The sequence below is a fragment of the Pseudomonas sp. BGI-2 genome (genome assembly GCF_004310295.1).
Taxonomy (GTDB): Bacteria; Pseudomonadota; Gammaproteobacteria; order Pseudomonadales; family Pseudomonadaceae; genus Aquipseudomonas.
This window is the reverse complement of the sequence record NZ_SISB01000024.1, coordinates 1-101,362: the sequence shown is the minus strand read 5'-3', so window position 1 is coordinate 101,362 and position 101,362 is coordinate 1. Positions and strand designations below refer to the sequence as shown.

Here is a 101,362-nt window from a genome sequence, read left to right as displayed (position 1 = left end):
CCCGCCAAGTCCAAAAAAAAGCTCTTTTCCCACGGTCTAAAGCGAGTGCAGTGACGGGCGGCCCTGTGTGTGGGGAGGGAGAATACAGCGAGCCGCCCCGCCCCCTCGTGGGCCGGCGAAGCAGTCGTAAATCCACACAACTCGGTCTGTCTGAACGGGCGCAGGGGGCCGCTTCGCAGCCGAACGGGGCGGTGCGACGTTTCGCTGAATCCCCTCGCCACAGGTTCTCGCTCGACTGATGATTGTCTTAAGTGAACAGCATTACTGTAGGAGCGAGGCTTGCCCGCGAAAGCATCACCTCGGTTTCAAACCTTGAACCGCCCAACCAGCATCTGAAGATGCGTCCCCAACCGTGCCAGTTCAACGCTGGAGGCCGCGGTCTCTTCACTGGCTGCCGAGGTCTGCTCAGACACGTCGCGCACGTTCAGCACGCTACGGTTGATCTCCTCGGCCACCGCGGTTTGCTGCTCGGCCGCCGCAGCGATCTGCTGGTTCATCGACTGAATCGCCGACACGGTGCGGGTGATGCTTTCCAGCGAGCTGCCGGCGCGGCGGGTCAGTTCGACGCTGCTGTCGGTCAGGCTGCGGCTGTTGTCCATGATGGTTGCCACTTGCTGGGTGCCGGTTTGCAGGCCGACGATCAGCTCTTCGATTTCCTCGGTGGACTTCTGGGTGCGCTGGGCCAGGCTGCGGACTTCGTCGGCGACCACCGCGAAACCGCGTCCGGCTTCACCGGCACGGGCGGCCTCAATCGCAGCGTTGAGTGCCAACAGGTTGGTTTGTTGGGCCACGGATTTGATCACGTCGAGCACGCTGCCGATTTTGTCGCTCTCGCGTTTGAGATCGCCCATGGCCGCGGTGGAATTACCGACTTCGAGGGCCAGGCGCTCGATCTGGGCGATGGCTTCGCCGACCACTTTGTCGCCTTCGCGAGCCTGTTGATCGGCGGCAACGGCGGCTTCAGAGGCTTCTTCGGCGTTACGCGCGACTTCCTGCACGGTGGCGGTCATTTCGTTCATTGCGGTCGCCACCTGGTCGGTCTCGACCTTCTGGCTGTTGACCCCGGCGCTGGTCTGCTCGGTCACGGCCGACAACTCTTCGGCGGCGCTGGCGATTTGCGTGACGCCATCGCTGATGCCACCGATCAGTTCGCGCAGGCCCAGGGTCATGCTCTGCATGGCGCGCTGGAGCTGGCCCAATTCGTCGCGACGCTCGGAAACAAGGTTTTGCGTAAGATCGCCAGCGGCCACGCGCTCGGCCACTTTGAGGGTCTGGTTCAACGGAACCACGATCTGGCGAGTGATTGCCCATGCCGCCAGCAAGCCAAACGCCACGGCCAGAACGGTGGCCATCAGCAGCAGGTTCTTGGCGTGCGCAGCGTCGGTGTCCCGGACGATGGTTTGCGAAACGGTGAGTTTTTTGCTGACGTCGAGCAGGATCTCGCCTTGCTCGGCCATGCGTTTGAGGGCGGCGGCGCTGGCAACCTGGGAGTCGCGGAACTGGCTGACGGCGGCGCGGTAGGCTTTGAGCGAATCGGTGGCCTGTTGCAGGTTGGCGATGTGCTGCTCCGGCAGTTTGGACGGCAGGCTTTCGAGGTTCTTCAGGGCGTTGTCGATGGCGTCCAGCGCCGGTTGCTCGGCCTCGGTCTTGCCGCTGTAGGTGTAGCCGCGAACCTGGAAGCGGGCCTGCTGAATCAGCTTGCTCAGGTCGATCACACTGTTGAAATCGGCGACGCTGTCGCCTTGCAGCATGGATTTTTCGACCTCGGCGACGCGGGCCACTGCGTTGTCGGCGGTCGCGCCCAGTTTGCTGCGGGCGTCTTCGCGGGTGGCGCCGGCCTGGGTCATCGCGATGAAGGCTTGCTTGTACTGGCCGACGGCGGCGAGTTGCTGGTCGATCATCGCCACGTCAGAAGGCTGTTCGATCAATTTGCGCGCGGTTTGCAGGCCGGCGTCGAGTCGGCTCAGCAGGTCGTTGACGGCGGCCGGGCCTTGTTCTCCGCGGCGCATGTCGTAGTCCATGCGGGCCAGGCGCAGGTCTTTGGTCAGGTCATTGAGACTGGCGATGAACCCGAGCTTGTCACCACGGCTCATCACGCCCGTCAGGCCGGTCCAGCCTGTAAAGGTGATCAGCAAGGTTAGCAGCAGCACCAGACCGAAGCCGATCCCCAGTTTGCGATTGACGCTTACGTTTCCCAGATTCTCGGCTAGCCAACGGTACATGCTGCTACTCCCTCGGACACTCATTGGTTTTATGGGAACTGTATCGGCAGGCGACGACTAATCTGTAGGCGCAACGCAATGTTCAGGCGAGTAAATACCTGTGGCGAGGGGACTTGTCGGACCGCCGCACCGCCCCGTTCGGCTGCGAAGCAGTCGCAAATAGGCAGATACGGTTTTGCAGGAAAAAAGCGGTGGCCGCTTAGCGCCCAAACGGGGCGATGCGGCGTTCCGACAAGCCCCCTCGCCACAGTGGACCGTGTTTGACCTTAAAAGAGGCGGGCGAGCAACGCAGTGACGGCGGTTTCGACGCGTAAGATGCGTTCGCCGAGTTGTACCGGTTGCAGACCGGACTTGGCCAGCAGGTCGATTTCGTAAGGGATCCAGCCGCCTTCGGGGCCGATGGCCAGGGTTACCGGTTCGTCCAGACCCCGGGGGCAGGGCGGGTAGTTACCAGGGTGGCCGACGAGGCCGAGAGTGCCTTCGGTAACGGCCGGCAGACGGTCTTCGACGAACGGCTTGAAGCGTTTCTCGATGACGATTTCCGGCAGTACGCTGTCCCGGGCCTGTTCCAGGCCGAGGATCAGTTGCTCGCGAATCGCCTCTGGCTCCAGAAACGGCGTTTGCCAGAAGCTCTTCTCGACGCGATAGCTGTTCACCAGAATGATTCGTGGCACACCCATGGCCGCCACGGTCTGAAACACCCTGCGCAGCATTTTCGGCCGTGGCAGGGCCAGCACCAGCGTCAGTGGCAGCTTGGCCGGTGGCGGCTGGTCGAGCGTGACGCGCAATTCGGCTTCATCGGCGTCCAGACGCAGCAACTCGGCCGAGCCCATCAGCCCACCGATACGCCCGACCCGCAAACTGTCGCCGACCACGGATCGATGAACTTCCTGCATGTGAGTCAGCCGGCGATCCCGCAGGATCACCCGGTCGGCCGCAATGAAGTCGGCCTCTTCGAGGAGCAGCAGGTTCACGGCTGGGTCGCTGGCGGCTGGTCGTTGTGGTCGTCAGCCGGCTGGTCGTCGGGATGTTCGCCGCGCTTGCTGATCAGGCCGCCGAACAGGATGCCGATCTCGAACAACAGCCACATCGGTACCGCCAACAGCGTCTGCGAGAAGATGTCCGGCGGCGTCAGGATCATGCCGACCACGAAGCAGCCGATGATCACGTACGGGCGGATTTTCTTCAGGTATTTGACGTCGACCACGCCGATCCACACCAGCAGCACCACGGCCACCGGGATCTCGAACGCCACGCCGAAGGCGAAGAACAGCGTCATGACGAAGTCGAGGTAGCTGCTGATGTCGGTCATCATTTCCACGCCGGCCGGGGTGGCGGCGGCGAAGAATTTGAAGATCAGCGGGAACACCAGGTAATAGGCGAAGGCCATGCCGGCGTAGAACAGCATGATGCTCGATACCAGCAAAGGCACGGCGATGCGTTTTTCATGCTTGTACAGACCCGGCGCGATGAAGCCCCAGATCTGATGCAGGATCACCGGGATCGCCAGGAACAGCGACACCATCATGGTCAGCTTTAACGGTGTCAGGAACGGCGACGACACGTCAGTGGCGATCATCGTCGCGCCCACGGGCAGATACTGGCGAAGCGGCGTCGAGACGAAGGTGTAGATCTGCTGGGTGAAGGCGAACAACCCGGCGAAGATAATGAAGATCGCCGCTACACAGCGCAGCAGGCGGGTACGCAACTCGGTGAGGTGCGAAACCAGCGGCATGTGCTGGTCATTTTCAGGAAGATCGCTCATGGGGCTCGCGGCGCCAGTGTTGGGTCATGAGGGGCCGGCGCAACAGGCGCAGCCGCAGGCGTGGCAGGTTCAACCGGTGGCGCTGCAACGACGGGCGTAGGCTCTGTGGCCGCCGGTGCAGGCACGGCGGCAGGAGCATGAATCGTCTGCTCCGCGACCGGCTCAACCGGCTGAACCGGTGTGGCTTCCTGCTGGGTCGGCGTGAAAATCTTCCGCGCCTCCTGTTCCAGCGACAGAATGTGCTCGTTGTGCAGTTGCCGACGAATCTCGTCGGCACCGATTTCACGTTCAACTTCCTGTTTGATCGCGTTGAAGCTGCGCTTCAGACGACCGACCCACAGGCCGGCGGTGCGCGCAGCACCCGGCAGACGCTCGGGACCCAGCACCAGCAGGGCGATGAGGCCGACGAGCAGCAGTTCAGAGAAGCTGATACCAAACATTAGTCAGTGCTCACACGTCTTTGCGGATCGGCTCTTCGACCTTTTGCGCCTGCACGTCGATGGTGTGCGGCTGGTTCACGGACTGCGTGGTCTGTGGCTGAACCGGTGGCACCGGTTGTGCCGGGGTAACAGTCGGATCAGCCGGTTTTTCGTCGTCGTTCATGGCTTTCTTGAAGCCCTTGATCGATTCGCCCACGTCAGTGCCGAGGTTTTTCAGTTTCTTGGTGCCGAACACCAAAACGACAACAACCAGGATGACGATCCAGTGTTTCCAGTCAAAAATGCCCATGTTGCTGCTCCTCTCTAATAGTTGTTCAGGCGGACGGGCGCGAGGCTTTCTCGGCGTGTCCGGACAGACCGAAACGACGGTCCAGTTCATCGAGCACAGCCTGCGGATGCTGTCCCAGTTGGGCGAGCATGACCATGCTGTGGAACCACAAATCGGCGGTCTCGTAGATCACATCGCTGCAGTCACCGCTGATGGCGGCATCCTTGGCGGCAATAATGGTTTCGACCGACTCTTCGCCGACTTTTTCCAGAATCTTGTTCAAGCCCTTGTGGTACAGGCTGGCGACATACGAGCTGTCGGCGGCGGCGCCTTTGCGCTCTTCCAGCACCTCGGCCAGACGGGTCAGAGTGTCACTCATGGGTGTGTCCTGCGGAATAGATAGCGTGCGGGTCTTTCAGAACCGGGTCGACGGTTTTCCAGTCGCCGTTCTCGAAGACGCGGTAGAAGCAGCTCTGACGGCCGGTATGGCAGGCGATATCGCCGATCTGCTCGACCATCAGGATGATCACGTCGGCGTCACAGTCCAGGCGCATCTCATGCAGTGTTTGCACGTGGCCGGACTCTTCGCCCTTGCGCCACAGCTTGCCACGGGAACGTGACCAGTAAATGGCACGGTTTTCGGCAGCGCTCAGTTCCAGTGCTTCGCGGTTCATCCAGGCCATCATCAGGACGCGCCCGGTCTTGTGATCCTGGGCAATCGCCGGCACCAGGCCATCAGCGTCCCACTTGATCTCGTCCAGCCAGTTTTTCATCTTCGACTCCGACAGCGGGTTCCACACTACATGAGTAGAACCCAAGCGTTGAAACAGTGTGCCAGCGTGCGGGGGCGCTGGCTATCGGCGAACGACCAGATACAAACCGACGGCCACCATGATGCCGGCCGGCCAATGGCCCAGTTCGTTCAACGGCCCACCGGCCGCGAGTATCGTGCCGCCTGCCAGGTGCGCAGAGCCGAGCAAGCGCATGAACCAGTCGTCCTTGCGCCGGTGCCACGGCGGCGGTGGGTCGTAAGCGTGCGGTTGGGACATGCGCTCAAGCAGGTCGCGGGCCATGTTGGCCAGGTGCGGCAGTTGTTCGAATTGGCTCTGCACGTTGCCGATCAAGGCTTTGGGGCTGACGCGTTCGCGCATCCAGCGTTCGAGGAACGGCTGGGCGGTGTTCCACAAATCGAGGTCCGGATACAGCTGACGGCCCAGGCCTTCGATGTTCAACAGGGTTTTTTGCAGCAGAACCAGCTGGGGTTGCACTTCCATGTTGAAGCGTCGAGCGGTCTGGAACAGGCGCATCAGCACCTGGCCGAAGGAAATATCTTTTAACGGTTTTTCGAAGATTGGCTCGCACACGGTGCGGATCGCCGCTTCGAATTCGTTGAGTTTGGTTTCCGCCGGCACCCAGCCCGAATCGATGTGCAGCTGCGCGACACGACGGTAATCACGCTTGAAGAACGCGAACAGGTTGCGCGCCAGGTAATCCTGATCTTCCGGGGTCAGGCTGCCGACGATGCCGCAGTCGATCGCAATGTACTGCGGGCTCCACGGGTTCACGGTGCTGACGAAAATGTTGCCGGGGTGCATGTCGGCGTGGAAGAAGCTATCGCGGAACACTTGGGTGAAGAAGATTTCCACCCCGCGTTCGGCGAGCATTTTCATGTCGGTGCGCTGGTCGGCCAGGGTCGCGAGGTCGGTGACCTGAATCCCGTAGATGCGCTCCATCACCAGCACTTTCGGTCGGCACCAGTCCCAATAGACTTGCGGCACGTAGAGCAGCTCCGAGCCGTCGAAGTTGCGCTTCAACTGGCTGGCGTTGGCCGCTTCGCGCAGCAGGTCGAGTTCGTCGTAGATGGTTTTTTCGTAGTCCAGTACCACGTCCACCGGGTGCAGCAGGCGCGCGTCGGCCGAGAGCTTTTCGGCGGCGCGGGCGAGGATGAACAGCCACGCGAGATCCTGCGCGATGATCGGTTTGAGGCCCGGGCGGATGACCTTGACCACCACTTCTTCACCGGTTTTCAGCTGCGCGGCATGCACCTGCGCCACGGAGGCCGAGGCCAGTGGCTCGACGTCGAAGCGGCTGAACACTTCACTGATCTTTTTGCCGAGCTGCTCTTCAATCAGCTTGATCGACACTTGCGAGTCGAACGGCGGCACGCGGTCCTGCAGCTTCATCAGCTCATCAGCGATGTCTTCAGGCAACAAGTCGCGGCGGGTGGACAGGATTTGGCCGAACTTGATGAAAATCGGTCCCAGGTCCTGCAACGCCAAACGCAATCGTGCGCCACGGCTCAGGTCCAGCGTCTTGCGTGGGAACCAGCGCCACGGTAAGGCGTAGCGCAGCGCCAGCAGAAACCAGGGCAATGGCAGGGCGAACAGCAGGTCATCGAGGCGGTAGCGAATCACAACGCGCTGTATGCGCAACAAACGGCGGGCGGCAAGCAGCTTCATGCGTTATCGCTTGGGTCGAGGGATCGGGAAAGGCGCTCGAAGCGCGCCTCGAGACGGTCCAGATCGAGTTTGATCTGGTCCAGTTCATTGAAACGGGCTTCAGCTTCGCGCTGACCGACGAGGGTGCGCGATTCTTCGGCCAGGTATTCGCCAAGATTCTGATTGAGGCTGGCGAACCCTTGCTGATACCAGCGTGCGCGGCTGCGCAGGTGACCGCCGACCAGTTGCGTGGCGACCGGTCCCAGCCAGCGCGAGAGTTCGTACTCCCAGTCCAGCTCAAGGTCCTGAAGGATCGCCGCCAGTTCCAGCAGCACGCCGCTGTCGCCGTCGAGTTCGACTTCGGGAGCATGCAGGACCGAAGTCTTGTCCTTGCTCATGGCCAGTTTCAGCAGGCTGGAGGCCGGTGCCCGCAAGGTGCAGTCGGCGCCGGTTTCCCAGTGAGACGCCAGCATCAGGCCTTCGTCGCTGGGCAGGATGAATAGCTGCAACGCCGGGCTGCGGCAGTCGACGGCAATCACCTTGCCGCTCAAATGCGCCAGCCTCGGCAGCGCCGTGCTGTCGAGACGCAGCACCCGGTTCAGACCGAGTTCAACGCTGGCGAGCAGGCCGGCCAGCAACATCAGGGTTTGATACCGCGGTGCAGGGCGACGATGCCTGCGGTCATGTTGTGGTAGGTCACGCGGTCGAAACCGGCCTCGACCATCATCGACTTCAGGGTTTCCTGATTCGGGTGCATGCGGATCGATTCGGCCAGGTATCGATAGCTTTCCGAGTCGTTGGTGATCAGCTTGCCCATCAACGGCATGAAGGCGAACGAGTAGGCGTCATAGGCTTTGGACATCAGCGCGTTGGTCGGCTTGGAGAATTCCAGCACCAGCAAACGACCGCCCGGTTTCAGCACGCGCAGCATCGAACGCAGGGCGTCTTCTTTATGCGTCACGTTGCGCAGGCCGAAGGCGATGGTCACGCAGTCGAAATGGTTGTCCGGGAACGGCAGTTTTTCAGCGTCGGCCTGAACGAACTCGACGTTGCCGGCCACACCCAGATCCAGCAGGCGGTCACGACCGACCTTGAGCATGGATTCGTTGATGTCGGCCAACACCACCTGGCCGGTCGGGCCAACGAGGTGCGAGAACTTCTTGGTCAGGTCACCGGTACCGCCGGCGATGTCCAGCACGCGGTTACCGGTGCGAACGCCCGACAGCTCGATCGCGAAACGCTTCCACAAACGGTGCATGCCGCCCGACAGGAGGTCGTTCATCAAGTCGTACTTGGCGGCTACCGAGTGGAAAACCTCAGCGACTTTTTCCGCTTTCTGGCTTTCCGGAACGTTTTTGAAGCCGAAGTGAGTGGTGGGTTCGGCATCGCTGCCTTTGCGCTGATCAGTCATATCGCTGTCACCAAAAGAGAATGCGGGACATTCTAATCCCGGTGGCCTGCTTTGTCTTGGCAAGGCTGCAGGTAAGATAGGTAACCACCGGGACGTTTTGCCGCAGCAGCGGTCAAGATGCTTCAGGAAAGTATTCATAAAGCAGGAGTCATTCGATGGCCCGTATTAGTGTTGAGCGTGCCCACGGCCTGGGCAAGGAAGCGGCCCGCGAGAAGGCCGACAAGTTGGCGCAAAAGCTGTCCGATCAATATGGTCTGGAACCGCAGTGGTCCGGTGACACCCTGAATCTCAAACGTTCCGGCGTTAAAGGCGCAGTGCATGTGAGCGAGGACTCGATCAAGGTCGATGTCGAACTGGGCCTGTTGATGTCGGCCATGAGCGGCACCATCAAATCGGAAATCGAGAAGGCCCTCGATAAAGCGTTGGCTTGACCGGCAGTGGATTTGTGAATGCAATTCCTGTGGGAGCGTTGTACCCAAACGTTTATGTCAGTTGTTAGGGTGCCGTTTCTAATTTTTCTCCCTACTTTGTGCCTGAGCCCGACACTTTCGCGGGCAGTTCCTCAAACCTTCTGCGCGTGAGGTGCACCATGGCCAAAGTTATTTTGAAGAAAAAAATCGACGCTTCGACGACTGCTCTGAGCGACGTTAAATCTTACGCCCGCAAGATCTGGCTGGCAGGCCTGGGGGCCTACACCAGGGTCGGCCAAGAGGGCAACGAGTACTTTCAAGAGTTGATCGTCGCGGGTCAAGCTGTTGAAAAAAAAGGCAAAGAAGTAGTTGCCGAGAAACTTGAAGCCGCTAACACAGAGATTGATGAAGCCAAGAGTGAGGTGAGCACATTCAAAGCCAAGGTCGAACTTCAACTCGACAAGGTCGAGAAGGCTTTTGACTCGCGTGTCGCAAGTGCCTTGAATCGTATCGGCATTCCGTCTAAACATGACGTTGAGACACTCTCTGCTAAGCTCGATGAGCTGACGGCATTGCTCGAACGCGTCGCGCGTAAATCTTAAGGAGAACGGGATGGCTGGTAAAAAGAACACCGAAAAAGAAGGCAGCTCTTGGATCGGGAAAGTCGAAGACTACTCCCGCAAAATCTGGCTGGCTGGTTTAGGCGTGTACTCGAAGATCGACACTGACGGCAGCAAGCTCTTCGATACATTGGTTAAAGACGGCGAGAAAGCCGAGAAGCTCACCAAGAGCGCTGTCGGCAAGAAAGTCGATGACGTCAAGGATTCCGCTTCGTCGGCCAAGTCGCGCATCAGCGGCGTGAAAGATCGTGCGCTGGGCAAGTGGGATGAGCTGGAAGGGGCTTTCGACAAGCGCCTGAACAGCGCCATTTCGCGCCTGGGTGTACCGAGCCGCAATGAAGTGAAAGCGCTGCACAGCAAGGTCGATACCCTGACCAAGCAAATCGAAAAACTCACCGGTGCCAAGGTGGCGCCTGTCGTAGCGAAAACCGCAGCGGCAAAAACTGCTGCCAAGCCGCTGGCAAAAGCTGCCGCTAAACCGGTAGCTAAAGCCGCGTCGAAAGTCGCGTCCGCAGCCAAGTCCGCTACTAAAACTGCCGCCGCTAAACCTGCAGCAGCCAAGGCAGCGGTCAAATCGGTCGCCGCCAAAGCCGCAGCCAAACCGGCCGCAGCGAAGAAGCCGGCAGTGAAAAAGCCGGCCGCGCCTAAAGCTGCCGCACCAAAACCAGCAGTGGCTGCCGCCAAACCGGCAACCTCGTCGACTCCGGTCAGCACATCGAACTCTGCTACCGCGCCGACTCCTGCTGTAACCCCGATTGCCGCGCCAGCTCCATCGACGCCAACCAGTCAGTCCTGATTTTCAGGGCTCAAGAAAACGCCCGGCCTGCAAAGGTCGGGCGTTTTTTGTTTGTGCACGGTTCTGCACACACGGCGGCCCCCTGTGGGAGCTAGCCTGCTAGCGATAGCGGTTCATCAGTAAACAACAATGTCGACGGATAAATCGCTATCGCTAGCAGGCTAGCTCCCACAGGGGGCGACGGTGTTCAGGGGTTATTCGTGTTCTTCCAGGTATTGGAGGGCCAACTGCTCCGTCGCCACCTTGATCGGCGGCAGCAAATGCGGCGCCACCAGCATCATGATCTGATACACCACCAACCTGACTTCCCCCTCGCGATCAAGAATCCGCTGATAGTCCAGCGAGAACAGCAGCGTCATGGTGATCTGCTCCACCAACTGCCCCAGCGCTTGCGTATCGCTGACCAACTGCCCCTGAGCCTTCAATCGTGCCAACAATGAAGCCAGCGTGCGCTTCAGTGCATTGAGCAGATTGCGGATGCCCTTGGCCAGTTTCGGCAAGCGCCCGGCCAGGTTCGACAGGTCCTGAAACAGAAACCGGTAATGGGCCAGCCGTTCGACGATTAAGTGCAGGAACAGCCAGTAGTCCTCTGGTGCCAACTCCACATCGGCCGGAGGATCAAGCAGTGGCGCAAGCTCGGACTGGAAACGCTCGAACAATCCGAGAATCAACGGTTCCTTGCCGTGGAAGTGGTAGTAGAGGTTGCCTGGGCTGATGCCCATTTCGTTGGCAACTTCCATGGTCGAAACGTTCGGTTCACCCTTCTGATTGAACAATTGCAGGGCACATTCGAGGATCCGGTCGCGGGTTTTCATCCAGTCTTCTTAATGGTCGAGTCATGCCACGGCAGTCGTGTGCCGTGGTTCGTTGTCAGTCAGCGCACGCGTACGTAAGTGCCGGGTGCCGCCTCCAGCGGTGGATAGTTCTGGTTGCCGAGGGTCATGTGGGTTTCTTTTTGCGCCCCCGAGCGCTCCTGAATCCAGCCCAGCCACTGTGTCCACCAGCTACCGTCGACTTGCTTGGCGTCGTAATACCAGGCCCGAGGGTCGCTGCTCAGTTTCGTGCCCTCGACGAAGTTGGCTTTCGGGTTCGATGGCGGGTTGAGGATGCTCTGCACATGACCGCTGTTGGACAGCACGAAGCGTCGTTCGCCACCCAGCAGCAGCGTCGAGCGATACACCGCATCCCACGGCGTGATGTGGTCGTTGATGCCGGCTACGCTGAAGCTGTCGACGTTGACTTTCTGCAAGTCGATCGGCGTGCCGCACACTTCCAGACCGCCCGGATGACCCAGCGGGTTGTGCTTGAAGAAGTCCAGGAGGTCGCCATGCAAGGCTGCCGGCAGGCGCGTGTTGTCGTTGTTCCAGTAGAGAATGTCGAACGCTGGCGGCTCTTTGCCCAGCAGGTAATTGTTGACGAAATAGCTCCAGATCAAATCGTTGGGGCGCATCCAGGCAAATACCTTGGCCATGTCGCGGCCGTCCAGCACACCTTTCTGATACGAACGACGCTTGGCCGCTTCCAGGGTCTGTTCATCGGCGAAAAGCGTGGCCGGGCTGTCCATCTGGCTGTCGAGCAGGCTCACCAGGTACGTCGCGCTGGACACCCGCCGCAGTTGCCGCTTCGCCTGCAAGTGGCCTTGCAGCGCGGCGATGGTCATCCCGCCGGCGCAAGCGCCCATCAGGTTGACCTCGCGAGCGCCGGTGATCGCCCGGCAGACGTTCATCGCTTCCTCCACCGCTTCGACGTAGGACGACAGGCCCCATTCGCGGTGCCGCACGTCCGGATTGCGCCAGCTGATCATGAACGTCTGCAGGCCGTTTTTCAGGGCGAACTGGACGAAGCTGTTGTGCGGGCTCAGGTCGAAAATGTAGTACTTGTTGATCTGCGGCGGCACCACCAGCAGCGGCTTTGAATACTGCTTTTCGCTCATCGGCTTGTACTGGATCAGCTCCAGCAGCTCATTGCGAAACACCACGGAACCGGTGGTGGTGGCGACCGTTTTGCCGACCTCGAAAGAGTGCTTGGTGACTTGTCTGGGTAAGCCATCGTTGTGCAGGAAGTCGTCGAGCAGATGGCTGATGCCGCGCACCAGGCTGTTGCCGCCGGAGTTGAAGATCTCCTTGATCGCCAGCGGATTGAGCAGGGTGTTGGACGGCGCCACGGCGTCATTGAGCAAGGCGAACGCAAAGTGGGCACGAGCGCGATCGTCGGGGCTCATGTTGCTCTCGTCGATCCAGCTTTTGACCTGCTTCTGCCAGCTCAGGTAGGCCTGCAAGCTGCGGCGATAAAACGGGTTGAGACTCCACGCAGGGTCGGCAAAACGATTGTCCTGCGGGTTGGTCGGGTGCAGGGTTTCGCCCAGCAGTACACGGCCCAGTTGGCCGCCCAGTTTCAAGGCATGTCGTGCGCTGTTCACCGGGTTGCGCAGGCCATGGGCGGCAACGCTGCGCAGGGTCGACAGCAGATCCCGGCCACGCAGGCCGGTGATCGCACTCTGTGCATTGATGAACGCGGCGGGTGTGGGCAAAAAGTCCCTCGCTGGTTTGTCGCGCATGTGTCAACACTCCTTCGTCTTTCAGGCCAAATACAAACACATCGAACCAGAACACCATAGACGCTGTTACGGGTTGTTGCGCGGTGCGGCGTCCTGCCGACCGACAATGGGCCGGTTAACCGCCCAATGGCGACGGATGCGGATGCATCACGGCACGCTGACGTTCCTCCTCGAGGAATTTCATGATGATCGGTGCCACGGCTTCGGCGCGCGTAATCAGGAACAGGTGCCCGTCATCGATGATGTGTAACTGAGCATTGGGGATTCGCCAGGCGAGCAAACGCATGTTGATCAGCGGAATCAGGGGATCGTCGTCGCCGGCCAGGACCAGGGTCGGCTGATGGATCTTGTGCAGCCAGTGAATGCTGGTCCAGCCAAGTCCGGCGAACAGCTGCCAGTAGTAACCGAGTTTGCCTGCCGAGCGAACCTTGGCGGCATGGCTGGCGGCCAGGGTCGGATCGCGACGGAACGAACCGCCATAAATCATTGGCGCAATACGGATCACGTGAGACGGCTGGATGTAGCGCCGTGGGCTGGCCATCATCCACAACACTTTCGGTTTGCCCGGCACCATTACCGCACCGGCCGCCGTGGCCGCCAGCACGAGTTTCTTGCAGCGCTCGGGATAGTCGTACGCGAATTGCTGGGCGAGGGCGCCGCCCCAGGAAACACCGATGACGTTGACTTGCCCGTAGTCGAGATAGTCGAGCATCCGCGTCGTGAGTTTCGCCAGGCCCGGAAAGCGATACGGCCGATTGGGCGTCGACGAACCGCCGACACCGGGTACATCGAAAGCGATGACTTCCAGGTCCGGGTCCAGCGCCGCGACGAACGGAAACACCAGCTCCAGGTTGGCGCCGATGCCGTTGAAAATCAGCAAGGGCGTCAAGTGAGGCTTGCCGGGGCGTACTGCCGTGCGGAGGGTCTGGCCATCCAGGTCGACAGTACGGAATATGAACGGTTGCGGCATGCTTCAGGCCCTGTGGGTTAATTATCCCGGTCCCCTGTAGGAGCGAAGCTTGCTCGCGAAGGCGTCAAGTCATTCGACATCCATGTTGGATGAATGACCGCTTTCGCGAGCAAGCTTCGCTCCTACAGAGGGCGGGGTGTTGGTTACCGCTCGTGTACGTAAGTGCCTGGCGCCGCCTCGCCTGCCGGGTAAACCTTGTTGCCCAGGCTCGCCGGGGATTTCTTCAGCTTGCCCGAACGCTCGGCCTGCCAGGCCTGCCAGTGCAGCCACCAGGAGTCAGTGTGCTTGGTGGAATTTTCTTGCCATTCTTCGGCTTTGACCGGCATGTCCGTGCTGGTCATGTAGCGCGATTTCGGGTTGCCCGGCGGGTTAAGAATGCTCTGGATATGCCCGCTGCTGGACAGCACGAATTCCACCTTGCCGCCGAACAACTGCGCCGACTTGTAGCAGGACTTCCACGGAGTGATGTGGTCGTTGGTGCCGGCCAGGGAAAAGATGTCGGCCGTGACCTGCTTCAGATCGATCGGCGTACCGCACACTTCCAGTGCATCGGGACGGATCAGTGGATTGCTTTTGAACATTTCGATCAGGTCGCCGTGGAATGCGGCGGTTAACCGTGTGGTGTCGTTGTTCCAGAACAGGATGTCGAACACCGGCGGCTCGTTGCCCAGCAGGTAGTTGTTGACCCAGTAGTTCCAGATCAAATCGTTGGGGCGCATCCAGGCGAAGACTTTCGCCATGTCGCGGCCCTCCAGCACACCGGCCTGATAGGAATGGCGCTTGGCGGCTTCGAGGGTCTGTTCGTCGACGAACAAGGCCACGTCGCTGTCCAGGGTGGTGTCCAGCACGCTGACCAGCAACGTCAGGGCGTTGACCTTCTTCTCGCCGATCGCGGCGTAGTGGCCCAGCAGCGCGGTGCAGGTGATGCCGCCGGAGCAGGCGCCGAGCATGTTCACGTCTTTGCTGCCGGTGATCGCGGTGACCACGTCGACCGCTTCCTTGAGCGCCTCGATGTAGGTCGACAGACCCCACTCGCGCTGCTCCTTGGTCGGGTTGCGCCAGCTGACGATAAACGTCTGCACGTTGTTGCGCAGACAGAAACGCGCCAGGCTTTTGTCCGGGCTCAAGTCGAATACATAGAACTTGTTGATCTGCGGCGGCACCACCAGCAGCGGACGCTCGTGCACCTGCTCGGTGATCGGGCGGTACTGGATCAGCTCCAGCACGTCGTTGCGGAACACCACCGCGCCTTCGGTCACGCCCAGGCTCTTGCCGACTTCGAACGCACCCATGTTGACCTGGCTCGGCATGCCGCCGTTGTGCACCAGATCCTTGGCCAGGTGCGAGAGGCCGTCGAGCAGGCTTTTACCACCCGTTTCGAAGAAGCGTTTGACCGCCGCCGGGTTGGCCGCACTGTTGGTCGGCGCCATGGCTTCGGTCATGAGGTTGATCACGAAATGCCCGCGGCTGACGTCTTTGGGCGGCAGATTGCTGTCGTCGATCCAGTCGTGGAGTTCCTTGCGCCACGCCAGGTAAGTTTGCAAATAACGTTTGTAGAGCGGGTTCTGGCTCCAGGCCGGATCGGCAAAGCGACGGTCATCGCTTGTGGGTAGAAGCTCCGATTTACCGAACAACACGTTCTTCAGTTCAAGGCCGAAATGGGCAACATGCCTGGCACTGTGAATCGGTTGTTTGATGGCCTGCCTGAGCACCATTCGAGCTGACGCCAATAAATCCTTTCCACGCAGCCCAACGACAGGATTCAGCCCCAAGGTGTTTTCCGAGGCTTGATACTTCAAGTCATCGTTATTCTTGTTACTCATCTACGACGCTCCATTGTCCTGAGACGAGTACCTGGGTCCAGCTGTGTAGTGACACAGCCAAGGCCAGGTACTTCTGCTCGGGTGACCGTTAATTCTGCATCGCTGCTTTTTACGGCAGAGAGCACTGCAGGGAACTTGCCAGCTCCATTGGTTACCCGAGTTTAATTTTTTTCGCAAGCGGGCCAATCATTGACCCAGAAGCGGAGCATTCAAACAGATGGAATTAGAAAATGCCCTCTAAAGAGCAAGAGGCTTGACCTAGAGCATCAGCTTGACGATGGATTCATTCGGATCGCGGGTTTTTCCGGCGGCTTTCAGTTCGCCAAGATAATCGTTCCAAAGGTCCTCCTGACGCACGCCCAACTGGTACAGATATTCCCAGGTGAACAGGCCGCTGTCGTGGCCGTCGTCGAAGGTCAATTTCAGTGCGTACTGACCGGCCGGTTCTACCTTGATCAGGCCTACGCCGATCTTGCCAAATTGCAGGATAGGTTTGCCGTGGCCCTGGACTTCCGCGGAAGGAGAATGCACGCGCAAGAACTCGGCGGGCAGGTGATGTTCCTCGCCGGACGCGTATTTCAGCGACAGGGTTTTCGAGGCTTTGTGCAGTTTGATGTCGGTGGGGAGTTGGGTCATGGCCTGAGTTCCGTTATGGATGGAACCCTGTAGGAGCGAAGCTTGCTCGCGAAAGCGTCAGTTCAGTCGACATGTATGTTGAATGAATGACCGATTTCGCGAGCAAGCTTCGCTCCTACAAGTTTGGCTTACAGAATATAACGGGACAGGTCTTCGTTCTGTGCCAATTCACCGAGGTGGCTGTTGACGTACTCGGCGTCGATCAGGATCACCTTGTCGTCGTGGGCGCTGGCCAGGTCGCCGGCGCTGAACGACACTTCTTCAAGCAGGCGCTCGAGCAAAGTGTGCAGGCGACGGGCACCGATGTTCTCGGTCTTCTCGTTGACCTGCCAGGCGATCTCGGCGATGCGCTTGATGCCGTCCGGCTGGAACTCGATGACCAGGCCTTCGGTTTTCAGCAAGGCGCAGTACTGCTCGGTGAGCGACGCGTGCGGCTCGCTGAGGATGCGTTCGAAGTCTTCCGGCGTCAGCGCCTTCAGCTCGACACGAATTGGCAGACGACCTTGCAGCTCCGGCACCAGGTCGCTTGGCTTGCTCAAGTGGAACGCACCGGAGGCGATGAACAGGATGTGGTCGGTCTTGACCATGCCCAGCTTGGTGTTGACGGTGCAGCCTTCGATCAGCGGCAGCAGGTCGCGCTGTACGCCTTCACGGGACACGTCGACGCCACCGGTGTTGCCGCGCTTGGCGACCTTGTCGATTTCGTCGATGAACACGATACCGTGCTGCTCGACGGCTTCCAGCGCCTTGGCCTTCAACTCTTCTTCGTTGACCAGGCGACCGGCTTCTTCGTCACGCACCAGTTTCAGCGCTTCCTTGACCTTGATCTTGCGGTTCTTCTTTTTGCCCTTGCCCATGTTGGCGAACAGGCTCTGCAACTGGTTGGTCATTTCTTCCATGCCCGGTGGCGCGGAGATATCGACGCCGGCCATTTCGGCGACTTCGATTTCGATCTCCTTGTCATCCAGCTGACCTTCACGCAGGCGCTTGCGGAACAGCTGACGGGTGTTGGAGTCGGCCGATGGCGCGTCGTCATTGTTGAAGCCCATGCGTGCCGGTGGCAGCAGCGCGTCAAGGATGCGTTCTTCGGCGGCGTCTTCGGCGCGGTGACGAACCTTGGTCATTTCCTGTTCGCGCAGCAGCTTGATCGCCGCGTCAGCCAGGTCACGAATGATCGATTCAACGTCGCGGCCGACATAACCGACTTCGGTGAACTTGGTCGCTTCGACTTTGATGAACGGCGCGTTGGCGAGTTTGGCCAGGCGACGGGCGATCTCGGTTTTACCGACACCGGTCGGGCCGATCATCAGGATGTTCTTGGGAGTTACTTCAACGCGCAGCTCTTCGGGCAGTTGCATCCGGCGCCAGCGGTTACGCAGCGCGATGGCGACGGCGCGCTTGGCATCGTCCTGGCCGATGATGTGGCGATTGAGTTCGTGGACGATTTCACGGGGAGTCATGGACATAATAATTGGCGGTCCTCAAGCAAAAGTAAGCCGTGGCGTGGTGGCCAAAACAGGCTTACTCAGCGAGGTCCTGCTCCTCAATGGTGAAGGTGTGGTTGGTGAATACGCAGATGTCGCCGGCGATACCGAGCGCGGTTTCGACGATTTCGCGAGCCGACAGATCGGTTTTCTTCAGCAGCGCGCTGGCGGCGGCCTGGGCGTAACCGCCACCGGAACCCATGGCGATCAAGCCTTCTTCAGGTTCGACCACGTCGCCGTTGCCGGTGATGATCAGGGAGGCGTCTTTGTTGGCGACCGCGAGCATGGCTTCGAGACGGCTGAGGGAGCGGTCGGTGCGCCATTCTTTGGCGAGCTCGACGGCAGCGCGAACCAGGTGGCCTTGATGTTTCTCAAGCTGGCCTTCGAAACGCTCGAAGAGGGTGAAGGCGTCAGCGGTGGCCCCGGCAAAACCGGCGATCACCTGGCCGTGGTACAGGCGACGAACTTTCTTCGCGTTGCCTTTCATCACGGTATTGCCGAGAGAAACCTGGCCGTCGCCGCCCATGACGACTTTGCCGTGGCGGCGAACTGAAACGATGGTGGTCAAGGGAGAGTCTCCACGCAGCGGGGCGAAAATGCCTTATGCAAACTCATATGGGGGTGGTGATGCGTTTTTCAACTGTAGGACTTGGCGGGGGACGAGCGGTGTAATAGCGGGGGAAGGTGTGTTGTCTGTTCTGGCGCCTTCGCGGGCAAGCCTCGCTCCTACAGGTAATGCACCGTTCACACATACGGCGAACGGTGCATTTTACGGCGTTCACAATAATGCGAGCGATGCGTTATCTGTAGGAGCGAGGCTTGCCCGCGAAGAACGATAACGCGGTGCCGCTGAGGAAATCAGCGGTTCTGGCGTTGTTGTAACAGCAGGTTGCTGAAGCCGGCGCCGGACAGTTGTTTCTGCGCCGTGGTCAGCTGTTCGCGGTTGCTGAACGGTCCGACCAAAACCCGATACCAGGTCTCGTCCTTAACGGTTCCGGATTCAACCGCCACCGCCTGGCCCAGCAGGATGATCTGGGCCCGAACCTTGTCCGCGTCAGTCTCCTTGCGGAAAGAACCGGCCTGCAGGAAGAACTTGGTCACCGGGGCCGCTTTGGACACCGGTGGCGCTGGCGGCGGAGTGATCCCGGCCAGTGCGGCCTGAGCCCGCGCGGTATCGATCTTCGCCGCTTGCTCTGGCGTGACCGGCGTCGTCGGAATGGCTGGCACTTGCGGCGTCGGCAGGGTTTTCTCCGGCACGGCATCCGGCGGTACGATGACTTCCGATTCCGGCAGCAGGGTGTAGAAGTCGTACTTCGGCTTCACCGGTTGCGTCGGGCTCGGCGGGGTCTTGTTAGCCTCGGCGATTTTGGCCTTCTGTTGCTCGATCCTCTCGCGCTTGACACTCTCGCTGCCCTTGCCTGGCTCCAGCTTCATCAGGAACACAATGAATGCGCCGACCGTCAGGCCGATGGCCATCCACAGCCAACCCGGGATCGGTTGCTTTGCAGGAGCTTGGTAACGGCTGGCGCCACGCTTGGGTGCAGGTTTTTTCTTGGCAGCCAACTTACATACGCTCCAGAGTTTCCAGACCCAAGAGTTCCAGGCCTTGCTTGAGAGTGCGGCCGGTCAGCGCGGCGAGGCGCAGACGGCTCTGCATTTGCGCCGGAGTGTCGGCACTGAGGATCGGGCAGTTCTCGTAGAAACTGGAGAACAGGCCGGCGACATCGTACAGGTACGTGCAGAGGATGTGCGGCGTGCCCTTGTCGCAAACGCTGTTCAGCACTTCGCCGAACTGCGCGAGCTTCGCCGCCAGCTCGTGTTCGTGCGCCGCTTCGAGGACGATCTGGCCTTCGACTTCGCTGAAGTCCTTGCCGAGTTTGCGGAACACGCCGGCCACGCGGGTGTAGGCGTACAGCAGGTACGGTGCGGTGTTGCCTTCGAAGTTCAGCATCAGGTCGAAGTTGAAGCTGTAGTCGCTGGTGCGATGCTTGGACAGGTCGGCGTATTTCACCGCGCCAATGCCCACGACCCTGGCGATGTTGCGCAATTCGTCTTCGGCCAACTCCGGGTTCTTGTCCTTCACCAGGGTGTAGGCGCGTTCCTGGGCTTCGGTCAGCAAGTCGATCAGCTTCACGGTGCCGCCATCACGGGTTTTGAATGGGCGGCCATCTTTACCGTTCATGGTGCCGAAGCCCATGTGTTCCATTTCCATCGGGTGCGTCACGAAACCGGCCAGGCGCGCGACCTGGAACACTTGTTGGAAGTGCAGGGCCTGACGCTGGTCGACGAAGTACAGCGCGCGATCCGCCTTCAACTGGCCGCTGCGGTAACGCACGGCCGCCAGGTCGGTGGTGGCGTAGAGGTAGCCGCCGTCAGCCTTGACGATGATCACTGGCAGCGGGTCGCCGTCGGCATTCTTGAATTCGTCGAGGAACACGCACTGGGCGCCGTTGCTCTCGACCAGCAGGCCGGCGGTCTTGAGGTCGTTGACCACGTTGATCAGGTCGTCGTTGTAGGCGCTTTCGCCCATCACGTCGGCCATGGTCAGTTTGACGTTCAGCAGTTCGTAGATTTTCTGGCAGTGCGACAGTGAGATGTCTTTGAACTTGGTCCACAGCGCCAGGCAGTCCGGGTCGCCGGCTTGCAGCTTGACCACCAGGCCACGGGCGCGGTCAGCGAACTCTTCGGATTCGTCGAAGCGTTGCTTGGCGGCGCGGTAGAAGTTTTCCAGGTCCGACAGCTCGTCGCTGGTGATCGGGTTTTCCTGCAGATAGGCCATCAGCATGCCGAACTGGGTGCCCCAGTCGCCGACGTGGTTCTGACGGACGACTTCGTCGCCGAGGAACTCCAGAACGCGCGCCACGCCGTCGCCGATGATGGTCGAACGCAAGTGGCCGACGTGCATCTCTTTGGCCAGGTTCGGTGCCGACAGGTCGACGACAGTGCGTTGTACTGGACCGGCCTTGCGCACGCCGATGTGCTCATCGGCCAGGGCGGCGTCCAGGCGAGAGGCCAGGGCATCAGTATTCTGGAAGAAGTTCAGGAAGCCCGGGCCGGCGATTTCGGTCTTGGTGACGTTTTCGTCAGTCGGCAGCGCAGCGATGATTTTCTCCGCCAGATCGCGCGGCTTCATGCCGGCCGGTTTGGCCAGCATCATGGCGATGTTGCTGGCGAAATCGCCGTTCTTCTTGTCACGGGAGTTTTCCACCTGGATCGCCGGCGACAGGCCTTCAGGCAACACACCTTCGTTGACGAGTTGGGTGATGGCTTGTTGGATCAGCTGGCGAATGGTGTCTTTCATGGTGTTCTCTTTCGACCGCAAGCGCGGCGGCGCTTCGATGCGCTGGTGGAAAAACTGGGCATTATCCGTTGCGAAGACGGGCTTGCCAACTATAGCGGGCAGGTTATGGGTATGTGGTGACAAATAGACCGCCTTCGCGGGCAAGCCTCGCTCCTACGGATTTACGTCGTTCGCTGATGTTGCGTACAACCCAAACCCTGTAGGAGCGAGGCTTGCCCGCGAAGGCAATCTTCCAATCAATACAAATCGACAGGATCGACATCCAACGACCAACGCACCGCCCGCCCGCTCGGCATCTGCTCCAGCACCAGCAACCAGTTGCTTAACAGCCGATGCAGCGGCGCCCGAGCTGTCGCTTGCAACAACAACTGCGCACGATATCGCCCGGCCCGGCGTTCCATCGGTGCCGGCACCGGCCCGAGCAGTTCAATCCCGGTCAAATTCTGCTCGGCCAGCAAGCGCTCGGCCTCGCTGCACGCCTCATCGAGAAAGCCTTCGGCCTGCCCCGGTTTGTGCGCTTCAGCCCGCAGCAATGCCAAGTGCGCAAACGGCGGTAGACCCGCCGAGCGACGTTCGCTCAAGGCCTGTTCGGCAAAGGCGAAGTAACCCTGTTCAGTCAATTGCACCAGCAGCGGATGGTCGGCCAGATGCGTCTGGATGATCACTTTACCCGGCTCTTCAGCGCGTCCCGCACGCCCGGCAACCTGGACGATCAGCTGCGCCATGCGCTCGCTGGCGCGGAAGTCGCCGGAAAACAGCCCGCCATCGGCATCGAGAATCGACACCAGCGTCACCCGTGGGAAGTGATGCCCTTTGGCAAGCATCTGCGTGCCGACCAGAATGCACGGTTGGCCTTTCTGGATGGTCGCGAACAGCTGATTCATCGCGTCCTTGCGCGAGGTGCTGTCGCGGTCGACCCGCAGCACCGGGACATCCGGAAACAAAATCCCCAATCGCTCTTCGGCGCGCTCGGTGCCGGCGCCCACTGGCCGCAAATCGACTTTGCCACATTTCGGGCAGTGCCGTGGCACGCGCTCGACGTAGCCGCAATGGTGGCAGCGCAGTTCGCCGGAGCGCTGGTGCACGGTCATCCGCGCATCGCAGCGCTGGCACTCGGACATCCAGCCGCAGTCGTGACACAGCAAGGTTGGCGCAAAACCGCGACGGTTAAGGAACACCAATACTTGTTGGCCCGCGGCCAGTGTCTGACCGATGGCTTGCTGCATCGGCCCGGAAATGCCGCTGTCCAGCGGACGGCTTTTTACGTCCAGGCGCAGAAATCGCGGCTGTTTGGCGCCACCAGCACGCTCGTTTAATCGCAGGAGGCCATAACGGCCGGTGTAGGCGTTGTGCAGGCTTTCCAGCGAAGGCGTGGCGGAACCGAGGACAATCGGGATGTTTTCCTGCCGGGCGCGGACCAATGCCAGGTCGCGGGCGTGATAGCGCAAGCCTTCCTGCTGTTTATAGGAACCGTCGTGCTCTTCATCGATGATGATCAGGCCGGGGTTCTTCATCGGCGTGAACAGCGCCGAACGGGTGCCGATAATAATGTCGGCGTCACCATCCCGGGCGGCGAGCCAGGCTTCGAGGCGTTCTCGATCATTGACCGCCGAGTGGATCAGCGCGATGCGCGCATTGAAACGCTGCTCGAAGCGCGCCAGGGTTTGCGGGCCGAGGTTGATCTCCGGAATCAACACCAGCGCTTGCTTGCCGGCTTCGAGGGTTTCGCGAATCAGCTGCAAATAGACTTCGGTCTTGCCGCTGCCGGTGACACCGGCCAGCAGGAACGCGTGATAACTGTCGAACCCGGCGCGAATCGCCTCATAGGCGGCGCGCTGCTCGGGGTTGAGCGGCAACTCCGGTTGCGCCAGCCAGTGCTCGTGGCGAGCGCCGGGGGCGTGCTTGCGGATTTCCACCTGCACCAGACCCTTGGCCAGCAACAAATCCAGGCTGTCCTTGCTCAGCATCAGTTTGCTCAGCAATTGATGGGCGACGCCGTGGGGGTGTTGAGCCAGCGTGGCCAGGGCTTCGCGCTGGCGCGGCGCCCGGGCGATGCGCGGGTCATCAAGGCTGGCGCCGGGCGCGGCGGACCAGAAGCGTTCCTGGCGCGCCTCGGCCAGTTCGCCTTGGCGCAACAACACAGGCAGCGCCCAACTCAAGGTGTCGCCGAGGCTGTGCTGGTAATACTGCGAGGTCCACAGGCACAGCTTGAACAGTGCCGGCGGCAACGGCGGCGTGGCGTCGAGCAACGCCAGGGCCGGTTTGAGCTTTTCTACCGGCACTTCGCTGGTGTCGGTGACCTCCACAAGAATCCCGATCATCTCCCGGCGGCCGAACGGCACCCGCAGGCGCATGCCCGGTTGCAACTGGGCGCGCAGGACCCCGGCCGGGGCACGGTAATCGAACAGACGGCGCAGTGGCGAAGGCAGGGCGAGGCGCAAAATGGCTTCGGGCACGCGGGGGATTCTCTTTGGGCGGGGCAGTAAATGAAGGCTGAACGAACAACCTGTGGGAGCAGGCGCGCTCCCACAGGGATGGCGCTTTGGGTCGGGAGCCTAGCAGACGACTGGTGTGAGCGACAGCTTGCGTGATTGGCAATGTCTGTTAGAATCCGCGGCCTAATTACGTGCGGTATTCAACAATAGTGTTGGGTGGCGGCACGCAGCCCGAGGAAGACACCATGAAAGCTGAAATCCATCCAGATTATCCAGTCATTGCTGTTACTTGCAGCTGTGGCAACAAGTTCGAAACTCGTTCGACCTTCGGCAAAGCTCTGCCGATCGACGTTTGCAACGAGTGCCACCCGTTCTACACCGGTAAGCAGAAGACTCTGGACACTGGCGGCCGCGTTCAGCGCTTCGCAGACCGTTTCGGTGCTTTCGGCAAGAAACCTGCTGCTGCAGAGTAAGGTTCGAAGGCCTCATGGGCTTTACCTTGCTATTGAAAAAGGCGTCCCTTGCGGGCGCCTTTTTTGTGTCCGCGATTTGGTTGTCCGGCGCCCAGGCCTTTTGCCCGGTGCCGAGCGGTCTGACACCCGTCGTCGTGCAACGCGTGGTGGATGGCGACACCTTGCGCCTGCGCGATGGCCGCAGCGTGCGCATGATCGGCTTGAATACGCCTGAGCTGGGCAAACAGGGCCGTTCCGACGAGCCGTTTGCCGTGGTCGCGCGCAAACGGCTGGAAGCGCTGGTGACGTCCAGCGACGGGCGCGTGGGTTTGCTGCCCGGCAAAGAAAGCAAAGACCATTACGGTCGCACGTTGGCGCATGTCTACGGTGCCGATGGCGCCAACCTCGAAGCGCAGATGCTCGCCGAGGGCCTCGGTTTTCAAGTGGCGGTCGCGCCGAATGTCGATTTGGTCGGCTGCCAGCAAGCCGCCGAACGTAGCGCCCGTCAGGCCGGACTTGGCGTGTGGCGGCAATCACCTGTACTGAAAGCGGAGCAAATCACCGCTTCCGGTTTTGCCGTGCTCAGCGGTCGTGTGAGCAAGGTTCAGCGCAATCGCGGCGGGGTTTGGATTGAGTTACAGGACTCGGTTGTATTGCGCGTTGCACCCAATTTGCTCGGGCAATTCGATGTGGCATCGCTTGAGCGACTGAAGGGCAAGCAGATTGAGGCGCGTGGCTGGGTACTGGATCGTTCGCGCCGCGGTGGTTTGAAACCCGGGCAGGCGCGCTGGCTTCTGCCACTGACCGCCCCGGCGATGCTGCAAGCGGCGCCTTGGGAAAAATTGTAGACATTTTTTCAGTCGATTGTGAACAGTCTATCCCTTGTGTTCCGTGGCTCTTGGCCCAAAGTCGTAGGGCAGGGCGCTTGACAGGGGTGACTGGTCAGTCTTGTGGGGACTTTGCGACACGCGTATCCTCGGCGGTCCGTCTGTCCAACAGTAAAAGCGGAATGCCCACATGTCTGATTTGAAAACTGCCGCTCTCGAATATCACGCCCATCCTCGTCCAGGGAAGCTGAGTGTCGAGCTCACCAAGGCCACCGCTACCGCCCGCGATCTGTCGCTGGCCTACAGCCCCGGCGTAGCCGAACCAGTACGCGAAATCGCCCGCGATCCTGAACTGGCCTACAAATACACCGGCAAAGGCAACCTGGTTGCAGTCATTTCCGATGGCACCGCGATTCTCGGCCTGGGTAACCTCGGCCCATTGGCTTCCAAGCCAGTCATGGAAGGTAAAGGCGTGCTGTTCAAGCGCTTCGCCGGCATCGACGTTTTCGACATCGAAGTCGACTCCGAAAGCCCGCAAGCCTTCATCGACACCGTCAAGCGTATCTCCATCACCTTCGGTGGCATCAACCTGGAAGACATCAAGGCACCTGAGTGCTTTGAGATCGAACGCGCTCTGATCGAACAGTGCGACATTCCAGTGTTCCACGATGACCAGCACGGCACCGCGATCGTTACTGCGGCCGGCATGATCAACGCCCTGGAAATCGCTGGCAAAACCCTGGCTGACGCCAAGATCGTCTGCCTTGGCGCCGGTGCGGCCGCCATTTCCTGCATGAAATTGCTGGTGAGCATGGGCGCCAACATCGAAAACATCTTCATGGTTGACCGCACCGGCGTGATCCACTCCGGCCGTGACGACCTGAACCAGTACAAGGCTGTCTTCGCTCACGCGACCGACAAGCGCACCCTGGCTGACGCCCTGACCGGTGCTGACGTGTTCGTGGGCCTGTCCGGCCCGAACCTGCTGAGCGCTGAAGGCCTGAAGTCCATGGCGGCCAACCCGATCGTCTTCGCATGCTCCAACCCGGATCCGGAAATCTCCCCGGAACTGGCGCACGCCACCCGTGACGATGTGATCATGGCCACCGGCCGTTCGGACTACCCGAACCAGGTCAACAACGTGCTGGGCTTCCCGTTCATCTTCCGCGGTGCCCTGGACGTTCGCGCCAAACGCATCAACGAAGAAATGAAAGTGGCTGCCGCCAACGCCCTGCGTGAACTGGCCAAGTTGCCGGTTCCTCAGGAAGTGTGCGACGCCTACGGTGGCATCAAGCTGGAGTTCGGTCGTGAATACATCATTCCGAAACCAATGGATGCCCGCCTGATCACCCTGATCTCCGATGCCGTGGCCAAGGCTGCCATCGAGACCGGCGTAGCGACCCTGCCGTATCCGAAGAACTACCCGCTGAAAAGCGTGGATGACGTGTTCAACGGCTAAGTCGTTGTAGCGCTTCAAACAAAAAGCCCTGGCTCATTTGAGTTGGGGCTTTTTTATGTCTGAGGGTTTTGCAGTAGTTGTAATGGCCTCTTCGCGGGCAAGCCTCGCTCCTACAAGGGGCGGGTTGTCCGCAAACGCTGGGAACGATTCATATCCGTAGGAGCGAGGCTTGCCCGCGAAGAGGCCCTCAAAGACAACGCAAAACCTGCAGGCAACAAAAAGCCCCGCTCTTCTTTCGAAGGCGGGGCTTTTTGCAGCTTTAGATGATCAGAAGAGATCGATCGGCGCCGCCTCATCCGCTGGCAATGGGCTGCCCGGCGCATTGCCGTTACCCAGCTCATTCGCCGACGGTGGCGTATCTTCAGCCTTGAACAGCTCGAAGTACGCGCCTGGCGTACCCGGGCTGGCCGCGCGACCGCTGACCGGGTCAACCCGCAGGCTGAGGAGGCCTTCCGGCTCTGCCTGGGTGTGAGGCGGCTTGTCTTTAAGGGCAGCAGCCATGTAGTTCATCCAGATCGGCAGCGCGACGGTGCCACCAAACTCGCGTTTGCCCAGGCTTTCAGGCTGATCGAAACCCGTCCAGACGGTGGTCACGTAATCGGCGTTGTAGCCGGAGAACCAGGCGTCCTTGGATTCGTTGGTGGTGCCGGTCTTGCCCGCAATGTCACTGCGGCCCAAGGCGAGTGCGCGGCGGCCGGTGCCGAGTTTGATCACGTCTTCAAGCATGCTGTTGAGGATGAAGGTGGTGCGACCGTCGACAATGCGCTCGGCCACGGCTGGCGTTTGCGGTGCGGTGCCGGGTGCGGCCGGAGCCTCGCCCGGGGTCGCATTAACCGTGAACGCCTGGGCGTCGGTCGGTGCGGCGATGCCATTGGTCGTTACGTCGCCCTGAGGAACGCTAGGTGGGTTGGCGACGAACAGCGTGTCGCCATTGCGGCTTTCGATCTTGTCGATGATGTACGGGCTGATTTTGTAGCCGCCGTTGGCGAAGGTGCTCCAGCCGGTGGCGATTTCCATTGGCGTCAGGGTCGCGGTGCCCAGCGCCAGGGACAGATTGCGCGGCAGGTCCTGCTTGTTGAAGCCGAACTTGCTGATGTAGTCGATGGTGCGATCGACGCCCAGCGCCTGCACCAGTCGGATCGACACCAGGTTGCGCGACTTGTACAGCCCTTCACGCAGACGAATCGGGCCGAGGAAGGTGTTGGTGTCGTTCTTCGGACGCCAGACCTTGTCGAGGTATTCATCGACGAACACGATCGGCGCATCGTTCACCAGGCTGGCGGCGGTGTAGCCGTTATCCAGCGCGGCGCTGTACACGAAGGGCTTGAAGCTCGAACCCGGCTGACGCTTGGCCTGCATGGCGCGGTTGTAGTTGCTCTGCTCGAAGGCAAAACCACCGACCAGCGAGCGAATGGCGCCGTTCTGCGGATCAAGGGACACCAGCGCGCCTTGCGCTTGCGGGATCTGGCTGAATTTCAGCGAATTGTCCGGTTGGCGCTGCACGCGAATCAGGTCACCGACCTGAGCCACGTCCGACGGCTGCTTCGGGTTGGCGCCCATGCTGTTGGTGTTCAGGAATGGACGTGCCCATTTCATTGTCTCCCAGGCGATGTGTTCTTCACCGGTGCGGGTGATCACTTGCAGGCCGTTCTTGTCAACTTGAGTGACGATGGCAGGCTCAAGGCCGCTGATGGCTCGCTGTTTGGTCAGCTCGGTGGCCCAGGCCTCGCGAGTCTTGCCCGGCAGGCGCGACTCGGGACCGCGATAGCCGTGCCGCTGATCGTAGGTCATCAAGCCTTCGTGGACCGCGGTGTTGGCCATTTCCTGCAAATTGCTCGGTACCGTCGTGGTCACGCGGAAACCTTCGGTGTACGCATCGCTGCCATAGCGGCCGACCATTTCGGCGCGGGCCATTTCAGCAATGTACGGCGCGTTCACTTCCGGCGTCGGCACGTGGTAGCTGGCATTCAGCGGCTCGTTGATCGCGGTGGTGTAGTCGGCCTCGGTGATCTTGCCGAGCTTGTACATGCGCCCAAGGATCCAGTCGCGACGTTCCTTGCTGCGGGCCGGGTTGGCCAGCGGGTTAAAGCGCGAAGGGGCTTTTGGCAGGCCGGCGATCATCGCCATCTGCGCCAGGCTGACGTCACGAATCGATTTGCCGTAGTAGACCTGCGCGGCGGCTTCGATGCCGTAGGCGCGGTTACCCAGATAGATCTTGTTGACGTACAGCTCGAGGATCTCGTCCTTGGTCAGCTGCCGTTCGATCTGCAGGGCCAGGAGGATTTCGGTGGTTTTGCGCGAGAAGCTGCGTTCGCTGGTCAGGAAGAAGTTCTTCGCCACCTGCATGGTGATGGTGCTGCCGCCGGACTGAATGTGCCCGCTTTTTACCAGCTGGGTCGCTGCGCGCATCAGGCTGCTGGGATCGACGCCGTAGTGATTGGCGAAATTGTCGTCTTCAGCACTTAGTAACGCATTGATGAAATTGGGGGGAATGTCGGCGAAACGGATCGGTGTGCGGCGCATTTCGCCAAATTCTGCGATCAACTTGTTGTCGCTGCTGTACACCCGCAATGGAATCTGCAACTGGATGCTTCGCAGGGCCTCCACAGATGGCAATCCGGGACTAAGGTAAAGAAACGCGCCGCTCAGACCAAGGAGCAGTCCGCAGAAAACGGCGACGATGGACCAACCGAAAAATTTCAGCAGACGAATCAAGGCTTTGGGATATCCAGGGCAAAGAATGAATTGGGCAACAGGGTCCAGATAACAGGGAACGACCCGCGCTTGCAGTAAAAACCGGAAAAAAACGCTGGGCATTATAAGCATTTTTCCGTCGAGGGCGTCATTTGCGCTGCTGTCAAGACGGGTGGTTTGAACGCAACGGGTATTACAGAGTCCGTAAGACACGGATAGTCATAGGGAATTGGTAGTGCTAGGACTCTTCAATAAAAAAGCCAACACGCTTCTGGGGATCGACATCAGCTCCACGTCGGTAAAGCTGCTTGAGCTAAGTCGCCAAGGCGAGCGTTATCGGGTCGAGGCCTATGCGGTCGAACCCTTGCCCGCCAACGCGGTGGTCGAAAAAAATATCGCCGAGCTCGAAGGCGTGGGCCAGGCACTCTCGCGCGTGCTGCTCAAGGCCAAAACCAGCCTCAGGAATGTCGCCGTGGCCGTCGCCGGTTCGGCAGTCATTACCAAAACCATCGAAATGGACGCCGGTCTTTCCGACGACGAGATGGAAAACCAGCTGAAGATCGAGGCCGATCAGTACATCCCCTACCCATTGGATGAAGTCGCCATCGACTTCGAAGTCCAGGGCGCGTCAGCGCGTAACCCCGAGCGGGTCAATGTGCTGCTGGCAGCCTGTCGCAAGGAAAACGTCGAAGTGCGTGAAGCCGCCCTGGCACTGGCCGGCCTGACGGCGCGAGTGGTTGACGTCGAGGCTTACGCGCTGGAGCGATCGTTCAGTTTGCTGGCGGCTCAGTTGGCGGTCTCGCAGGAAGGGTTGACCGTGGCGGTGGTCGACATCGGCGCGACCATGACCACCCTGAGCGTGTTGTACAACGGGCGGATCATCTACACCCGCGAACAATTGTTCGGTGGGCGTCAGCTGACAGAGGAAATCCAGCGTCGTTATGGCCTGACCATCGAGCAGGCGGGGCTGGCGAAGAAGCAGGGCGGATTGCCGGACGACTACGTCAGTGAAGTCTTGCAGCCTTTTCGCGATGCGCTGGTGCAGCAGGTTTCCCGATCGTTGCAGTTCTTCTTCGCCTCCGGCCAGTACAACGCGGTCGATCACATCCTGCTGGCGGGCGGTACTGCGTCGGTCCCGGGGCTTGATCGTCTGATCGAACAGCGGTTGGGCACGCCGACCCAGGTGGCCAACCCGTTCTCCGACATGGCATTGAGCAGCAAGGTCAACGCCGGAGCCCTGGCAGGCGATGCGCCGGCACTGATGATCGCCTGCGGGCTTGCTCTGCGGAGTTTCGACTGATGGCGCGGATCAATCTTCTACCCTGGCGCGAAGAGCTGCGTGAAGAGCGTCGCAAACGCTTTTTGCTGGCGCTGGTCGGTGTGTTGGTGTGCTCGGTGGGCGCGATTATTATCGCGGACCAGGTCATCAACGGCGCCATTGACCGGCAAGTGACCCGCAACGATTACATCGGCAAACAGATTGCCGTGGTCGACGAGCGCATCAAGCAGATCAGCGAACTGAAGTCCCGTCGCCAGCAGCTCGTCGAGCGCATGCGCATCATCCAGGACCTGCAAGGCAACCGTCCGATCAGCGGGCGTATTTTCGACCAGTTGGCGCGTACCCTGCCGGACGGAGTGTATTTCACCGAAGTAAAAATGGCCGGCAAAACCCTGTCCATTACTGGCGCGGCGGAATCGAACAATCGTGTCTCGGACTTGATGCGCAATCTGGATGCGTCCGACTGGTTCGATGCGCCGAGCCTCACGGAAGTCAAAGCCACCACCGCCGGTCAGCTGGATCAGGCCAACGTCTTTCAGTTGACCGTCCGTCAGACTCAGCCCGCCGTTGTGGAGGCTGCTAAATGAGCCCCTCCGAATGGTTCGAAGGCCTGCGCAAGATCGACATCAACGATCTGGACACCAACAACATGGGGTCCTGGCCGCCGGCCATCAAGGCCCTGGCGGGCGGCTTGCTCATGGTTCTGGTGTTGGCCCTCGGGTACACCTTTTTCATCAGTGATCAGGAAGATCACCTCGAACTCAAGCGTGAAGAGGAGTCGACACTCAAGGAGCAATTCGCAACCAAAGCGCACATGGCGGCAAACCTGGAGCTGTACACCCAGCAGATGAAGGAGATGGAGAACTCTTTCGGCGTGCTCCTGCGCCAGTTGCCCAGCGACACTGAAGTGCCCGGACTGCTGGAAGACATCACCCGCACCGGGCTCGGTAGCGGGCTGGAGTTCGAAGAAATCAAGTTGCTGCCGGAGGTTACCCAACAGTTCTACATCGAACTGCCGATCCAGATCACCGTGACCGGTGCCTATCACGACCTGGCGACCTTCGTCAGTGGCGTGGCCGGGTTGCCGCGGATCGTTACGCTGCATGATTTCGACCTCGCGCCGGCCGACCCTGAAGGTGGTCCGAAACTGCGCATGAGCATCCTGGCCAAGACCTACCGCTACAACGACAAGGGGCTGCAGAAATGAGCCCGATTCGTTACTTGTTGATGGTTTTACTGTTCGCCGGCCTGGCTGGTTGCGGCAACGGTAATGACGTCGGTGACCTCGACGCCTACATGAACGAAGTGCGCCTCAGGCCACCGGGCAAGATTGAACCAACGCCGACCTTCCGGTCTTACCCAACGTTCACCTACAACGCTGCCAACCTGCGCAGCCCGTTTTCCCGGCAGGTCAGGGTCGATCTGGCGGGTCAGAAGCGCGGCTCGCGCAACGTCAAGCCCGATCCCAATCGGGCCAGGCAATACCTCGAAGGTTTCAACATCGAGCAGTTTGAAATGGTCGGTACGATCTCCAATGCCACCGGCTCCTTCGCGCTGTTGCGCGGAGCAGGCGGGGTGCATCGGCTGAAAGTCGGCGATTACCTGGGGCGTAACGATGGGCGGATCGTCGCTATCAGCGGCTCGCAAGTCGATGTGGTCGAAATCGTTCCCGACGGCGAAGGTGCCTGGCTGGAACGGCCGCGGACCATCCCTTTGAAAGAGCACTCATAGTGGAACTCGAATAATGAACAGGATTTTCTCAACCCTCGGTATTTCGCTATGGATAGCGTTGCTGTCGCCGATGGTACAAGCGGCCAACCTCAAAGCGCTGGATGTCGCCGCGCTGCCGGGTGATCGTGTCGAGTTGAAGTTGTCTTTCGATGGCCCGCCACCGCAGCCCCACGGTTACACGACCGAATCGCCCGCACGCATTGCGCTGGATCTGCCAGGCGTGGTCAGTCAGCTAAAAAGTAAAAATCGTGAACTGGGCGGCGGAAATGCCCGTACCGCCACAGTGGTGGAAGCCAAGGACCGTACGCGGCTTATCATCAATCTGACCCAGTTGGCCCCGTACAACGCACGAGTTGAGGGCAACAATCTGATCGTGGTGGTTGGGCAAGGCGCCAACAGCAAGGCGTCCCGGCCGGCAACCAGTGCACCTCGCGCCGCGACTGCAACGCCAGCCCCGACGAAAGCCTACGCACCCGTGGGCAAGGCCATCCGTGGTGTAGATTTCCAGCGCGGTACGCAGGGTGAAGGCAATGTGGTGATTGATCTGTCCGATCCATCCATCGCTCCGGACATTCAGGAGCGCGACGGCAAGATCATCCTCGGTTTCGCCAGGACGCAGTTGCCTGAGCCATTGCGCGTACGTCTGGACGTCAAGGATTTCGCCACCCCGGTGCAGTTCGTCAACGCCAGTGCCACAGGCGACCGGGCCACGATCAGCATCGAGCCCAGCGGCGCCTTCGATTATTCGACCTACCAGACCGACAACAAGCTGACGGTCAGCATCCGGCCAATGACCGTCGATGATCTGCAAAAGCGTAATGCCGAGCGTTTTGCCTATACCGGTGAAAAGCTCTCGCTGAATTTCCAGGACATCGATGTGCGCTCGGTGCTGCAACTGATCGCCGATTTCACCAACCTCAATCTGGTGGCCAGCGACACGGTGCAAGGCGGTATCACGTTGCGTTTGCAGAATGTGCCATGGGACCAGGCGCTGGACCTGGTGCTGAAAACCAAAGGCCTGGACAAGCGCAAGATCGGCAACGTCCTGCTGGTGGCGCCGGCCGATGAAATCGCCGCGCGCGAGCGTCAGGAACTGGAATCGCAGAAGCAGATCTCCGAACTCGCGCCCCTGCGTCGAGAGCTGTTGCAGGTCAACTACGCCAAGGCTGCCGACATCGCCAAGCTGTTCACGTCGGTGACCAGTGCCGAATCGAAAATCGACGAACGGGGTTCGATCACGGTTGATGAGCGGACCAACAACATCATTGCCTACCAGACCCAGGACCGACTCGACGAACTTCGTCGCATCGTTGCGCAACTGGATATCCCGGTGCGCCAGGTGATGATCGAGGCACGAATCGTCGAAGCCAACGTCGACTACGACAAAAGCCTCGGCGTGCGCTGGGGAGGTTCGGTGCAGAACAAGGGCAACTGGAACACATCGGGGGTCAGCAATGGTTCGTCGACCACCATTGGAACCCCGGGCAGCACCAGTACCAACTCGCCGTTTGTCGACCTGGGCGCTGCGGGCAATACCTCGGGGATCGGCATCGCCTTCATCACCGATAACGTGCTGCTGGACCTGGAGCTGACCGCGATGGAGAAGACCGGTAACGGCGAAATCGTCTCGCAGCCCAAGGTGGTCACGTCCGACAAGGAAACCGCGAAAATCCTCAAGGGCACCGAGATTCCCTATCAGGAAGCCAGCTCCAGCGGTGCCACTTCGGTGTCGTTCAAAGAGGCGTCGCTGTCCCTTGAAGTCACGCCGCAGATCACCCCGGACAATCGGATCATCATGGAGGTCAAGGTCACCAAGGACGAACCTGACTACCTGAACAAGGTCCAGGATGTACCGCCGATCAAGAAAAACGAGGTCAATGCCAAGGTCCTGGTCAATGATGGCGAGACCATCGTGATAGGCGGGGTTTTCTCAAATACTCAGAGCAAGGTTGTAGATAAGGTGCCATTTCTCGGTGATGTGCCGTATCTTGGCCGCCTTTTCCGGCGTGACGTGGTTTCGGAGAAAAAATCCGAGCTGCTGGTGTTTCTCACTCCGCGTATCATGAATAACCAGGCGATTGCTGTGAGTCATTGATTCTGTGCGAAATTTGATTCTTGTTGGACCGATGGGCGCTGGAAAAAGCACCATCGGCCGGTTGCTGGCCAAAGAGCTGCGCCTGCCGTTCAAAGATTCCGATAAGGAAATTGAATTGCGCACGGGCGCCAATATCCCGTGGATTTTCGATAAGGAAGGCGAGCCGGGCTTTCGTGATCGCGAGCAGGCGATGATTGCCGAGCTGTGCGGCTGTGATGGCGTGGTGCTTGCAACCGGTGGCGGCGCGGTGATGCGCGAAGCCAATCGTCGGGCGCTGCACGCCGGCGGTCGGGTGGTCTATCTGCATGCCTCTGTCGAGCAGCAGGTCGGTCGCACGTCCCGCGATCGAAATCGACCCTTGTTGCGCACCGCCGATCCGGCCAAGACCCTGCGGGATCTGCTGGCGATTCGCGATCCGCTGTATCGGGAAATCGCCGACCTGGTGGTTGAAACCGATGAGCGGCCGCCGCGAATGGTCGTGCTCGATATTCTCGAACGCTTGCAGCAGCTACCTCCCCGTTAAAGCGATGCGCGAAATGCGCTATCCTCGGCGTCCTGTCACGACTGCTCAAGGTTGTGGCGGATGGCTACCGAACGGCGTCACACCAGCAGATGCCGTGGACATTCGTTAATTCAAGGCAGGACGCCTGATTCCATCTTCACTGTGGGGACACATGCAGACACTCAAGGTCGATCTAGGCGAGCGCAGCTACCCGATTCACATTGGCGAAGGTTTGTTGGATCAGCCTGAGCTGCTGGCCCCGCACATTCGCGGACGGCAAGTGGCGATCATCTCCAACGAGACCGTTGCGCCGCTCTATCTCGAACGTCTGACCCGCAGCCTCGCGCAGTTTTCGGTGATTTCCGTGGTGCTGCCCGACGGCGAAGCCTTCAAGACCTGGGAAACCCTGCAACTGATTTTCGACGGTCTGCTGACTGCACGCCACGACCGCCGCACCACCGTTATCGCCCTCGGCGGCGGCGTGATTGGTGACATGGCCGGTTTTGCGGCTGCCTGCTATCAGCGCGGTGTCGATTTCATTCAGGTCCCGACCACGTTGTTGTCACAAGTCGACTCCTCGGTGGGCGGCAAGACCGGGATCAATCACCCGTTGGGCAAGAACATGGTCGGCGCCTTCTATCAGCCGAATGTGGTGCTGATCGATACCGCGACCCTCAATACCCTGCCGGCCCGCGAGCTCTCTGCGGGGCTGGCGGAAGTCATCAAGTACGGGCTGATCTGCGACGAGCCGTTCCTGACCTGGCTCGAAGAAAACGTTGATCGCCTGCGCGCCCTGGATCAGGTCGCCCTGACCTACGCCATCGAGCGTTCCTGCTCGGCCAAGGCGGCGGTAGTCGGTGCCGACGAGAAGGAGACCGGTGTTCGTGCCACGTTGAACCTGGGTCACACCTTCGGTCACGCTATCGAAACTCATATGGGCTATGGTGTCTGGCTTCATGGTGAAGCCGTCGCTGCTGGTACCGTAATGGCTTTGGAAATGTCCGCGCGACTGGGCTGGATCAGCGAGCAAGAGCGCGATCGCGGCATTCGTCTGTTTCAGCGTGCCGGCTTACCGGTCATCCCGCCGGAAGAGATGAGCGAAGCCGATTTTCTCGAACACATGGCAATTGACAAGAAAGTGATCGACGGTCGTTTGCGCCTGGTGCTGCTGCGCCACATGGGCGAAGCGGTGGTGACCGACGATTATCCGAAAGAAGTTTTACAGGCCACGCTGGGAGCGGATTACCGCGCCCTGGCTCAGCTTAAAGGTTAATAAGATCCCGATGACTAGTTTGCATGCCGACGAGGCTTTCCTCGGCCATTACCAGTTGAGTCATGACCCTTTTGCTCCACGGGTGCCTGGCTTCAAATTCTTCCCGGCCCAGCGCAAACCGGTGCTGGGGCAACTGCATCACCTGGCCCGCTACAGCCAGTTGCTGTTGGTGGTCACCGGTCCGCAAGGCAGTGGCAAGACGCTGTTGCGCCAGGCCCTGGTGGCCAGCACGAACAAGCAGTCGGTGCAGAGCGTGGTGGTTTCCGCCCGTGGCGCTGGCGATGCTGCCGGCGTACTGCGTCAGGTGGCTCAGGCGCTGAACGTCGCCCAGGCGGAGGTCAACGCGATTCTGTCGCAGGTCGTGCAACTGGCGCTGACCGGGCAGGAAGTCTATTTGCTGGTGGACGACGCCGAACAGCTCGACGAATCCGCGCTGGAGGCTTTGCTGGCCCTGGCCGCCGGCGCTCCGGAAGGTCGTCCGCATGTGTTTCTGTTCGGTGAATCCTCGCTGATTGCGCAACTGGACGCGCTGAGCCTCGAGGAAGAGCGTTTCCACGTCATCGAATTGCAGCCCTACACCGAAGAAGAAACCCGCGAATACCTGGACCAGCGGCTTGAAGGCGCAGGCCGGGGTATCGAACTTTTCACCGCAGATCAGATCTCTGATATTCACGAAAGCTCCGACGGCTGGCCTGGCACCATTAACCAGGTTGCCCGCGATGCAATGATCGAAGCCATGATTGCCAGCCGCTCAGCGGTCAAGCGTCCAAGTATGGGGTTCAACATGCCGAAGAAACACGTATTGGCGATTTCCGCCGTCGTCGTGGTCGCGGTAGCCGCCGCCTGGTTGATGCCGGGTCGCAGCAAAGCACCGACCACCGGCGCACCTGCCAACGAACAGGCGCAACTGCCGCTCGGCCAAGGCACGCCACAACCTAACAGTGGCGGCGCTCCTGCCGTCGAATTCGCCGGTAATTCGCAACCGATGCCATTGCCGCTGGTCGGCAACTCGCAACCGGTCATGCGCGGTCCACTGGCCGAAGCGGCCGGTGGCATCACCGAAGGCGACGACGGTGTACCGGTCGAAGGTTCCAGCGCTACACCGCCAACCGTGACCACCACCGCGCCGCCTGCGGGCATCCAGCCTGGCCCTGCGCCGACGCCTGCCGCCAAGCCGGTGCCAGAGCCGACTCAGGTCGCTACAGCCAAGCCAGTCCCGACTGCACCAGCCGTGAAGCCGGCTCCAGCGCCCGCCAAGCCAGCCGTCGTGGCCAGCGTCAAGCCTGCCGAGAAACCAGCTCCTGCCGCCGCTGCGAAAGGCGCCGGTGGCACCTGGTACGCAGGGCAGCCGACGAGCAACTACGTGGTGCAGATCCTCGGCACCAGCTCCGAAGCGACCGCGCAAACCTTCGTGAAAGAGCAGGGCGGCGAGTACCGTTATTTCAAGAAAGTACTCAACGGCAAGCCGCTTTACGTCATCACCTACGGTAACTTCGCCAACCGCGATGCAGCCCTTACCGCCATCAAGGCCTTGCCAGCGAAGGTTCAGGCTGGTAAACCTTGGCCTCGCACTGTCGCCAGCGTCCAACAGGAACTGGCAACAACTCGCTGAAGATTCGGCGGCCTTACCCAGGCCGCCTCTCCAAGCACCTCAAAATTTCTGCAAGTGCATGCCGTCTCTACAGACCGCGTGCCTTGTGGTGTCTGCGTCACAGTAGTCTTTGAGTCGTTGCAGTCAGAATTAAAAAAGTTTTGACTAGCACAGCAGATCGCTTTAAACCTTTCACAAATGCGACATAGATTTGCGACAGTTCGTCGTCAAATTTGTGAGCCTCTGTGTCGCTGTGTACAATGACCACCCTTTTGCCCCCGCTAAGCCGGCGTACGTTCGGCGCGGATCGCAAGTGGTTGAATTGAAAAGAAATTTGCCTCGAAAAGAGGCAGCCTGGTGAGAAAGTGTCTATGAAAGCAGGTCTGTACCAACCAGATGAATTCAAGGATAACTGCGGTTTCGGCCTGATAGCCCATATGCAGGGCGAGCCCAGTCATACCCTTTTGCAAACGGCCATCGAGGCCCTGACCTGCATGACCCACCGCGGTGGGATCAACGCCGACGGCAAGACCGGTGACGGTTGCGGTCTGCTGATTCAAAAGCCGGATGTGTTCCTGCGAGCCATCGCCCAGGAAACCTTCGGCGTCGAACTGCCCAAGCAATATGCCGTGGGCATGGTCTTCTTCAACCAGGACCCGGTCAAAGCCGAAGCCGCTCGCGAGAACATGAACCGCGAGATCCTGGCCGCCGGCCTGCAACTGGTCGGCTGGCGCAAAGTCCCGATCGACACCAGCGTCCTCGGCCGTCTGGCCCTGGAGCGCCTGCCGCAGATCGAACAGGTGTACATCGGCGGTGAAGGCCTGAGCGATCAGGACATGGCGATCAAGCTGTTCACCTCTCGTCGTCGTTCGTCCGTGGCCAACGCCGCCGACACCGATCACTACATCTGCAGCTTTTCGCACAAGACCATTATTTATAAAGGCCTGATGATGCCGGCGGATTTGTCCGCCTTCTATCCAGACCTCAGCGACCAGCGCCTGCAAACCTCGATTTGCGTGTTCCACCAGCGTTTCTCCACCAACACCTTGCCGAAATGGCCGCTGGCTCAACCGTTCCGCTTCCTGGCGCACAACGGCGAAATCAACACCATCACCGGCAACCGCAACTGGGCCGTGGCGCGTCGCACCAAGTTCACCAACGACCTGATGGACCTGGAAGAACTCGGCCCGCTGGTCAACCGCGTTGGTTCCGACTCCTCCAGCATGGACAACATGCTTGAGCTGATGGTTACCGGTGGCATCGACCTGTTCCGTGGCGTGCGGATGATCATTCCGCCTGCGTGGCAGAACGTCGAAACCATGGACCCGGATCTGCGTGCGTTCTACGAATACAACTCGATGCACATGGAACCGTGGGACGGCCCGGCCGGCGTGGTAATGACCGACGGTCGTTACGCGGTGTGCCTGCTCGACCGTAACGGTCTGCGTCCGGCGCGTTGGGTCACCACCAAAAACGGTTTCATTACCCTGGCCTCGGAAATCGGTGTCTGGAACTACCAGCCTGAAGACGTGATCGCCAAGGGCCGCGTCGGGCCGGGCCAGATCTTTGCCGTGGACACCGAAACCGGTCAGATCCTCGACACCGACGCCATCGACAACCGCTTGAAGTCGCGTCATCCGTACAAGCAATGGCTGCGCAAGAATGCCCTGCGCATTCAGGCGACCATGGAAGACAACGACCACGGTTCGGCGTTCTACGACGTCGACCAGCTCAAGCAATACATGAAGATGTACCAGGTCACTTTCGAAGAACGTGACCAAGTGCTGCGTCCGCTCGGCGAGCAAGGCTACGAAGCCGTCGGCTCGATGGGCGACGATACGCCGATGGCCGTGCTGTCCCAGCGTGTGCGCACGCCGTACGACTATTTCCGCCAGCAGTTCGCGCAGGTCACCAACCCGCCGATCGACCCGCTGCGTGAAGCCATCGTCATGTCGCTGGAGATCTGCCTCGGTGCCGAGCGCAACATCTTCCAGGAGTCGCCGGAACATGCCTCGCGCGTGATCCTCAGCTCGCCGGTCATTTCCCCGGCCAAGTGGCGATCGCTGATGAACCTCGATCGTCCGGGCTTCGAGCGCGCGATCATCGACCTCAACTACGACGAAAGCGTCGGCCTCGAAGCGGCGATCCGCAATGTTGCCGATCAGGCTGAAGAAGCCGTGCGCTCCGGTCGTACCCAGGTTGTGTTGAGTGACCGTCATATTGCCCCGGGCAAGTTGCCGATCCACGCTTCGCTCGCCACCGGCGCGGTCCACCACCGCCTGACCGAAAAAGGCCTGCGTTGCGACTCCAACATCCTCGTGGAAACCGCAACGGCTCGCGATCCGCACCACTTCGCCGTGTTGATCGGTTTCGGCGCCTCGGCGGTCTATCCGTTCCTGGCCTACGAAGTGCTGGGCGACCTGATCCGTACCGGTGAAGTACTGGGCGACCTCTACGAGGTGTTCAAGAACTACCGCAAAGGCATCACCAAAGGCCTGCTGAAGATCCTGTCGAAGATGGGCATCTCGACCATCACGTCGTACCGCGGTGCGCAGTTGTTCGAAGCCATCGGCCTGTCTGAAGAAGTCTGCGAGCTGAGCTTCCGTGGCGTACCGAGCCGCATCAAAGGTGCGCGTTTCGTCGACATCGAAGCCGAGCAGAAAGCCCTGGCTGCCGAAGCCTGGAGCCCGCGCAAGCCAATCCAGCAGGGCGGTTTGCTGAAGTTCGTCCACGGTGGCGAATATCACGCGTACAACCCGGACGTGGTCAACACCCTGCAAGCCGCTGTGCAGCAAGGCGACTACAGCAAGTTCAAGGAATACACGGCGCTGGTCGACAACCGTCCGGTGTCGATGATCCGCGACCTGTTCAAGGTCAAAACCCTGGACACGCCGCTGGACATCAGCGAGATCGAACCGCTGGAATCGGTGCTCAAACGCTTCGACTCCGCGGGCATCTCCCTTGGTGCACTGTCGCCGGAAGCTCACGAAGCCTTGGCCGAAGCCATGAACCGCCTCGGTGCGCGTTCCAACTCCGGCGAAGGCGGCGAAGACCCTGCGCGCTACGGCACCATCAAGAGCTCGAAAATCAAACAGGTTGCGACTGGCCGTTTCGGTGTGACCCCGGAATACCTGGTCAACGCTGAAGTGCTGCAGATCAAAGTCGCTCAGGGCGCCAAGCCCGGCGAAGGTGGTCAGCTGCCAGGCGGCAAGGTCAACGGTCTGATCGCCAAGCTGCGTTACGCAGTGCCGGGCGTGACCCTAATTTCGCCGCCGCCGCACCACGACATCTACTCGATCGAAGACTTGTCGCAGCTGATTTTCGACCTGAAACAAGTCAACCCGAAGGCGCTGGTCTCGGTGAAGCTGGTTGCAGAAGCAGGCGTCGGCACCATCGCTGCCGGTGTGGCCAAGGCCTATGCGGACTTGATCACCATCTCCGGCTACGACGGCGGCACCGGTGCATCGCCGCTGACGTCGATCAAATACGCGGGCGCTCCGTGGGAACTCGGCCTGGCCGAAACCCACCAGACCCTGCGCGGCAACGACCTGCGCGGCAAAGTCCGGGTGCAGACCGACGGCGGCCTGAAAACCGGCCTCGACGTGATCAAGGCGGCGATCCTCGGCGCTGAAAGCTTCGGCTTCGGCACCGCGCCAATGATCGCGCTGGGCTGCAAATACCTGCGCATCTGCCACCTGAACAACTGCGCCACCGGCGTCGCAACTCAGAACGAAAAGCTGCGCAAGGATCACTACATCGGGACCGTCGACATGGTGGTGAATTTCTTCACCTACGTCGCTGAAGAAACCCGTGAGTGGCTGGCCAAACTGGGCGTGCGCTCCCTCGAAGAGCTGATCGGTCGTACCGATCTGCTGGACATCCTCGAAGGCCAGACCGCCAAGCAGCAACACCTGGACCTGACCCCGTTGCTCGGCAGCGATCACATCCCGGCAGACAAACCTCAGTTCTGCCAGGTTGAGCGCAACCCGCCGTTCGACAAAGGCCTGCTGGCCGAAAAAATGGTCAATATGGCCACCTCGGCTATCAACGACATGAGCGGCGCTGATTTCGCCCTGGATATCTGCAACTGCGACCGCTCTATCGGCGCGCGCATCTCCGGTGAAATCGCTCGCAAACACGGCAACCAAGGCATGGCGAATGCGCCGATCACCTTCCGCTTCAACGGGACGGCCGGTCAGAGCTTCGGCGTGTGGAACGCTGGTGGCCTGCACATGTACCTGGAAGGCGACGCCAACGACTACGTCGGCAAGGGCATGACCGGCGGCAAGCTGGTCATCGTTCCGCCGAAGGGCAGCGTCTACAAGACTCAGGACAGTGCCATCATCGGCAACACCTGCCTGTACGGCGCCACCGGCGGCAAGCTGTTCGCCGCCGGGACCGCGGGCGAGCGTTTTGCGGTGCGTAACTCCGGTGCTCACACCGTGGTGGAAGGCACTGGCGATCACTGCTGCGAGTACATGACCGGTGGTTTCGTCTGCGTCCTGGGCAAGACCGGTTACAACTTCGGCTCAGGCATGACCGGCGGTTTCGCCTACGTGCTCGACCAGGACAACACTTTCGTTGACCGGGTCAACCACGAACTGGTGGAAATCCAGCGGATCAGCGGTGAGGCGATGGAAGCCTATCGCAGCCACCTGCAACGCGTGCTGAACGAATACGTCGCGGAAACCGACAGCGAGTGGGGCCGTAACCTCGCTGAAAACCTCGACGACTATCTGCGTCGTTTCTGGCTGGTCAAGCCCAAGGCTGCCAACCTGAAATCGTTGCTTTCCAGCACCCGTGCCAACCCGCAGTGATATGCGCCTGAAGAGTTTGATGAGGTTTTAACAATGGCTGAACGTCTGAATAACGACTTCCAGTTCATCGATGTCGGGCGCAAAGATCCGAAGAAGAAACTGTTGCGTCAACGCAAGAAAGAGTTCGTGGAGATCTACGAACCCTTCAAACCCCAGCATTCGGCCGATCAGGCCCACCGCTGCCTGGGTTGCGGTAACCCGTATTGCGAATGGAAGTGCCCGGTGCACAACTTCATTCCGAATTGGCTCAAGCTGGTAGCCGAGGGCAACATCCTTCAGGCCGCCGAGTTGTCGCACCAAACCAACACCCTGCCGGAAGTGTGCGGCCGGGTGTGCCCGCAGGATCGTCTGTGCGAGGGCGCTTGCACCCTCAACGACGGCTTCGGCGCGGTGACCATCGGTTCGGTCGAGAAGTACATCACCGACACCGCATTCGCCATGGGCTGGCGCCCGGACATGTCCAAGGTCAAGCCGACCGGCAAGCGTGTCGCGATCATCGGTGCAGGCCCGGCGGGCCTGGGTTGTGCCGACGTGTTGGTTCGCGGTGGCGTGACCCCGGTGGTGTTCGACAAGAACCCGGAAATTGGCGGTCTGCTGACCTTCGGCATCCCGGAGTTCAAGCTGGAAAAGACCGTGCTGAGCAATCGCCGCGAAGTCTTCACCGGCATGGGCATCGAGTTCCGCCTGAACACCGAAGTGGGTAAGGACGTGACCGTCGAGCAACTGCTCGAAGAATACGATGCCGTGTTCATGGGCATGGGCACCTACACCTACATGAAGGGCGGCTTTGCCGGTGAGGACCTGCCGGGCGTGCATGACGCGCTCGACTTCCTGATCGCCAACGTCAACCGCAACCTGGGCTTTGAAAAGTCGCCGGAAGATTTCGTCGACATGAAAGGCAAGAAGGTTGTGGTGCTGGGCGGCGGCGACACGGCGATGGACTGCAACCGTACGTCGATTCGCCAGGGCGCCAAGTCGGTGACCTGCGCCTATCGTCGTGACGAAGCGAACATGCCGGGCTCGCGCAAAGAGGTGAAAAACGCCAAGGAAGAAGGCGTGAAATTCCTCTACAACCGCCAGCCGATTGCCATTGTTGGTGAAGACAAGGTCGAAGGCGTGAAGGTGGTCGAAACTCGTCTCGGCGAACCGGACGCCCGTGGCCGCCGCAGCCCCGAGCCGATCCCGGGTTCTGAAGAGATCATCCCGGCCGACGCCGTGGTCATCGCGTTCGGTTTCCGCCCGAGCCCGGCGTCGTGGTTCGAACAGCACAGCATCCAGACCGACAGCCAGGGCCGCGTTGTAGCCCCGGAACAAGGCCAGTACAAGCACCAGACCAGCAACCCGAAAATCTTCGCCGGTGGCGATATGGTTCGCGGTTCCGATCTGGTGGTAACGGCGATCTTCGAAGGCCGTAATGCGGCTGAAGGGATCCTGGATTACCTGGGCGTGTAAATCTGCTAGATCGGCGTCGCTCCATTCGCGGGCAAGCCTCGCTCCTACAGGGATCGCGTAAACCCTGTAGGAGCGAGGCTTGCCCGCGAAGAGGCCCGTCGCATCAGCGCAAATCTAGCCGATGAACCCCGCGACAAATTGACCCGATAGACAAAAGGCACGGCTCTTGCCGTGCCTTTTGCGTCGCGCTCTGAGAAAATGCCCGCACTTTTTTTCCGGATGCCGACATGACTGCCCTGAAGAACGACCGTTTCCTTCGCGCCCTGCTCAAGCAACCCGTAGACGTCACGCCTGTCTGGATGATGCGTCAGGCCGGTCGCTACCTGCCGGAATACCGCGCCAGCCGTGCCAAGGCCGGCGACTTCATGAGCCTGTGCATGAACCCGGAGTTCGCTTGCGAAGTCACGATGCAGCCGCTCGACCGCTATCCACAACTGGACGCGGCGATCCTGTTTTCCGACATCCTGACCATCCCCGATGCGATGGGCCAAGGCCTGTACTTCGAAACCGGTGAAGGTCCGCGCTTCAAGAAAGTCGTCAGCACCCTGGCCGACATCGAAGCCCTGCCGATTCCTGATCCGCACAAAGACCTCGGCTACGTCATGGACGCGGTCAGCACCATCCGCCGCGAACTGAACGGCCGTGTGCCGCTGATCGGCTTCGCCGGCAGCCCATGGACCCTGGCCACCTACATGGTCGAAGGCGGCTCGTCGAAAGACTACCGCAAGACCAAAACCATGCTCTACGACAACCCGCAAGCCTTGCACCTGCTCCTGGACAAGCTCGCGCAGACGGTCACCAGCTACCTCAATGGCCAGATCATGGCCGGGGCGCAAGCGGTGCAGATCTTCGACAGCTGGGGCGGCAGCCTTTCGGCGGCGGCGTACCAGGAATTCTCCCTGGCCTACATGAAAAAAATCGTCAGTGGCCTGATCCGCGAGCACGAAGGCCGCAAAGTGCCGGTCATCCTGTTCACCAAGAACGGCGGCCTGTGGCTGGAAAGCATCGCCGACGCCGGTGCCGATGCCCTCGGCCTGGACTGGACCTGCGACATCGGCAGCGCCCGTGACCGCGTCGGCAGCAAAGTCGCCCTGCAAGGCAACATGGACCCGACCGTGCTCTACGCCAAGCCAGAAGCCATTCGCACCGAAGTCGGCCGGATTCTCGCCAGCTACGGCAAGGGCAGCGGCCACGTGTTCAACCTCGGCCATGGCATCACGCCGGAAGTTGATCCGGAACATGCAGGCGCGTTCCTGCGTGCGGTGCATGAGCTGTCGGCGCAGTATCACGAGTGATCGTCGCCCAATAAAAAACGCCCGGCTAATGCTGGGCGTTTTTGTTTGCGATGGGTTTAGCGAGTGAGGAGTTGTTCGCCGTAGCGAGCAATGATGTGGTCGAAGGGTTTTTGATCGGAGATGGCGGTTGTCCTGATGGCCGTCACGAGTCGGTCGAGTTCCTCATTGCTGGCCTGCGTGAGGAACTCCTCATCGAACAACCGGCAGATCGTGTCTTCACGTCGATTCTTGAGGTAGGCGATGTCTAGCGCCAACACCTCGATCATCTTGGTAGCAGGAAGGTCTTCAGAGTCTTTCGGCTGGATTTCGCCTGTGCGCAAATACCGGAAGCGCAGTTCACAATTCTCTTCGATGGGAGAGATGTGTTGGTTTTCGTCGAACCAGTTGCCTTTGTGATGGCCGCAGTGCAGCGGATTGCCAGGCTTGGTTTCTCGCAGGCAAGAGGCGTGAAGGTTGTGGAACTCCAACGCCAGTTCTTCGAAGTGCTCTTGAGGTCTGAAATGCTCGATGTGGCTGGTAGAGGCATCTACTTCCCGGCCGCAATAACAGCAGAAGAAGCCTTGCTCCTGAAGCAAAGCGTTATGCAAATCTCGCTTTTGCGGGTTTTGTAGCGTCGGGTAAGTAGGACTCCACTCGTCGTTCGCCGAGTTTTTCCAGTCTGTAAATGAAGCGGGTTCAGTTCCTTTGAGCACTCGCTTCATTTGCCGAGAATCTCCTTGCGCCTGATCAGAGCTTCTGCGCCTGCAAACTCTGGCAGATCGGGGGCTTTCTTCTTCAGTGCCTCAAGTTGTGATTTCGCCTTTTTTAGGTCGTTGTCCTCCAGCGTCGAAAATAGCTCGGAAAGCAGCTCTTCAATTTCTGGTTCGCGTTGATTAACCCCCATGACTTCTTCGAGCACGCTGCTGGAATCCAGGCCATAGGTGACTCGTGGGTGGGAGGGATCACCGTTGCGAAGCACGATGACCTCTTCAGGTTTCAAGCTGCCAATAATTTGAGGGGAATGGCTGGCGGCGATGAATTGGACTTTGGGGAATGCTTGTTTCAATGCCGGAACGATGCTGCGCTGCCAAGCGGGGTGAAGGTGGATATCCAGTTCGTCGATGATGACCACGCCTGAGGTGTTTTTCAGAACGTCCTTGCCCATATGCGGGTTGAGGATGCACATGCGTCGGGCTATATCGGCGAAGAGGGCGACCATGCCGCGTTGGCCATCGCTGAGTTCGTTGAAGGGAATGGTTTTTTGGTCGTCGATATCGATCAACAGGCTTTGTAGTCTTAGGTCGTAGCGTAGGTTTCGTGCTTTGGGTACGGCACATTCGATAGCACCATTGACCCATGCGAGTTCGTCGTCGAAATCTAACGAGACAGGTTTGGCATCAAGCAGATTTTGCATCCGTTCAAGCGTTTTACCAATCAACCAGCTTTCGAAGGCGCGAAGATCTGCGACGGCGTCGAACCAGTTTATGTATCCGTCGAAACGCGATACTCGATGTTGTGCAGCGAACTCAGCAGATACCCCCGCACCTTGCCAGCGACGATCGGCCCGGTAGAAGGCGAGTACGGGTAAATCGACTTGAATGGCCAAGTTGATTCTTTTAATTACTTTGTCTATTTCACAGTCAAAAACGGTATCGACCAGATGTGGTAGGTCTTCCCCATCACGTGTCATAACCCATTCTGTTGCTTCGAACACGTTGCCCATGCCGTGCACAAGTAATGGAAATTTGCGCTCGTAACGACTTCGGCCATCAAAACGATCTATGACAAAACGTATATCTTCATTTGTTAGGGAGGTTTCGCTGGGCTTCATTGCATTGCCGAATTCGATGAATGAAACCGCCACCGCCTGCAACAACGAAGTCTTCCCACTCCCATTGACCCCCACCACCAGATTGAAACCCGGCTGAAAGTCGAAAGTGGCATCTCCGTAGCAACGAAAATTCTGAATGTGGAGACGGTCCAGGCGCATTCTGGCTTCCCTTTACCAAGACTGACGAATGCCGTCAGTGTACCTTGGCTCGCGATTACCGCTAGGGCGCAGTTGTGGCTAAACCTGTGCGGTGCCCGGCAGCGGCGGCAACTTCGCCAGCTTCAGCGCAACCAGCAACGCAATCACCAGCAACCCGCCAATGAACAGTCCAATCCCGTTCCAACCGCCGAGGTGCCAGAACACCCCCCCGGCAGTGCCGGCAATGCTCGACCCGGCGTAGTAGCTGCACAGATAAAGCGACGACGCCTGCCCCTTGGCCTTGATCGCACGACGGCCGATCCAGCTGCTGGCCACGGAGTGCGCGCCGAAGAAGCCGAAGGTAAAGATCAACATGCCAATGATCACCACCGGCAGCGGCGTGAACATGGTCAGGGCGAGGCCGGCGATCATCAGGACGATGGTCGCCCACAGCACTTTGCGACGGCCGAGTTGGTCGGCCAGGGCGCCGATTTTCGCTGAGCTGTAGATACCCGACAGGTACACCACCGAGAGCAGCCCGACGAAGGCCTGGTCCATGTGGTAAGGATCGGCCAGCAAGCGATAGCCGATGTAGTTGAACAGCGTGACGAACGCGCCCATCAGCACGAACGCTTCGACAAACAGCAGCGGCAAGCCGGCGTCGCGAAAGTGCAGGGTGAAGCCATCAATCAAGCTGCGCGGGTGCAATGAACGGACGCGGAAGTTGCGGGACTCGGGGAGTATTTTCCAGAACACCGTTGCCGCGATCAGCGCCAGACCGCCAATCACCAGCATCGCGGTGTGCCAGCTGACGAAGTCGATCAATACGCCCGTGATCAAGCGGCCACTCATCCCGCCAATCGCGTTACCACCGATGTACAAACCCATTGCCAGACCGATGTGCTGCGGGTGGATCTCTTCGCTCAGGTACGTCATGGCGACCGCTGCCAGACCGCTCAACGATAATCCTATCAGCGCCCGCATGATCAATACGCCTTCCCAGCTAGGCATCATCGCGCTGGCCATGGTGCACAAGGCCGCCGCGAACAACGCGGTCACCATCACTGGCTTTCGTCCGACGCGATCAGAAATCGGGCCAGTGATCAGCAGACCGATGGCGAGCATCCCGGTGGCCACCGACAGGATCAGGCTGCTCTGCGCCGCGTTGATCGAGTATTCGTGGGACAACAGCGGCATCATCGGTTGCACACAGTAAAGCAGAGCGAAGGTAGCGAAGCCGCCGGAGAACAGCGCCAATACCGTGCGCATGAACATCGGCGTGCCTTTTTCGATGTAGATCTCTTTCAATTCGGCGACAACATCGTCCACCGCTGCGGGCGAAACTTCATGGGCAAGGGGGGCGACAGCAGTTTTCACTTCGGACCTCGGAGGGCGCAGCCGGTCAGGCAATGAAAAAAGCATATAGCTGCCTAATGATTCAATCCAATATATTGTTCGACCTGTTTGATAGGTTTAACGACCTAATGGAGTTTTCATGGAATTGCGTCACCTGCGCTACTTCATCGCCGTCGCCGAAGAACTGCACTTCGGCCGTGCCGCTCAGGTACTGGGCATCTCGCAACCGCCGCTGAGCCAGCAGATTCAGGCGCTGGAGCACGAGGTAGGCGCCCGGCTGTTCGAGCGCACCAATCGTCGGGTCGAGCTCAGCGAAGCCGGTCGGCTGTTTCTGGAAGAGGCGCGGCTGGTGCTGGCGCAGGTCGACAAAGCGGCGGATGTAGCCCGGCGTGCGCAGCTGGGTGAGTTAGGCGAGCTGAAGATCGGCTTCACCTCATCGGCGCCCTTCAACTCGACCATTCCCCAGGCGATTTTCTCGTTCCGCCAGCGCTTCCCGGCGGTGCATTTGAATTTGCGGGAGATGAGCAGCACCCAAGTGGCCGAAGCGCTGGTGGATGAGTCGATCGAGGTCGGCATCATGCGACCGCTCGGGTTGCCGGATTCCCTCAGTGTCGTGGAACTGATGCGAGAGCCGCTGGTGGCGGTGCTCAGCTCCAAACATCCGCTGGTGAACGACAGTGAAGAAGGATTGTTCCTGTCGGCATTGGCCCTCGAACCGTTCGTGTTTTTCCCGCGCAGTTATGGCAGTGGTCTGTACGCACAGTTGCTCAGCCTCGCCCGTGATGCCGGCTTCAGCCCGCACTTTGCACAAGAGGCGGGCGAGGCAATGACCATTATCGGGTTGGTGGCGGCGGGCTTGGGCGTGTCGGTGCTGCCGGCGTCCTATCAGCGGATGCGCATTGACGGCGTGGTGTATCGACCGCTGCTCGATCCGGAAGCGGTGTCGGCGGTGTGGCTGGTGCAGCGCAAGGACCAGAAGTCGCCGATGGCCAAGGCGTTTGTGGAGTTGTTAACGAGGAAGGTTGAGCCGTTGAAGTCGTAACTGTTTTGCGATCATGGAATTTCGGTTGATTAAAATTCTTGGTTGAGCAGGTGTGGCTCAAGAGCTACACTCGCGGCATGACCGAGATCCTTCGAAGCTCAACATTTTCTGCCTGGCTATTGAAGCTGGCCGACAGCCGCGCCAGGATGCGTATTCAGGTGCGAATCGATCGTATGGCCGATGGGCAATTTGGTGATGTCAAAGCCATTGGGGAAGGGTTGAGTGAAATCCGCATCGATTACGGCCCCGGTTATCGGGTCTACTTCATGCAGCAAGGTCGTCAGTTAGTCATCCTCCTTTGCGGAGGTGACAAAAGCAGCCAAACACGTGACATCAAACAAGCCAGGCTCATTGCAAAATCCTGGCAGGAGCAAAACCCATGACCGAACAATTCACTCGCTGGGACTCTGCCGAGTACCTCAAGACCGAAGAGGACATGGCCAATTATCTTGACGCTAGCATGGAAGAAGCGGGAGATGACCCAGCATTTATCGCCAGAGCACTTGGGACTATTGCGCGTGCTCGGGGCATGACCCAGGTCGCACGGGATGCGGGGCTCTCTCGGGAAAGCCTTTACCGTGCACTTTCGGGTGAAGGCAATCCGGAATTCGGAACCATTCTTAAAGTTATGAAGGCTTTAGGACTGAAGTTACACGCCAGTACCTGAGTCAAACCAAAAGAAAAAAGACGACTGGTGGTGTCTAAGCAATACTCCGCGCGTTCCCGAAAGGGGCTTGTGAGACTCTGAGGATCCTGGGCAACCAGCCATCGCAGAGCCAGACAGGTACAGGGCGATGACAAGCCGACCTGTTTGTGAAGGGGCGCCGAAAGGCGCCCTTTGTCTTTGCCGAGGCGACAGCCTCAGTCAACGTTGACCAGATCCCCACGCAACGCCACCCCGGATACCACTGCTTTAAGCGCCTCCAGCCCAGGTCTTTCCCCATCGTCACTGCACTGGTAGTTCCCGGTGTCCTGGTTCAGGTCGCGTTTGTTGATGCCCGTAATGTTGATCACGGCATTGGCGCCGGCCTTTTTGGCCTTGCTCTGCAAGGTCGCCAAGGTCGATTGCAATGCCCAGTAGCAGGCGTCTTCAGCGGATTTGTCTTCGCCGTCGGCCTTTCGGCTGCTGCTCACCGCATTCAGCTTGCGCACCTGCGTTGGCAGCGCTTCTCCCGCCAGGTAGAACTTGACGCTGCCATCCAGCAGGCCGACTTCGGTGGCGCGCTTCACGCCTTCCTGGAAGTCCTGATAGGTGGGTTCATAGGCACCTTGCAACGCGATGACTTGATCCACGTCCGGGTCGGAGGCCAGCTGCTTGACCACGTCGTCACGCAGGTAGTTGATCCAGCGGTTGTAGGTGTCGTGGATCCTGCCGTCCTTGTAGTCCAGGTCCCGGCTGTCGCGGTAGTCCATTTCAAATGAGGTGGGCGTGTAAGGGATGTCGATTTCGGCGTGATGCCTGTTGCGCACAGTGATGGCCGCTTTGATCATGCCCGGTCGGGCCGACTGCACGACCCATTGGCGTTCAATCAGCGCAGTAACGATAGCGCGGCTCATGCGGTTGTCGGTCATGTCCTTGTCGCCGGGAAAGTTTTCCTTGGCGGTGTACACCGGGCTGCCGATGCAGCCGCTCAGCACAACGGCCATGGTGAACATTGCGCCGATGCGCTGAAACCGAGTCATTCCCTTCACTCCAAACGTTTTTCAGATCAGTGCCAGCGACGGAAAATCAACGAGGTGTTGACGCCACCCAAAGCGAATGTGTTGTTCATCACGTGTTCGGTGCGCATTTTGCCCGAACGCGTCAGCGCGGGTCGACCTCAATGAGGTCGACCTTCTTTTTTACGCCGAGAGCTGCATCTGTAATCGTCGTCCGACGACATCCAGCAAGTCGCAGCCGTCGCGCAGTGACGTGACTAATACGCGCGCCAACTCACTGTAGACCCCCTCGCTAAAGGCGAGACTCTCCAGCAGTTGAGTTGCCGTGCGGATCCGGTAGGCCGCCGTTTCATGCAACACGTCCAGCGGTGCTTCGGTGTCGATCAGCAGCGATGCGATGGTGCTATCGGTGCCGGTGATAGGCATATATCGATCCATGACAAACCTCCACTCGGTAAAAAACGCGACGACTCAGTGGGCATTATTGACTGGAGCCTCAGACATCCCACCAGGTGGGTCCAGGTTGTCCAGTGCCCGATTTATCAACAGTTCGGCCAGCACCGCCAACTGTTGGATTGCCAGTGCAATGTTGCGATGGGAGCTTTCGAGATTACGGGCTAGGTCCGTGCTCATGACATTGAGCGAGGCCAACGTTTCACAGGCATGGGCGAGCAGCGAAAGCGTGTCGATGCCGGGCTGGAGAGTGAAGAAGTAGCTGACAGGATCGGGTTGGCCGGGTTTGCGCAGTCGAGCACTGACGCGGTGTTCAGTGATATCGGATAGTTTGGATGAATCAAGATCGTCGTCGGCTGATTGTGGAGAGTTGGGGGGAGTTTTTTTCATATCGAAGCTCCTTGCAAGATTTAAGAAGTGCCAGTCCCAAGCCATCAGTGGACTGGTTGGCGGCAATGTGTGAATTGACCTGCCAGTAGATTTATTACCAGAAAATTCAGATGTATTAATCAAATAAATTAACATCTGTGTAATTAAATGATTCATGTTTAAGGATGCGTCATGAATGGCGTAGGCTCGCATTGCGAGCAAACTCTTTTGTTGTTGTAAGAAGTGTCTTTAAATTATGTAAGTTGTGTCTGTCGGATTTTTTACCAATCAATGTCGGTGAGAAACAACGTTTGACGTTCGTTTGATGTGTTTGAGATATTGTCTGCGCAATGCCGCCTCTTTAGATCGCGAAACAGGCAGATAGTGACTTCCTTAGCCATTCAGTCAACATGTATGGTCTGTTTTAACTGCAAGCAAATGGTAAGTATCTTGATGTTTAAGCGAGAAAAGACTGAAAGGTTGAAAAGTAATATTAAGTATCTGATAAAAAGTCGTGGAGAAACTCAGCTGTCTTTGTGCAATGCCAGTGGTTTGACCAGAACGACTATCTACAATATTTTGGAGGGGCGGGTTGTCAATGTTCAGCAATCCACCATCCGCAAAATTTCCTATTTTTTCGGTGTCTCTTACAAGGAGATAGAGACTGTTGATCTTGAAGAAAGGGATATCATAGAAAGTAGCGTTTCTTTGCAAGGTAATATGAACCCAGCAGCCGTCCCTATCATTAAAGAGAGCTTGCTTGAGCAGAATCTTGGCAAGAGGATTGGCGAGTTGGTCGCAACCCATCCGCTGACTTATTTTTTCGGCACGGCCTGCAATTTAATCGGTGTGCTTCTGGAGAATGATATTAGTGGTGTGAATGAATCGGGAGACTTGTTAATAGTCAAGAAGGGGTTGTTGAATAATAACAAAGAAAAGCTGGCGTACGACAAAACGACGAAGCGGTTGTTCATAACCATTGAGCCTTGCTGTTGTTCAGATACTGTTCTTGTAATTGGGGAGATAATGGAGGAACGGTTCAATGGATAGTATTTCGGAGAATAGCAGGTATAAATTGTTAGGGTTCGAGAATAGTAAAGGTCTTGCCGTTATCATGATTGTCTCGACGGGGAAAATCAAGAAAGTAAAGCTTGATGAGTTATTAAGAAGCGAAATAGGGGATGACTTAAGCAGGTCAGAGATAAAGTCGGTGTATAGAAAATTTTATTCTGACGGTGTTGCATTGACGGCTTATGAAATAAATGATCGACATGAAAAATCATGGATGATTTATGTTGCACTCAATCTGCTACTTTTCGCACTCTATATGTTCACCAACATTGCGGCAACAAAGCTTGTGTATGTCGAGTCGATCGACGTCGTCGTAACCCCAGGAGTTTTTTTGTATCCGCTGACATTTTTAATAGTTGATATGTTGAATGAGTTTTATGGGCTTAGATTGGCAAGAAAAGCCATCTTGTTTGCATTCGCAAGTAATGCGCTGATAATTTTTTTGCTAAGTTTTACCAGCTATCTTCCCGGTTTGTCAGGCTGGAAACTCGATACACCATACAGTGAGGTCATGACGCATGTGTCCTCGGTGTTGGTAGCGTCCTCTGTATCGTTTATTTTTTCTGAATATGTAAATTCTTATTTGTTGAGCAAGATAAAGGAGCTTACGAATGCACGGTTGCTATTTTTGCGCGTGTTTTTAAGTACGTTCTTTGCAGTAATAATCGATAGCTTTATTTTTTGTTTTGTTGCGTTTTACGGAACAATGACGAGTGCGGAAATACTTAATATAATTTATATTCAGATCGCTATAAAAATGTGCTTCGCTGTTCTGAATGTTTTTCCAGCCTACGGAGCAAGGTCTTTATTTAAAAGGTATGTGGCTGGTACCAAGATTGCGTAAAATGCAGGGAAGGTCTCTCCCCTGCGCTTTAAACTACTTCAAATGCAGTTTTTCTTTCAAACTCTTCATCACCGCTGATTTGTTTTCAAGAAACTCAGTCATCCCTTTTTCTCGAAGATTGCACGCGTCACAATCGCCGCATCCACTGCCTTTTATTCCGTTATAGCAAGTCAGTGTGTGGTGCTGAATCAATTCAAATTTTCCGTGGTACTCCGCCAAGGCCCACGTCTCAGCCTTATTCAAGCGCATAAGCGGAGTATCAATGCGTACTTTATAATCCATGCCCAGTTCGACGGACCTGTTTAAAGATTTTACAAACGCATCGCCACAGTCAGGATAGCCAGAGCTCTCTGTCTCACAAACTCCTGTGATTACAGTTTCAGCGCGAACCTGATATGCATAAATAGAAGCCAATGTTAAAAATAAAATATTTCTACCCGGTACGAAGGTGTTAGGTACATTTTCTTCGGAACTGTTGACGCTTGGAATAGGGATGTTAGTGCGCGTCAGACTACTAATGGCCAGATCATTCAACATTGAAGTGTCGAGTACCTTATGGGCCGTCACACCGAGCTCTCTCGAAAGCTGCTGCGCCACTTCAATTTCTGCACGGTGACGCTGGCCATAGTCAAACGTAATACAGTGAATTTCATCGTAGAGCGGCAACGCGTGGATCAAGCAGGTTGTGGAGTCCTGTCCACCGCTGAAAACGATAACGGCCTTTTTAGTCATGGTTCGTTCTTCCTTGGGATTCCCCCGATGTGTCACGGGGGCATTGACCCTAGCGCGAAGCTCAAATTATGGCTGTGGGACGTTTCCGAAATTGGGTACCCCGCTTTCCTATGTTCAGTTCTTGCCAACAGGTCATCCTTCTTTGAACCCAGGCAACCCTTGAGCAGCACGCCATTCCTTTACTGTTTTTGTGACGCCTTCGGCAGAATTATCTGCACCTGGCTCTGGATAAAAAATCAGGTCGCTACCATCCGGGTGGCCAGATAGGCTCCTGAATTGTGCCAGTACCTCGCCGAGCTCTTCATCAGATCCCTCTTTGTTGATGGCACGAATTTGTTGAATGAACTTGATGAACTCTTTTTCGGTGTAATCGCTAATGGCTGCCATTTTGCACCTACATTTTTCTGTGTTGATTAATATGGTTTTTGGGGGTGTTCACACGTAGGTTATCTATGTCGTAGACAGCTCCACCATCGGCAATTCGCTCGAGGTGGTGTAGCTCGAAAGTAGTTCTGTTGCCTACCGCTTCTCGCTCTCGAACAGCAGGGGCGTTGCCTGACATTAGACGGTCCTGTGCGTCCTCATTGAACTGGCTTAAAAGCTCAGGATCATTTTTTACCGCTGTCCAAAATGCGGTTCTGAATGTTTTGAAGTTTTTGAATTCACGTCCTCGCAGTTCATCTGCTATTCGTATTGGGATTGGTGCACCTAGCCCGATATTTGCCCCAGCAAGCCAAGTCCCCGACACATCTTCCCCCACACCCGTGACGACACCGGATTCATGCCGGGCACTGAGCGCAATGTAAATCGGCTCAATCCTCGTACCCGGAAACCAGATAATCGCATCCTGATACTCGGGTGGGGGCTCCGGATTCACCAGTATCTTGTTGGCTTGGTCAGTGGGCGGATACACCCACACGGTCGGCAATGACGGGGCGCCTTCCAGTGCGGGAATGCCCAAGACCTCATCAGGGTTTGCCGCTGGCGTCCAGGTCAGGCCAATCCCGTTGCCGATGTCGGCAACAAACTTTTCGCCTTTCTTGTCGGCTCCAATGACCCGGACAAATTCCCATTCTTTCTTCCCGCCCGTGTAGAAACCGTAAGCGTTGACTGAACCATCAGGCAGTGTTTTCGCGTTGAGGCGGACGCGGGTTCGCCCCATGTCCAGTTCGGCGTATTGCTCGTTTTTGTAAAAGGCGCTGTCGGGGGAAAGGCTGGTATTCGGTATCAGTAGCGCAACGGTTCCGACGGCTGCGCCCGCCGCCACGACGGCTGAGCCTTCCAGCAAACACAGCGCAAGAGAACCGCCGAGGCGTTGGGCAATGGCGCTGCCCGTTGCCGAACCGGCCAACCATTTGAGCGGTAGACCTTCTGCTGTAATCGCCGCGTCTGTGCCCAGCACGGCCCATGATCCGTAGTTGGCGAGTCTTTCGAGCGGGACAAAACCGGCAGGATTGTTGTAGTTGATGACGCCGTCGGGGAGGTCGCAGCTTTTGGCGAACACGCAACCTTTAGTCGCGGCGTCTTTGCGCTTTTCGGATTGCCCGAGCAGGCGGTCTTCATACGCCTGTTGTCGGGCGAGCATGGCTTCGTAGGATTTTTGTCTGGCGTCACGTTCGGCCAGTTCGGTTGGGGTCATGTCTCGCAGGTAGCGAATTCCGATTCCACTACCGCCGCCACCAGTTCCAACTTCCCAGACTTGGGGGATGTCCTTGTCGCGCGCCATTGATGCTTTTCTGTATGAGGCTGAGGAGCCTCGAACCTACTTGGGAGGCACAGGTGCTGGCGTTAGGACGTTTCCGAAATGAGGCGCTGAAATTTCCTATTTCATATTGTTGCCGGAGGGCGCTCAGGGCTTTGCTGGGGGGGGCGGAGAGTTCCGGGCTGCATTCCCACGCAAAGCGAGCGCAAAGCGTGGGGATGATCAAAGTGCGGGAACAAAAAAGGGCGCCTCGTAAGGCGCCCTTTGTCGATTCTGGCGTTACTGAACCTTCGCCAAATCCCCTTTCAGCGCGACACCCGCCATGATCGCCCCTGCGTGGCATTCATAGGTCGTGGCGTCTTTGCGCTCATTGCTCTTGTAGAAGCTGACAATGTTGGTCACCGCATTCGCGCCGGCGCTTTTCGCCGCCTGGTGCAGGCTGATAATTGCCGATTGCGCGACCCATTCACAGGCCACGGCGTCGGTCTTGTTGAAGGCGTTGGTTTTCTTGTTGGTCACGGCGCCGGGGCTGACGACGGTGACGTTACCGGCAGGCGCGTTGCCGGCGAGGTAGAACTTCACGCTGCCGTCGATTTTGCCGGTGCGGGTGGCTTCGGCCACGGCTTTGTCGAACGGCAGGTACACCGGTGTGTCGCGGGCCTGGCTGACGGCCGGCAGGGCGCAGATCAGCAGGGTGGCGGCAGCGGCGAGTTTCTTGAAGTGCATGAAGGTCTCCTTGACCCTGATTAATTCGGTTACGACCAGCGACGGAAAATCAACGAGGTGTTGACGCCACCAAACGCAAAATTGTTGTTCATCACGTACTCGTTGCTCATCTGGCGGAACTCGCCGCGCAGGTAGTCGAGCTTGCCGCAATGCGGATCGACCTCGTCGAGGTTGAACGTGTGCACGTACAGGTCACGATTCATCATTTCGATGCTGAACCAGGACTCCAGCGCACCGCAGGCACCCAGGGTGTGACCGAGGAAGCTCTTCTGCGAGCTGATGGGCATGTGCTCGCCGAACAACGCGCTGGTCGCCAGTGTTTCGGCAATGTCGCCCTGTTCTGTAGCCGTGCCGTGACCATTTACGTAGCCGATGTCTGACGGCTGCAGCCCGGCGTCTTCCAGCGCCAGTTCCATGGCTCGGCGCATGGTGGCCTGCTCTGGGCGGGTGGTGTGCTGGCCGTCGGCGTTGCTGCCGAAACCGACGAGCTCGGCATGGATGTGCGCGCCGCGTGCTAACGCATGTTCGAGCTCTTCGAGCACCAGCATGCCGCCGCCCTCACCAATCACCAGACCATCGCGTCCTTTGTCGTAAGGGCGCGGACTGGTTTGCGGGGCATCGTTTTTCAGGCTGGTGGCGTAGAGCGCGTCGAACACCATGGCTTCGGTCGGGCACAGCTCCTCGGCACCGCCAGCGAGCATCAACGGCAAGCGGCCGAACTTGATGGATTCGTAGGCGTAGCCGATGCCCTGGCTGCCGCTGGTGCAGGCGCTGGACGTCGGGATCAGCCGGCCGGTGAGGCCGAAGAAGATGCTGATATTCGCCGCGGTCGTGTGCGGCATCATCCGCACGTAGGAGTTGGCATTCAGCCCCTCGGCCACCGAGTTGAGCAGCATGTTGCCGAACGCCTTGATCTCGTCGGTGCTGCCGGTGGACGAGCCGCAGGCGACGCCCATGCGCCCGTCCTTGATCGATGGGTCACCCAACAGTCCGGCGTCGGCCAGTGCCTGTTCCGACGCGCCGACGGCCAGGCGCGAGACCCGGCCCATGCTGCGCAGTTGCTTGCGGGTCCAGTGGCTCGGGACCTTGAAGTCGTCGATAGGCCCGGCCAGGCGCGTGTTGAGTTCGGTGAACCGATCCCACTCGTCCATCCGGCGGATGCCGCTGCGGTTGGCCGCGAAGTGGCCGGCGATGGTGTCCCAGTCGCTGCCCAGTGAGGTGATGCCGGCCATGCCGGTGACGACGACGCGCTTCATCAGCACAGGCCTCCGTTGACGGCCAGAACCTGCCGGGTGATGTACGACGCTTCCGCCGACATCAGGAAATTCACCGCGCTGGCCACCTCTTGCGGGGTGCCCATGCGCTGTGCGGGGATCATTTTCATCAGTTCTTCCACTGGCACGTTTTCGTCGAGCATTGCTGTGTCGATCAGGCCGGGTGCGACACAGTTGACGGTGATTTTGCGCTTGCCCAGTTCGATCGCCAACGCTTTCGCCGCGCCGATCAAACCGGCCTTGGAGGCGCTGTAGTTGACCTGGCCACGATTACCGATCAACCCGGAAACCGAAGTGATGCAGACAATCCGCCCGGCTGCACGGCGCCGAATCATCGGCATCATCACCGGGTGCAGCACGTTGTAGAAACCGTCGAGGTTGGTGCGCATCACCACATCCCAATCATCCTCGCTCAGCGCCGGAAAAGCACCGTCGCGCGTCAGGCCGGCGTTCAGCACCACGCCGTAATAGGCGCCGTGCGTTTCAACGTCGGCTTCGAGGATGGCTTTGCAGCTGGCGCGGTCGGAGACGTCGAATTGCAAAATTCGAGCATTGCGCCCCAACGCCTGGATTTCGCCTTGAACGGCGATGGCGTCGGCCAGACCGCTGCGGCAATGCAGCACGATGTCATGCCCGGCCTGGGCCAGACGCAACGCGATGGCGCGGCCGATGCCACGGCTGGAACCGGTGACCAATACGGATTCAGTCATGGCTGGCTCCTTGAGATTCATGAAGATATTGCGCGGCCTGAGGCGGACGGAACACGTTCAGGCGGGCGGTGGCGTGAATGCCGGGGGCGTTGATGTGGCATTCGAACACGCCCATGCCGTTGTCGTCTTCCAGCGAGCGCAGTCCGTGGATGGTCAGCTCGGTGCCTGCGGGGAAGTGTTCTACGTTGCATTCGAATTTACGGGTGCCGAGCAGAAAGCCCAGCGCCACCGCATCGCCCCGCTGGCGCGCATGGCAACCGGCGTAGGCGGCGACACTCTGGGCCATCAGCTCGATACCGACCCACGCCGGCAGGCTGCCGTCGGGACGGTTGAACAGGCCCCCGGGCTTGACGGTAAGGCGGGTGTGAATCTGCTCGTCATCGAACGCCAGGATCTGATCGATGAGGATCATGTCGCCAGCGTGCGGCAGCAGTTCGGCGAGCGGCCAGTCAATCATGGGGCGTCTCCGATAATCAGGCTGACGTTGTTGCCACCGAAGGCAAAGGAATTGCTCATCAGATAGCGAGGTGCAATGGACGTCAGGCGGTCGGCGGGGGTCACCCATTGCAACGCCGGCAACTCGGGGTCGGGCTGGCCGTCCCAGACGTGGGGCGGCAAGTGGTTTTCCCGGTTGTTCGCGCTCAGGCTCAACCAGCAGAACGCCGCTTCCAGGGCGCCGGCCGCGCCGAGCGTATGACCGGTCATTGGCTTGGTGGAAGAGCAAGGCACGCCGTGCGGGAACAGGGCCGAGACCGCCAGGCTTTCCATCGCGTCGTTGTGTTGGGTCGCGGTGCCGTGCAGGTTCAGGTAGCCGATTTGCCCGGGCTGCAAATCCGCACGTTTCAGGGCTTTGCTCATCGCTTGCAGGGCGCCACGGCCGGTCGGTTCCGGCGCCGAGATATGGTGCGCATCGGAACTGGCGCCGCTGCCGAGCAGGGCAATCGGTTGGCTGCCGCCGGCCTTTTTGCTCATCAGAAACAGCACGGCGGCTTCGCCGATATTGATGCCGTTGCGGTTGACCGAAAACGGATTGCAGCGCTGCTCGGACACCGCTTCCAGCGCCGAAAAGCCATTGAGCGTCAGTTTGCACAAACTGTCGACACCACCGCACAGCACGGCATCGCACAAGCCCAGATCCAGCAGGCGCTGGGCACTCATCAGCGCCCGGGCACTGGAGGTGCAAGCAGTCGAGATCACATACGCCGGGCCGCTCAATTGCAGCCAGTCGGCGAGGAAGGTTGCCGGCGCGCCGAGCTCCTGCTGCTGATAGTCGTAGTCGGCGGGGAATTCATGTTCACGGATGTAATGGGCCAGGCCACGGCTGGCCTCGTCGATACCCGAAGTGCTGGTGCCCAGAATCACACCGATTCGATCACGGCCGTAAGTCTGGATCGCTTGATCAATCTCGTCGCGAATTTGCAGCGCTGCCTCCAGCAGCAATTGGTTGTTGCGGCTGCTTTGCTCGGCCAGTTGTGCCGGGATCGGCGCCAGTTCGCCACGCACCGCCGCCACCGGCAACGAACGTTCCGGCACCCAGCCGGACTCACTGCACATGCCTGAGCAATCGCCGGCAAACAGGTTGCGGGCGACTTCCTGTTTGTCGCGACCCAGGGCGCAAATCACCCCGAGGGCGTTCAGATAGGCGGTCATGGCGTGTCCCCGCTCAAGGGCGTGACTTGATACCGGGGACCTTTGGGCAGGTTTAATTCAAAGCTCATCGGTTGTGAGTAACGGACTTCCCAGTGCGAGGGCAAGGTTCGTTGTTTGCCATGCTGCCAAGCGGTGGGGTAGTTGCCCGACAGCTCATCCTTGGGCGTCAGTGCGAACAGCAAGGCCGCGAACAGCTCCCGGGCTTCCGGGTTGGGCGGTAACAGGCCGTCGGCCTGCCACTGGCCATCGATCAGTTTTTGGCGTGCCTGCGGAATGCCCAGCAAGTCCATCATCGACCAGCGAATGCCAGGGCCTTCGCGCTGGATCACCAGCACCCAGTCCTGACGTTGCTCGGCCACCAGGCGCTGGATGTGCAATTGCAGGGGCAACGACAGGTTCGGGGTGTGCTCGGGCAGCGGCGCCTGGCTGGCGCAAGCGCTCAGCAACAGCAGGCAACCCAGGAGCAGGAAACGGATCATCAGGCATTACCTTCAAGGGGGGTGCGTCGCGAACAAGCGCTTAAGTCACTCATGTGACATCCCTTGCACAGAGTTCCGACAGCACGCGCAGCCGACGCTTGGGTTCGCTGACGAACGGATTGCGCTCGTCCCAGGCATAACCGGCGAGAATTGCACTGATCATACGGCGGATATCCGCTGAGCTGTCCGGATGGTAAATCACATCCTGGAAGGTCCCGGCGTACCAGCCTTCGACGTAGCAGCGAAAGGTGTCGACGCCGCGCTTGAGCGGTGCGGCGAACTCGGTCTGCCAGTCGACGCTTTCACCTTGCAGTTGTCGATGCAAAACGCCGGCGGCCATGCTGGCGGAGCGCATGGCGATGGTCACGCCGGAGGAGAACACTGGGTCGAGGAATTCTGCGGCGTTGCCGAGCAGCGCAAAGCCCGGGCCGTGCAAGGTTTTGACGTTGGCCGAGTAGCCGCCGATGGTGCGTGCCGGCGTGTCCCACACGGCGTTTTTCAGGACGCCGGCCAGGCTTGGGGTTTCAGCGATGAAGCCGCGCAGGCACTCGTCAAGATTCTCCATGCGGCCTTCGAAGTGTTCGGCGGCCGCAACCACGCCCACCGAGCACCGGCCATTACTGAACGGGATGGTCCAGAACCAGATGTCGCGGTGGGTCGGATGGGTGGTGATGAGGATTTTTTCCCGCTCGAAGGTTGGGCTGTCGATATGGTCTTCGATGTGGGTAAACACGGCCTGGCGCACCGGGAAATTCGACGGTGCTTCAAGGTCCAGCAGACGTGGCAGCACGCGACCGTAGCCGCTGGCATCGAGCACGAAATCAGCTTCGACGCGGTACTGGCTGCCATCCTCGCGAAGCACATCGAGCTGCGGCTTCGGCAGGTCGAAATCGGCGCTGACGATGGCTTCGCCATAACGAACGTCGACGCCTTGCAGCGCAGCCTGATCGGCCAGCAGTTTGTCGAAATCGGCGCGCTGGACCTGGAAGGTGGTCGGCTTGCCGTTGCTGAACGTGTCGCCGAAATCAAAGGCGCTGTAGTGCTCGCCCCAGGCGAACGCGGCGCCGTTTTTCATTTGGAACCCGGCGGCGTTCACGGCCTCGAGCATGCCCGCTTCTTCGACGAAATCCAGGCAGTGTGACAACAGGCTTTCACCGATGGAGAACCGTGGGAAATGCTGGCGTTCGATCATCAGCACGTCGTGACCTTTGCGCTTGAGCAGCGCGGCGGCAATGGCGCCCGAAGGACCCGCGCCAATGACGACGACCTGGCGACGTTCCATTTCAACTGTTGGCACGGGGGCTCCTTGCCGGGGCGGCGAGATTCAAAGGGGTTTGGTGCATGCCAGCGAGTGCCGGCAGCAGTGTGGCGATCAGGCCCATCACCATCAGCGCGAAGTACAGCGCCGGGCTGATCAGCTGTTGTTGCAGCAGCAAGTTGAGAAAGACAATTTCGCTCAAACCGCGAATATTCAGCAGCAGGCTTTCGCGCCAGCGACTGGCGCCTTCAAACGAGGCGCCAGCCCAGCCGAGACCGAGCCAGTTGCCCAGCAGTTTGCTGGCAATCGGCATCAGCAGCAGCGCTGCCAATTGTACCCAGCCGAGACTGGCCATGGCGGCGTGGACATTGATCTGCACGATGCCGAAGGTGAGGATCAGCGGAATGGCGATCCACGACTGTAGACGGCTCATCCAGATCGCCGGCAACGGCAACACCAGCGGCACTTTCAGCGCGGCCATGCACAGCAGGTAACCGATGCCGAAAATCAGTGCGTTGAGCTTGAAGTGTTCAGCGACCACCAGCAGCGCGAAGAAGCAGCCGCTGTGCAGCAACCGTTGACGCATACCCAACAGGCGCAACAGCACCGGCAGACAGGCGCCAACCAGCGGCAGCAACAGACTGCTCAGGTGCAGGCTGCCCTGAGCGAAGCCGAACAGCGTCCAGCACGTCAGGTCGATGAGAATCGCGGTTTGCACCAGGCGCCGGGTGGCGTCGGGTGGGTAGTTGATGTGTCGCAGGTACAAAAACAACACCGGAATGGCGGTAATGGCGAACACCAGACCGACCGCCAGCGAACTGATCCACGGTTGCGGCGGCAACAGCCAGACCGACGTGACGAGCCCGCAGGTGAACGGAATGGAGAAACTCGGCAGGGCGATTTTCAGGCTCTGGCGATCCAGCCGCAGGTCAATCACGTCGCTGAGAATGTGCCCCAGCAACAAGGCAAAAGCGAGGCTGTAGAGGTTTTTCAGCCACACTGGCGAGATCAGTTCGGCGCCACTGAGCTGCCAGCCCGGCTCGATCCAGAAGTACATCAGCAACGGCAGGCCGAAGGTCGCCAGCAGCAACTGGCTGACGATCGGGATCAGGCCAAAGTGCCGACCCACGCGGGTGGCTACGGCAAACATCGCCAGGGCCATCAGCCAAAACAGGGCAATCATCATGCTGCTGGCTCCACGACGGCGGCGGCATGCACCCGGCGGCCGGCCCACGGCGCAAGGATGAAGCTGAAGGCCAGGCCGAGGCTCACCGACAGACCGAAGTTGCTCACCGCCGGCGTGCTGGACACCGCCAACAAACCGAACGACAGCCACGTGGTCACCGCGGCCAGCAAGGTGCCCAGCAGGCTTACGGCGGCGCCGCCGACCTGTTCGCGCATGAGGATCGCGTAATCGACGCTGATCGCCGTCACCAGCAACAGGCCAAACAGGCTGAACAGCGTCAGCGGTTGCCCCATCCAGCCAAGGCTGGCGAGGCTGCACAGGGCGGCGAGCAAGGGCAGCGAGACGATGCGCAACGCACCACCGAAACCAAAGGGCAGGATCAGCACCAGCACGATCAACACGCAGGAGGCGAGTTTCAGCTCCGCCGCGCTGATCTGTGTCGCGGCGAAAACGCTGTTCAATTCACCAAGACGGTCGACCAGTTCGACGCCCGGCAAGTCCAGCGCCTGAACCCGCAACAGCGCAGGATTGTTCAGGCCTTGCAGGCTGACCATTGCCGCCACGCCGTCATCGGTCGGCCCCAGCCACAGAGTGCGATAAGGTTCCGCCAGCGGACCGACCAGCGATGCGTCGATGTCTTCGACGGGCAGCGCCTGCAACGTTGCAAGCTCGGCCTGCAGTGCTTCTGCCGGTACGCCGAGGTCGAGCAAGGGCTGCCAGAACTGCGGCAACTTGCTCAATGCGTCGCGCACTTTGTGCTGATCGCTCGGTTGGCTGACCAGTTGATTCAGTGACAGGTAACCCTTGAGTTTTTCCAGGTTGACCAACTGATCCAGCCGCTCGCTGAGCGCGGTCTGGCGTTCGAGCAATTCCTGCTGATTGGCCGCGCGCACCAGGAAGAACTGGCTGGTCGGCTGATAACCGGTGATGCGCGCAATGGCCTGGGCTTCGTCGGTCAATTGCTGGGGAGCGCCGATCCACTGGCGGATATCGTTTTTGCTCTCGAGCTGCAACAGACCGCCGACGCAGAAGGCAATCAGCAGCGCCAGCAACACCGGCGTACTCACGTGTTTGAGCAGCGCTTCGCGCAGGTTCAGCAAGCACTCGCAGACACTCAGCGGCCAGTGCGCCGGTCGCAGGTTCACGCCCTTGAGCAGCGCTGGCAACAGGCACACCGCAGACAGGTAGGCGCCGAGCAGGCCGGCGGCGGAGAACACCGCAATCTGGGTCAGGGCCGGGAACGGTGTCCAGGCCAGGGCCAGGTAGCCGATGCAACTGGTGATCAGGCTCAGCGTCAGGCCCGGCAGGGTCAGGCGTAATGCCGGCCAGCTGTTCCAGGGTCTCATGCTCCAGCTTTTCGACAGGTAATGCAGCGGGTAATCGACGGCCACGCCGATCAGGCTCGAACCCAGCACCAACGTCATCACATGCATGTGACCGAACAGCGCCACGCACGCCACCGCACCAAACAGCATGCCCACCAGTACCGGAACGAAAGCGAGCAAGACACGCCAGCGGCGGAAGGCCAGCAACAGCAGCAACAGAATACCGACAGTGGCGCCGCCTCCGACCCATGTCATCTCGCGGGTGGCCTGTCGCTGACCGTTGGCCGCGTACAGCAGACCGCTGGCGGCGAGCAATTGCACGTCGGCCTGAGCCGCTTCTTCGCGGCTGTGTTCGAGCAAGTCCGCCACTTGCAGCGGCAGGCTCATGTCGAAGGCGTTGCCGGTGGTTTTTGCCCGCAGCAACACCCAGCTCTTGCCGTCGGCATCGGCGACCAGTGCACCGCTGCCGATGTCCAGTTGCACGGCGCCGTGTTGCGGCTGGCTGTTCTGGATGCGCCCGGTCAGGCCCAGCCAGTCATCCTGGCTCGGCACCAGGCTGAAACCGGTAAACGGATCGAACAGCGCTTGCACGCGTTGCTGGATAAAGGCGTCGGGATGTTCGATCAGTTGCTGCCGGTCCATCGCCGAGAGCATCGCCAATCGGCCCTGCAGCAGTTGCGTGCGCAGCGCGGGTAAGTCGGCTTGCAGGTTCCACTGAACCTTCTCGAACAAACCACTGGCCTGCCACTGCTCGCCCAGTTTCTGCGCCATGGCGACGGCTTGCGGTCGATCCTTATGGCCAACCAGCACCAGCATTTCGCGGTTCAGCGGTTCTTGCATGCGTTGTTCGGCGCGCAGTTCCAGCGCGTCTGGCGCCGTGCCCGGCACCAGGTCCATCAGGTTGGCCGACAGCGGTGCGCCGTCACGCCATTGCCAACCGGCGAGCGCGAGCACCGCCAGCAGCAGGATCAGAAACAGCCACGGAAGCCTGCGTTCACTCGGCAAAGTCATGTTGCTCCGTGTCGCTCAACGGTTGGGCGCTGGTGCTGTCCTGCATGCGCAAAAAGGTGCTGTCGCCCTGGGTTTCCAGCAGTTCGATGCTGTGTACCAATTCGCTGCCGGTGATGCTGATCTGGTTGAACACCTGCTTGAGCAGCAATGAGCGCGGGATCAGTGTCAGCTTCCAGTTCTGCGCGTCGCCGCTAAGGGACAATTCAAAGTCCCGTTGCAGTCCGCTGCTGTCACCTTGCAATACGGCGAGGAACAAACGGTTCTGCTCGGCGCCAGCGCTCTTGCTCGGGAGCATTTGCCAGCCGCTGGCGTCACGTCGGGCGATGCCTTTGGCGCTGATGCGGTAATCCTGTTGCAGCGGGGTTTTCAGCAACCACAGCAATCCGTGGTTTTTAGCGAGGACGAACGTGCCCTTGCTGGTCAGCGGCTTGGGCAACGCGCGCAGGTGTTTTTCCTGAATGAAATTGCCGTGTATCACATCAGGCTTGGCCAACTGATCGCTGAGCTGTTGCAAATCGAAGGCGTGAGCAATCGATGACAGCCCGAGCAGTGCCAACGCGCCGAGGCATTTGAAAAACGGGTTCATGCGAGCATCCTTTCAACGGCATCGGTGAAGATCTTCGGTGAGGCCAACTGCATTTCGCGGCTGCCCATGTCGACGGCGACCTGCACCGAGCTGGCGCGGGTCAAACGCTCACCGGTTTCCAGGTCGCTGATCAGGTAATTGATCTTCAAACGGTTCTCCCACTCCACCAAATTGGCGCGTACGTTCAGCTTCTGTCCGAACACGGCGCCGCGCACATAGCGCAATTGCAGGTCGATCACCGGCCAGGCGTAACCCGACTCGACCATGGCGATGTAGTTGTGGCCGATCTTGTCCAGCAGCGCACAACGGGCGACTTCCAGGTATTTGACGTAATGGCCGTGCCAAACGACGTTCATGGTGTCGACGTCAAAGAACGGCACGAGGATTTCCGTATCGGCGTGAAGCACTCCCTTGCTACGCATGCAGCCTCCAGTGTTGCTCGGCGATACGCTTGAGGCACAGGCGCAATTCGCCTTCCAGGGCGCGGTCTTCTATGACCGGCGGGAAGTCTTTTGCCAGCTCTTCGTGCATGGCGGCCAGGGCTGGCGGTAACGGACGCGCGTCCTCGGCCTTGCTGCGCAGCCACACGCCTTGGTTGGCGGCGAGCAAGGTGGCGGCGGCGACCTGTTCGGTCAGCTCCAGTACGCGGATCGCATCGCGGGCGGCGATGGTGCCCATGCTCACCTTGTCCTGGTTGTGGCATTCAGTGGAACGCGAGAAAACGCTGGCCGGCATGGTGTTTTTCAACGCTTCGGCGGTCCAGGCGCTGGTGCCGATCTGCACGGCTTTGAAGCCGTGGTTGAGCATCGCCCGGTCAGCGGTGGCGCCGGACAGATTGCTCGGCAAGCCATGGTTGTAGCGCTCGTCCACCAGCAGCGCGAGTTGGCGATCCAGCAGATCGGCCACGTTGGCCACCAGGTTTTTCAGGCTGTCCATGGCGAACGCAATGTGGCCACCGTAGAAGTGCCCGCCGTGCAGCACGCGTTCGGCTTCGGCGTCGATGATCGGGTTGTCGTTGGCGCTATTGAGCTCGATTTCGATGAACGAGCGCAGCCAGTTCAGACTGTCGGCCAAGACGCCGAGGACATGCGGTGCGCAACGCAGCGAGTAGCGGTCTTGCAAGCGATGCAGCGGTGCAGTCGGCGCGTCGATCGCCAGATCCTTGCGCAACCACGCGGCGACTTGCATCTGCCCCGGGTGCGGTTTGGCGGCGAACAGGCGCTCGTCGAAGTGCTCGGGATTGCCTTGCAGCGCGACCACGTTCAGCGCAGTGATGCGGGTGGCCAGTTGCAGCAGGTAATCGGCGCGGGCATAGGCCAGGCAGGCGAGGCCGGTCATCACGGCGGTGCCGTTCATCAGTGCCAACGCTTCTTTCGGGCGCAGCACCAGCGGTTGCCAGCCAAGCTCGCGATGGACGTCGGCGGCTTGTCGGCGCTCGCCACGGAACATCACTTCGCGCTCGCCGGACAAGGTCGCGGCCACATACGAAAGCGGCGTCAGATCACCGCTGGCGCCCACCGAACCTTCTTCCGGGATCAGTGGCAGGATGTCGTGTTCGAGGAACGCTTGAAGGCGTTCCAACAACTCCACGCGCACCCCGGACACGCCGTGACACAGCGACTGCAAACGCGCGGCCAGGACGGCGCGAGTGGCCTGGGCGTCGAGCAATTTGCCCAGGCCGCAGCCGTGGAAGGTGTACAGATGACGGGGCAACGCCTCGACGTGATGCAGCGGCACCGCGACCACGCAGGAGTCGCCGTAACCGGTGGTCACGCCATAGATCACGCCTTCCTTGTCCAGCAGGGAATCGAGGAATCGTGCGCCCTTGGCGATGCGCTCACGGTACGCAGGGTCGCTTTGCAACTGCGTCGGCACCTGACGGTTGGCCGCGGCCAGCACGTCTTCGATGCGCAAAGGGAGTTCGCCGAAGGTTACCGGCTCAAGCGTTGGCGTCGTCATCGGTCTTCCAGAAAGGGTAAAAGTTGAACCATTGTCGGGGCGCTTCGAGGCAATAGTGACCCAGGCGTTCGGCGTAGCGGGAAGCCCACTGATGAATGACCTGTTCGCGGTCGCTGCGTTTCCACACCACGGTCTCGGCAAACGGTTCGAGGGTCACTCGATATTGGCCCGTCGGTTTCTTCAGGCACATCAGCAGATGGATCGGGCATTTCAGCAAGCCGGCCAGCAGCCACGGTCCTTGAGGGAACGCGGCCTGATGACCGAGGAAGTCCACGGTCACGCTACGCCCACCATGCAAGGGGACGCGGTCGCCGGCAATCGCCAGCCACTCGCCACGTTCCAGGCGTTCATGCAGTTGCAGCATGATCACCGGGTCCAGCTCACTGACCTGAATCAGCCGCAAATTGGTCGCGCCGGCTTCGTCCAGCAAACGGTTGAACTGCTCGGCGTGCTTGGTGTGCACCAGCACGTTCATGGTGACCTTCTCACCGATTTCCGCCAGGGCGCGACAGACTTCGAGATTGCCCAGGTGCGCGCCCACCAGCATCTGCCCGCGAGTGCCGCGCAGCTGAGTGCGCAGCAGCGCCGGGTCGACGATTTCGATCTGCTCGATGCTCAGCTTGCCGTTCCACACGTCGAGTTTGTCGAGCATCGAATCGGCGAAGGCCATGAACTGGCTGAACACTCGCCAGTGGGTTGGACGCAATTCGCTGCGACCGCTCCAGTCCGCGAGGCGCTGCTGGTATTGCCAGGCGCTGCGGCGGGCGCTGCGACCGAACAGGAAAAAGTACAAAACGATGCCGTACAGCAGCGGACTCAGCAGCCGCCGGCCCAGCACTTTGGCGCCGAATGCGGTGAGCTTCATCAGCCAGAAACTGCCGCGCTCCTGACGGTCGGCCCAGTGCTGTTTGTCTGCGTTGCTGCTCATGCTCGCCACCGTCGCCAGAGGATCACCGGCGCCCGCAGCAACATGCCGAAGAACAGCCGGGTGTGCATGATCGAAATCAGCACATTGTCGTGGAACATACGGAAATGCGAGACACCGTCCAGCGGGTAATGGACCTTGGTCGGCAGCCACTGCATCGGCAGATTGCGCCAGGCCAGCCGCACGAGGATGTCCGAGTCGAAGTCCATGCGCTTGCCGATCTTCGCCGAGTCGATCAGCGCCAGGGTCGGGGGTAATGGGTAGACGCGGAAACCGCACATGGAGTCGCGGATCTGCAATGAAAGCGTGTTGATCCACACCATCACGTGCGTCAGGTAGCGGGCGTACAAACGGCCTTTCGGCACGCTGGCGTCGTATTGGGGATAACCGCAGATCACCGCATTGGGATGAGCGCGTGATTGTTGGATGAAGGTCGCGACGTCTTGCAGGTCGTGTTGGCCATCGGCGTCCACCTGCAAGGCGTGGCTGAAGCCCAGGCGCGAGGCTTCACGCAGGCCGGTCATGACCGCACCGCCCTTGCCCTGGTTGGCGGCGAGGCGGATCAGGTTGACCATTTCACGCTGGGCCAGTCGGTCGAGCACTCTGGCGCAGGGTTGGTCGCTGGCGTCGTCTACCAGAATGCACGGCAGGCCGCTGGCGATCAACGCGTCGACCACCGTGGTAATCGCGGTTTCGTGGTTGTAGACCGGGATGATTGCGCAGGGGTTATGCATGTCGGCGCACGCCTGAAAAACCGAGGTGACTGCATCGCGAGCAGGCTCGCTCCCACAGTAGGGCCGCGTTGTTTACATATCCAATGTGGGAGTGAGCCTGCTCGCGATTGAGTGCGCAGCACTCACCAAGGTTATGCATCACGCGACGCCTCCAGCAAAATCCGCCCACTGGAGCACGTCGCGGTTTCATTGCGATAGGCGAAATACAGTTTGCCGCGCTCCGGGTCAAAGCGCAGGTGCAGCTGGACTTCATCGCCCGGGCGCACCAGTTGCTGGAACTTCAGCACTTCCATGCCGGCGAATTTGGCCGGCAGGTCCATCAATTGCTGGCCAAGGCTCAGCGCCCAATCCACCTGCACCACACCAGGCAGCACCGGCGTTTGGGGGAAGTGTCCGCTGAAGTAGGCCAAGTCCGGCGGCACCGCCAGTTGCAGGCTCCACTCACCTTCGAATTCGACCTGTTCCAACACTTCCGGCGCCTTGGGGCGGGGGGCCAGCAGCAAGGCTTCGACGTCGGCTTGAGGCAGTTTGCCTTGAGTATTCAAGGGCAGCTGCCGCAGCAATCGCCAACGTCGTGGCAGGGCCAGGGCTTCGCAATGCTGGCTCAGGTGCTGACGCAATTCTTGCGTAAGGGTGCGTCGGCCCTGATTGCGCAAGGCATGCAGGCCTGCGTCCGTCAGCACCAGCAGCGCACCCAGCGAGGCACGGTTTTCCTGGACCACACCGAGGCGGGCTTCTGCGACCCAGTCATGGTCCATCAGCGCGTTTTCCAGCATCGGCAGCGAGATACGTTTTTCTTCCAGTTTGACGATCCGGTCCAGCCGTCCGAGCAGTTCGAATCTGCCGTCGGCAGCGATTCTGGCGGCATCAGCGCTGTGTTCGATGTGGCCGGCCGGCAAGTAAGGAGAGGTGATCAGCAGCGCGCCATCGCTGTCCTGACTCAGCTCAACGTCAGCGAACGGCCGCCAGAGATCGTGCCCCTGACGCCAGGCGATGCCACCGGTTTCCGAGCTGCCGAGGATTTCCGTCGGCCATTGCTGCAGGCGCTCGTGAAGGCTTAGCGCGGCCTCGGCCGGTAACGCGCCACCGGAGGAGAACACTCGGCGAACCGCACTCAAGGCAGGCCAGTCGAGGTTGTCGCCCATGCGCTTGAGCAGCGCTGGGCTGGCGACCCAGGCGAACGCCGGATGTTCGCGGCTGGCGCGCTGCAAGTCTTCCGGGAAGGCCAGTTGCTTGCGCACGAACGGGCGCCCGGCGCACAACGGCCACAGCACCCGAAACAGCAGACCGTAGATGTGCTGGGTGGCGACGCTGCCGATGATGCACGCCTGGCCCAGATCGGCGCCCCAGAGCTGTTCCAGCGCCTGAACTTCATTGGCTATCTGGCGCAGCGTTTTGTCGATGCGCTTGGGTTCGCCGCTGGAGCCGGACGTACACAGGCTTAGCTGACAGGCATCCAGATCCAGTGCCGCTGGGGACATTGGCGCATGCCGATAATCGATGAGGTGCGCGTCATCGGCCAGATCGGTCAGCCACAGATCGACTTCGCTCGACCAGCGTTGGCGAGTCTGCGGTTGCAGGTCGGCAGGCAACAGCACGCTGACCCCGGCACGCCAGGCACCGAACAGGGCGATCGCCAGGTCAGCGGCGTCTTCAAGGTGCACGGCAATGCGCTGCACGCCCTGGGATTGCAGGCCGGCCGCGAGGCTCAACGCCTGTTCGCACAGGTGTGCGTGATTCAACGCCGGTTCGGCCGTTACGGCACGCTCCGGCTGAGCCTTGAGCAACAGCTGCTCAAGTGTTATCCAATTCATGGGTGGCCTCGTACCCGTTGTCGTATGAGCCATTCAATGGCAAACAGCAGGCCCATCAATCCATAGGAAATCAGGCCGGTGTACAACATCCACCAACTCGGCGGCGCCCATAGGGTCAGGGCGGCGGCGAGCAAACCGTTACAGAGGAAAAACACACACCAGACGATCGTCACCTGGCGGGTATAAACAATCGCCCTGGCCGGCAACTGCGGTTCACGCAGGCGTGCCAAGCGCTCTACCATCGGCGGTCCGATTTTCAGGCTCAGGCCAAACAGCCCAAGCATGAACGCGCTGATCAGCACCGGGTACCAACGCAGCAACAACGGGCTGTCGAACAGCGCGAGCAACAGGCAAAAGCCAATCGCGGTGAGCGCCATCCACAGGCTGCCGGGGCGACGCGCACCGAGCAGCGCCCGGGCCAGCCACAGGCTGCCCAGCAGCAGACCGAACTGCCACGGAGCAAAGTGTTCCATGCCGAAATACACCGCAAAGGGGTACAGCAGGCCCGCCAGCAGCAGGCCAAGGCCGATCAGTCGACTCATGCGGCCGGTTGAACCAGACGGTAGACCGCCTCGACCACGTCGCTGACGGTGCGCACCGATTTGAATTCTTCGGCGGCGATTTTCTTGCCGGTCTGACGCTTGATGTGGTCGATCAGGTCGACGGCGTCGATGCTGTCGATTTCCAGATCCTGATACAGATTGGATTCGAGGCTCACGCGCTCAGGGTCCAGCTCGAAGAGTTCGACCAAGGCATCGCGCAGGGTGTTGAAAATGTCGTCACGAGTTTGCATGGTCCGGTCTCAAGCTGCCTGTTTTGCGGTGACGAACGCCGCAAGGCTCGCCACGTTGCTGAAGTGATTACGAGTGTCTTTGGCGTCGGCGTCGATTTTGATGCCGTACTTTTTCTGGATTGCCAGGCCGAGTTCCAGGGCGTCTACCGAATCCAGGCCCAGGCCTTCGCCGAATAGCGTCTGGTCATCGCCGATGTCTTGTGCGCTGATGTCTTCGAGGCCGAGGGATTCGATGATCAGTTCTTTGATTTCACGGTGCAGATCGCTCATCTTCGGCGAGCTCCTTAATAAAGTAAGAATGCAAATAATCGTTGAGCTTGCGCGAAGCTTGAGGCGCAGGGCCGCACGCGGCAAAGGCTTGTGGGTCTATATCGGCCCCAACGCGGAAACTGAAGTGCACGCGACGTTTCGGGATGCGATACCAGGGTTCGGCCTTGGTCAATGTGGTCGGGCTGACCTTGATGATCACCGGGGTCAGAATTTTCGCACCACGCAGGGCGATTGCCGCGCCACCCCGATGAAAGGCCGGCGGTTCGCCTGGCTGGGTGCGGGTGCCTTCGGGAAAGATGATCAGGGTCTGGCCGCTTTTCAGTGCGTCAGCCGCGGCGTCGAGCATGTCCATGCTGCCGTCGTTGCTGATGTAGTCGGTGCGGCGCAGCGGACCGCGGGTGAAGGGGTTCTCCCAGAGGCTTTTTTTGACCACGCAGTTGGCGTGACGCACCAGTCCGATCAGGAACACCACATCGATCAGCGACGGGTGGTTGGCCATGATCATCTGGCCCGGGCGACCGAGCTTTTCCGCACCCTGGATGTCGTAGGTCAGTACGCCGATGCGGGCCATGAACCGGACAAAAAACCAAAAGCAGCGACTGACGGTTTGCCGTGCCCGCAATCGATGGGTCTGCGCATCGCCGGGCAGGCAGTTCAGCAACGGGAAAACCACCAGCCGCAGGCACAGCCCACCCAGCCCGAACAGGGTGAAGCTTGCGGCGGTGGCCAGCAAACGCCAATAGTAGGCGTCGCGGTTTTTTCCGGTTACAGGTTGCGTTGCCAGGTCCATACACGATTTTTCCAGGCATGTTGGCAGGTGGTCTGCTGGCCAAGCAGGGTACGCAAGAGATTCAGGGCATGGGGCCACTGGGCTTTGGACAACGTATCCGGACCGCTGTTCAGGGACAGCTGCCAGCCGGTACCCGGTGTCAGTAACAGACCGACGGCATAGGGAAACGGCACGTCTTCGATCCATGCCGAATAGGCTTCGGGCGGTTGTTCTTCGGTGACGATCAGCAGTACCGCAGGCGCGCCTTCGGCAAGCAGCGCCGCGGCCTCTAGCATGCCGTGTTCAAGGCCATCGCCTGCGGCGGCAAGGGCGGTCATTTCGCTGGTTTCTCCGCGCATGATCGACCACAGGCCAATGACCGCGTTATGTACCGACAAGCTGAATTGAGTCGGTGACAACGGTTGGTCCGCTGCCAGATCGCTCAGGATTTCGAACGTGCGGGGTGTTTCGCCATGACGGGAAATAAAGACCAACGGTAGGTCCTGGCGACCATCGGCCAGGGGCCAGCCGACGCTGAATGCCATCCGCGCCAGACGGCTGAGCCGCCTGCGTTGCATGGCCGGCAGAAAAGACACGTCGGGGGCGGCATCGCTGCTCTGAAGAACGACCGGTTGTCGGCTCCAGGCCTGCCAATCGTCCACGCTTTCGAGCCCAGGGGCCCACGCGCGCCATTGGGCGATGTTGAAATTGATCACAGGCATTCTTCCCGCCCCTGCGGGCTTTCTTGACGCGGCGAGTCGCAAAAAAAGCGACGACCTTACGTGGCGCTTGGCGCCGAATGGCGCGCATTATCCCGTCGCGGCGGGCGTGTAGCAAATGATGGTTACATTTTGCTCAATGAAATGTACTGGTTGGTCCGGGGAAAGCTGTCGTTTGGCCATTATCCCCAGGCGTGGTGGGCACGTCTGTCGGCTCTGTCCGTGATCAATGGCAGGTTCGGCGGTTTTTTACTGAGAGATTGCCGCTGACTGTGTAGTCCCATGCCGACGAGGTAGCAAAGCAGCGCCGTGGACTACTACACTCGGTCATTCTTTGATACACGGAGGTTTTGACATGCGGCGCGTGGTGTTCAATCAGAAAGGTGGCGTGGGCAAATCCAGCATTGCCTGCAATCTGGCGGCGGTCAGCGCCAGCGAGGGTTATCGAACCCTGTTGGTGGATCTCGATGCCCAGGCCAACTCCACTCAGTACCTGACGGGCCTCACCGGGGATGAAATCCCGATGGGCATCGCCGACTTCTTCAAGCAAACCCTGTCGTCAGGACCGTTCTCGAAGAAAAACCAGGTCGATATCTACGAAACGCCGTTCGACAACCTCCACGTCATCACCGCGACCGCCGAGTTGGCTGACCTGCAGCCCAAGCTTGAGGCCAAACACAAGATCAACAAGCTGCGCAAATTGCTTGAGGAGCTGGGGGAAGATTACGACCGCATCTACCTTGATACCCCGCCAGCGCTGAACTTCTACGCGGTATCAGCATTGATTGCCGCGGACCGGGTGCTGATCCCCTTCGACTGCGACAGCTTCTCGCGCCAGGCGCTGTACGGTCTGTTGGCGGAAATCGAAGAATTGAAGGATGACCACAACGAAGGCCTGGAAGTCGAAGGCATCGTGGTCAATCAGTTCCAGGCTCGCGCCAGCCTGCCGCAGCAAATTCTCGACGAGTTGATCGCCGAAGGTTTGCCGGTGCTGCCGGTGTACCTGACCAGCTCGGTGCGCATGCGCGAATCCCATCAGGCCAATACACCGCTGATCCACCTCGATCCACGGCACAAATTGACCCAGCAATTCGTCGAGCTGCATAACCTGCTCGAAAACGCCTGAATCTGCCAACGTCACCGAACCAAATGTGGGAGCGGCGGTGCGACGATTCGACTTGCTCGCGAATGCTGAGTATCAGTCGATATCAATGTTGACTGACACTCCGCATTCGCGAGCAAGCCCGCTCCCACATTGAAATCGCGGTGTTCTTAAATCCCCTGGCTACGCAACCAGCTCATCAACTGCGGTAACGGAAACGCCCCGCTCTGGCGCGCCACTTCCCGGCCGTTCCTGAACAGAATCAGACTCGGAATCGAGCGAATCCCCAACTGCGCCGACAATTGCTGATTCGCCTCACTGTCCAGTTTCGCCAGCCGACATTTACCCGCCAATTGACCCGCCGCCTGCTCAAACACCGGCGCAAACGACTTGCACGGCCCGCACCACTCCGCCCACACGTCCACCAGCAGCGGCAGATCGCCCTTGATCTGGCTGGCGTAATCACCTTGCTTCAATTCGAACGGCTTGTTCAACAACACCTCGGCCTTGCAACGGCCGCACTTTGGGTGATCGTCGAGGCGTTCGGCGGGGATGCGGTTGAGGCCGTTGCAGTGGGGGCAGGGGATGAGGAGTGGGTCGGTCATGAGGATGGTCCTGTAAAGAAGCCGATCACTGCTATGTGGAGACGTTTGCTCATATTTTCAATCGTGCAGCGTCTGGTGGTGAAACTAGGCTGAGAGAAGGATCCGATTGAGACCGTTGGTCTGCTTAGGGGTATCGCAACTTGCGATAAAAAATCCCTGTGATTAACTCATCCATAGCAAAATGCGATAAGGATATTGCATGCGAGTGTTTTCCGAAAAACGAATATGGGACGCCAAGGAAAAGTGGCCGCAGGCGGCCAGTGCACTGGACCAGTGGTATCGAATGGTAAAGCGTGTCAAGCCAAGTGATTTTGCGGCAATGAAATCTTCATTTCCCGCAACCGACAAGGTCGGTGAGTTTCACGTTTTCGATATTGGCGGTAACAAATTACGGCTGATCGCCTATGTTCGATATCAGCATCAAAAAATCTACATCAAGCATGTGCTGGATCACCGCGAATATGACCGCGGTAATTGGAAGGAGGGAAGAACATGAGCGTTCTGATCAAAAATGCGGCCGAGCACTGGGAGTTCGTATCGCCATTGCTACGCAAACCCAAAAACGAAGACGACTATGACACGCTGGTGCAGGCGCTCGACGAGTTACTCGAGATGACCGGAGTTGACGAGTCGCATCCTCTGATGAGTCTGGTGGACATCATCGGTGACTGGATTGAGGAATGGGATCACAAGCATCGCCCAATGCCCGAAGCCACAGGTGCCGAAGTGCTTGGTTACATGATGCGTGAACATGGATTGACTCAAAGCGACCTGCCTGGTGTCGGCACACAGTCAGTCATTTCCGAGATCCTGAGCGGAAAGCGCCAGCTCAACCTGCGGCAGATTCGCTGGTTGGCCGAGCGATTCAATGTGCCGGTAGCAGTCTTTATCTGACCCGCCTCACGACGAACAACTGATCTCCAAATGCTTCCCCCACTCCGGCGGCCGCTCGGCATAGCTCTCCATCCCCGTTTGCTCGTCGAACGGAGTGCTCAGCACCGTATGCAGTCGCCGAACCTCTGAATAGTCGCCACTTTCCGCTGCATCGATGGCTTTTTGCGCCAGGTAGTTGCGCAGGATGTACAGCGGATTGACTGCGTGCATCCGCTTGCGTCGCTGCTCCTGATTAACCTCGCCATCACGAACCACACGGGCGACGTACAGTTCGGCCCAGGCATCGAAGCCCTTGATGTCGACGAAGTCATCGCGCAAGCGGGTGACGGCCAGTTCCGGTGATTCATCCCCCAGTCGGCGGAAGAACAGCGTGTAATCGACGCCGCTGTTCTGCATCAGTTGCAGCAGGTGCTCCAGCAGTTTCTGGTCATCGTCTTCGGCCGTGGTGAAACCGAGGCGGCGGCGCATCAGGTCCAGGTAGTGGGCCTGATACAGCGGCAAGTACAGGCCGAGGGTTTCGCGCAGGGCGTCGACGCTGATAAACGGCGTCAGTGCCTGGGCGAGGGCGCTTAGGTTCCACTGACCAATCGGCACCTGGTTGCTGAAAGAGTAGCGGCCCTGGTCATCGGAGTGGTTACAGATGAAGTGGGCGTCGAAGTCATCGAGGAAAGCGAACGGGCCGAAGTCGAAGGTGATGCCCAGGATCGACATGTTGTCGGTGTTCATCACGCCGTGGCAGAAGCCGTACGCCTGCCATTTAGCGATCAGCTCGGCATTGCGCTCGACGATTTCGCGGAACATCGCCAGATAGGGTTCCGGTTGTTCCAGGCACTCGGGGAAATGCATGGCCAGCACGTGTTCGCCGAGTTCTTTCTGCTTCTCGGGGCGCTTGGTGTAGTAGAAATATTCGAAATGCCCGAATCGCACATGACTCGGCGCCAGGCGCAGAACCATGGCTGCGCGTTCCTGCTTTTCGCGCCACACCGGAGTATCGGAGCCGATCACGCACAGGGCGCGGGTAGTCGGGATGTTCAGTGCATTCAGCGCTTCGGAGGCGAGAAACTCGCGGATCGACGAGCGCAGTACCGCGCGTCCATCGCCCATGCGCGAAAAGGGTGTCTGACCGGCACCTTTGAGGTGCAGGTCCCAGTGTTCGCCGGCCTCGTTGTAGACCTCGCCCAACAACAAGCCGCGACCATCGCCCAACTGTGGGTTGTAAGAGCCAAATTGATGCCCGGAATAGACCATCGCCCGAGGCACCGCGTCGGCCCAGAGCTTGTGGCCGCTGAACAGCTCGGCGAACTCCGGGGTATCCGCTACGGCCGGGTCGAGGTCAAGCAGCGCCATGGCGGCAGGGCTGGCCACCACCAGGCGCGGATTGTCGATGGGCTCGGGCAGCACATGGGCGGAAAACGTGTCGCCCAGGCGGGCGAAGCGATTATCGAAAGTCAGTTCGTCGAGGGCTTTCAACGGCCATCTCCAGCAGAATGTCCGAGCATTCTGCTAGGGATAAGGCGGTTAGTCGAGCTTGGCGGGCGGCGGCTGAAGGGGCGACTTGCCATCCACCAGCGGCACGATGGTTTTCGCTTCCGGCTCGATTGGCACCATTTTGTATTCCTGACCGTGAAGGTTCTTGAGGTAAACCTCCATTTGCCGGAACGAGATGTTGATGTGCTGCTTCTTGAACTCGCGATTAATGAAGCGGTTGACCTCGTCGAGCACCGGGTTGCGGTCACCGAGGTCGCGCACGTGCATGCGCAACTCGTGGTCGAGGGTGCTTTCGCCGAAGTTCAGGAAGTACACGTGGGGTTCCGGGTCTTTCAGGACGCGCGGGTTGTCACGAGCGGCTTTGAGCAGAAGCTCTTTCACCAGGTCCAGGTCCGAGCCGTAATCGACGCCGAGCTTGAGGGTCACCCGGGTGATGGTGTCGGTCAGGGACCAGTTGATCAGTTGCCCGGTGATGAACGTCTTGTTCGGGACAATGATGTCCTTGCGGTCGAAGTCGGTGATGGTCGTGGCGCGGATGCGGATCTTGCTGACCGTGCCCGACAGGTTGCCGATGGTGATCGTGTCGCCGATCCTCACCGGACGTTCGAACAGAATCATGATGCCGGAGATGAAGTTCGCGAAGATCTCCTGCATCCCGAAACCGAGACCGACCGACAGCGCTGCCACCAGCCATTGCAACTTGTCCCAGCTCACGCCGAGGGTCGACAGGGTCGAGACGAAACCGACCCCGGCGATCACGTAGGACAGCAATGTGGTTGTGGCATAAGCGCTGCCCTGCGCCAGGTTCAACTTCGACAGCACCAGCACTTCCAGCAAGCCTGGCAAGTTGCGCGCGAGGGCGAAGGTGATGCCGATGATGATCAGCGCACCGAGCATGTCGCCGATGCTGATCGGCACCATGCTCATGTTGGCGCCAGTGCCGCTGGTGTATTCGTAAAGGGTGATGTTGTCGAGGTACGAGAACACCGAGATCAGATCGGACCAGACCCAATACAGCGCCGCGATGAAACCGCCAAGCAATGCCAGACGGATAAGGCGCAGGGACTGTTCGTTAACCTTCTCGATGTCCAGCGTCGGCTCTTCGATTACCGCTTCGCCGTCGCCAGCCTCTTTGGCGGCCTGGCGTTTGGCCAGGGCGCGTTGGTAGGCCAGGCGCCGTGCCGCAACACTGAGGCCGCGGACGAAAGTGGCTTCGATCACCAGCCAGAACATCAGCAGATAAAGGGTGTTGATCAACCGGTCACTGAGCTTCAGCGCGGTGTAGTAGTAGCCGAAACACACGGCAACGAACAGCGCGACGGGCAGGACGGTGAACATGATCCCGACGGCCTTGCGAAACAGCGAAGCGTTCTGGTGCGTCGGGCTGGCGATCAGCAGGCGGCTGAGCAGCCAGGCCATCAAGGCGTAGCAGGTCAGCACCACTGGCAGGCCGAGCACGTCATCAGCCAGGGTCGCGGGTTGCAGTTCGGCAACCGCCACCACGGCGACCAATGCCATCACCACCAGCCCGAGTCGGCGGACCCAGCCCTGAAGGAATTCGACTTGGGGCTTTTCCCAGCGGAAATGCAGTTCAGCCACGCCGCCCGGCGCGAGGATCCGGTAAGCGGTGTAGAACACCAGCCAGGCCTGGGCCATTTGCAGCAGTGCCGCGCCCATGTTGGCGTTCTGCCCGCGGGCGTCGATCTGCAAGGCCAGGCCGCACAAGGCCAGGCCCAGCGAGACCGGCATTGCCAGCAGAATATTGATCAGGATGGCCTGCGGCGTGTGCCACTGGCTGTCACGCTTGAAGTGGCCGATGTCCTGGTGAACTTTGCTTAGTCGGGCGTACAGGCTTTTACGCCGCCACAGCAGGGCACCGATCAACAGCGCCAACGGCAGGAACAGCAGCGGCCGTTGGGTCAGGCCATCACTCAGTTCGCTCAGGCTGGAAGCCCATGGCAGTGTGGTGACCTGGCGTTGCAGGCGCTCCGGTACGGCGCGCATCCATTCCAGGTCCAGCGGCTTGTTGCTGGGAATCCAGAACATTTGCTCATCGAGGGTCGCCCGCAGGCTTTGCGCGGTGCTGAGCAGTTGTTTCTGATTGAGTTGCAGGGTGATGGATTCATTGAGTACCGCGCTCAGTTCGCGGTTCAGGCGTTCAAGCAGATCGGCGCGGGTCGTGGCCAGTTCCAGCAGGCTTTTGCGCAGCTGCGGGGTGACTTGCTCAGGCGGTTGAGTGGACAGCAGGTTATCGACGTACGTCGCCGGGTTGCTGAGCAATTCCCGTTGCTGGCTCACTTCAAACTGGTACAGGCGAATATCGGCGATCTGGTCGGCCAGGTCGCGGTCGAGCTTGAGACGCGGCAGAGCCTGTTTCTGTTTATAGAGAATCTTGGACAGCAGCAGGCTGCCCTTGAGCACGTTGATCTGTTCGTCCAGCGCCGAATCGCTCTGGGTCACATTGTCCAGCTGCTGTTTGGTCTGCAGGTTCTGCTGGGTGACCTCATTGAGGCGGTCAGTGCTTTTGAGCAGGTAGTCCGAGAGCTTCAGGTTGGCCGCGCTTTCGGTGGCCAGCAGCGCGCTGCCGCCGGACTTCTGCGCTTCGATGGACTGCTGCGTCACCGTCTCCTGGGACTGGGCCAGGCGCTTCTGGTTGATCAGGGTTTGCAGCTCCTGGATTTCCTGATCCAGGCGATCGGACTTTTCGGTCAGCAAGTCGTGCTGGCTATTGCCCAGATCCTGCAACTGGTTGTTGCCGGCCAGTTCCTGGCGACGCAGCGGAATCAGCGCATTCAGTGCCGCGAGCTCGGCATTCAGCAGGTCACGCTGTTCACCGCTCAAGGCCTTGCCGGCGTCCTTGCCGGCCTTGAGGATGTTGTTGATCTGTTGAATGCGAGTCTGGCTGGCGGAAATTTCGGCCTGTGCGCGCTCGGGGCGGGTCTGGGCGGTAATCACCAGGCTGTTGGCGTCCGCCAGCGCCTTCTGCTGGTCGCTTTGCTGGGTCGAGCGCTCGGTGAGCATTTGCTCAAGCTGCTGGATTGACTGGTTGGCGTAGCGTTGCGGCACCGGCGGCATACGGGTGGCTTTGAGCTTGGTCAGCTCACGCTGGTTCTCGATGTTCTGCTTGGGCGCTGTGGCCAGTTGCTGTTTGAGTGCGACCAGCTTTTGTTGGTAATCACGCTGGTTGCCGAGCTGTGTCAGCGTGCTTTGCAGAATGCTCTGCAAGGCTTTCTGATCCGCTTCCGGCAGTTTGCGATCGGCGATTTTGTCCAGACTCGCCTGCACGGCTTCGCTGGACGGCGGTTCGGCCGCTTGCAACGTACCGACAGAAAGACTCAAGCCCAGCAGGGCGATGATGAAAAAGGTGCGCAGGGTTGACATAGAGACCGATCGAAAACGAGACGAAGTGTGGAGTTTAGAGGAAGAGTCCCGGACCCGGGCGACTTCCTTCGGGGAATCTGACGCCCACTTTGCCGATCTTGTTCCCCTCCATGACCGCAACGGTCCAGATGGTGTTGTTCCACTCCACCTGGTCGCCGACTACTGGAGCACCGCCGACTTTCTGGGCAATGAAATGGCCCAGGGACATGTCCGGATCGATGCCTTCGACCTTCAACCCGTACAGCGCTGCAACCGCAGCCAGCTGGGCGTCTCCTTCGAGAACGAAGTCGCCGAAGAAGCGCAAATCGAGGCCGCGTTGCGGTGCCTGACTGAAGAGTTTTCCGAGGGCTGGAAGGTTGTGTTCATGGCCGATAACACACAGCAAATCATCGACTTCGAGCACCGTACTACCCGACGGATGGAGCAGTTGCTGGCCCCGAAACAGTGCGGCGATACGCGTGCCTTCGGGCATTTTCAGTTCGCGAAGGGGCGAGCCGATGCACCATTTTTCGGCACCGAGGCGATAAACGAACAGCTCCCACTCGCTGGTGACGTGCACTTCCAGCGCTGAGCGCGAGATCGGTGCAGGCTCCGGCGGAACGGTCACCTTCAAAAGTTTCGCCACCCACGGCAGGCTCGTGCCCTGCACCAACAGCGACACCAGCACAATAAAGAAGGCGAGGTTGAAGTAGAGCTGGGCATTCGGCAGGCCGGCCATCAGCGGGAACACCGCCAGAATGATCGGGACCGCGCCGCGTAATCCGACCCATGAGATAAACGCCTTTTCGCGGCCGTGGAACGCTTTGAACGGCAGCAGGCCGACCAGCACCGACAGCGGCCGTGCAAACAGAATCATCCACAGCGCCAGGCCCAGAGCGGGCAGGGCGATAGGCAGCAGGTCGTGAGGCGTCACCAGCAGCCCCAGCACCAGGAACATGCCGATCTGCGCCAGCCAGGCCATGCCGTCAAGCATGTGCAGAATGCCGTGGCGGCTGCGCACCGGACGATTGCCGATCACCAAGCCGCAGAGGTAGACGGCCAGGAAACCGCTGCCGTGCAGGGCGTTGGTCAGGGCGAAGACCGCCAGGCCGCCGGCAATCACCAGAATCGGGTAGAGGCCGTTGGCCAGGTTGATGCGATTGACCAATTGCAGCATGACCCAGCCACCGCCGAGGCCGATGACGGCACCGATGCCGAACTCACGCACGAAGTGGGCAAGCAGACTCCAGTGCAGGCCGGTCTGGCCGCTGGCGAGCATGTCGATCAGGGTAACGGTGAGGAACACCGCCATCGGGTCGTTGCTGCCGGATTCGATTTCGAGGCTGGCGGTGACCCGTTCGTTCAGGCCTTTGCCACCCAGCAGCGAGAACACCGCAGCGGCATCGGTGGAGCCGACGATGGCGCCGATCAGCAAACCCTGGATGACGTTCAGGTTGAATAGCCAGGCAGCGACGAAACCGGTCAGTGCGGTCGTGATCAACACCCCGACCGTGGCCAGCGACAGCGCGGGCCAAAGCGCTACGCGGAAACTCGAGACTCGGGTGCGCAAGCCGCCATCGAGCAGGATCACCGCGAGTGCGAGGTTGCCTACCAGATAAGCCGTTGGGTAGTTATCAAATATAATGCCGCCGCCGTCGACGCCAGCGGCCATGCCCACCGCCAGGATGATCACCAGAATCGGGATGCCGAGGCGGGAAGAAAGTGAGCTCACCAGAATGCTCGCACCTACCAGCAACGCGCCGATCAAGAACAGGCTGTTGATGGTCGTCGCATTCAAAGGCAGTACTCCAGAAAGCTGAAAGGCGGGCACAAACTGACCATGCAGTCTGCGTGCCAGCGATTCTAACCTGTTGAAATGTGATGCTGTCAAAAAGCTTTTATAGAATTCTGACAACATCTACAGAGCCGGTTGAAATCACCGTGGCGAGGGTTTTATCTGTGGCGAGGGGATTTATCCCGTTCGGCGGCGACGCCGTCGCAAGGCCTGTTTGCGGGGTATGCCTGGAAGAACGCAGGGGGCCGCTTCGCAGCCCAGCGGGGATAAATCCCCTCGCCACAGAAGATCCCTTCACCACAGATAAATCGCCTGGCCACAGAGTTGGGGGGACTCTTTAGAGGCTAAACCGCCCAACCATGTTGTTCAGGTCCAGCGCCAATCGCGACAATTCATTGCTCGCCGCACTCGTCTGATTCGCCCCGGTCGCCGATTGAACCGACAAATCACGAATGTTCACCAGGTTGCGATCCACTTCACGGGCGACCTGCGCCTGTTCTTCCGCCGCACTGGCGATCACCAGGTTGCGCTCGTTGATCTCGACGATGGCGCTGTTGATCGTGTCCAGCGACAGACCTGCACCGCGAGCGATGTTCAAGGTCGATTCGGCGCGTTCGGTGCTGTTACGCATCGAATCCACCGCGTGTTCGGTACCGCTCTGGATGCTGCCAATCATGCGTTCGATTTCGCTGGTCGACTGCTGAGTGCGATGCGCCAGTGCACGAACCTCATCCGCCACCACCGCGAAACCACGCCCGGCTTCACCGGCACGCGCAGCTTCGATCGCTGCGTTCAATGCCAGCAGGTTGGTCTGGTCAGCCAGGCCGCGTATCACGTCCAGCACCTTGCCGATGTCACGGGATTCATTGGCCAGATCGCCAATCAAGGTCGCGGTGCTCTGCACATCGGCGCTCATGCGTTCAATGGCGCTGACGGTTTCCTGCACCAAGTCACGACCGTCACCGGCCGAGGTGGTGGCGTTTTTCGAGGCTTCGGAAGTGCTGACGGCATTGCGTGCGACTTCTTCCACGGCGCTGGTCATTTCATTGACCGCGGTGGCGGCCTGTTCGATTTCGTTGTTCTGTTGGGTCAGGCCACGGGCGCTTTCGTCGGTGACACTGTTCAACTCTTCCGCAGCGGACGCCAATTGCGTGGCCGAACCGGAAATTCGTTGCAGGGTGTCGCGCAGCTTGTCCTGCATCTTCGACATGGCCAGCAGCAAGCGGCCGGCTTCGTCTTCGCCATCAACGGTGATCGGGCGAGTCAGGTTGCCCTCGGCGATTTCTTCGGCAGCGCTCAGGGCATTGGCGATCGGCTTGGTGATGCTGTTGGTCAGCAGCCAGGCGAACAGCACGGTCAGCCCGGAGGCGATCACCAGCAGTGTGACGACCAGGTTGAACGCCGAGGAATACTGATCAGCTGCCTGCTGGTTAAGGTCGACCGCTTGTTGGTTGTTGATCAGCATCAGGCGGTTGAGCACGGCGTTGACGGCTTCAGAGTTGTTCAGCAGATCGGTGTTAAGCAAGGTGCGCAGTTCTTCCATCTGATTGTTGCGCGACAGGCTCTTCATCCGGTCTTCAAGCTGACGATACTGGCCAAGCAACTGCACGTACTGGTCGTAAGCCGCACGCTCGTCAGGGCTGGAGATGAACTTTTCATACTCAGTCTGAGCGGCACGGATCTGTTGATTGCGCTGGTCGAACAGCTCGATGGTCTTTTGCTGAACGTCCGGTTCGCGGTTGGTCAACAGGCGATAGGACAGGACCCGCAGACGCAGCGTCAGTTGGGTGAACTCATCCAGCGCCTTGATGCTCGGCACGCTGCTCTGGACGATGTTCTCGCCTGCGCCGCGAATCTTGCTCATCTGGTTCAGGGCAAACACACCCAAAACCAGCATCAAACCGCCAATCAGGGCGAAACCGAGGAACGCCCGCGGTGCGATATTCATATTACGAAGGGACATGCTGTTTACCAAAGTGAGCGCACCCGTGCGGCGCTGAAGCTGACGTATGAGTGACTTATCGGTCATGCGACTAAAGTCTTGAGCGCCTGCGCGTTTTTGTCGCAGAAAGGCTGTTTTCTGTAGGAGCGAAGCTTGCTCGCGAAAAATATCCAGGCAGCGGGTTCATCCAGACAGCCCGCGTAATCGTTAACGTCCTTCGCGAGCAAGCTTCGCTCCTACAAAATCGGGCGACGAAGTGAAGGAACCAGATTCGCCAATCACAGTCTTTAAAGCTCGCGAGGACGGTCACCCGCCAGGAAAATCAAGGGCTTGCGCCTGAATAACCCTGGCATCCGTGGTGACTTTTCTTTATCGTACGCGCCCTTTGAAAATGCTTGGAAAATCAAAATGTTGGAAGCATCCCTTAGCCAATTGGAACAGCTGGTCAACGACCTGGTGCAACAGAACCAGACGCTGCTCGGCACTAACCAGACCCTGAGTGCAGAACTGGCCCAGGCCAAGGATGAAAACGAAAGCCTGCAGCTGAGCCTGATGGAACAGGAAGAGAAACAAGGCGCCACCGCGGCTCGCATCCAGGCCCTGGTTGAGCGCGTCAGCGCCGGCCCGGTCAGCGCATGAATCACGGCGCCGCAGGGGTAAAAGTCGTCTCGATCCTGGGGGAGGACTATTCGATCAAGGCGCCGGCCGGGGAAGAGCAAACCCTGCTGGACGCCGCGATGATGTTGAAAGCTGCCTTGGCCGACACCAAAAGGAAGTACCCGACGCTGATCGGTGACCGCTTGCTGGTGCTGGCCGCGATGAATCTGTGTTCCCAGCAGATCGAAATGCAAAAACAGCACCAGCAGGAACTCGACCGTTACCAAGAGCAAGTCAGCGCCACGGTTGAAGTGATCTCCAAGACGATCAATCAGGCCTGATCGGCTTTGCGCACAACCAAAGAATAGATTGTCGGTTTAGTTGTATACGATCGGCACGGCTGTTGCAGTGTTTCAGCCTCTTATTCTTTGGGGGTGTTCCATGCAGTTCTGGCGACGCAGTATTCAATGGCAGTTGATCCTCAGTATGGGCACTGCCCTGCTGGTCAGCATCCTGATCGTGGTTGGCATTTATACCCTCGTGGTCAACCGTCTCGCCCAGAGCTATCTGGTCGAACAGGCACTGCCGTCGAGCATCAAAGCGATGCGCAACGACATCGAACGAATCCTCGTCCAACCCCTCACCGCCGCCAAGGACATCGCCAGCAACAGCATGGTGCGCGACTGGTTGGCCGGGGGTGAAAGCAGTACCCAGACCGCTGCGTTCGTGCAGTATCTGGAAGGCATCCGCGCTGAACACAAGGCGTTCACCGCGCTAATCGTCGGCACGGCTTCAAACCATTACTTCACTGAAAAAGGCCTGGACCGGACCCTCAGTCGTTCCAACCCCAAAGACACCTGGTTCTACGCATTCCTCGACAGCAACCAGCCGCGCACCCTCAATATCGACAATGACACCGCGACCGGAGAACTGGCGCTGTTCATCGACCTCAAAGTCGAGCAGGCCGGCAAAGTCGTGGGCGTTGCCGGGCTTGGCCTGAGCATGAAAGAGCTGTCGGAGTTGATCCACAACTTCAACTTCGGTGAGCGCGGCAAGGTCTATCTCGTGCGTTCCGACGGTTTGATCCAGGTTCATCCCGAGGCGCAATTCAGTGGTAAACGCACGTTGGCCGAGCAAATCGGTGCCGCGGCGGCGCAAACGGTCATGGGTCAGCTCTCTACCTCCAAAGCGTCCGCCATCAGCAGCGGTTTTACCCGCGAAGGCGAAGATTTTCTGGCATTGAGCCTGCCATTGCGGGATCTGGGCTGGACCCTGGTGGCCGAAGTGCCACAGTCGCAGATCTACGCCGAAGCCCGTCGCGCCATGTGGATGAGCAGCGGCATTGGCCTGGCGGTGGCACTGGTGTGTCTGATGTTGGTGGTCTTGCTGGCCCGTGGGTTGGTGCGGCCGATCCGTCAGGTAACAGCCGCGCTGGTAGCCATCGGTAGCGGTGGGGGAGATTTGACCCACCGGTTAGATTCCAGCCGCGCCGATGAGCTGGGTGACCTGGCGCGCGGCTTCAATCGATTCCTCGACAGTCAGCGCGAAATGATTGGCGATGTGCTGACCACGAGCGAGAGATTGCGCACCGCCGTCGGGCAGGTAGCGCGGGTGGTGGATAACACTGCGGAACGTTCTGGTCGTCAGCAGGAAATGACCGACATGGTTGCCACGGCAGTCCACGAAATGGGCCTGACGGTGCAGGAAATCGCCCAGAACGCGGGCAATGCCGCCGTCGCTTCGCAGAATGCTCGCGATGAAGCCATGCAGGCACGGGAAGTGGTCGGTGGTTCGATCCGGCATATAGAAAGCATGTCCGATGAAATCGGCATCGCGGCGGGCGCCGTGGGCGAGCTGGCCAATCAGGTGGCGTCGATTGATCAGGTGTTGGCGGTGATTCGAGGGATCTCCGAGCAGACCAATTTACTGGCACTGAACGCGGCCATCGAAGCCGCGCGGGCCGGCGACATGGGACGTGGTTTTGCAGTGGTGGCGGATGAAGTGCGGACATTGGCGCGGCGGACTCAGGTGTCCACCGACGAGATTCAGCAGATGATCGGCAGCCTCAAGCAGGGCGCTGAGAATGCCGTTTCCTCCATGCATTCCGGGCAAGCAGCGACGGGCACCGGCGTCGAGTCGAGCCAGCGCACCGGAGCGTCACTGACAGCGATTACCGGGCAGGTCGAGCGCATCAGCGACATGAACCATCAGGTGGCGACGGCCACGGAAGAGCAGTCGGCGGTGACGGAAGAGATCAATCGCAATGTGCAGGGGATTTCGGATTTGGCTCGGGCGACGGCGGGTGAAGTCAGGGCTTGCAGAGAGGATTGTAAGACTTTGCAGCGGTTGGCGGATGATTTGGCGCGGCAGATGGGCAGTTTCAAATTGAGTTGATGTGTTGTCGGTGCGGGCCTCTTCGCGAGCAAGCCCGCTCCCACATTTGATTTCTGGTGTCCACAAATTATGTGTTCACCGCAGATCAAGTGTGGGAGCGGGCTTGCTCGCGAAAGGATTGCAGCAGCACCACAAGGCTTTGGTTAAAACCACTCATCCTGCATGTTCAAACAAACATCATCCCGCGCCTCAAGAATCGCCAGCTCATGATGACAACCCGGAACTTCCCACGTCAGGAAATACCGCGCTGCCTGCAGCTTGCCCTTATAGAAGCTCACATCCGCCGCATTCCCTTCGGCCAACCCTTCCTCGGCACGAATCGCCTGTTCCAGCCAGCGCCAGCCAATCACCGTGTGCCCGAACACCTTCAGGTACAACGCCGAGTTCGCCAGGCTGCTGTTGACCTTGCCTTGCCCCAGATCCGTCAGCAAACCGATGGTCACCGTTTGCAGGCGCGCGACCAGTTTCTCCAACGGTTCACGCAACGCGGTCAACGACTCGTGCGCCTGCGCCCGTTCGGCGGTGTTGGCGATCAGGCGGATCAATTGCTTGAGCCCCGCACCACCGTTCTGCGCCAGTTTGCGCCCCAGCAAGTCCAGCGACTGAATGCCGTGGGTGCCCTCATGAATCGGGTTCAAACGGTTGTCGCGGTAGTACTGCTCCACCGGGTACTCACGGGTATAACCGTGGCCGCCGAGAATCTGGATCGCCAGTTCGTTAGCCTTCAGGCAGAACTCCGACGGCCAGGATTTGACGATGGGGGTCAGTAAATCCAGCAGCTCATGAGCCTGCTTGCGTTGCTCTTCAGTCTCCAGCGTGGTGGTGTCATCGAACAGCCGCGCTGCGTACAACCCAAGGTCGAACGAGCCTTCGACATAGGCTTTCTGAGTCAGCAACATGCGTTTGACGTCGGCGTGCTGAATGATTGCCACCGGCGCAGTGTTCGGGTCCTTGCTGTCCGGCACGCGACCTTGCGGACGCTCGCGGGCGTACTCCAAAGAATACAAATACCCGGCGTAACCGAGCATCACCGCGCCCATGCCGACGCCGATCCGCGCCTCGTTCATCATCTGGAACATGTAGCTCAGGCCTTGGTGCGGCTTGCCCACAAGGTAGCCGACACACTCGCCGTTATCGCCGAAGTTCAGCGCGGTGGAGGTAGTGCCACGCCAGCCCATCTTGTGGAACAAGCCGGCCAGCAGCACGTCGTTACGTTTGCCCAGGCTACCGTCGTCGTTAACTAGGAACTTGGGCACGATGAACAGCGAAATACCCTTCACCCCGGCCGGTGCGTCCGGCAATTTCGCCAGCACCATGTGCACGATGTTTTCCGACAACGGGTGATCACCGCCGGAGATGAAGATCTTGTTGCCCTTGAGTCGATACGTGCCGTCAGACGCAGGCTCTGCGCGGGTACGAATATCCGACAACGACGAGCCAGCATGCGGCTCGGTCAGGGCCATGGTGCCGAAGAAGCGGCCATCGATCATCGGCTGCAGGAAGCGCTGTTTCTGCTCCTCGGTGCCGAAGCTTTCGATCAGGTTCGCCGCGCCCATGGTCAGGAACGGGTATGAGGTCGATGCCGCGTTGGCTGACTGGAAGTGCGCGAAGCAAGCCTGAGACAGCAACGTAGGAAGCTGCATGCCGCCGGCGTCGAAACTGCGCGCCGCGTTGAGGAAACCGGCTTCGAGGAAGGCATCCACCGCCGGTTTCACCTCCGGAATCAGAATCGCCTGACCGTCTTCATAGCGCGGCTCGTTCTCGTCACCCTTGCGGTTGTGCGGGGCGAAGAATTTCTCGGCGATGCTGCGGGCAGTGCCGATGGCGGCATCGAAGGTTTCGCGGTTGTGCTCGGCGAAACGCTCACGCTGGGTCAGGCCTTCGGCATCGAGGACTTCATACAGCTCGAAAGCCAGATTGCGGGAACTGAGCAACGTCTCGGACATGGCGGCCTACCTTTTTTTGGAATGGACCGAGTCTAGGCGTGGGAATAAAGGCTGAACAGGATGATTGATGAGCGTGATGGTGGAGCAGCGCAGCGACTTAGCAGGCGCCGCAAAACAACTGTGGGAGCGGGCTTGCTCGCGAATGCGGTGTAACAGTCGATGTTGATGTCGACTGACACTCCGCTTTCGCGAGCAAGCCCGCTCCCACAGGGGGGTTGCGTACCGGGCGCCCATTGCGGATGCCCGGTCTTATTGCGTTTAGCCGATCGTCATCAAGCTGGCATTACCACCCGCCGCAGCGGTGTTAACGCTCAACGCCCGCTCAATTACCAGACGTTCCAGCGCAATGTTGGTCTCGCCTTGCGACAAACCATGAACCCCGACAATTGCACCGGCACGTTTGGCCACTTGATGGCACACCGCACGCAGCTGATCGGAATGGCCATGATGCAGAACCGCATCAAACACCACTTCGTCCTTGCCCCAGTCGGCAACCAGTTTGATCTTCGCCTGAATGTCCTTCGGCAGACGTGCGAACAGTGCCTTGGTCAATTCAGCTTCCGGCCACACCGCCGAACCGCCGACGGCCAACACCGCCGCCAGTTGAGTCAGCAGATCGCCTTCGACTTCTGCCAGGCACAGCACGTGTTCGCGCGGCAGGATGGCGTAGCTGTTGCGCTCACCGGTCGGGCCAGCCAGTACACGGGTGATGCCGCTTTGCGATTGCGCCGCGAACTGCACGCACAGGGTGCTCAGGTCGGCAAACTTGTTGCTGTCGGCCCAGGCTTTCAGTGCGGTCAGCGGTTTGCTCATGGCATCACGCAGACGAACGTCCGGGGCAGCGATGGCATCACCGCGAGCGAAGGATTGTTCGATTGCATCCGTAGGACGTGTCGACAGCAGACGGTACAGGTACAGCGGACCACCCGCCTTAGGCCCCGTGCCCGATAAACCTTCGCCGCCGAACGGCTGCACGCCAACCACGGCACCCACGATGTTGCGGTTCACGTAGACGTTACCGGCGTTGACGTTGTCGATCACCTTGGCGATGGTCTCGTCGATCCGGGTGTGCACACCCAGCGTCAGGCCGTAGCCGGAAGCGTTGATCTGACCGATCAGTTGATCGATGTCTTTGCGCTTGTAACGAACCACGTGCAGCACCGGACCGAAAATCTCCCGTTGCAGTTCGTCGAAGCTTTCCAGTTCGATCAGGGTCGGCATCACGAAGGTGCCGCGTTTGACTTCTTCGCCGTTGGCGATCGCCACCTGGTACACGTTGCGACCTTTGTCGCGCATGGCCTGGATGTGCTTCTCGATGCCGGCCTTGGCTTCGGCGTCGATCACCGGGCCGATGTCCACGGACAGGCGCTCTGGGTTGCCGAGACGGCATTCAGCCATGGCGCCCTTGAGCATTTCGATGACACGGTCAGCGGAATCTTCCTGCAAGCACAGCACACGCAGTGCCGAGCAACGTTGACCGGCGCTGTCGAAGGCCGAGGACACCACGTCGATCACAACCTGTTCAGTCAGTGCCGAGGAGTCGACGATCATCGCGTTCTGGCCGCCGGTTTCAGCGATCAGCGGAATCGGACGACCCTGTGCATCCAGGCGGCCGGCGACGTTGCGTTGCAACAGACGCGCAACTTCGGTGGAACCGGTGAACATCACGCCTTTGACCCGATCGTCGCCGACCAGGCGGGCACCGACGGTTTCGCCTCGGCCCGGCAGCAGTTGCAGCACGCCTTCCGGAATCCCGGCTTCGAGCAGCAAGCGCACGGCTTGAGCCGCCACCAGCGGGGTTTGTTCCGCAGGCTTGGCCAGCACCGGGTTACCGGCGGCGAGGGCAGCAGCAACCTGGCCACTGAAAATCGCCAGCGGGAAGTTCCAAGGGCTGATGCACACCACCGGACCCAATGGACGGTGGGCGTCGTTGGTGAAATCGTTGCGAGCCTGCACTGCGTAGTAACGCAGGAAGTCCACGGCTTCACGCACTTCAGCGATGGCGTTGGCGAAGGTCTTGCCGGCTTCGCGAGCCAGCAGGCCCATCAGCGGCTGGATCTCGCCTTCCATCAGATCGGCGGCACGTTCCAGAATCGCGGCGCGTTCGGCGGGCGGGGTGGCCTGCCAGATCGGTGCGGCGTTCAGGGCGCACTGGATCGCGTTGTCGACGTCTTCGACGGTCGCTTCCTGCACGTGACCAACCACGTCACGCAGATCGGACGGGTTGAGGACTGGCGCAGGGGTTTCGGAGCTGGACGCGCAACCGAGCATCGGCGCAGCTTTCCAGTGGTTGTGAGCAGTGGCCAGCAAAGCGCAGGACAAGGAAGCCAGGCGATGTTCGTTGGCCATGTCGATGCCGCTGGAGTTGGCGCGCTCGGCACCATAAAGATCACGCGGCAGTGGGATACGCGGGTGCGGCAGGCCGAAGCCGCCTTCCAGCGTCGCCATCTGCTCGATGCTGGCCACTGGATCGGCCACCAGCGCCTGAATCGAGATGGACTGATCGGCTATCTGGTTGACGAACGAAGTGTTCGCACCGTTTTCCAGCAGGCGACGCACCAGATACGCCAGCAGCGTTTCGTGAGTGCCGACCGGTGCGTACACGCGGCACGGACGGTTCAATTTGCCTTCGGAAACTTTGCCTACAACCTGTTCGTACAGTGGTTCACCCATGCCGTGCAGGCACTGGAACTCGTACTGACCGGGGTAATAGTTCTGACCGGCGATGTGGTAAATGGCCGACAGGGTGTGGGCGTTGTGCGTGGCAAACTGCGGATAGATGACTTCCGGGACCGATAGCAGTTTTCTAGCACACGCGATGTAGGAAACGTCGGTGTACACCTTGCGGGTGTAGACCGGATAGCCTTCCAGGCCTTCGACTTGGGCGCGCTTGATTTCGCTGTCCCAGTACGCGCCTTTCACCAGACGGATCATCAGGCGATGACGGCTGCGGCGAGCCAGGTCGATCACGTAGTCGATCACGTACGGGCAACGCTTTTGATAAGCCTGGATCACGAAGCCGATGCCGTTCCAGCCGGTCAATTGCGGCTCAAAGCACAGGCGCTCCAGCAGATCCAGCGACAGCTCGAGGCGGTCGGCTTCTTCGGCGTCGATGTTCAGGCCGATGTCGTATTGCTTGGCCAGCAGGGTCAGCGACAACAGGCGCGGGTACAACTCGTCCATCACACGTTCGTACTGTGCACGGCTGTAACGCGGGTGCAGTGCCGAGAGCTTGATGGAAATGCCCGGGCCTTCATAAATCCCACGACCGTGGGACGCTTTGCCGATCGAGTGGATGGCTTGTTCGTACGAGGCCAGGTATTTCTGGGCGTCGTGCTCGGTGAGTGCGGCTTCACCCAGCATGTCGTAGGAATAGCGGAAGCCCTTGGCTTCGAACTTGCTGGCGTTGGCCAATGCTTCGGCGATGGTTTCGCCGGTGACGAACTGCTCGCCCATCAGGCGCATGGCCATGTCGACGCCCTTGCGGATCATCGGCTCGCCGCTCTTGCCGATGATGCGGCTCAGGGACGACGTCAGGCCTGCTTCATTATGGGTGGCAACCAATTTGCCGGTCAGCAACAAGCCCCAGGTCGCGGCGTTGACGAACAGCGACGGGCTGTTGCCCAAGTGCGGGTGCCAGTTGCCCGTGCTGATCTTGTCGCGGATCAGCGCGTCACGGGTGCCCTTGTCCGGAATGCGCAGCAGCGCTTCGGCGAGGCACATCAGCGCTACGCCTTCCTGGGACGACAGGGAAAATTCCTGCAACAGGCCCTGAACAATTCCGGCACGGCCGCCGGCGCTCTTCTGATTGCGCAGCTTCTCGGCAATCGAGGAGGCGAGCTTGTTGGTGGCTTCGGCCATCGCAGCAGGCAGGCGCGCCTGTTCGATCAGCATCGGCACCACTTCAGGTTCCGGGCGACGGTAGGCGGCGGTGATCGAGGCGCGCAGTACCGATTGCGGCAGGATGCTTTCGGCGAATTCGAGGAAGCACTGGTGGGCGTGATCCAGAGGCGCATCGACGATGTCGTCGGAATCCTTGGTCAAACCGTTCAGCTCGGTCAGGGTTGCACCACCCTCGAGTTTTTCCAGGTAATTGAAAATTGCCTGCTTGATCAGCCAGTGCGGCGTGCGATCAATTGAGGTCGCGGCAGCCTTGAGGCGCTCGCGGGTCGGGTCGTCAAGTTTGACCCCAAGGGTGGTGGTAGCCATATTTTTATCCTCATGTTTGCCACGACCGCGTGGCATCAGCTGGCGGCAAGATTAGCCGCGCAACCGTCGAGGTGCAACCGGGTGCAACCCTTTTTTTGTCGGAATAATAAGCAGCTCGTCAGGAAATAAATTCCGGTACGAACGTACCGCACCTGCTAGGTGCTTTTAATTCTAGAAAACCGTTAGGACTGCCCTAAAAGGGAGCAAAAACAGGGATTTTTCAGATAAATCCGACTAGGTGCAACTTATTCTCACGAAACAGGTTGCACCTTATTTGCTTTGTTGAATAGCATTCGCGGCCAAGGTGCAACCGGTCATAAAAGACAGGTGCACCGGCTGATGGCTTTCCTGGGGAAACATCAGTCATAAATGCGCGGGACCTGAAATCGTCTGTCAAACGTCGTCGTTTGCGTGCGTTTCACCAGCCGCCGCTACATAAAAACAAAGCCAGGGCGTAACTTAATGAGCGTAAGCAATCCAACACTGATCACGTTCGTGATCTACATCGCAGCAATGGTGCTGATCGGCTTCATGGCCTATCGCTCCACCAACAACCTTTCTGACTACATTCTGGGTGGCCGCAGCCTGGGCAGCGTCGTGACTGCATTGTCCGCCGGCGCCTCCGACATGAGCGGCTGGTTGTTGATGGGCCTGCCGGGCGCCATCTATATGTCCGGCCTGTCCGAAAGCTGGATCGCCATCGGCCTGATCGTCGGTGCTTACCTGAACTGGCTGTTCGTCGCCGGCCGTCTGCGTGTGCAGACCGAACACAACGGCGATGCATTGACCCTGCCGGATTACTTCTCCAGCCGTTTCGAAGACAAAAGCGGTCTGCTGCGGATTATCTCTGCCGTCGTGATCCTGGTGTTCTTCACCATCTACTGCGCATCCGGCATCGTGGCCGGCGCCCGTCTGTTCGAAAGCACCTTCGGCATGTCCTACGAGACAGCGCTGTGGGCCGGTGCTGCGGCGACGATTGCCTACACCTTCGTCGGCGGTTTCCTGGCAGTGAGCTGGACTGACACCGTACAAGCCACGCTGATGATCTTCGCCCTGTTGCTGACGCCGATCATCGTGCTGCTGGCCACCGGCGGTGTCGACACCACGTTCCTGGCCATCGAAGCGCAAGATCCAAGCAACTTCGACATGCTGAAAAACACCACCTTCATCGGCGTGATTTCGCTGATGGGTTGGGGCCTGGGCTACTTCGGCCAGCCGCACATCCTCGCGCGTTTCATGGCGGCGGATTCGGTCAAGTCGATCGCTAACGCTCGTCGTATCTCCATGACCTGGATGATCCTGTGCCTGGGCGGCACCGTCGCTGTAGGTTTCTTCGGTATCGCTTACTTCTCGGCGCACCCGGAGCTGGCCGGTCCTGTGACCGAAAACCCAGAGCGCGTGTTCATCGAACTGGCCAAAATCCTGTTCAACCCATGGATTGCCGGTGTACTGCTGTCGGCCATTCTGGCTGCCGTCATGAGCACCCTGAGCTGCCAGTTGCTGGTGTGCTCGAGCGCCCTGACCGAAGACTTCTACAAAACCTTCCTGCGTAAAACTGCTTCTCAGGTTGAACTGGTCTGGGTTGGTCGCGCCATGGTGCTGCTGGTTGCCCTGATCGCCATCGCGATGGCCGCTAACCCGGAAAACCGCGTACTGGGTCTGGTCAGCTATGCCTGGGCCGGTTTCGGTGCTGCCTTTGGTCCGGTTGTCCTGATCTCCGTGATCTGGAAAGACATGACCCGCAACGGCGCACTGGCCGGCATCCTGGTCGGCGCGATCACCGTGATCGTGTGGAAACACTTCGAGTTGCTGGGTCTGTACGAAATCATCCCTGGTTTCATCTTCGCCAGCCTGGCGATCTACTTCGTCAGCAAACTGGGCTCGCCGACTACCGGCATGCTTCAGCGCTTCGCTGCTGCCGAGGCTGATTTCCGCCTGAACAAGTGATGGGAATGAGCTGAGGCTCTGACCTTTCGCCGAACATGAAAACGGCCCGCTTCCTTTGGAGGCGGGCCGTTTTTTTTGGTTACGCAAATCCCGAGATGTTGAAGATCCTTGTGGGAGCGGGCTTGCTCGCGAAAGCGGTGGGTCAGCTTGCATCAATGCTGAATGTGGAATCGCATTCGCGAGCAAGCCCGCTCCCACAAGGGGATTGGTGGTGGGTTTGAGGGAAATGTCTGTAGCCAAACACACAGATTATTGAAGGATAAATCTCTAAAAAAGTAGGGCAAATCTGATTTTCCTGTCCCTCACTCAACACCCCTTGTCGCTCATGCAGAATCGCCCGCCTTCATTCTGCAGAGACACATCGGATGTTCGCTCCTGCCAATCAACCGCGTTTCACGTTGACCCTCGACGGCGTCCAGAGTGAGCTCAAAGTGCTTGAGTTCACGGGCAAGGAAGCCATCAGCCAACCCTACCGTTTTGACCTGGAACTGGTCAGCGAACGGCCGGACATCGAGCTCGAAAGCCTGCTGCATCGTCAGGCCTTTCTGAGTTTCGATGCACAAGATTGCGGCATACACGGTCAGATCTTTCGCGTCGGTCAAAGCGACTCCGGGAAACGTCTGACGGGCTACCAAATCAGTCTCGTACCGCGGCTGGCCTACCTCGGTCAGCGCATCAACCAGCGGATCTTCCAGCACAAAAGCGTGCCGGCGATCATCGCGCAGGTCCTCAAAGACCATGGCATCCAGCGCGATGCGTTCGAATTTCAACTCGGCAGCGACTACTCACCGCGCGAGTACTGCGTGCAGTACGCCGAAAGCGACCTCGCGTTTATCCAGCGGCTGTGTGCCGAGATCGGCATTCATTACCACTTCCAGCACAGCCCCGCCGGGCATCTGCTGGTGTTCGGCGATGATCAAACGGTGTTCCCGCGTCTGCCCGAGTCGACGCTGTACCTGCCGGGCAGCGGCATGGCGGCGAATGCGCCGGCCATCAAGCGATTCAACGTACGGCTGGAGACCCGGACCACGGCGGTCACCCGGCGTGATTACGACTTCCAGAAACCGCGTCTTTCCCTTGAAAGTCGGGTCGACAGCGAACAGCGCCCAGTGCTGGAGGACTACCACTTTCCCGGTCAATTCACTGATCGCGAGCATGGCAAACAGCTGACGCAACGAGTGCTGGAGAGGCACAACGCGGACTTCCGCCAAGCTGAAGGTCGTGGCGACGATTCTGCCTTGGTCAGCGGACATTTCCTGCACCTCGCCGAGCACCCGCGTCAGGCATGGAACGATCTGTGGCTGATCACCGGCATCGAACACCGTGGCCGACAGCCGCAAGTGCTGGAAGAGTCGGCCACTAGCGACGACCCGGATGATTTCCAGGGCTATCGCAATACCTTTCTGGCGACGCCGTGGGACGTTTCGTTTCGTCCTCCCCTGGGGCCGGAAAAGCCACGCATGCTCGGCTACCAACCTGCCGTGGTCACCGGTCCGGTCGACAGCGAAATCCATTGCGACGAGTACGGTCGGGTCAAGGTTCAGCTCGCCTGGGATCGCGACGGTCAGCTCAACGAACATTCCAGTTGCTGGTTGCGGGTCGCCACGGGCTGGGCCCACGACCATTACGGCAGCGTGCTGATCCCGCGAGTCGGCATGGAAGTGCTGGTGGGTTTCATCGACGCCGATGCCGACAAACCGCTGGTGATGAGTTGCCTGCCAAACGCAGCAACACCGGTGCCGCTGGATCTGCCCGCCGACAAGACCCGCAGCATTTTCCGCAGCCAGAGTAGTCCAGGAGGCGGCGGTTACAACGAATTGCGCATCGAGGATCGCAAAGGCGCCGAGGAAATCTACCTGCGCGCCCAGCGAAACTGGACGCAGCACGTGTTGCACGATCAGCAGGTTCAGGTCGATAACCAACGCAGCATCGTCGTCACCGGCACTGCTCGTCATGAGTTGAAGGCCGACGAACAACGCATCACCCACGGTCAGCGCCAGGCCGAGGTGAAACTCGATGATCACTTGGTGGTGATTGGCGACCGGCACATCCGCGTGACCAGCCAGGCGCTGAGTGCCAGTCAGCAATTCCATGTCAGCGCCGGTCAGCAAGTGGTGATCGATGGCGGTGCCAGCGCGACTATTCAGGCGGGCGGGCAGTGGATCAACATCGGGCCCGGCGGGATTTTCAGCAGTGTGCCGATTCAGGTCGGCGGCGCACTGATGCCGCCGATGGCCGCGGCGCCCGTGTCGCCGAATGCGCCGTTGAAACTCGCCGCCGCCCCGGCCGCCCTGCTAAGCGCCGCACAGGTCATGAGCCTGCAAAGCGACGCACCGTTTTGTGAGGAATGCGAGCGTTGTAAGGACGGTGTCTGTGCAGCCTGATCGCTTATCACCTCACGCCTGGCTGGAACGCCAACCGCTCAAACCTGGCGAGCAGTTGTTTGCGATTTTCGGCAGCGCCAGTGCTGCGCAGCCTTTGTGCACCTGGCAACACACGACCACGGCGCAAGCGCCGAGCGCGATCTGGGCCGACACCGCCTATGCCGAGTGGGAACCGGTGATGCCCTATGTCGGAATCGTCGCTTCTGGCAGTGAGTTTCTGGAATGGGTCGCCACGACCGAGTCCCGTGACTGGGGTTGGTTGGCAGTTTGTTCTGCCTCTCAAGAAGCGCTGGGGGAGCATCTGCGCAGCCTCACTCAAGTGCTTTTGCCCAACGGTAATGCGGTGTTTTTCCGCTTCTGGGATGGGCGTTATTTGCTGCCCATTCTTCATTCTTCCGACGTTAGCGCCGCGCAGTTACTGCCGGTGATTGATCGTTGTTTGATCAATGGGCAGTCGCTCGATATTGGCGGCAGTGCGTTGAAAACCTCCAGGGTTTTTCCGTGGTGGGAAGTTTCCGAATCGCTGCTCGAAGACCTCGCCGCCGAGTCCGCGACAACTCGCATCAACAACTTGGTGAAGTGGTTGAGCGAGGACCGTCCTGATCTTTTTGAGGCGTTTTCTGAGCCCGTTTTGCGGCACAAAGTCGCGATCTTTCTGCAGACGCCGGACCTGCCTCAAGCACCGAAACAAGACTTGGTGGATTACCTGATGGCGGAGCTGAACTGATGGATCAGATCGTACGGATCGAGCAGGAACTCGACGGTTTTAAAGACACGCTGAGTTTGTATCGTCAGCAACTTGGCGGCTTCTTGAGTCGGAATGCGGACAGGGTCAGTCGGGCTACGGACATGCCGTCGCTGATGGACATGGAGCGGCTTGTAAAACTCGGCAACACCACGACGGCGGTTAGCAGTGGTGACGATGATTTTTTCTCCAGTGTTGCGCAGTGTCCGGAAAGCGGAGTTCTGGAGATCGAGAGCAAGTTTGAATCGGTCTATGACATTCCGTTGGGGAATATTTCGGTTGATGTGATTGCCGTTGATGGCGGTGAAAGCACGCCTGTCGCGCTCGGCGAGAACGGCAAGGGACAGTTCAAAGGCGTGCCTGGCAAGTTCTACCGTGTTCATGTCCAGAGTGAAGTGACCCCGGCTCAAATTGACGATCTTTTCTCCTCTTACGATGGCCTGACCTCAGAGCTGGAAGGTTGGCTGCGAAACGAGTGGGAAGGGTTCAAGCCGCAATGGTCGCAATCGACTTTTGCAGCCGCGGGTAACGGCATGCTCGCGGGAAGTTGGGCCTCGATTACTGGTGTGTGGGACAGCATCAGCCTGCTCTCGGACATTCTCCAGGATCCACGAAAGTTCGTTGACCGCCTGGGGAGTGGCGCTGCCCAACTGGCCGACCTGGCAGAAAAATTTCCGGCAACGATGGAAAAGGTCCAACTGCTGGCCAGTGATGAAGCGGCCCTCTGTCTGTTGCTGCGCACGGCCAGCCTCTGGTTGGAGATGCTGCCACCCAGCGAAATCGCCGGTAAAACTGCCGAAGCTGTTTCAACCGTGGTAGTGCAGCTACTCATCGACATTCTGATCGGGGTTGTCCTGACTTTTGCGGGTGCAGGTGCGGGCATTGCCTATTTGGGTATGCGCCTTGCCAACTACGGCGCCCGGATCGTCGACGCTGTCGTGGGTTTCGTCAAAGCGATCTTCAACATCATCAACAGCTTCATTACTTACGTTGATCGCTACAAAAAAGTTGCCGCACGCGGTGTGGCGGCAGGCCTGAAAAAAGGCCGCATGCAACTGCGTTGGGATGCCAAGCGCAACACCACGCTTAAGCAAAATGAACACCACGACAACGTCTCAAAGCAGGCCACGAACCCCAACGGCGACAGCGCCGACTCCGTCGATAAAACCGCCACCAATAAATGCCCGGTATCGATGGTCACCGGCGAAGAACTGCTGACCCTCACCGACGGTTCGCTGGACGGCCTCCTGCCGTTCGCCTTCACCCGGCTCTACCGCACCAGCGCCGCTGAGATCGACGCCGGCCTCGGATTCGGCTGGAGCCATTCGTTATCTCATCGGCGGACATCGACGGCGACACCGTCATCTGGATCGACCACGAAAACCGTCGCACCACCTTCCCGCTGCCGAGCAGCGAACGCCCGGCGATCCACAACAGCCTCTCGCGCGCCGCGATTTACCTCGGCAATGAACCCGAAGAACTGATCCTCGCCCAGGCCGGCGACGAGGCACGTTTCTACCATTTTCATAATGGTTTTCTCACAACCA

General features: G+C 59.5%; 88 protein-coding genes and 3 pseudogenes. 33 read left to right on the top strand and 58 right to left on the bottom strand.

Annotated elements, in window-relative coordinates:
• Positions 1 to 305: 305 nt before the first annotated feature.
• The 10 genes from EYC95_RS17465 to ubiE form a co-directional block, all read right to left on the bottom strand.
• On the bottom strand, positions 306 to 2,222 hold the full coding sequence (locus tag EYC95_RS17465; RefSeq protein WP_131061478.1) for a methyl-accepting chemotaxis protein: 1,917 nt from the start codon (positions 2,220 to 2,222) through the stop codon (positions 306 to 308).
• 266 nt (positions 2,223 to 2,488) lie between these two features.
• Positions 2,489 to 3,196: a 16S rRNA (uracil(1498)-N(3))-methyltransferase gene (locus EYC95_RS17460; RefSeq protein WP_131061477.1), complete on the bottom strand. Its 708-nt coding sequence runs from the start codon at positions 3,194 to 3,196 to the stop codon at positions 2,489 to 2,491.
• Positions 3,193 to 3,987 (bottom strand): twin-arginine translocase subunit TatC, encoded by a 795-nt coding sequence (gene tatC / locus EYC95_RS17455; RefSeq protein ID WP_131061476.1) that lies wholly within the window; start codon positions 3,985 to 3,987, stop codon positions 3,193 to 3,195. Before tatC ends, EYC95_RS17460 begins: the two co-directional genes overlap by 4 nt.
• Positions 3,984 to 4,427 (bottom strand): Sec-independent protein translocase protein TatB, encoded by a 444-nt coding sequence (tatB, locus tag EYC95_RS17450; RefSeq protein ID WP_131061475.1) that lies wholly within the window; start codon positions 4,425 to 4,427, stop codon positions 3,984 to 3,986. The genes tatC and tatB overlap by 4 nt, the downstream gene beginning before the upstream one ends.
• A 10-nt stretch (positions 4,428 to 4,437) precedes the next feature.
• Complete coding sequence (locus EYC95_RS17445) at positions 4,438 to 4,716, bottom strand: twin-arginine translocase TatA/TatE family subunit (protein WP_010464483.1); 279 nt, start codon at positions 4,714 to 4,716, stop codon at positions 4,438 to 4,440.
• 25 nt (positions 4,717 to 4,741) lie between these two features.
• Positions 4,742 to 5,074, bottom strand: a complete 333-nt coding sequence (locus EYC95_RS17440; RefSeq protein WP_008047820.1) for a phosphoribosyl-ATP diphosphatase — start codon at positions 5,072 to 5,074, stop codon at positions 4,742 to 4,744.
• On the bottom strand, positions 5,067 to 5,468 hold the full coding sequence (gene hisI / locus EYC95_RS17435; protein ID WP_054054645.1) for a phosphoribosyl-AMP cyclohydrolase: 402 nt from the start codon (positions 5,466 to 5,468) through the stop codon (positions 5,067 to 5,069). The genes EYC95_RS17440 and hisI overlap by 8 nt, the downstream gene beginning before the upstream one ends.
• Before the next feature lie 81 nt (positions 5,469 to 5,549).
• Positions 5,550 to 7,154 carry a ubiquinone biosynthesis regulatory protein kinase UbiB gene (ubiB, locus tag EYC95_RS17430; protein WP_131061474.1) on the bottom strand — a complete coding sequence of 535 codons (1,605 nt, stop codon included), beginning with the start codon at positions 7,152 to 7,154 and terminating at the stop codon, positions 5,550 to 5,552.
• Positions 7,151 to 7,774, bottom strand: coding sequence for an SCP2 domain-containing protein (locus EYC95_RS17425; RefSeq protein WP_131061473.1), 624 nt, complete (start codon positions 7,772 to 7,774; stop codon positions 7,151 to 7,153). Before EYC95_RS17425 ends, ubiB begins: the two co-directional genes overlap by 4 nt.
• Complete coding sequence (gene ubiE, locus EYC95_RS17420) at positions 7,774 to 8,544, bottom strand: bifunctional demethylmenaquinone methyltransferase/2-methoxy-6-polyprenyl-1,4-benzoquinol methylase UbiE (RefSeq protein WP_007948968.1); 771 nt, start codon at positions 8,542 to 8,544, stop codon at positions 7,774 to 7,776. The genes EYC95_RS17425 and ubiE overlap by 1 nt, the downstream gene beginning before the upstream one ends.
• 155 nt (positions 8,545 to 8,699) lie before the next feature.
• Between ubiE and EYC95_RS17415 the strand changes: the two genes are divergently transcribed.
• The 3 genes from EYC95_RS17415 (at position 8,700) to EYC95_RS17405 (ending at position 10,370) form a co-directional block, all read left to right on the top strand.
• On the top strand, positions 8,700 to 8,975 hold the full coding sequence (locus EYC95_RS17415; RefSeq protein WP_131061472.1) for a polyhydroxyalkanoic acid system family protein: 276 nt from the start codon (positions 8,700 to 8,702) through the stop codon (positions 8,973 to 8,975).
• A 158-nt stretch (positions 8,976 to 9,133) separates the two neighbouring features.
• Positions 9,134 to 9,556 carry a phasin family protein gene (locus tag EYC95_RS17410; RefSeq protein WP_131061471.1) on the top strand — a complete coding sequence of 141 codons (423 nt, stop codon included), beginning with the start codon at positions 9,134 to 9,136 and terminating at the stop codon, positions 9,554 to 9,556.
• 10 nt (positions 9,557 to 9,566) lie between these two features.
• The gene (locus EYC95_RS17405; protein WP_131061470.1) at positions 9,567 to 10,370 is read left to right on the top strand and encodes a phasin family protein; all 804 of its coding nucleotides are present in this window, start codon (positions 9,567 to 9,569) and stop codon (positions 10,368 to 10,370) included.
• A 194-nt stretch (positions 10,371 to 10,564) separates the two neighbouring features.
• On the opposite strand, the gene EYC95_RS17400 is transcribed toward EYC95_RS17405, so the two are convergent.
• From EYC95_RS17400 to EYC95_RS17355, 10 genes are all read right to left on the bottom strand, one after another.
• On the bottom strand, positions 10,565 to 11,185 hold the full coding sequence (locus EYC95_RS17400) for a TetR/AcrR family transcriptional regulator (RefSeq protein ID WP_131061469.1): 621 nt from the start codon (positions 11,183 to 11,185) through the stop codon (positions 10,565 to 10,567).
• A gap of 59 nt (positions 11,186 to 11,244) precedes the next feature.
• Positions 11,245 to 12,927 (bottom strand): class II poly(R)-hydroxyalkanoic acid synthase, encoded by a 1,683-nt coding sequence (phaC, locus tag EYC95_RS17395; protein ID WP_131061468.1) that lies wholly within the window; start codon positions 12,925 to 12,927, stop codon positions 11,245 to 11,247.
• A gap of 115 nt (positions 12,928 to 13,042) precedes the next feature.
• Positions 13,043 to 13,897 (bottom strand): poly(3-hydroxyalkanoate) depolymerase, encoded by an 855-nt coding sequence (gene phaZ, locus EYC95_RS17390; RefSeq protein ID WP_131061467.1) that lies wholly within the window; start codon positions 13,895 to 13,897, stop codon positions 13,043 to 13,045.
• Positions 13,898 to 14,040: 143 nt separating this feature from the next.
• Positions 14,041 to 15,720, bottom strand: a complete 1,680-nt coding sequence (phaC, locus tag EYC95_RS17385) for a class II poly(R)-hydroxyalkanoic acid synthase (protein WP_131061466.1) — start codon at positions 15,718 to 15,720, stop codon at positions 14,041 to 14,043.
• Between the two features lie 258 nt (positions 15,721 to 15,978).
• Entirely contained in the window at positions 15,979 to 16,356 is a 378-nt protein-coding gene (locus EYC95_RS17380) for a gamma-butyrobetaine hydroxylase-like domain-containing protein (protein ID WP_131061465.1), read from the bottom strand.
• A gap of 128 nt (positions 16,357 to 16,484) precedes the next feature.
• A complete protein-coding gene (gene hslU, locus EYC95_RS17375; protein WP_131061464.1) occupies positions 16,485 to 17,822 on the bottom strand; it encodes an ATP-dependent protease ATPase subunit HslU in 1,338 nt (445 codons plus the stop codon).
• Positions 17,823 to 17,877: 55 nt separating this feature from the next.
• A complete protein-coding gene (gene hslV, locus EYC95_RS17370) occupies positions 17,878 to 18,408 on the bottom strand; it encodes an ATP-dependent protease subunit HslV (protein WP_007899242.1) in 531 nt (176 codons plus the stop codon).
• 290 nt (positions 18,409 to 18,698) lie between these two features.
• On the bottom strand, positions 18,699 to 19,403 hold the full coding sequence (locus tag EYC95_RS17365; protein ID WP_131061463.1) for an SPOR domain-containing protein: 705 nt from the start codon (positions 19,401 to 19,403) through the stop codon (positions 18,699 to 18,701).
• 1 nt (position 19,404) lies between these two features.
• The gene (gene argS, locus EYC95_RS17360) at positions 19,405 to 21,141 is read right to left on the bottom strand and encodes an arginine--tRNA ligase (protein ID WP_131061462.1); all 1,737 of its coding nucleotides are present in this window, start codon (positions 21,139 to 21,141) and stop codon (positions 19,405 to 19,407) included.
• Positions 21,142 to 21,377: 236 nt separating this feature from the next.
• On the bottom strand, positions 21,378 to 23,597 hold the full coding sequence (locus EYC95_RS17355; protein ID WP_131061461.1) for a primosomal protein N': 2,220 nt from the start codon (positions 23,595 to 23,597) through the stop codon (positions 21,378 to 21,380).
• 224 nt (positions 23,598 to 23,821) lie between these two features.
• On the opposite strand from EYC95_RS17355, the gene rpmE reads away from it, so the two are divergent.
• The 3 genes from rpmE (at position 23,822) to EYC95_RS17340 (ending at position 26,314) form a co-directional block, all read left to right on the top strand.
• Positions 23,822 to 24,049, top strand: coding sequence for a 50S ribosomal protein L31 (gene rpmE, locus EYC95_RS17350; RefSeq protein WP_131061460.1), 228 nt, complete (start codon positions 23,822 to 23,824; stop codon positions 24,047 to 24,049).
• Between the two features lie 14 nt (positions 24,050 to 24,063).
• Positions 24,064 to 24,876 (top strand): thermonuclease family protein, encoded by an 813-nt coding sequence (locus tag EYC95_RS17345; protein ID WP_131061459.1) that lies wholly within the window; start codon positions 24,064 to 24,066, stop codon positions 24,874 to 24,876.
• Between the two features lie 169 nt (positions 24,877 to 25,045).
• Positions 25,046 to 26,314 carry a malic enzyme-like NAD(P)-binding protein gene (locus tag EYC95_RS17340; RefSeq protein ID WP_046031175.1) on the top strand — a complete coding sequence of 423 codons (1,269 nt, stop codon included), beginning with the start codon at positions 25,046 to 25,048 and terminating at the stop codon, positions 26,312 to 26,314.
• A gap of 267 nt (positions 26,315 to 26,581) precedes the next feature.
• Here EYC95_RS17340 and EYC95_RS17335 read toward each other — a convergent pair whose 3' ends face one another.
• Entirely contained in the window at positions 26,582 to 29,026 is a 2,445-nt protein-coding gene (locus EYC95_RS17335; protein ID WP_371928424.1) for a penicillin-binding protein 1A, read from the bottom strand.
• A 217-nt stretch (positions 29,027 to 29,243) separates the two neighbouring features.
• Between EYC95_RS17335 and EYC95_RS17330 the strand changes: the two genes are divergently transcribed.
• The 11 genes from EYC95_RS17330 to hemE all read left to right on the top strand — a co-directional run bounded on the left by EYC95_RS17330 (position 29,244) and on the right by hemE (position 45,043).
• Positions 29,244 to 30,308, top strand: coding sequence for a pilus assembly protein PilM (locus tag EYC95_RS17330; RefSeq protein WP_131061458.1), 1,065 nt, complete (start codon positions 29,244 to 29,246; stop codon positions 30,306 to 30,308).
• A complete protein-coding gene (locus EYC95_RS17325; RefSeq protein WP_131061457.1) occupies positions 30,308 to 30,874 on the top strand; it encodes a PilN domain-containing protein in 567 nt (188 codons plus the stop codon). The genes EYC95_RS17330 and EYC95_RS17325 overlap by 1 nt, the downstream gene beginning before the upstream one ends.
• On the top strand, positions 30,871 to 31,494 hold the full coding sequence (gene pilO, locus EYC95_RS17320; RefSeq protein WP_131061456.1) for a type 4a pilus biogenesis protein PilO: 624 nt from the start codon (positions 30,871 to 30,873) through the stop codon (positions 31,492 to 31,494). Before EYC95_RS17325 ends, pilO begins: the two co-directional genes overlap by 4 nt.
• On the top strand, positions 31,491 to 32,018 hold the full coding sequence (locus EYC95_RS17315; RefSeq protein WP_131061455.1) for a pilus assembly protein PilP: 528 nt from the start codon (positions 31,491 to 31,493) through the stop codon (positions 32,016 to 32,018). The genes pilO and EYC95_RS17315 overlap by 4 nt, the downstream gene beginning before the upstream one ends.
• A gap of 13 nt (positions 32,019 to 32,031) precedes the next feature.
• Positions 32,032 to 34,113, top strand: a complete 2,082-nt coding sequence (gene pilQ, locus EYC95_RS17310; RefSeq protein WP_131061454.1) for a type IV pilus secretin PilQ — start codon at positions 32,032 to 32,034, stop codon at positions 34,111 to 34,113.
• A gap of 4 nt (positions 34,114 to 34,117) precedes the next feature.
• Positions 34,118 to 34,636, top strand: coding sequence for a shikimate kinase AroK (gene aroK / locus EYC95_RS17305; protein ID WP_010464421.1), 519 nt, complete (start codon positions 34,118 to 34,120; stop codon positions 34,634 to 34,636).
• 151 nt (positions 34,637 to 34,787) lie between these two features.
• Positions 34,788 to 35,888 carry a 3-dehydroquinate synthase gene (gene aroB / locus EYC95_RS17300; protein WP_131061453.1) on the top strand — a complete coding sequence of 367 codons (1,101 nt, stop codon included), beginning with the start codon at positions 34,788 to 34,790 and terminating at the stop codon, positions 35,886 to 35,888.
• A 10-nt stretch (positions 35,889 to 35,898) separates the two neighbouring features.
• Complete coding sequence (locus tag EYC95_RS17295; protein ID WP_131061452.1) at positions 35,899 to 37,500, top strand: SPOR domain-containing protein; 1,602 nt, start codon at positions 35,899 to 35,901, stop codon at positions 37,498 to 37,500.
• A gap of 350 nt (positions 37,501 to 37,850) precedes the next feature.
• A complete protein-coding gene (gene gltB / locus EYC95_RS17285; RefSeq protein ID WP_131061451.1) occupies positions 37,851 to 42,296 on the top strand; it encodes a glutamate synthase large subunit in 4,446 nt (1,481 codons plus the stop codon).
• A 33-nt stretch (positions 42,297 to 42,329) separates the two neighbouring features.
• The gene (locus EYC95_RS17280) at positions 42,330 to 43,748 is read left to right on the top strand and encodes an FAD-dependent oxidoreductase (RefSeq protein WP_131061450.1); all 1,419 of its coding nucleotides are present in this window, start codon (positions 42,330 to 42,332) and stop codon (positions 43,746 to 43,748) included.
• A 227-nt stretch (positions 43,749 to 43,975) separates the two neighbouring features.
• Positions 43,976 to 45,043, top strand: a complete 1,068-nt coding sequence (gene hemE, locus EYC95_RS17275) for a uroporphyrinogen decarboxylase (RefSeq protein ID WP_131061449.1) — start codon at positions 43,976 to 43,978, stop codon at positions 45,041 to 45,043.
• A gap of 56 nt (positions 45,044 to 45,099) precedes the next feature.
• Here the strand turns inward: hemE and EYC95_RS17270 are convergent, their stop codons facing one another.
• From EYC95_RS17270 to EYC95_RS17260, 3 genes are all read right to left on the bottom strand, one after another.
• A complete protein-coding gene (locus EYC95_RS17270) occupies positions 45,100 to 45,744 on the bottom strand; it encodes a retron system putative HNH endonuclease (protein ID WP_131061448.1) in 645 nt (214 codons plus the stop codon).
• A complete protein-coding gene (locus EYC95_RS17265; RefSeq protein WP_131061447.1) occupies positions 45,741 to 47,012 on the bottom strand; it encodes an AAA family ATPase in 1,272 nt (423 codons plus the stop codon). Before EYC95_RS17265 ends, EYC95_RS17270 begins: the two co-directional genes overlap by 4 nt.
• A gap of 78 nt (positions 47,013 to 47,090) precedes the next feature.
• Positions 47,091 to 48,368: an MFS transporter gene (locus tag EYC95_RS17260; RefSeq protein WP_131061446.1), complete on the bottom strand. Its 1,278-nt coding sequence runs from the start codon at positions 48,366 to 48,368 to the stop codon at positions 47,091 to 47,093.
• A 118-nt stretch (positions 48,369 to 48,486) separates the two neighbouring features.
• Between EYC95_RS17260 and EYC95_RS17255 the strand changes: the two genes are divergently transcribed.
• From EYC95_RS17255 to EYC95_RS17245, 3 genes are all read left to right on the top strand, one after another.
• The gene (locus EYC95_RS17255; protein WP_131061445.1) at positions 48,487 to 49,389 is read left to right on the top strand and encodes a LysR family transcriptional regulator; all 903 of its coding nucleotides are present in this window, start codon (positions 48,487 to 48,489) and stop codon (positions 49,387 to 49,389) included.
• Positions 49,390 to 49,466: 77 nt separating this feature from the next.
• A complete protein-coding gene (locus tag EYC95_RS17250; protein WP_131061444.1) occupies positions 49,467 to 49,772 on the top strand; it encodes a type II toxin-antitoxin system RelE/ParE family toxin in 306 nt (101 codons plus the stop codon).
• The gene (locus EYC95_RS17245; protein WP_131061443.1) at positions 49,769 to 50,056 is read left to right on the top strand and encodes an addiction module antidote protein; all 288 of its coding nucleotides are present in this window, start codon (positions 49,769 to 49,771) and stop codon (positions 50,054 to 50,056) included. Before EYC95_RS17250 ends, EYC95_RS17245 begins: the two co-directional genes overlap by 4 nt.
• A gap of 194 nt (positions 50,057 to 50,250) precedes the next feature.
• Here the strand turns inward: EYC95_RS17245 and EYC95_RS17240 are convergent, their stop codons facing one another.
• The 3 genes from EYC95_RS17240 to EYC95_RS17230 all read right to left on the bottom strand — a co-directional run bounded on the left by EYC95_RS17240 (position 50,251) and on the right by EYC95_RS17230 (position 51,891).
• On the bottom strand, positions 50,251 to 51,072 hold the full coding sequence (locus EYC95_RS17240; protein ID WP_131061442.1) for a hypothetical protein: 822 nt from the start codon (positions 51,070 to 51,072) through the stop codon (positions 50,251 to 50,253).
• A 159-nt stretch (positions 51,073 to 51,231) separates the two neighbouring features.
• Entirely contained in the window at positions 51,232 to 51,486 is a 255-nt protein-coding gene (locus EYC95_RS17235) for a hypothetical protein (RefSeq protein ID WP_109627596.1), read from the bottom strand.
• A 33-nt stretch (positions 51,487 to 51,519) separates the two neighbouring features.
• Positions 51,520 to 51,891, bottom strand: coding sequence for a DUF6124 family protein (locus EYC95_RS17230; RefSeq protein WP_131061479.1), 372 nt, complete (start codon positions 51,889 to 51,891; stop codon positions 51,520 to 51,522).
• 432 nt (positions 51,892 to 52,323) lie between these two features.
• Between EYC95_RS17230 and EYC95_RS17225 the strand changes: the two genes are divergently transcribed.
• Both EYC95_RS17225 and EYC95_RS17220 read left to right on the top strand, forming a co-directional pair.
• Entirely contained in the window at positions 52,324 to 52,920 is a 597-nt protein-coding gene (locus EYC95_RS17225) for a helix-turn-helix transcriptional regulator (RefSeq protein ID WP_131061441.1), read from the top strand.
• On the top strand, positions 52,913 to 53,785 hold the full coding sequence (locus tag EYC95_RS17220) for a queuosine precursor transporter (protein ID WP_131061440.1): 873 nt from the start codon (positions 52,913 to 52,915) through the stop codon (positions 53,783 to 53,785). The genes EYC95_RS17225 and EYC95_RS17220 overlap by 8 nt, the downstream gene beginning before the upstream one ends.
• A gap of 33 nt (positions 53,786 to 53,818) precedes the next feature.
• Here EYC95_RS17220 and queC read toward each other — a convergent pair whose 3' ends face one another.
• From queC to EYC95_RS17105, 23 genes are all read right to left on the bottom strand, one after another.
• Positions 53,819 to 54,517 carry a 7-cyano-7-deazaguanine synthase QueC gene (queC, locus tag EYC95_RS17215; protein WP_131061439.1) on the bottom strand — a complete coding sequence of 233 codons (699 nt, stop codon included), beginning with the start codon at positions 54,515 to 54,517 and terminating at the stop codon, positions 53,819 to 53,821.
• A gap of 132 nt (positions 54,518 to 54,649) precedes the next feature.
• A complete protein-coding gene (locus tag EYC95_RS17210; RefSeq protein WP_131061438.1) occupies positions 54,650 to 54,904 on the bottom strand; it encodes a bacteriocin immunity protein in 255 nt (84 codons plus the stop codon).
• A gap of 7 nt (positions 54,905 to 54,911) precedes the next feature.
• A complete protein-coding gene (locus tag EYC95_RS17205) occupies positions 54,912 to 56,243 on the bottom strand; it encodes an S-type pyocin domain-containing protein (protein WP_131061437.1) in 1,332 nt (443 codons plus the stop codon).
• A 255-nt stretch (positions 56,244 to 56,498) separates the two neighbouring features.
• Positions 56,499 to 56,945 (bottom strand): excinuclease, encoded by a 447-nt coding sequence (locus tag EYC95_RS17200; protein ID WP_131061436.1) that lies wholly within the window; start codon positions 56,943 to 56,945, stop codon positions 56,499 to 56,501.
• 29 nt (positions 56,946 to 56,974) lie between these two features.
• Complete coding sequence (locus tag EYC95_RS17195) at positions 56,975 to 58,201, bottom strand: beta-ketoacyl-ACP synthase (protein ID WP_131061435.1); 1,227 nt, start codon at positions 58,199 to 58,201, stop codon at positions 56,975 to 56,977.
• On the bottom strand, positions 58,201 to 58,929 hold the full coding sequence (gene fabG, locus EYC95_RS17190) for a 3-oxoacyl-ACP reductase FabG (protein ID WP_131061434.1): 729 nt from the start codon (positions 58,927 to 58,929) through the stop codon (positions 58,201 to 58,203). Before fabG ends, EYC95_RS17195 begins: the two co-directional genes overlap by 1 nt.
• Positions 58,922 to 59,386, bottom strand: a complete 465-nt coding sequence (locus EYC95_RS17185; RefSeq protein WP_131061433.1) for a hotdog family protein — start codon at positions 59,384 to 59,386, stop codon at positions 58,922 to 58,924. Before EYC95_RS17185 ends, fabG begins: the two co-directional genes overlap by 8 nt.
• Positions 59,383 to 60,579, bottom strand: a complete 1,197-nt coding sequence (locus tag EYC95_RS17180; protein ID WP_131061432.1) for a beta-ketoacyl-[acyl-carrier-protein] synthase family protein — start codon at positions 60,577 to 60,579, stop codon at positions 59,383 to 59,385. The genes EYC95_RS17185 and EYC95_RS17180 overlap by 4 nt, the downstream gene beginning before the upstream one ends.
• Positions 60,576 to 61,058, bottom strand: a complete 483-nt coding sequence (locus tag EYC95_RS17175; protein ID WP_131061431.1) for a hypothetical protein — start codon at positions 61,056 to 61,058, stop codon at positions 60,576 to 60,578. Before EYC95_RS17175 ends, EYC95_RS17180 begins: the two co-directional genes overlap by 4 nt.
• 49 nt (positions 61,059 to 61,107) lie before the next feature.
• A complete protein-coding gene (locus EYC95_RS17170) occupies positions 61,108 to 62,355 on the bottom strand; it encodes an NAD(P)/FAD-dependent oxidoreductase (RefSeq protein WP_131061430.1) in 1,248 nt (415 codons plus the stop codon).
• Entirely contained in the window at positions 62,342 to 63,502 is a 1,161-nt protein-coding gene (locus tag EYC95_RS17165; RefSeq protein WP_131061429.1) for a sodium:proton antiporter, read from the bottom strand. Before EYC95_RS17165 ends, EYC95_RS17170 begins: the two co-directional genes overlap by 14 nt.
• The gene (locus EYC95_RS17160; RefSeq protein WP_131061428.1) at positions 63,499 to 65,838 is read right to left on the bottom strand and encodes an MMPL family transporter; all 2,340 of its coding nucleotides are present in this window, start codon (positions 65,836 to 65,838) and stop codon (positions 63,499 to 63,501) included. The genes EYC95_RS17165 and EYC95_RS17160 overlap by 4 nt, the downstream gene beginning before the upstream one ends.
• Complete coding sequence (locus tag EYC95_RS17155; RefSeq protein WP_131061427.1) at positions 65,822 to 66,424, bottom strand: outer membrane lipoprotein carrier protein LolA; 603 nt, start codon at positions 66,422 to 66,424, stop codon at positions 65,822 to 65,824. Before EYC95_RS17155 ends, EYC95_RS17160 begins: the two co-directional genes overlap by 17 nt.
• A complete protein-coding gene (locus EYC95_RS17150) occupies positions 66,421 to 66,846 on the bottom strand; it encodes a thioesterase family protein (RefSeq protein WP_131061426.1) in 426 nt (141 codons plus the stop codon). Before EYC95_RS17150 ends, EYC95_RS17155 begins: the two co-directional genes overlap by 4 nt.
• On the bottom strand, positions 66,839 to 68,383 hold the full coding sequence (gene hutH, locus EYC95_RS17145; protein WP_131061425.1) for a histidine ammonia-lyase: 1,545 nt from the start codon (positions 68,381 to 68,383) through the stop codon (positions 66,839 to 66,841). Before hutH ends, EYC95_RS17150 begins: the two co-directional genes overlap by 8 nt.
• Positions 68,364 to 69,311 (bottom strand): glycosyl transferase, encoded by a 948-nt coding sequence (locus EYC95_RS17140; RefSeq protein WP_131061424.1) that lies wholly within the window; start codon positions 69,309 to 69,311, stop codon positions 68,364 to 68,366. Before EYC95_RS17140 ends, hutH begins: the two co-directional genes overlap by 20 nt.
• On the bottom strand, positions 69,308 to 70,042 hold the full coding sequence (locus EYC95_RS17135) for a glycosyltransferase family 2 protein (RefSeq protein ID WP_131061423.1): 735 nt from the start codon (positions 70,040 to 70,042) through the stop codon (positions 69,308 to 69,310). Before EYC95_RS17135 ends, EYC95_RS17140 begins: the two co-directional genes overlap by 4 nt.
• 131 nt (positions 70,043 to 70,173) lie before the next feature.
• On the bottom strand, positions 70,174 to 71,856 hold the full coding sequence (locus EYC95_RS17130) for an acyl-CoA synthetase family protein (protein ID WP_131061422.1): 1,683 nt from the start codon (positions 71,854 to 71,856) through the stop codon (positions 70,174 to 70,176).
• Complete coding sequence (locus EYC95_RS17125; RefSeq protein ID WP_131061421.1) at positions 71,853 to 72,398, bottom strand: hypothetical protein; 546 nt, start codon at positions 72,396 to 72,398, stop codon at positions 71,853 to 71,855. The genes EYC95_RS17130 and EYC95_RS17125 overlap by 4 nt, the downstream gene beginning before the upstream one ends.
• Positions 72,395 to 72,649: an acyl carrier protein gene (locus EYC95_RS17120; RefSeq protein ID WP_007992314.1), complete on the bottom strand. Its 255-nt coding sequence runs from the start codon at positions 72,647 to 72,649 to the stop codon at positions 72,395 to 72,397. Before EYC95_RS17120 ends, EYC95_RS17125 begins: the two co-directional genes overlap by 4 nt.
• Before the next feature lie 9 nt (positions 72,650 to 72,658).
• Positions 72,659 to 72,919, bottom strand: coding sequence for a phosphopantetheine-binding protein (locus tag EYC95_RS17115; RefSeq protein ID WP_131061420.1), 261 nt, complete (start codon positions 72,917 to 72,919; stop codon positions 72,659 to 72,661).
• Complete coding sequence (locus tag EYC95_RS17110; protein ID WP_131061419.1) at positions 72,900 to 73,709, bottom strand: 1-acyl-sn-glycerol-3-phosphate acyltransferase; 810 nt, start codon at positions 73,707 to 73,709, stop codon at positions 72,900 to 72,902. The genes EYC95_RS17115 and EYC95_RS17110 overlap by 20 nt, the downstream gene beginning before the upstream one ends.
• A complete protein-coding gene (locus tag EYC95_RS17105; RefSeq protein WP_131061418.1) occupies positions 73,685 to 74,410 on the bottom strand; it encodes a beta-ketoacyl synthase chain length factor in 726 nt (241 codons plus the stop codon). The genes EYC95_RS17110 and EYC95_RS17105 overlap by 25 nt, the downstream gene beginning before the upstream one ends.
• Before the next feature lie 352 nt (positions 74,411 to 74,762).
• Here EYC95_RS17105 and EYC95_RS17100 point away from each other — a divergent pair, with 352 nt between their 5' ends.
• Complete coding sequence (locus EYC95_RS17100) at positions 74,763 to 75,533, top strand: ParA family protein (RefSeq protein ID WP_131061417.1); 771 nt, start codon at positions 74,763 to 74,765, stop codon at positions 75,531 to 75,533.
• Positions 75,534 to 75,679: 146 nt separating this feature from the next.
• On the opposite strand, the gene trxC is transcribed toward EYC95_RS17100, so the two are convergent.
• Positions 75,680 to 76,114: a thioredoxin TrxC gene (gene trxC / locus EYC95_RS17090; protein WP_131061416.1), complete on the bottom strand. Its 435-nt coding sequence runs from the start codon at positions 76,112 to 76,114 to the stop codon at positions 75,680 to 75,682.
• A 199-nt stretch (positions 76,115 to 76,313) separates the two neighbouring features.
• On the opposite strand from trxC, the gene EYC95_RS17085 reads away from it, so the two are divergent.
• Both EYC95_RS17085 and EYC95_RS17080 read left to right on the top strand, forming a co-directional pair.
• Positions 76,314 to 76,610: a type II toxin-antitoxin system HigB family toxin gene (locus tag EYC95_RS17085; protein ID WP_131061415.1), complete on the top strand. Its 297-nt coding sequence runs from the start codon at positions 76,314 to 76,316 to the stop codon at positions 76,608 to 76,610.
• Entirely contained in the window at positions 76,607 to 77,008 is a 402-nt protein-coding gene (locus tag EYC95_RS17080) for a type II toxin-antitoxin system HigA family antitoxin (RefSeq protein WP_131061414.1), read from the top strand. Before EYC95_RS17085 ends, EYC95_RS17080 begins: the two co-directional genes overlap by 4 nt.
• A gap of 6 nt (positions 77,009 to 77,014) precedes the next feature.
• On the opposite strand, the gene selO is transcribed toward EYC95_RS17080, so the two are convergent.
• The 5 genes and pseudogenes from selO to EYC95_RS31090 form a co-directional block, all read right to left on the bottom strand.
• On the bottom strand, positions 77,015 to 78,478 hold the full coding sequence (gene selO / locus EYC95_RS17075) for a protein adenylyltransferase SelO (protein WP_131061413.1): 1,464 nt from the start codon (positions 78,476 to 78,478) through the stop codon (positions 77,015 to 77,017).
• Positions 78,479 to 78,526: 48 nt separating this feature from the next.
• Positions 78,527 to 81,877, bottom strand: a complete 3,351-nt coding sequence (mscK, locus tag EYC95_RS17070; protein ID WP_131061412.1) for a mechanosensitive channel MscK — start codon at positions 81,875 to 81,877, stop codon at positions 78,527 to 78,529.
• A 34-nt stretch (positions 81,878 to 81,911) separates the two neighbouring features.
• Complete coding sequence (locus tag EYC95_RS17065; RefSeq protein WP_131061411.1) at positions 81,912 to 83,654, bottom strand: potassium/proton antiporter; 1,743 nt, start codon at positions 83,652 to 83,654, stop codon at positions 81,912 to 81,914.
• A gap of 334 nt (positions 83,655 to 83,988) precedes the next feature.
• Positions 83,989 to 84,852: a methyl-accepting chemotaxis protein gene (locus tag EYC95_RS31095; protein WP_370741086.1), complete on the bottom strand. Its 864-nt coding sequence runs from the start codon at positions 84,850 to 84,852 to the stop codon at positions 83,989 to 83,991.
• Positions 84,844 to 85,599, bottom strand: a pseudogene (locus tag EYC95_RS31090) (MCP four helix bundle domain-containing protein); the annotation flags it as partial. The pseudogene EYC95_RS31090 and the gene EYC95_RS31095, both read right to left, overlap by 9 nt.
• 402 nt (positions 85,600 to 86,001) lie before the next feature.
• Between EYC95_RS31090 and EYC95_RS17055 the strand changes: the two are divergent.
• From EYC95_RS17055 to EYC95_RS31080, 4 genes and pseudogenes are all read left to right on the top strand, one after another.
• The gene (locus EYC95_RS17055; protein ID WP_131061409.1) at positions 86,002 to 86,232 is read left to right on the top strand and encodes a hypothetical protein; all 231 of its coding nucleotides are present in this window, start codon (positions 86,002 to 86,004) and stop codon (positions 86,230 to 86,232) included.
• Positions 86,229 to 86,531, top strand: a complete 303-nt coding sequence (locus EYC95_RS17050) for a cell division protein ZapA (RefSeq protein ID WP_131061408.1) — start codon at positions 86,229 to 86,231, stop codon at positions 86,529 to 86,531. Before EYC95_RS17055 ends, EYC95_RS17050 begins: the two co-directional genes overlap by 4 nt.
• Before the next feature lie 100 nt (positions 86,532 to 86,631).
• A pseudogene (locus EYC95_RS31085) lies at positions 86,632 to 87,720 on the top strand (cache domain-containing protein); the annotation flags it as partial.
• 18 nt (positions 87,721 to 87,738) lie between these two features.
• Complete coding sequence (locus EYC95_RS31080) at positions 87,739 to 88,584, top strand: methyl-accepting chemotaxis protein (protein WP_371928423.1); 846 nt, start codon at positions 87,739 to 87,741, stop codon at positions 88,582 to 88,584.
• 143 nt (positions 88,585 to 88,727) lie between these two features.
• On the opposite strand, the gene EYC95_RS17040 is transcribed toward EYC95_RS31080, so the two are convergent.
• Both EYC95_RS17040 and putA read right to left on the bottom strand, forming a co-directional pair.
• Positions 88,728 to 90,530, bottom strand: coding sequence for an acyl-CoA dehydrogenase (locus EYC95_RS17040; protein ID WP_131061406.1), 1,803 nt, complete (start codon positions 90,528 to 90,530; stop codon positions 88,728 to 88,730).
• Between the two features lie 258 nt (positions 90,531 to 90,788).
• Complete coding sequence (gene putA / locus EYC95_RS17035; RefSeq protein ID WP_131061405.1) at positions 90,789 to 94,739, bottom strand: trifunctional transcriptional regulator/proline dehydrogenase/L-glutamate gamma-semialdehyde dehydrogenase; 3,951 nt, start codon at positions 94,737 to 94,739, stop codon at positions 90,789 to 90,791.
• Between the two features lie 462 nt (positions 94,740 to 95,201).
• Here putA and putP point away from each other — a divergent pair, with 462 nt between their 5' ends.
• From putP to EYC95_RS17010, 4 genes and pseudogenes are all read left to right on the top strand, one after another.
• Positions 95,202 to 96,686 carry a sodium/proline symporter PutP gene (gene putP, locus EYC95_RS17030; RefSeq protein WP_131061404.1) on the top strand — a complete coding sequence of 495 codons (1,485 nt, stop codon included), beginning with the start codon at positions 95,202 to 95,204 and terminating at the stop codon, positions 96,684 to 96,686.
• A gap of 365 nt (positions 96,687 to 97,051) precedes the next feature.
• A complete protein-coding gene (locus EYC95_RS17020; RefSeq protein ID WP_131061402.1) occupies positions 97,052 to 99,070 on the top strand; it encodes a type VI secretion system tip protein VgrG in 2,019 nt (672 codons plus the stop codon).
• Positions 99,060 to 99,797, top strand: a complete 738-nt coding sequence (locus EYC95_RS17015) for a DUF4123 domain-containing protein (protein WP_131061401.1) — start codon at positions 99,060 to 99,062, stop codon at positions 99,795 to 99,797. The genes EYC95_RS17020 and EYC95_RS17015 overlap by 11 nt, the downstream gene beginning before the upstream one ends.
• Positions 99,797 to 101,362, top strand: a pseudogene (locus tag EYC95_RS17010) (DUF6531 domain-containing protein); the annotation flags it as partial. The gene EYC95_RS17015 and the pseudogene EYC95_RS17010, both read left to right, overlap by 1 nt.

Excerpts from the sequence above, each read along its gene's own strand:
- EYC95_RS17465 (WP_131061478.1), bottom strand. The coding sequence starts at position 2,222 with ATGTACCGTTGGCTAGCCGAGAATCTGGGAAACGTAAGCGTCAATCGC.
- tatC (WP_131061476.1), bottom strand. The coding sequence starts at position 3,987 with ATGAGCGATCTTCCTGAAAATGACCAGCACATGCCGCTGGTTTCGCAC.
- tatB (WP_131061475.1), bottom strand. The coding sequence starts at position 4,427 with ATGTTTGGTATCAGCTTCTCTGAACTGCTGCTCGTCGGCCTCATCGCC.
- EYC95_RS17445 (WP_010464483.1), bottom strand. The coding sequence starts at position 4,716 with ATGGGCATTTTTGACTGGAAACACTGGATCGTCATCCTGGTTGTTGTC.
- EYC95_RS17440 (WP_008047820.1), bottom strand. The coding sequence starts at position 5,074 with ATGAGTGACACTCTGACCCGTCTGGCCGAGGTGCTGGAAGAGCGCAAA.
- hisI (WP_054054645.1), bottom strand. The coding sequence starts at position 5,468 with ATGAAAAACTGGCTGGACGAGATCAAGTGGGACGCTGATGGCCTGGTG.
- ubiB (WP_131061474.1), bottom strand. The coding sequence starts at position 7,154 with ATGAAGCTGCTTGCCGCCCGCCGTTTGTTGCGCATACAGCGCGTTGTG.
- EYC95_RS17425 (WP_131061473.1), bottom strand. The coding sequence starts at position 7,774 with ATGTTGCTGGCCGGCCTGCTCGCCAGCGTTGAACTCGGTCTGAACCGG.
- ubiE (WP_007948968.1), bottom strand. The coding sequence starts at position 8,544 with ATGACTGATCAGCGCAAAGGCAGCGATGCCGAACCCACCACTCACTTC.
- EYC95_RS17415 (WP_131061472.1), top strand. The coding sequence starts at position 8,700 with ATGGCCCGTATTAGTGTTGAGCGTGCCCACGGCCTGGGCAAGGAAGCG.
- EYC95_RS17410 (WP_131061471.1), top strand. The coding sequence starts at position 9,134 with ATGGCCAAAGTTATTTTGAAGAAAAAAATCGACGCTTCGACGACTGCT.
- EYC95_RS17405 (WP_131061470.1), top strand. The coding sequence starts at position 9,567 with ATGGCTGGTAAAAAGAACACCGAAAAAGAAGGCAGCTCTTGGATCGGG.
- EYC95_RS17400 (WP_131061469.1), bottom strand. The coding sequence starts at position 11,185 with ATGAAAACCCGCGACCGGATCCTCGAATGTGCCCTGCAATTGTTCAAT.
- phaC (WP_131061468.1), bottom strand. The coding sequence starts at position 12,927 with ATGCGCGACAAACCAGCGAGGGACTTTTTGCCCACACCCGCCGCGTTC.
- phaZ (WP_131061467.1), bottom strand. The coding sequence starts at position 13,897 with ATGCCGCAACCGTTCATATTCCGTACTGTCGACCTGGATGGCCAGACC.
- phaC (WP_131061466.1), bottom strand. The coding sequence starts at position 15,720 with ATGAGTAACAAGAATAACGATGACTTGAAGTATCAAGCCTCGGAAAAC.
- EYC95_RS17380 (WP_131061465.1), bottom strand. The coding sequence starts at position 16,356 with ATGACCCAACTCCCCACCGACATCAAACTGCACAAAGCCTCGAAAACC.
- hslU (WP_131061464.1), bottom strand. The coding sequence starts at position 17,822 with ATGTCCATGACTCCCCGTGAAATCGTCCACGAACTCAATCGCCACATC.
- argS (WP_131061462.1), bottom strand. The coding sequence starts at position 21,141 with ATGAAAGACACCATTCGCCAGCTGATCCAACAAGCCATCACCCAACTC.
- rpmE (WP_131061460.1), top strand. The coding sequence starts at position 23,822 with ATGAAAGCTGAAATCCATCCAGATTATCCAGTCATTGCTGTTACTTGC.
- EYC95_RS17345 (WP_131061459.1), top strand. The coding sequence starts at position 24,064 with ATGGGCTTTACCTTGCTATTGAAAAAGGCGTCCCTTGCGGGCGCCTTT.
- EYC95_RS17340 (WP_046031175.1), top strand. The coding sequence starts at position 25,046 with ATGTCTGATTTGAAAACTGCCGCTCTCGAATATCACGCCCATCCTCGT.
- EYC95_RS17325 (WP_131061457.1), top strand. The coding sequence starts at position 30,308 with ATGGCGCGGATCAATCTTCTACCCTGGCGCGAAGAGCTGCGTGAAGAG.
- pilO (WP_131061456.1), top strand. The coding sequence starts at position 30,871 with ATGAGCCCCTCCGAATGGTTCGAAGGCCTGCGCAAGATCGACATCAAC.
- EYC95_RS17315 (WP_131061455.1), top strand. The coding sequence starts at position 31,491 with ATGAGCCCGATTCGTTACTTGTTGATGGTTTTACTGTTCGCCGGCCTG.
- pilQ (WP_131061454.1), top strand. The coding sequence starts at position 32,032 with ATGAACAGGATTTTCTCAACCCTCGGTATTTCGCTATGGATAGCGTTG.
- aroB (WP_131061453.1), top strand. The coding sequence starts at position 34,788 with ATGCAGACACTCAAGGTCGATCTAGGCGAGCGCAGCTACCCGATTCAC.
- EYC95_RS17295 (WP_131061452.1), top strand. The coding sequence starts at position 35,899 with ATGACTAGTTTGCATGCCGACGAGGCTTTCCTCGGCCATTACCAGTTG.
- gltB (WP_131061451.1), top strand. The coding sequence starts at position 37,851 with ATGAAAGCAGGTCTGTACCAACCAGATGAATTCAAGGATAACTGCGGT.
- EYC95_RS17280 (WP_131061450.1), top strand. The coding sequence starts at position 42,330 with ATGGCTGAACGTCTGAATAACGACTTCCAGTTCATCGATGTCGGGCGC.
- hemE (WP_131061449.1), top strand. The coding sequence starts at position 43,976 with ATGACTGCCCTGAAGAACGACCGTTTCCTTCGCGCCCTGCTCAAGCAA.
- EYC95_RS17270 (WP_131061448.1), bottom strand. The coding sequence starts at position 45,744 with ATGAAGCGAGTGCTCAAAGGAACTGAACCCGCTTCATTTACAGACTGG.
- EYC95_RS17265 (WP_131061447.1), bottom strand. The coding sequence starts at position 47,012 with ATGCGCCTGGACCGTCTCCACATTCAGAATTTTCGTTGCTACGGAGAT.
- EYC95_RS17255 (WP_131061445.1), top strand. The coding sequence starts at position 48,487 with ATGGAATTGCGTCACCTGCGCTACTTCATCGCCGTCGCCGAAGAACTG.
- EYC95_RS17250 (WP_131061444.1), top strand. The coding sequence starts at position 49,467 with ATGACCGAGATCCTTCGAAGCTCAACATTTTCTGCCTGGCTATTGAAG.
- EYC95_RS17245 (WP_131061443.1), top strand. The coding sequence starts at position 49,769 with ATGACCGAACAATTCACTCGCTGGGACTCTGCCGAGTACCTCAAGACC.
- EYC95_RS17240 (WP_131061442.1), bottom strand. The coding sequence starts at position 51,072 with ATGACTCGGTTTCAGCGCATCGGCGCAATGTTCACCATGGCCGTTGTG.
- EYC95_RS17235 (WP_109627596.1), bottom strand. The coding sequence starts at position 51,486 with ATGGATCGATATATGCCTATCACCGGCACCGATAGCACCATCGCATCG.
- EYC95_RS17230 (WP_131061479.1), bottom strand. The coding sequence starts at position 51,891 with ATGAAAAAAACTCCCCCCAACTCTCCACAATCAGCCGACGACGATCTT.
- EYC95_RS17225 (WP_131061441.1), top strand. The coding sequence starts at position 52,324 with ATGTTTAAGCGAGAAAAGACTGAAAGGTTGAAAAGTAATATTAAGTAT.
- EYC95_RS17220 (WP_131061440.1), top strand. The coding sequence starts at position 52,913 with ATGGATAGTATTTCGGAGAATAGCAGGTATAAATTGTTAGGGTTCGAG.
- queC (WP_131061439.1), bottom strand. The coding sequence starts at position 54,517 with ATGACTAAAAAGGCCGTTATCGTTTTCAGCGGTGGACAGGACTCCACA.
- EYC95_RS17210 (WP_131061438.1), bottom strand. The coding sequence starts at position 54,904 with ATGGCAGCCATTAGCGATTACACCGAAAAAGAGTTCATCAAGTTCATT.
- EYC95_RS17205 (WP_131061437.1), bottom strand. The coding sequence starts at position 56,243 with ATGGCGCGCGACAAGGACATCCCCCAAGTCTGGGAAGTTGGAACTGGT.
- EYC95_RS17200 (WP_131061436.1), bottom strand. The coding sequence starts at position 56,945 with ATGCACTTCAAGAAACTCGCCGCTGCCGCCACCCTGCTGATCTGCGCC.
- EYC95_RS17195 (WP_131061435.1), bottom strand. The coding sequence starts at position 58,201 with ATGAAGCGCGTCGTCGTCACCGGCATGGCCGGCATCACCTCACTGGGC.
- fabG (WP_131061434.1), bottom strand. The coding sequence starts at position 58,929 with ATGACTGAATCCGTATTGGTCACCGGTTCCAGCCGTGGCATCGGCCGC.
- EYC95_RS17185 (WP_131061433.1), bottom strand. The coding sequence starts at position 59,386 with ATGATTGACTGGCCGCTCGCCGAACTGCTGCCGCACGCTGGCGACATG.
- EYC95_RS17180 (WP_131061432.1), bottom strand. The coding sequence starts at position 60,579 with ATGACCGCCTATCTGAACGCCCTCGGGGTGATTTGCGCCCTGGGTCGC.
- EYC95_RS17175 (WP_131061431.1), bottom strand. The coding sequence starts at position 61,058 with ATGATCCGTTTCCTGCTCCTGGGTTGCCTGCTGTTGCTGAGCGCTTGC.
- EYC95_RS17165 (WP_131061429.1), bottom strand. The coding sequence starts at position 63,502 with ATGATGATTGCCCTGTTTTGGCTGATGGCCCTGGCGATGTTTGCCGTA.
- EYC95_RS17160 (WP_131061428.1), bottom strand. The coding sequence starts at position 65,838 with ATGACTTTGCCGAGTGAACGCAGGCTTCCGTGGCTGTTTCTGATCCTG.
- EYC95_RS17155 (WP_131061427.1), bottom strand. The coding sequence starts at position 66,424 with ATGAACCCGTTTTTCAAATGCCTCGGCGCGTTGGCACTGCTCGGGCTG.
- EYC95_RS17150 (WP_131061426.1), bottom strand. The coding sequence starts at position 66,846 with ATGCGTAGCAAGGGAGTGCTTCACGCCGATACGGAAATCCTCGTGCCG.
- hutH (WP_131061425.1), bottom strand. The coding sequence starts at position 68,383 with ATGACGACGCCAACGCTTGAGCCGGTAACCTTCGGCGAACTCCCTTTG.
- EYC95_RS17140 (WP_131061424.1), bottom strand. The coding sequence starts at position 69,311 with ATGAGCAGCAACGCAGACAAACAGCACTGGGCCGACCGTCAGGAGCGC.
- EYC95_RS17135 (WP_131061423.1), bottom strand. The coding sequence starts at position 70,042 with ATGCATAACCCCTGCGCAATCATCCCGGTCTACAACCACGAAACCGCG.
- EYC95_RS17130 (WP_131061422.1), bottom strand. The coding sequence starts at position 71,856 with ATGAATTGGATAACACTTGAGCAGCTGTTGCTCAAGGCTCAGCCGGAG.
- EYC95_RS17125 (WP_131061421.1), bottom strand. The coding sequence starts at position 72,398 with ATGAGTCGACTGATCGGCCTTGGCCTGCTGCTGGCGGGCCTGCTGTAC.
- EYC95_RS17120 (WP_007992314.1), bottom strand. The coding sequence starts at position 72,649 with ATGCAAACTCGTGACGACATTTTCAACACCCTGCGCGATGCCTTGGTC.
- EYC95_RS17115 (WP_131061420.1), bottom strand. The coding sequence starts at position 72,919 with ATGAGCGATCTGCACCGTGAAATCAAAGAACTGATCATCGAATCCCTC.
- EYC95_RS17110 (WP_131061419.1), bottom strand. The coding sequence starts at position 73,709 with ATGGACCTGGCAACGCAACCTGTAACCGGAAAAAACCGCGACGCCTAC.
- EYC95_RS17105 (WP_131061418.1), bottom strand. The coding sequence starts at position 74,410 with ATGCCTGTGATCAATTTCAACATCGCCCAATGGCGCGCGTGGGCCCCT.
- EYC95_RS17100 (WP_131061417.1), top strand. The coding sequence starts at position 74,763 with ATGCGGCGCGTGGTGTTCAATCAGAAAGGTGGCGTGGGCAAATCCAGC.
- trxC (WP_131061416.1), bottom strand. The coding sequence starts at position 76,114 with ATGACCGACCCACTCCTCATCCCCTGCCCCCACTGCAACGGCCTCAAC.
- EYC95_RS17085 (WP_131061415.1), top strand. The coding sequence starts at position 76,314 with ATGCGAGTGTTTTCCGAAAAACGAATATGGGACGCCAAGGAAAAGTGG.
- EYC95_RS17080 (WP_131061414.1), top strand. The coding sequence starts at position 76,607 with ATGAGCGTTCTGATCAAAAATGCGGCCGAGCACTGGGAGTTCGTATCG.
- mscK (WP_131061412.1), bottom strand. The coding sequence starts at position 81,877 with ATGTCAACCCTGCGCACCTTTTTCATCATCGCCCTGCTGGGCTTGAGT.
- EYC95_RS31095 (WP_370741086.1), bottom strand. The coding sequence starts at position 84,852 with ATGCAGGACAAGCTGCGCGACACCCTGCAACGAATTTCCGGTTCGGCC.
- EYC95_RS17055 (WP_131061409.1), top strand. The coding sequence starts at position 86,002 with ATGTTGGAAGCATCCCTTAGCCAATTGGAACAGCTGGTCAACGACCTG.
- EYC95_RS17050 (WP_131061408.1), top strand. The coding sequence starts at position 86,229 with ATGAATCACGGCGCCGCAGGGGTAAAAGTCGTCTCGATCCTGGGGGAG.
- EYC95_RS31080 (WP_371928423.1), top strand. The coding sequence starts at position 87,739 with ATGATTGGCGATGTGCTGACCACGAGCGAGAGATTGCGCACCGCCGTC.
- EYC95_RS17040 (WP_131061406.1), bottom strand. The coding sequence starts at position 90,530 with ATGTCCGAGACGTTGCTCAGTTCCCGCAATCTGGCTTTCGAGCTGTAT.
- putA (WP_131061405.1), bottom strand. The coding sequence starts at position 94,739 with ATGGCTACCACCACCCTTGGGGTCAAACTTGACGACCCGACCCGCGAG.
- putP (WP_131061404.1), top strand. The coding sequence starts at position 95,202 with ATGAGCGTAAGCAATCCAACACTGATCACGTTCGTGATCTACATCGCA.
- EYC95_RS17020 (WP_131061402.1), top strand. The coding sequence starts at position 97,052 with ATGTTCGCTCCTGCCAATCAACCGCGTTTCACGTTGACCCTCGACGGC.